The organism is Sphingomonas sp. GlSt437 (genome assembly GCF_048015635.2).
Taxonomy (GTDB): Bacteria; Pseudomonadota; Alphaproteobacteria; order Sphingomonadales; family Sphingomonadaceae; genus Sphingomonas.
The window spans coordinates 1,312,773-1,425,192 of sequence record NZ_JBPGYA010000001.1 but is presented as its reverse complement, the minus strand read 5'-3'; the positions used below and the strand labels follow the sequence as shown (position 1 = coordinate 1,425,192).

Here is a 112,420-nt window from a genome sequence, read left to right as displayed (position 1 = left end):
GGCCGCCGACGCGGTGATCGCGCGGGGCCTGGTCGACCCCGACAAGCTCGGACTCTGGGGCCATAGCTATGGCGGCTATACGAGTGCGACGATTGCGACCGAGACGGACCGGTTCAAGGCGATTGTCGTGTCGAGCGGGATCTACGACTTCGCGGCCTTCCAGGGAAGCTTCGCGCTCCAGACGCGAATGCAGCCGGGCTATGGTCTCGGCATTCTCCCTTGGGCCGGCTGGACCGAAACCGGTCAGCCGCATCTGGGCGCCACGCCGTCGAGCAATCCGTCGATCTACACGGCCAACAGCCTGGTCTATCACGCCGACCGCATCACAACGCCGATGCTGATCATCGGCAGCGATTGCGACTTTATCGGGATCGACCAGGCCGAGCAGCTTTTCTCGGTGCTGTACCGCCAGGGCAAGGACGCCCAACTCTTGACCTATTGGGGCGAGAGCCATGTGCTGATGAGCCCTGCCAATGTCCGCGACGCTTATGGCCGGGTCTTTGCCTGGTTCGACGAGCATTTCAGCGGAACGGGATCGAGGCGCGCAGCACCTCCTGCAGCGGTCATCCCTTGATCAGCATTGCCACGACTGCAGCGATGACGCCGTAAACAAAGGATCCGGCGACGAAGGCGGTGATCGCCCAGAATTCCATGGCGCGGGCGCGCCGGCGCCAAGGGGGATCGTCGGGGTCTTGGGACTGTTGCATACCGACTTGCTACTCTGTTGACGCTGGGTAGGACAGCCGCGCTCGATGACGTCGGTTGCGTATCGGTCGACAATCGGCATGATCGGGCTCTCCAAGGGAGGACCGACATGCGTAAATTCATCGTCACTGTCGCGGCAATTTCGATCGCTGTTACCCCGGCATTTGCGGCACCGTGCCGCGATGCCAAGGGCAGGTTCGTCAAGTGTCCGGCAACGGCCGCCAAGCCGGCGACAGGGGTGACCAAGGACAAGACCGGCAAGTGCCATGTCGCTTCCGGGCCCAAGAAGGGCCAATTCACCAAATGCATGTGAGCTAGAGGGCGGGTTTGCGCCGGTCTTGTGCCGCCATGGCAATCCGTCCCATGAGGCTGGGTGGGGGGCGCAGCGAACTTAATCGGGGGGAAGGGTGCTGGTTGACGGAACGCCGTGGCGCTTGGGCGCCGCGATCGCTGCTTTTTCGCTTGTGGCGGGGGTGGCACTGGCGGGCGCTCCAGCCCGCGCCGAAGACGGCCGGGTGGCGCTGACCTTCGACGACTTGCCCGCGCTGACGCTGTCCCACGACCAGGCCTATGTCGATTCAGTCAATGCGCGGCTGTTGCGCAAGCTCGTTCAGCATCGCTTTCCGGCGATCGGCTTCGTCAACGAAGGCAAGCTCGATGAGCTTCAACGCGAGCGGCAGGTGGCCAATCTGCGCCGCTGGGTCGATGCGGGAATGGGCCTCGGTAATCACAGTTATTCGCATGAATCGGCAACCGACGTGACAGCGGCTGCCTATGTTGCCGATATCGAGCGCGGCGAGCCTGTGACCCGTTCGCTGCTTGCTGCCAAGGGGGAAACGCTTCGCTGGTTCCGACACCCGTACCTGGAGACGGGCTTCCCGGCCGCCGCCAAGGGCGCAATCGACGAGGGGTTGGAAAGACATGGCTATCGCATCGCCCCCGTGACGATCGATGCGGACGATTGGGAATTCGCTGAGCCCTATGATGATGCGGTCGCGCGGCATGATCGACCGCTGCAGAAACGGATCATGGCGGAATATCTTGCCTATACCGCCATTCGCATCGAATGGTCGCAACGCAGCGCGCGCGTCCTGTTCGGGCGCAACATTGCCCACGTTATGCTGCTTCACTGCACGCGGCTGAATGCCGACGCGCTCGACCAGCTCGCCAAGCTCTTTCGCCGGGCGCACCTCCAGCCGTCCCGCCTCGACCAAGTAATGGCCGATCCAGCCTATCGCACGCCCGATCGCTATGTCGGCAAGGACGGGCTCAACTGGCTTGAGCGCTGGGCATTGGTGCTCCACAAGGAACTGCCCTCAGCGGGCGACCAAGACCCGCCCCACTGGATCGAGCTTGCCTATGATCGGGTCGACGACGACCGGCGTTGACCGCCCGTCTTTCGACGGGACGGCCAATCACCCTCGTCAGCTCAATACCATTGCGCCACACCCTTGTGGCCGGCGCACGTACCCGAACGGTGCTTCGAGAAGCTCAGCGAGCCGTCCTTGCATTTGGCGGTCGCGCCATTGGGACCACCGGGGTTGGTGTTCTGGCCCGTCGCGGTGCTCGGCCTGGTAACGGCGGCTGCTGTCGCGGTGGGTTTTGAGGCGGTTGTTGGTTTGGTCGAGGCGGCTACCGCCGGTGCGGCGGGCGTAGCCTTTCCTTTGCACACGGCCTTGTTCGCGTTGCCCGGCTTCGAGCAGTCATAGTTGCGTGCGGCAGTGGTCGGCTTAGCGGCTGGGATAGCCTTGGGCACGGGTGTCGCGACCGGAAGGGGTTTTGCCGCGGTCTTGCAGGCCGCCTTGGTGGCATTCCCCGGCTTGGTGCAATCGTAATGCCTGGCGGCTTGGGCGTTGGCGGCGCCCGCCATGCCCAACCCTATAACGGCCCCAAGCGCGATAAACCCTGACTTGCGCATACTCGCTCTCCCTCTCTTCATAGCCACCGATCGACTCCTCCATGATGCGAGCAGCTACCTCGATGGCTTTCACTGAAGCTCCATGTACCGTCCCGGCACCGTGCAGACGCGCCAGCGGGAACTGCGCGGCTGAACACCGGGCGATGCACGCGATGGCCGCTTCGGGCCGTGTAATAGCTGCCCGATGCGTCATATCTGCCATAGGCAGCGTGATGGTGGGAATAGTGACGCGCTTCTGCCGCGGCTGGAGCGAGCAAAATCATCGCAATCGATACAACCGCTCCCCAACGCATCGACTCGTCTCCCGGCAGGCCCAATGAGCAAGATTATCTGTTCCGGCTTGTCGCGCAATGCACGAAGGCTTGAGCGCGTTTGCGGTTTCGCAGAGAGCCTGACAACAAACTCCCGCGTCGTGACATGCGCTGTCAAAGCGTCCCACGAGAAGCGATCTGCCTCACGTCTGTCCACGCTCGTGCCCAACGTTCCATCAGCAACGCCACGAGCAATTCCGTGTAGCAATTGACCTGCATGATGCGATCGGCATCGAGGGTCGCTGCGGTGCGATCGCGGTCGAGGATGTGGTGCTGCACCAAGACGCCGTCGAGCAGATAGTCGCGCAGGAACGGGACGCTCGATGCCAGCATGCGCCCGAAGAATGGCGTCAGGGAGCCTTTGCTGCGCCGGTCGAGCAAAATCTCGGGCAAGCGTTCATGATAGGCGTTGCGGACCATCGCGCGGTCGCGCTTGCCTTGGGTCAAGTCGAGCGCCGGGATCGGCAGGAACTGTTCGATGAGCGGCTGCGACATCAGCGGATGGAGCACGGTCATCGCCGACGCGCACCAGGAGCCGCCGAACGCCCCGCGCGCGGCGGCGAGGTTGAGAATCTGCAACTGCTTGGCCGGCGGCAGGTCGGCAGTGTTGTCCAGCCAAGGCAAGGGGCGTGAGATGCCGGGCATGTCGGGAGAGACGAGGTCGATGCGATAATTGGGAACGGCAAACGGCGTCGGCGCCAGCCGCGCACGAAGTGCCGCAGCAAGCACCGACCATACCGACGATCCGGTCCAGGCAGCGAGGTCGATGAGCACCGCACCTTGTCCAAACCATGGACGAGGATCGCGCCAGAGATCGGCGGCAATCATGGGGGTCGCGGGCTGGTAGAAAAGCGCGTCGCCGCCCTGGCCTGTCATCAACGTATCCGCACCGAGCGCCCGGCCGCGGGCCGCGAGGTTGCGATCATGGACGAAGCTCAGGCTGGCGACATTGGGGCGCAATGTGACGGGCATATCAGCCATCAGGGCCGCATCGATAACGCCACGGCCGACAAACGTCTTGGTAAGGTCGAGGCCGAGATGGTCGGCAACGGCTCGGGCATAGAGACGCTCGTCGCCGTCGCGATCGATCGCATGGTAATGAAACCATCCGGCGACCGGCGCACCGGCGCGCGCGAGACTTTCGGCGACGATCGCGGAATCGAGGCCGCCCGACAATTCGGCGATCGTGACCTTGCTGGTCGCAGCCCAGGCACGGATGCAAGCATCGATCGTCGTGCCAATGGCGCGTGAAGAATTCGGTGCGGACAAGCGCGCAAAGGACGCCGGTGACCAGTGGCGATGCGTCGTAATGCCCGCCGCGGAAAGCTCGACTCGCAGGCCGGGCGGGACGGCAGTGACCCCGCGAACCGGCAGCGCGTCGCCGGCTGCGCCGGCAAAGCGCAGCAGCGTCGCGACGCCTTCCCAATTGATTGCCAGGTCATCGGGCGGCGCATCGGCGAGGAAGGCCTCGGGCTTGGAGCTCACGATCGTCAGCGCGCCCGAGCGCCACTGGCAGCAATCGAGCATGCCGACCGGATCGCGATAGATGTCGAGCCGCGACGGATCGCCCTCGTCGATGCCGAGCGCCACGTAACCGCCCCAGCACTTTCGGGTCAGATGATCGCACAGCACCGCAAAGTTCGGCGAGCCGGTCGGCAACCGGCCGTCGGCGACATCACCATGGTCGGTCGCGTCGCGATCGAAGAGACGGCCGATCACGATCGTGCGCGGCCCGACCGGCGCGTAACCGGCAAAGGGGCCACGGGTAGCCGCGAAGACACGCCAACCCTCGGCATCGACCAGCGACCGCCATCCAAGCTTGCGCGCGGTTCGCTCGATCCTGGCGGCGGCCCGGTCGGCGGCCACGTCCTCGACAGGCCAGCGACAGGCGACATAGCCGCTCATGGTGGCCCACCTTCAACGCGCAGGATGACGGAAAATCCTTCGACCTTGCCGAGGCGCTCGCCAAGCAACAGGTCACCGTCGGCGATCCAGCAATGCGCATGGAACGGAAAGAGCGAGACGCCGAACACCCAATCGGCACTCACCCCATAGGCGCGGTAGAATTCGAGCTGGAAAAAGGACTTGAACAAGCACCGGTCGCGCAACGGGAGCCAAAGGCAGAGCCGGTCGAATTGAGCGGTCGCAACCGCGAGGTTGGACGGTGCCCGCCGCGTGAGCGGTCGCCCGGCTGCGGCGATCAGCTGCGCGAGGGACGATCGCCGATAACGCCATGCCGCCGCCAGCAACGCGCGAACGAAGCGCATGATCGCACCGAGCCCGACGGGGGGAACGGCCTCGCTACCAGTCTCGCGCCAGAACGGCGTGACAGGTTGCACCGGCGTGCAGCGCTCATGGCAAGCATCGGTTGCCAGCCCCTCGTCGATCAGCCGTTGGCGCAGCGCAGCGCAGGGTTGGGCGGCGCGCCGCCTTGTTCGGAACGGCCCGGTTCGTAGACGCAGTAATAGGCGTCGCTGTTGACATCGAGGATGACGATCCCGTCGGTCAGGCCGACGGCGTGAACGCCGGCGGCCAGATCGATCGTGTCGAACAAGGGGTCGGTCGAGGCGGTCATGCCAGCATCGGCAATTGGGGCACCGGGCCGAAGCGGCACCGGTGCCCGTGTCGCGCTTCAGTCGAAATAGCCGACCAGCATTTCCTGCTTGGCACCGATCGGCGTGCCCTTGGTCTGGCGGCGCGCTGAGCCGAGCTTGATGAGGCGGGGTTCGACTTTCTGCTCCTTGGTCATGGTGAGTTCCTTTCGTAGGGTTTGCCGCGACTCGTTCACGGCGCCCGGCATTGCGCGCTCGTCGAAAACATCATCCAAGCTATATCTCTGATATATTCATCGACTTGCGCCGCGACCGAAATGAAAGGCAAGGTCGGCGGCTGCGGCGATCCGCTCGTCGTGAAAGACGCGGCACCGCTCCATCGCCGCGCGCCAGTCACGACTGCCGAGGGCGCGCTTCAACGCGATCATCGCGTCGGTGCCGTCACCGAACAGGGCGATATCGCTACGCCGCAGCAGCATCAGTCGATCGTCGAGATACGCCTGGGCATCGGCAAGGATGGTATTACCCGACCGAACCACAATAGCGCGAAAGATGCTCCAGATATTATCGGGCGGATCAGCCGGCCCAATTGCGGGGGCAGCGTCGAGGGCGCTCGTTAACAATGTGAGGTGAAGCCGATACAGGTCGCCGATGTCGCGCGCGTCGAGCCGGGCCAGGTAATAGCCTTCGGATCGCCGCTCGGTGACGACGCCGCGACCGACCAGCCGCGACAGGACTTCGCGCAATGGCGTTACGCTGACGGCAAGGCGCGTCGACAGCTCCTTCAAGTTGATCCGGTCGCCCGGTCGATAGCGGCCGTCGACCAGCTGGGCCGAGACCTGCGCATAGAGGTCGTCGAACTTGGCGCGCTCCACCCGGTGCTGCATCGCCGGTCCTCCTCGACCGCGATACTCGTTCAACGACCGCGAAGCTGTCTATTCGCGAGGCCGGAGCCGGCGCTTTCGGTCAGGCCCGCGCATCTTTGCCGCGCGGCGTGACGCCGGGTCTCGCGGGCGGGACACATGTCTCCTGCGGGCGATGGACGAATCCGGTGGATGCCCAAGGGCATGCTGCATCTCCGGGACGGGCCGAATAGATAACAGTTTGGTGACAGCCGGCCTCGGATTATGTCTATAATCCCGAGGCTTGCCGTCGGCGCGGGCGCAGCCCGAGGCAAGCGGGTAGCCGGTATTGCGCTGAGGGTCATGGCATGAGGCATGCGTTCATCGAGGTCGACACCGGTGTGCGCATCCTCACGCAATCCCTGCGCGCGATCCGCAAGAAGCGCGGCCTGACCGCCGGCGAAACGGCGACAGCGCTCGGCATGCCGCTCAGAACCTATCAGGAGTTCGAGTCCGGTCGCGGCCCGCTCACCCATGAACGCCTGTTCGCCTTTGCCGAGGCAACGGACTCCGATCCATTCGCCCTGTTGCTGGGGGCCCTGTTCAGACAGCCCAACCTCGCGCTCGACTGCGCCGACACCAAATTCTGCATGATCATGATGATGTATTTCGAGGAGTTTACCGCCGATCGTGGCGGTGACATCGCCTATCTCGATCCGCCGAATCTCGCTGGTGGCTTCGATCGATTGTTCAAGGATTTGGGTGCGCGTCTCGACGATCGCGAGCGATTTCTGGAGAACTGGCTCGCCGGTCGGAAAGGATCGATCGGGCTCGGCACCTTGCGACAACGCATGGTCAATCGCGGCGGGCGCAAGGACAAGAACTGAGCGATCTCACCGCGCCCGAGCGGCCGGTGGGTCAGCGAAAGGCACTGCGCAAATGGGCGAGATGGCCATCGGCGGCGAGCCGTCGGGCCTGGCGGATCAGTCGATGCGTTCGGCTTCGCAAATAATCCGAGCCACCGGTCCAATCTCGCGCGACGAGTGCCGCACCGAACAGAGTTTCGGCAACCGCGCGATGGCTTGATGTCGCAGCCAGCACGTCGAGCACTCGCAACAGGTCTGCCTGGCGGCGCGCCTTGGCGCTGACCGGGAAGAGAGGTGCCGGGACGCGCCGGTCCCGAAAAAACATCGCCAGCCGGTGCAGCGCCAGCGCGCGCAGCACAAGCTGGTCGGTGCCGGCGAGGCGATAGGCAAGCCTGACCGGCTCACTGAGCAGCGTGCCGGACGCAATGCTCAGGCGGATCGCCGAACTGCCGGACCCGATCAGCACTTCCTCCCCGCCCGACCGGGTCTTCAGATGCACAGCCGGGACGGGCAAGGCCGCCAGGTCGAATGCGCCGCGGTCATCAGCATTGGCAGGCGCTGTGTCGACAACAAGGACGGTCGGGTCGAGGGCGGGATGCCAGAAAAGCCGCGCCTTGTCGGCCGTGCGGGTTGGTTCTTCGGCGAAATTGCAGGCCCCAGGGCGGATCGGGCTCGGTCCCGATTAGAAACTCGATCGTGCCTTGCGCGTGCAGGACCGGTTCGGCGTCTTGCATGGTTACAGTTGATGCATAGTCGACCCGGCGCCGGAGTATTTCCCAGGCGAATAAAGCCGGATTGCCGAGGCTGTCGACCGAAGGCAAATCCCGTGCGACGAGCGGCGGGATGGGAAGACGCGCGACCATGAAGACGCTCCTGTTTTGCAACAGAAGTCAGCCATCGCTCGGCCTCATTGTCATATATTCTGGATATATTCTGGGTATTTAGCGCTTCGCGGTCCGCGTTGCGCGCCGATTCATCCTGTCGAGCGCTGCACCGTTGCGGGACATGCGCGGCGTGGCTGTGGTTCATTGGCAGGATGTCCGCATCGCACCATCGACTCGGCAAGTTGGTCGATCTCGATGCGGTCGATGATGGCGAGCCGGCTCTTGGCGGTGCTCGGCCGGTGGACTTCGATCGCTACATCGCGGCACGCCCGACATCGCGCGGCTCGCATGTCGAGCTGGCGCAGGAGTGCGCGAGCGGTCTGTTCGATCTTTGCGGATCGGCCAGGCATATCGGCAGCGCCATCGAGCCGTGTCCGCCTTCGTCAGCGATCAGGCATTGGCCTTGTGTTCGGCGCGCGCAGCGGTCCAAACTTCCCGGGCGGCGTCGGCGTTCAGGAGCGCGATCGCCAGGCCAACCACAAGATCAGGCCATACCGAATGCCAGAGCAATGCGGTGACAAGGCCGGCCGCGATGATGGCAAGGTTCGCGATCGCATCGTTGCGGGCGGACAGAAACGCCGCCTGGGTCAGGCTGCCTCGATGGTGGCGATGCCGCGCCAGCATGAATGCACAACTGAGGTTGATGCCAAGAGCACCGAGACCCGTCACGGACAAGGATAACGGGTTGGGCGCAGCGGGATGCGTGAATTTGGTCCAGGCAGTGGCCAACGTCGCGAAGGCGGGGACGAGCAGCGGCACGGCAAGGAGCATCCCCACGCGCGCCCGCGCCCTTGCCGTCCAACCTAGCGCGAGCAGGATCAGGAGATTGACGGATGCGTCTTCCAGGAAATCGACCGAATCCGCGAACAACGAGACCGACCCGATCTTTCGTGCCACCGCGAATTCCACGCTGAAATAGGCGAGGTTCAGCAAAGCGACCCATTTGACCGTCTGGCGAAGTTGGGCGTTGGGCGGGGCGGTTAGTGCCGGCATGAGCCGATTGTCCGCTTCAACGCGGCCACAATCTAGTCCCCGCATTGTTCAGAAGTGACTTAGCAGCTTTTTTTCGTCTGCCGGGCTCAACGGGTCTCCTATGATTCGTCGTTCGACCTCGGCGGCGACAGCCGGCGACATTGCGCTGCCCGCCAGCCGATAGTCGCGCCCGTGGGGTTCGCCCAAACGATCATGTGCCAATACTGGTATCGACCAGCTACTCCCTGATCGGCACCCAAGCCCGCTTAACTCCTCCGAAATCTCGAAAGTCCTACAAATCCCTTGATCTGTTTTGAACGTCATACCGATCGAAACGGGCCCCGCCGTGCCAGACGGCTGCTTTGAGAGCTCATCGGCAAGCACACCGGTCGCCGCGATTTCGCCATTCGCCGCTACGCGCACGATGGTCTGCGGCGGTCCGATCGTGGTGCTGCCGATTAGGACGCCAACGACCAGGGTCGCGGCCATCCCCAAGGCAAGCACGGCGTTGGGCAGCCGGAAAGGTCGACGGCCTCGGAGGGGGAGACTTCCCAAGCCGAGCGCCGCACGGAGGGGAACCGTCAGGTCGGCTACCGGCGGGGGGCCGAAGGCCGCAACAATCTGTCGTGACAGCCATCGATGCGCCGCTATCCGTCCTGCCAGTTCGGTATCGGTCGCCATCCGAGCTGCGAAAGCTGTCCGAGCAGCAGGGTCCATGCGTCCGTCGACGAAAGCAACGACGTCTTCATCCGATATGTCGCTCAATGTCTGGTGCCCACTTCCGAATATCGTTTCAGTAGGGCTGCTCGCCCTCGGGCAAGCCGGCTGGTCAGGGTTCCTTCGGCGATCTCCAGGATCGCGGCGGCTTCAGCATAAGAATGGCCCCCCAGCAACACGAGCTTAATGGCCAGCCGCTGATCTTCGGGTAAATTCTCCACCATGTTTTTGAGCCGGGCCAGCTCGGCCTGGTCGAGCACGTCGTCGGCCATAGCCCCCCCGTCACCGATGTCATTATCATCCGGGATCGGTTCAACAACGCCCTTCCAGCGGTTGCGCTGTCGAACTTGGTCTATCCAAAGATTCTTCATGATCCGGAACATCCACAAGTCAAAACGATCGATCGGTGCGGTATAGATCCCTTGCTGGAGAACGCGCTCCACCGTTCGCTGCACCAGGTCTTCGCTGTCCGACGGGTGTCGTGCCAGCACCCAGGCAAGTCGCTGCAAACGGGGCAGCAGCTTGACGATTTCGGTCCTCACGTCAGACAAAGCGAACCCCTTATAGGGAAGAAACGTCCGGGCTCGGTCGTTTCGTCCTTAAGAGACGCATTATTGCGCAATATCGTGGAGCGCTATGGCGCAAGCACGGAAAGGATTCTCGATTGCCGCAGCGTGTTCGGGTCTGGCTGATGGGTTTGGTCGCCACGGCCGTCGCTGGCTCGATGGCCTTGGGCCAAAGCCGGGGCGGTGGCCCACCGGGTGGTGGTGTCGGCCGACCTCCCATCGCCGAGCCCGGCAATCGGCCGGGCGATCTTTCCGATTTTCCCGGCCACGGACGGCCTGCATGGGCAGGCGAGAACGCACACACCCAACCGCCAGGATGGGAGCGTGCGCTCGAGGAGAGACGCCTGGCTGAGCCGGAGCAACGCCGCGCGGAGATGTTGGCGAAAGCCGATCCACGCCGTTACGAGCTTGATCGAAACGGTGCCCTTGCCGTGCGCGGCGAGGTGCTGGCTCTCGTCGCCGATACCAGGGAGGTGGACCGCGCCAGTCGCGCAGGTTTTGCAATCGAGCGGCGCGAGAACCTGCCTGTCGTGGGCGCCGATATTGTCGTCGTGCATCGCGACGATCTGTCTGCCATCGAAGCCGCCAGGCAGCTGCGCCGACTGATGCCGACCGCCGTGCTGTCGCTCAACCACGTCATGTTCGAGAGCAGCGGCCGCGGAAAAGAAAAAGCCCATTTACCCCTATCCCAAAGGCAAACCGATAGCTCGGCCAGAATTGGCCCGGCCAGGATCGGCATGGTCGATACCGGCATCGTGCCTGGCTTCGTGTCCGCCAATCGGGCACATATAGTCCAGAGAGCCTTTGCCGGTGCGGATGCCGTTGGCGCTTTGCACGGCACTGCTGTCGCTCAATTGCTGATGCGCGGGGCCGCTGCTCGGCAGGTTACAATCTATGCTGCCGACATCTTCGGCCAAACCGCGCATGGCGGCACATCGGAACTGCTCGTGCGCGCGCTAGGCTGGATGGCCGATCAGCGCGTGCCCGTCATCAACGTCAGTATGGTGGGTCCCGCCAACCCGGTTGTGGGGCTGGTGACCGAACGGCTGATCGGCCAAGGCTATACGATCGTAGCGCCGGTCGGCAATGACGGCGCGACCGCACAACCGCTTTTTCCCGCATCTTATCCTGGCGTCGTTGCGGTGACGGCGATTGAAGATAGGGGCGATCTGCTGCCCGAGGCCAGCCGAGTTTCGCGCGTTGATTTTGCGGCCCCCGGTATTGCCAAGGTTTATGACGCCACAGGCCATTTGACCCAGGTGCGCGGCACTTCTTTCGCAGCTCCCGTAGTCAGTCGCCTCCTCGCCGATCGAGTTGGCGAACCCAATCGCCGAGCCGCCAGGCAGGCCATTGCCGATCTCGCCCGCGCCGCACGAAAGCCAGCGTCGGACCGGCGCTACTTTGGCAACGGCATTGTGGCGGTCGCCGATACCGCACGCTGATCGTCATTTTTTCGCACCACGGATGGAAGAAACCGTCTGCCCCGGTCGTCTAATCGGTGTCGGTCGTGGCGCGCGATTTTGATCGAGAGTGGCTTATTCACTCCGCAAATCTCTCGGTCATCGGATCCGCGGCCGACAATAACACGACCGAAGGGAGCTCGATGAAACGATACTGTATCCTGGCGTTGGCAAGCGGCCTGTCGCTGACCGGCGGACCAGCCCTTGCGGACGATCTCGCCGCACCGACTGCCGGCCAACAAGCCTCACAGCCTGCGGGCGACTCTGGTCGATCAACCGGCCTCCTGGCCAATTCGAGCTTCGAATTCGCGACGGGCGCCGACTATTCCATCGGTCGTTACGGCGCCACGCTCGATACCAGCGTTTGGAGTATCCCGCTCGACGCAAAGGCTCAGCTCGGTCGGCTACGGCTGCAAGCGTCATTGCCTTACGAGTTCATCAAAGGACCAGGGCAACTAGTTGGCGGCGTCGTCATATTGAATGCGCGCAACAACACCGTCACGTCGCGCTCGGGCGTCGGCGATCTCAACCTCTCGGCTGCCTATTTGGCGGTCCGCGAACAAGGCGCGTTGCCCTCCATTGAATTGGCAGGTGGCGTCAAGGTGCCTACAGCACCGACCAGCATCGGGACCGGCAAGGCCGACTACGCGCTGAGTGCCAACCTCTATAAGTCAATTGCGCCAAAACTGACGCTGTTGGGATCGATCGGTTATTCCTGGCTTGGCAGCCCTGCGGCCTACACGCTCAAGAATGGCGTTACCGCGTCAGGTGGGTTCAACTTCAGGCCCGTATCCTCGCAGAACTATGGCGTCAGCGTCGCTTATCGCGACCCAGTCGCAATAGGGCTGACCGGGCAGGCCGTGGTGTCGCCTTATGCGACCTTTCGCTTCGCCAGGCGGCTTGGCTTGACCCTTTACGGAACGGCTGGCCTCAACAGCGCCAGCCCGCGCGTCGGCGGTGGTGTCCGGCTTTCGCTCTTCCGATGATCAGCTTTCGAGCGGGGAATATAGGAGAAGCAACGATGCGATCTTTGAAAATTACGCTCGGCACTGCCTCGCTAACACTGCTGTCAGCGGGTGGCGCTAATATGGTGATTGCGGCAGGGCCGCCGCATGGGCCGCCGGCCGGTGTGCCGCTCGGGCCACCGCCCAGCATCGTGACCGGACCACCGGCATCGGTCCCGCATGGGCCGCCGTCCGGGGTTCCCCATGGGCCGCCGAGCAGCGCTAATGGCAGGGCTTCCGCCGATGCCAGTGTTAGCGCGCAGACCTCGGTTGGGTCGCATGGGGTTGGTAACGGTAATCGGGGTCTTGACGAAGCGGCCTCGCTGCTCGGCAAGCTCAATGCCGCACATGCGTCCGACACGGCGCTTGCCCATGCTTCGTCCAAGTCGGTGGTTGGCGCGCTCGCAAAGTATAAATCCGCAACACTCAGCGCCAATGCCAAGGTTACCACCTATACCCAGGCTGTCGCTAATGACCAGGCCACGATCACGGCCGATAATCAAGCTGTGGCAAACGCACAGGCGGCGCTGACCAAGGCGAATGGCACAACGCCGGTCGATCAAACCGCGGTGAATGCCGCTCAAACGGCGCTGACGGCGGCGCAAAAGCAGCTTGCTGCCGACCAGCAGCAACTGGCATCCGATCAAGCGAGCCTGGCGGCGGCACAGCAGGCGGTGGTCGCGGCGCAAACGACCCTTGCTGCATCCACCAAGACGACATTGACGCCCAAGATCATCAGCCGGGTCAACAGCCTGCTTGGCATCTGACCCGAGGGGAGGCGTGGGAGCCCTCTCGGCTCTCACGCCCTTTTTTGGGGACGCTTGAATACGCTCGGATTGATGAAATTTACGGCAATAGAGTGCTGCGTTCATCATAAATCGGCCACTCCACTGGTCGCCAAAGACCATCATTGACAATCATATCCGCACGTTGCTCAATGGATCGATGGGGGCAGCGATCTCCCCATGAGGCGCCAGCCGAAGCATCGCGTCCCTGATGATCCGGAGGACGCCGCATGCCTGCCACCAATGCCATTACCGCCGATAAACTCGCCCGCTTGATCGGCCTGCCGCATGCGCCCGCAATCGTCGATGTGCGGACCGACGAGGATTTTGCTGCTGACCCAAGGCTGGTGCCGGGTTCCGTCCGCAGGGCTCATGGCAACGTCTCGGCTTGGGCGTCTGACTATGCGGGCCGGAATGTCGTGGTCGTCTGCCAGAAGGGGCAAAAGCTGAGCGAGGGCGTCGCGGCATGGCTGCGACACGAGGGCATAGCTGCCGAAGCGCTAGACGGTGGGGCGATGGGCTGGGCCGCCTCTGGCCTGCCGATGATCGATGAAGCGGCGCTCCCGCCACGCGATACCTCAGGCCGCACCGTCTGGGTCACCCGCGCGCGACCCAAGGTCGACCGCATTGCCTGCCCCTGGCTCATCCGCCGCTTTGTCGACCCAAATGCGGTGTTCCTGTTCGTCAGTCCAACCGAGGTGTTGGGCGTCGCAGAACGCTTTGGCGCCGTGCCTTTCGATGTCGAGGGCGACGGCGTCCTTTGGAGCCATAACGGCGACCGCTGCACCTTCGATACGATGGTCGATCGGCTCGGCCTAATTAGCTTCCCCGCGCTGACTCGTCTTGCAGCGATCGTGCGCGGCGCGGATACAGGCAGGCCTGATCTGGTCCCTGAGGCGGCGGGGCTGCTCGCGCTGTCGCTCGGGCTGTCGCGCATGTTCAGCAACGATCTGGCGCAGCTCGATGCCGGGATGTTGATCTACGATGCCCTCTATCGCTGGTGCCGTGACGCAACCGGCGAGACGCACGACTGGGTTTCGCATCAGCCCAAGGGTCGGACAGAGGTGCGGGCATGAGCACGGCGGCGATCGATATCGGGCGCGACTCAACACGGCCAACGCCGGTTTCGCTGGGTGAGGCGTTTTGGGTGTGGCTGCGCATCGCCGCGCTGTCCTTCGGCGGTCCTGCGGGGCAGATCGCGGTAATGCACCGCATTCTGGTCGAGGAAAAACGCTGGATCGGTGAGCACCGCTTCCTCCATGCGCTCAACTATTGCATGCTTCTGCCCGGCCCTGAGGCACAGCAGCTCGCAACCTATATCGGCTGGCTCATGCATCGAACGAGGGGCGGCATCGTCGCGGGCGGATTATTCGTGCTGCCGGGCGCCCTCTCGATAATGGCGCTCAGCTGGATCTATGTCCTTTACGGCCATGTAGGGTTGGTGGCCGGGTTGTTCTTCGGCCTGAAATGCGCGGTGCTGGCGGTCGTCTTGCAGGCAGTGGTGCGGATCGGCAGCCGGTCGCTCAAGAACAATGTGATGCGCGGTCTCTCGGCGACCGCCTTCGTGATGATCTTCTTTCTCGGTGTACCCTTTCCACTGATTGTGCTGGGCGCCGGGGCGATCGGCTATGCCGGCGGTCGCGCGGGCGTTTCGGCGTTCCAAGTCGGCGGCGGGCATGGCAGCGGCAAAGGTGCGATCGTTGCCGATGTCGACACGTTGCTCGGCGAGGGACTGCCGGCCCATGCCAGCCCAACGATTGGCGAGTCGCTGCGACTGGCGACGATCTGGCTGGTGCTATGGCTCGCGCCCGTCGCGGCACTGCTCTTGCTGCTGGGCCAGGGCAATGTCTTCACCCAGATCGCCACATTCTTCTCGGCGATGGCGGTTGTGACCTTTGGTGGTGCCTATGCTGTGCTTGCGTATGTCGCGCAGCAGGCGGTCGAGCAGTACCATTGGCTCGCGCCGAAGGAGATGCTCGACGGCCTTGGCATGGCGGAAACCACCCCGGGGCCGCTGATCATGGTGCTGCAGTTCGTCGGGTTCCTGGGCGCCTATCGCCACCCGGGCATGCTCTCGCCGCTGCTCGCCGGTACGCTCGGCGGGCTGCTCGCGACCTGGGTGACATTCGTGCCGTGCTTCTTATGGATATTCCTCGGCGCGCCGTTCATCGAGCGGATGCGCGGCAACAAGGCGTTGTCGGGCGCGCTGTCGGCGATCACCGCGGCAGTGGTCGGCGTCGTGCTGAACCTCGCGGTCTGGTTCGCCATCCACACGATTTTCCGTGCGGTCACGCTGTTCGGTGTCGGGCCGGTCCATTTTGACGTGCCGGTTGTGGCCAGCATCGACCCTTGGGCATTGACGATTTCGGTTGCCGCGATCGTTGCGATGTTCCGCCTGAAGATCGGCATTTTCACGACGCTCGGCGCTGCCTCCGCTGCCGGCATTGCGCTGTTTCTTGCTGGGGTTGTCGCATGACTGACGCGAGCAACCATTACGCCAATCCAATGGGAGAAAAACAATGCAGGACAGCTTGATCGACCGGCGCAATCTGTTGACGGCAGGCGCTGCCTTATCGGCGAGCGCGGTCACGCTACCGGGGCTGGCGATGGCTGCCCCATCGGTGGCCACGCCGGCGGCGACCGGCTATGCGCCGCAGCCCGTGCCGCTGCCGTTCGACCCCAAGACCATCAGCGGCCTTTCGGAGAAGCTGCTGACCAGCCATCACGACAACAATTATGTCGGCGCCGTGAAGCGGCTGGGCGCGATCAGTGGCCAGGTCGCGGCGCTCGACCCGGCGACGGCTCCGGGGTTCGTCCTCAATGGCTTGAAGCGCGAGGAACTGATCGCCTGGAATTCGATGATCCTGCACGAGCTCTATTTCGCCGGGCTCGGCGCACCGACGCGACCGGGCAAACAGCTCGCCGCTGCGATCGAGCGGGATTTCGGCAGCGATGCCCGCTGGCGGGCGGAGTTTGTCGCGATGGGCAAGGCGCTGGGCGGCGGCTCGGGCTGGGTGCTGCTGACCTATAGCCATCGCGACAATCGGCTGGTCAACCAATGGGCCGCCGATCACACCATGACGCTCGCTGGCAGCACGCCGATCCTTGCGCTCGACATGTACGAACATGCCTATGCGATCGACTATGGCGCCAAGGCCGGTGCCTATGTCGATGCCTTCATGGGCGCAGTCAATTGGACCTCGGCGGATAGCTGCTTCGCCAAGGCGGTGGCGTGATGCGAACGGCAGTGCTGCGCTACGGTCTGGCCCTGACCGCGCTCGGATCGGCCTCGGCCTGCCAGGCCGCGCCGCCGCTGCCGTTGAGGACGGTCGTTGATGTGCCGCTGGGCGTGCCGACCTCGCGTTACGACTATGAGAGCCTCGACCCCGAGACCGGCCTTTTGTTCATCGCCGATCTGGCGGGCAGCCGTGTGCTCGTCGTCGACACGCACACCAACAAGCTGGTCAAGGCGATTCCCAATGTTGCGCATGTGCATGGGGTCATCGCCATCCCGGCCCAGCACCGCGCTTATGCAACCGCGACCGGCACTGACGAACTGGTCACGATCGACGAGGCAACGCTGGAAGTTGTCGCTCGCGCGCCCGCCGGTCATTATCCCGACGGGCTGGCATGGATGCCGGGCCTCAACAAAATCTATGTGTCGGATGAGCACGGCAAGACCGTCGCGGTCGTCAATGCGGCGACCAGCAAGCTGCTCAAGCTGATCCCGATCGGCGGCGAGGTCGGCAACACGCAGTTCAACCCGGCCGATGGATTGATCTACTCGAATGACCAGACGAACAACGAGTTGGTCGCGATCGACCCCGCCAAGGACGCCGTGATCGGGCGCTGGAAGCTGACGGGTTGCGAAGGAAGTCACGGCCTTCAGCTCGACCCCGCGCGTAGCCTCGCTTATGTGGCTTGCGAGGACAATGCCAAGCTCGCGACATTCTCGCTTCGCGAGCACAAGCTGCTCGATGTGCAATCCGTTGCCGATGGGCCGGACGTGATGGCGGCGGATTTTTCGCTCCGGCGACTTTATGTGGCTGGCGAGAGCGGCATCGTCTCGGTGTTCGACACAAGCGAGCCTGTGCCGCACAAGATTGGCGAGGCGAAGCTCGCCGATAATGCGCATATGGTCGCGGTCGATCCGGCAACGCACCGGGTTTATTTTCCGCTGCGCAATGTGGGCGGCAAACCGGTGTTGCGGGTGATGGCGGCGACAACCACGCGCTAGGTCGATTACACCAGTGCCAAGTGCCCGCCGCTCAGCCCGATCCAGCCCGACACGCCCATGTAGAGCGCGATGACGATCATGACTGCCGCTGAGGCATAAGGCGCCCGCCTGGCAAAGGCGCCGAAGCCCGCCCAACGCTTCTGGATATGTCGAACGCTGAGCGACGCTGCCACGCCGACGAGAACCATCGTGAGTGCGAGGCCGACGCTGAACGACAGCACCAGGATCGCCCCCAACGTGAATTGCTTAAGCTGAAGGCACAGCAGCAGGACCGTGATCGCCGCTGGGCAAGGAATGAGCCCCCCCGTCAGGCCGAAAATCACGATCTGGCCGGTGGTTACGGTGCGCCCGGCAAAGCGCCGTTGGATGTCGTTGGCATGCGCGCGCTCATGCGCATCCATATAGCCGTCATCGCCGATCTTCAGCGTATCGCCGTGGTCGTGGTCGGCATGGTGATGATCCTCGGTAAAGGTGAGATCATAGTCATGCGTATGGCCACCATGGCCAAGGCTCAACCGCGCGGCAAAGGCGTGCGGCTCGGGTATCTCATCAATGCTTTCCAGATAGTCGCCATGATCGACAAAGGCGAAGGCCTGCCGTGACTTGTCTGGCCGCTCGGTCACGACGAGCACATCGCTCGCGGCCCAGGCGTGCCCGCGCTCGGTGCGCAGGCGCCAGCGTGGCGGAACTCCGTTTTCGAACACTTCGAGCGTGACGAAGCCATGGCCGGTGTCGATCCGGCGGACGTCGTCATGGTCATGGTCATGATGATGGTGGTTATGGTGATGCCCGGCTTCCTCGTGTGCCTCCCGCCGCGTGCGCCATATCATCCACACCCCGACGCCCAGCACGATCACCGCCGAGACCAATTGTAGATAGGGCTCGGTCGTGCCTGCGGTCAGGTTCCGCCCGAGATATTGGCCGCCAAGCGCCACGACCCACACGACCAGCGAATGCGAAATCGCGGCTGACACGCCGAGCAGCACGGCCTGCGCGATCGTCCCGCGCACCGCGATGATGAACGCGGCCATCATCGTCTTGGAGTGGCCGGGCTCCAACCCGTGCAGCGCGCCGAGCACGATGGCGGTCGGAATGAACAGCGAGGCATTGCCGCTGGCGAGTAGATCCGGAAGAGTGGGCATGTTTCGAATTCCTAGCTCGGCAGTTGCGGTCAAACCTTGGCACCGCGTTGCGACGCGACATCTCATATCCCCCAAGGGGGATACTTTGTCTATCCCCCTGGGGGATATTTCTCGACAGTTCTTCGAATTCATGGAAAAAGGCGACAAATGGCCCACACCGCACATCCCAATCATCCCGCGATCGTCAAGCGCTTGAACCGGGCCGCCGGGCATCTTCGCAGCATTGTTGGGATGATCGAGTCTGAGCGACCGTGCGTCGACATCGCACAGCAACTGCAAGCAGTGGAAAATGCGATCGCCAGCGCGAAGCGCGCTCTGATCAACGACCACATTGATCATTGCCTGGTTCATGCCGAGGAGGGCGAAGGCCCCCAGCAAGCGATCGACCAGTTTCGCGCGATCTCGAAATATTGGTAGCAGCGAAAGCGGACATCCTCGCCAGCAAGCGGACGGTCATTGTCTCGCCCCATGTGTTCGGACGGCGCGAGCCGTCGACCCATCCGCATGGACGAGTCGCAACGTCGTCCCTAGATGCCTCTTGAAGACCAGCCCTTGCCGTGCCGCCGCGACATGCGACACCGATCTGCCATACGGTTAGATGCAAGTAGTTCAGGCCGCGCGATTGGAAACCATGTTGCCGTCTTTCCCCAAGCCGTGCGATCTCGTCCATGTGGCATCGGCAGGTATATGTAAGCGCGCCGATATCTGATACGGTCACCATCTCATGCGGTGGCTTTGCATCTTCTTTCTGGCATTTTTCGCGCTCTCGGCAGCGACGACGGTGTCTGCCGCCCCGATGCCCTGCCCGATGTCGATGCCAACGCACGCGGCAATGACCGCCATGCACCACGATCATGCGATGCCCTGTTGCGACGATCATGATGGCAAACACCGCGATGGACACAAGGTCTGCCTGCACGATTGCGACGCGACGGGCGCGGCGGCGCTGATTGCCCTGCCGGGTGAGTCGGCGCACGCCGATTTCTGGCCCGCCACCAGGCCGGTCGTCCCGGCCCATCGCCTGATCTTGTCGGTGCTTGCCGGCAGCATAGACCGACCTCCTCGACCGATCGTCTGATCGCGCGGCGCTGCTGCGCGATACTGCCAATAGATCAGACAACCGATGCGGCCCGTCCCGGATGGGCGGTTCCGCCTCGATCGAGGACCTTATCATGACCCGTCATTTCCACGGCCGGCTTGCCGTTCCCGCTGCCTTTTCCGCCGTCACCGACGCCGCACCGGACGCCGCTGCCATCGCCGTCGATCACGTGGCCGACGCCGCGTCCGCCAACGGCAAGGTTGGCTAGCCTTAACCGCTACCGCGTGCGGCGAATGCCGGGGCGCGGTTCCATCATCGCCGAGCGATCGGGGGGACACGCCCCCACCATGGCGGCCTGTCCAGGATTTTAGCTCTTGAGGGAAAAGGGCATGCGCTACAGATCGATCATCACGCTTCTGCCATTGTGGACGACACCCGCGCTGGCCGGACCACTGACCTTCGAGCAGGCGTTGCAGAAGGCCGACGCCGACGCCCCGAGCATCGCGGCGCGCGTCGCCACTGCCGACGCCGCGCGGTCGTCCGCCATTGCCGCCGACCGGCTGCCCGACCCGAAGCTGGAAGTGAAGCTGCAGGACTTTCCGTTTACCGGCCCCGATGCCGGCAAGTTCAACAGCGACAATTTCACGATGGGTGTGCTCGGCCTCAGCCAGGAAGTGCCCAATATCGCCAAGCGCCGCGCCCGGGCCGCGCGCGCGACGGCCGATATCGGCGCCGCCGATGCGGACGCCGCTGCCGAACACCGCCGTGTTCGCGTCGGCGCCGGCACGGCGTGGATCGACCTCTATTATGCGGAGCGGCAGCTGGCGATTCTCGACCGCCTCGACCGCCGCATCGACGATCTCGCCCTGACGGCACCCGCGCGTCTTGCCGCCGGGCGTATCCGCCCCGCCGAGGCGATCGATCCGGCGCGGCTCAAGGCCGAATTGGCCGATCGCCGCAGCGCACAAGTCGCCCGTATCGCGGCAGCGCGCGCGATGTTGACGCGCTGGACCGGCGAGGCCGATCCCGAAGTTTCCGGGCTTGCCCCCGACCTCACCCCAAACCCAAGCCGCTTGCGCGCGGCCGTCGCTAGGCTGCCGGTGCTCCAGCAGAAGGACGCAGCGGTCGGCCAAGCCGCCGCCGACGTGCGGCTGGCACAGGCAGCAAAGAATCCCGATTGGGAAGTGAGTGGCTCGGTGGGCAACCGTGAGCCGCGCTACGGCAATCTCTTCTCGCTGGGGGTGAAGATCGATCTGCCGCTATTTCCCGGCAAGCGGCAGAACCCGGTGATTGCCGCAAAAGGCAGCGAGATGGCACGCGCCCGGCTCGAGCGTGCCGATGCCGAGCGTGAGGTCATCGCCGCGCTCGAGAGTGAGCTGGCCGAACACCAGATGCACCATGAACGTCTCGATCGGGCCCGAGCAACGCTGCTCCCGCTGGCGCAGCAGCGTGCCGAGCTCGATCGTGCGAGCTATGCCGCCGGTCGCGCCGACCTCAGCACGGCGCTGCAATCCGCCATCGCGCTTGCCGAGACGGAGATCGACCTGCTCGACCGTGAAGCCGAGGTCGCGCGCGACGGCGTGCGGATCACGCTGACCTATGGGGAGGAACGGCCATGAAGATGAATTCGCTTCAAGCTTCGCAGCTCGCCGCCGCCCTGGCGGTGGTGGCGCTGATCGGCTTTGGCGCAGGCCGCTACAACGGCGGGGCCGGCGGGACGGCGACCGCGGTCGATGCGGCGGGGGGACGCAAGCCGCTTTATTATTACGATCCCATGCTCCCGAACCAGAAGTTCGACAAGCCGGGCAAGTCGCCCTTCATGGATATGGAGCTGGTGCCCAAATATGCCGATGGGGGCGGCAGCAGCTCGGGCCCGGCGGATGCGCCTGCCGTCACCATCAATCCAGCGGCGATGCAGAATTTGGGTGTGCGGATCGTCGCCGCGCATCGCGATACGCTCGCGACGCTGCAGGAAGTGACGGGCACGATTGCTTTCAACGAGCGTAACGTCGCGATCGTGCAGGCGCGGAGCGGCGGCTTCGTGCAGCGCGGCTACAGTCGCGCGCCGGGCGACCTCGTGCCGGCAGGCGCGCCGCTTGCCGATTTGCTGGTGCCCGACTGGGGCGGCGCGCAACGCGAATATCTGGCGGTGCGCCGCACCGGCGATGCGGCGCTGGCAAGCGCGGCGCGGCAACGGCTGATCCTGCTTGGGATGCCATCGGGCTTGATCGATGCCGTCGCGAAGACCGGCCGTATGCATGACGTAACGGCGGTGACGACCCCTATAGGCGGCGTGATCGACACGCTCGACGTGCGCCCCGGCATGACACTGGCGATGGGCCAGCCGCTTGCGCGCGTCGTGGGCCTCGGTTCGGTCTGGCTCGACGCGGCGGTGCCCGAAGCGCGGATCGGCGATGTGCGGCCTGGCGCACGCGTCACCGCGACATTGGCGGCGTTTCCGGACGAGCAGTTTCCGGGCCGTGTCCAGGCGGTCCTGCCAACCGCGCAGAGCGACAGCCGGACGGTGACGGTGCGCGTCGAGCTCGCCAATCCGGGATTGCGACTGCGCCCCGGCATGTTCGCGCGGGTGGCGCTCGGCGAAGGCAGCCGTAGCGCGCTCCTGATCCCGAGCGAAGCGGTGATCCGTACCGGCAAGCGCACATTGGTCATGCTTGCTGCGGGCGACGGGCGCTATCAGCCCGCCGAAGTCCAGATCGGCCGCGAGAGCGGCGGGCAGACCGAAGTGCTCGCCGGCCTGGCCGAGGGCGAGAAGGTCGTCGCCTCGGGGCAGTTCCTGCTCGATTCCGAAGCGAGCCTGACGGGCATTCCGGTCCGTCCGATCGGCGCCACGGCAATGAGCCCCAAGCCGTGATCGCGGCCATCATCCGCTGGTCGATCGGCCAGCGCGCCCTGGTGCTGCTTGCAGCCGTGCTGGTTGCGGCAGCGGGCGTGATTGCGGTCCGCTCGACCGCGATCGACGCTTTGCCCGACCTGTCCGACGTGCAGGTGATCATCCGCACCAACTACCCCGGCCAGGCGCCGCGCATCGTCGAAAACCAGGTCACCTATCCACTGGCGACAACCATGCTATCGGTGCCCGGCGCGCGGGTGGTGCGCGGCTATTCGTTCGTCGGGTACAGCCTCGTCTATGTCCTGTTCGAGGACGGCACCGACTTGTACTGGGCGCGTAGCCGCGTGCTGGAATATCTGAGCCAAGTCCAGGGGCAGCTTCCGGCAGGCGCCAAGGCCGAGCTGGGTCCCGACGCTACAGGCGTCGGCTGGATCTACGAATATGCGCTGGTCGATCGCACCGGCCGGCACGACCTCGCCCAATTGCGCAGCCTGCAGGACTGGTTCCTGCGTTATGAGCTGAAGACGATCCCCGGCGTCAGCGAGGTCGCGACGGTCGGCGGCATGGTCCGGCAGTATCAGGTCGTGCTCGATCCCGACAAGCTGATCGCCTACGGTATCCCGCAGGACGCCGTGATCGACGCGATCCGGCGCGGCAATCAGGAAGCCGGCGGCTCGGTGATCGAGCAGGCCGAGGCCGAATATATCGTCCGCGCAAGCGGCTATCTCGCCAATCTCGACGATTTCCGCGCGCTACCGATCAAGATGGTCGGCGGCGGCGTGCCGGTAACGCTCGGCGACGTTGCCAGCGTGCAGGTCGGCCCCGATATGCGGCGCGGCGTTGCCGAGCTGAACGGCGAGGGCGAAGTCGCGGGCGGCATCATCGTGCTGCGATCGGGGGCCAACGCCCGCAGCGCGATCGCGGCGGTCAAGGCCAAGCTCGAAACGCTCAAGGCCAGCCTGCCGCGGGGAGTCGAGATCGTCCCGACTTATGATCGCTCGGCGCTGATCGGGCGTGCGGTCGACAATCTGACGACCAAGCTGATCGAGGAATTCATCGTCGTCGCGCTCGTCTGCGCGCTGTTCCTGTGGCACGCGCGGTCGGCGCTGGTCGCGGTGGTGACGCTGCCGCTCGGTATCCTCGCCGCGTTCATCGTCATGCGCGCGCAGGGCATCAACGCCAATATCATGTCGCTCGGCGGCATCGCGATCGCGATCGGTGCAATGGTCGACGCGGCGGTGGTGATGATCGAGAATGCGCACAAGCATCTCGAGCGCTGGCGCCACGCGCACGACGACCACGAACCGACAGGCAGCCGGCGCTGGACGATCATCGCCGAGGCGGCGACCGAGGTGGGCCCGGCATTGTTCCTCAGCCTGATGATCATCGCGCTGTCGTTCCTGCCCGTGTTCGCGCTGCAGGGGCAGGAAGGCCGGCTGTTCGCGCCGCTCGCCTTTACCAAGACCTATGCGATGGCCGCCGCCGCGATCCTTTCGGTCACGCTGGTGCCGGTGCTGATGGGCTGGCTCATCCGTGGGCGCATTCCGCCCGAAGGCGCCAATCCGATCAACAGGGTGCTGACGCGGCTCTACCGCCCAGCGCTCGACTGGGTGCTCGTACACCCCAAGCGCACGCTCGCAATCGCGGGCGTCGTGTTCGCGACCAGCCTGTTCCCGCTGACGCAGCTGGGTGGCGAGTTCATCCCGCAGATTGACGAAGGCGACCTGCTCTATATGCCCTCGGCACTCCCGGGTATTTCGACCGCCAAGGCGGCGCAATTGCTCCAGCAGACCGACCGGCTGATCAAGACCGTGCCGGAGGTCGACAGCGTGTTCGGCAAGGCGGGCCGCGCCGAAACCGCAACCGACCCCGCCCCGATGGAGATGTTCGAGACAACGATCCGCTTCAAGCCGCGCGACCAGTGGCGCGCCGGGATGACACCCGAAAAGCTGGTCGACGCGCTCGATCATGCCGTGAAGGTGCCAGGCCTCGCTAATTTCTGGATTCCACCGATCCGCAACCGCATCGACATGCTGTCGACGGGCATCAAGAGCGCCATCGGCATCAAGGTGGCGGGGGCCGATCTCGCCCAGATCGATGCAACCGCGCGCCATATCGAAACGGTCGCGAAGACGGTGCCCGACGTGTCGTCGGTGCTGGCGGAGCGGCTGACCGGCGGCCGCTATATCGATGTCGACATCGATCGCTTTGCCGCGTCGCGCTTCGGGATGAACGTCGCCGATGTCCAGTCGATCGTCTCGAGCGCGATCGGTGGGGAGACGGTGGGGCAGACAGTGGAAGGGCTTGCGCGCTATCCCATCAATGTCCGCTATCCGCGCGAGTTGCGCGACAGCGCGGACGCTTTGCGCAATCTGCGCTTTCTGGCGCCGGGCGGGCAGCAGGTGACGCTCGGCACCGTCGCGCGCATCTCGACCAGCGAAGGGCCGCCGATGCTCCGGAGCGAGAATGGCCGCCCGGTGACGTGGATTTATGTCGATGCGCGTGGGCGTGACCTGACCTCGATCGTCGCCGATCTCCAGCGGGTCATCGACCGCGACGTGAAACTGCCGCCGGGCATCAGTGTCAGTTTCACCGGCCAGTTCGAATATCTCGCTCGCGCCCGCGAGCGGCTCACGCTGGTGGTGCCCGCCACGCTGCTGATCATCTTCATCCTGCTTTATGTGACGTTCGGGCGGTTCGACGAGGCGTTGCTGGTCATGGCGACATTGCCCTTTGCACTGACGGGCGGGTTCTGGCTGCTTTGGCTGCTCGGTTATCATCAGTCAGTGGCGACGGCGGTCGGGTTTATCGCGCTGGCAGGTGTTGCGGCGGAGTTCGGCGTAGTGATGCTGATTTACCTGAAGCATGCGCTCGCCGAGCGCGGCCCGGCGCCTCGTGCCGACGACGTCGAAGCAGCGGTCCGCGAAGGCGCATTGTTGCGCGTGCGCCCGAAGGCGATGACCGTCGCGGTCATTCTTGCCGGCCTGCTCCCGGCGCTGGTCGGCGCCGGCACCGGATCGGAAGTCACCAGCCGCATTGCCGCGCCGATGATCGGCGGCATGGTGACCGCGCCGCTCCTGTCGATGCTCGTCATCCCTGCGGGCTATCTGCTGATGCAGCGCCATCGTGCTCGCAAAAGTCGCTTGATTGAAGGAGAAGTCGCATGAAGTTCACTACTGTAACCAGCTTCGGTTCCGTCCTGGTGCTCGCCGCCTGCGGCAATCAGCCGAATGCCTCGTCTGCCCCGCAAGCCAGCGCCACCATGGCGGCGCCCAAGACCGCATCGGGTGAGGGCACCATCACCGCGATCGACGCCACCACCGGCAAGATCAGCCTTAGCCACGGGCCGATTGCCGAGCTCAACTGGCCTGCGATGACGATGGGGTTCAACGCAGGCACAACCCAGACGAAGGGGTTGAGGATCGGCGACAAGGTGCGCTTCACCTTCCGCTGGGACGGCAAGACCGCTGAGATCGAGACCATCGACAAGATTGGTTGAAAAAATGATCCATCAACCCCCGATTCTGCAACGCTCCGCGTCATGGTTTGTGTATCAGAATCGGGGGTCGATATCGTTGTAAGTCGAGCTGCGTGTCAGGGCAGTCGTTTGCCGACACAAAGTCGATACCGTCCAAAACGGGCCCTGAAAGGATGATTTTCGTGCCTCGCGAAGCTTGCGTGCGGATTAGTCACGTCGGCGCGGGCGCCAGACTATCGGCAGTTGGTTTCGTTGCTTTCATCGCTCACTTGAGCCAAAATCATATGGCTGAGAGCCGACCTTAATGTAAGTTCTATCGAGTTCGGTAATTTCGCTGCGCCCGTTTAACGTTCGCGTAAAAAAGGAGCCGATCGCAATTCTGCAATGCGATGCCGACTGATGGGCACCACCATGCCATTGTTGAGTTTGAGCGCGTAGCTACGCCCATCACGCGTGACGCCGCTGATTGCGTCCTCGGCAACCCACCATGACCGATGGACACGGTACCCTGCGACGGGCTCGGCCTCGCGTTCCGCATCACGCATCCGCATTTGGGCAAGTGCGCTGCCAACCGACGTATGGACCCGGACATAATGGTCCTGCATCTCGAGGCAGATCAGCGCACCACGCAATGCAGGGGGTAGACGCTGAAGCAAGGGCGGCGCGTCGGGCACCGTCTGGACCGGTGCTACTTCCTGCTCGGTAGCCCCTGGCAGTGGCGCAAGCTCTTCTCGGCGCTGGCCTGACCGACGCAGCACGGCGTAACTCAATATCTGCATTGGTGCGCTAATCGCGAGCACGAACGGTAACAGTCGGCCAAATTCGGGCAGCCTGGTCGCATGGTTCAGCGTCGCGATCACGACCGCGATGACCGGGGTAGTTGAGGCCGCCGCAACTATCGTTGCAATGGACAGTCGAAACAGGGTCGGCGCACTGATTGCCGCGCCCGACTGGTCGGCCAACCAGAGTGCTGGGATATGCAGGATCGCGGCACTGAGCAGTACCACCGACCAGAAGCGCAACCGCTCGACCCCATCCATCGAAGCGTAGGTGCCGAAGGGCCCAAGAATCCCGAGCATCAAGCCGGCGGCCACAGCCAGAATCACTAATCTCAGGAGATTGGACCACCGCCAGTCGAGATTCCCGGATGTCCGGGAAAGTGCCAACGCCGTAACCGTCATGTCACTCGTCCGAAATTCGGTCCCATTCACGAATTACATCTGCCCATTGGCGTAATTCGGCTGGCGGTCGCGATCAACCTGCCGGAACGAAAGCCCATCCGAATGAGGAGACTGACGTTTTGAAGCCAAGCTTATTGTTGGTTGCCCTGATGCTGTCGCTGCCGACCCGGGCAATGGCGGCCGACGATCCGGCGAGCTCCTGGGCCGCCCTCGCTCAGGCCGACGTGACCGAGATCCATGACGAAGTGCGCGCCATCCATCCCGGCATGCGTGACCCACAAAACCCCGGCTTCGAAGCGCAGACGGAGGGAGCCTATCGCTCGGCATTGCTCGAGGCGGGTCGTGCCCGGTCCTTCCTCGACTGGCGATCAGCGGTCGCAGCATACATTCAGTCATTCCGCGATGGTCACACCTTCATCCGCTACAATGCGCAACCCAGCAGGGTACGATGGCCCGGCTTCCTGATCGACGGACGCGGCGGCGGCTATGTCGCAGCTGCTGTCGCGGACGGCGCGGGCGTGGCTACCGGCGACCGGCTCATCGCGTGTGATGGCGTACCGATCGATACACTGCTCAAGGATCGGCTCGACGCTCGGGAAGCAGACTGGTCCAAGCTTCCGGAGCGCGTCCGCCAGGCATGGCGGCTGTTCGTGGATTACAATGTCGATGCGCCACCGCCGATCAAGTCTTGCCGCTTCGATCATGCTGGGATGGCGACGGACGTTAAACTCGCTTGGCGTGAGGGATCGACCCCAGCGCTGCTGGAAATGGCTGCGCCGTTGCAACGCGTCGCGATCCCGCGCCGGCCGACCGCGCTCAGCTACAGGCCGGACGGTGCAGCGCTCATCAAGATCGGATCGTTCGGCGACGAGGCGGCGCTCGGCGTACTCGAACGTGCGATGAAGGCAGACCAGGCGAGACTACGGGCTGCGCCCTATGTCGTCTTCGATCTGCGCGGCAATGCCGGTGGCAACTCGACCTGGGGCGGCACGTTCGGGCGCATCCTGTTCGGCGACTCTGTGGTCGATGCGCTGCCCGAGCCGGCGTCCGGCAAATATTTCCGTGCCTCGCCAGAAGCCGTCGCCCGACTGCGCCTGATCGCGCAGGAGTTCCGCGCGGGCGGCCCAGCGATGGCAGATGTTGCAGATTATTGGACCAAGATCGCCGACCGCGTTGCCGCCAGTCCCGATGGTGACGCGAAGCTGTTCACCGATTTTGTCAACGCGCCCGTCAAACCGCCCAAGCGGCCGCCGGTCCCTGCCTATCGCGGCCCGGTTTACGTCCTGACCGATGCCGGATGCTTCAGCTCCTGCGTCGTCGCGGCGAATATCCTGATCAAGCTCGGCGGGACCAATGTTGGGGAGGTAATGGGCCAGAACGAGGAATATGGCGAGATTACCGGACCGCTGCCCTTGCCATCCGGCCTTGCGCGCTACTGGCTGCCGATCTCGATCATCCGCCAGCGCAAGGAGGATTTGGGCGGCAGGCCCGTTGCCGAAGCATGGGACGGATCGATGACCGATGATGCCGGTATTCTTGCCTGGATTGCGATGCTGGCGCGGAAACGGGGAGGGACCGTGCATGCGCAATGATCTAGGCACCGCCGGCGCGGCTCTGCTGGAGGGTTGCCATGTGGAGCTTCACGTGACGAACCTTGCTGCCGCGAGAGCCTTTTATGTCGATCAGCTAAGATTGCCTGTCCTCCAGGAAACGGCGGCGATCAACCTGCTGGCCGTGAGGGCGGGGTCAATCCGCCTGTCAATCTTCGGCGACGCGGGGCATGCCGTCAGCGGCAACGTCCACATCGTGTTGAGCACCGCGGACCTGGCGACGACGATCGAGCACCTCGAGGCGCGTGGGGTGCCGATCGCGGGACCGATTGTCGAGGCGCCGGGCTTCTGCCGCTTCATCCAGACGTATGACCCCGACGGCAACCTTGTCGAGATCGCGCAGTATCTCCGCGACCCGCTTGCGCCGTCATCGACCGCCGTCGATTTGTACGGCGCTCATGTTTTCAGCAATGACGTCCGCCGTAGCGAGGGGCGCCGTCGCGGATCAACGGACCTCGCCATGGGTTGTGCACGAGCCGACCGAGCTTGCCTGGATCATTGCCGCCCTTTCAGCGATCGGTCGGGCAGGCGGCGGGGTGATCCGTCGTGACACCTCCTATTTTGCCGATCTTGCTCACTGGTTTGCGCCTGTGGCGGATCATCAGCTCGTCACCAAGCTGGGCGCATATTTCAATCTGCCGCGCTTCGTCGGCAATTCGGAGGATTATCAATTCGCTTCCGAAGATCGCCTGGTCCGTGATTGCGGTGCCACGCCGCTCCTCAACGATACCCATGGCGATCCATTCATGGCCAACCGCATGGCGATCAAGTCTTTTGCCCCGCTCGATCGAGCGCACAGTTTCTAAAGGCCCAGACGCGATTTCGCACGGATCGTGACCAATCGCAGCGCGCCGTTGTCGATATGCGCGAAATCGCGACATGGATCGGACGACCGTTTCCTGGGCGACTGACGCCCGTTCATGTACTTTCCCTAGTGTTCGTCAAAGGCGCCTGTTCCACCTAACATAGAGGAGGCTTCCAACACGGCTGTCGGCAACCGATTTCTAGCGTCAATTAAGTTGAATAGCCGGATGAGCCCGTATTCGATCTGAGGCCGGGTCGCAATGTGTGGGCACTCTTTATTCTGTATCCCAGCAACACTTGGCCAATTTGTATTTATATCGAATAGGGGTAGGACGCCGGCCGGATCAGTAGCCCAATTACGCTTAAACATCAGCCGCTCTAAGCCGATTAGCCAACCCGATGGCATAAGTCGCACTATCTCCTGCATTTTGGTGCTAATATACTTAGCTCTTAAAGTCAGTGAGCTGCTTATTCGCTAAATTTCGCTCAAATCCGTTTCACTAATGTGGTGCTGCCGAATGGCGTTCACGCGGTATTCTGATTTGTATAGACTGCGGACGCCCAAATATCAGGCGCAACTAGGCGACATGCGTATTCGCGATGTTTATAGTAAATCCCATTGCACTAATGGTATTTAAATGATTAGTGTCTGCCCGAGTGTACGATAAAAGTGTCCATTCGATACCCAGCCGGTAAGTATTGGAGATCAGAACTATAGAATGTCATTCGCGATTGATAGCCAAGCTGTGTTTACGGAATTGAAGACGAAAACTTTAGAGAAACAATCCGTTCAAATGGCTTTGTACTATTTTGACTATCGTATCCATTAAGCAATACGCTTATTTGGCCGTCCTTCCCACATTGGGCTGTGCGAACCGATGCGGTATGGACGTTTTTTAAGGCATCGGCTAAATCACCGCTTGGTCCTGAAAATTTTGTAGGCTGTCCATTAACTAATGCGGCCATAAGATAAGAACTGTAACTGATGTTCTTTATTGAAATGACATAATTGTTTGTAAGGCATGTTGTCGTCATTGTACTTTCATAATTTGGAAGCCTGAGATCTTCATAGGTTATAATGCCTTCTGGCGAGCTGATCCCGTTAGTGATCTGACGAGCTGGCCCCTCCATCACAAGGTCTGACTGCATGGAAAAAAATTGGGCAATGCGAAAAATAACGCTCCGAGCATCTGATCACTCCTGTTATTAGCAGCACTTCCTATCGGCTGTTAAGTCGGACCTGCTACAAGGATTGTTGTCGTTTTCCTTAGTGATATGATCATTGGCTAAATTGAATTCTCGCAGCACACCGTCTGGTCCAAGGATATACTGTGTGAACTCATCAGCGGGAGCAGATCGGGAATCATGCCCTACTAATGCATCCACGGTCTGATTGTCACCAGCTGCGCCCGGATTATCCGATGGATAGCGATTTGTCAGGTCAAGCTGCGCGTCCCCCGTAGAAGGGTGACTGTGGATTGTAGCCATAACCACGGTTCCTATGTCTACGTCAGGAGCAGAAATCACGGTTACTGGCGCATAGTCGCCGGCGACCGACGAGGATTTCTTGCTGGCGTTTTTCCATCTCGACTTGCGAAATAAAGCCTCTTTCGGCCACAGACCGATATCGGTCGTAAGCGCCCTCCAGGTTTTTCACTAGCTATGTCTGGATCGTAATCTCGCCCAGTACGTCGGCATATTGCGCGCGTGAGCTAGTAATGGTCGCATCGAAACCCAGCCGTTTGCTTTGTCCTCGCGCTCGCGCGGCGTCTATCTGGCGCGCGCTTAACGCTTGTTGCGCCTTGATTGCGCTAAGCCCATCTTGGGTCGCGCGCGCATCCTGGGCATATCGCTGCTCGATCTGAACAGTTGCGAGTACTTGCCCCTTTTGGACCAACTCGCCATCGACAACCGGGATCCGCGTAACGACGCCCGGATGGAGCGCAATTATCTTGGCGGTCTCGGCATTGGTGACGAGTTGGCCGCGAGCGACCTCAGTGCGAGCATAGCGTCCGAGGGTAATCCAAACCGCCAAGCCGATCACGGAAGCCGTCAAGAGGCCGATGATCAGGTGAGCCCTAAGCGGTCGCGAAAGCAGCACCTCGCCCTCCAGCCGCATCTTGGGTGCTTCGAGAACTTCGGCCCTGAAAAGGTCTGCCTGCTCGACCATAGAGAAACCTCCACGACAAACAGTAACTTGCTAATTCATAGCCTCTCAAGACCCCCGACTCGCGATCTCATAAGAATATTAAGTCCAAAACGGAGACTTGGACGGCGCGACGCCGGACCAGCGGTTTTCGCGCAATGATAAAGCCTTCCCTAGCTAGGCCTGAATATTACGCTAAGTAAATGCCACTGCGCCTTTATTGCTACGAAAATCATAAACTCTTATCACAGTTTTGTGGCGCTAAACTTTGGACGGACTGCTAATGAAATGTCTAAACGGCCCTGCCAGATGAACGCGGCACCTGCTAGCGGTCGCGGATGCCGCGTAAGTCACTAGCCCTGCCGCCTAGTCCGTTTCGTAGGTTCACCTCATCGCCCGGGGTGACCCGGCTGGTAGTGATGATGTACATTCGATTCCCGCTGTTACTTCGGAACGTGGAAGACCTGCTATTTGAGCGCGGAACCGACGTGTGCCAAGAGATCGTAAGGTTCTGGTGGAACAGGTTTGGCCCGGTATTCGCGGGCGAACTGGCGCGACAGCGGGTGAGCCGCATGCGCGGCTTCCGCCATTGGCGTTGACACCTTCAGTAGATGTATGTGACCTGGAGGGCGGCGAAGCTAACCTCAACGGCAAGATGGTCTAGCTCTGGCGCGCGGTCGACCATGAGGGTGAGATTCTAGAAAGCTATGTCACCAAGAACCGGGACAGGGAGGCCGCACTCAGGTTCTTGAAGAAGGCGCTGAAGCTGCAGTCCGGAAGCTCGCATCACGCCCTGATGACCAACCGGGGGATCGTGACAGACCGATTTAGGGTACTGCGGGGCGCGCTAGTCTGTCTGGAGATGCAGGACCATTATGTCCGAGTGCACACATTATGCGGCCGAGCACTGGTCCAGTTGCGGATGCGCGACGCTCAGCGAGAGACTAGACTACTCCGGGTTACCAGTCCATCGCTCTTGGTGGGTCGCCCAGGACGCAATCAGCGGCATTGCTCGTAATGGGCGTAGCTATAGGCTCAAGCTCAACAGCTGCATAGAAGTGCCGATCAGTCGGCGCAGTATGGCCAAATAGAGATAAATATACCTGTTCAACTATAAACACAAAACATCATCGTTTGTTCAAGTCGTTATTTCTCAATAATTGATAAATATCTCACTTGTACAATAACTGCTCTATAGTCTTGCTACGATATGAGTTATAGTCCAAATGGAAGCTGGGTGCTTTTTTAAATAAGTGGCACCCAAAATACGCTATAGTCTAGAAGTTATCAGAGTCCGAATTGCTTGCTCTGTGTCGAGCGTTTCACATTCAAGTCGCTATGATTTTTCTAATAACCGACCACTTATAGGACGGCCCAATGCGCCTTTCGGATCCAAATGAGGGCACGAAGGAGCAGATAAATCAAAAGGTTGGACAGCCTAGAATACGCATCGACATTGCGACCAGGCGTACTCGATAGTAAGCCGAGCTTTCCATTTGTCGACGCTTTCAAAAAACGTGGCAACTGCACGCAGCGCCTTTTTGCGCGTGGCATCAGGACAATTGTTGCATCTTCCTGCCGACGTCACCTAGGCGATTGATAAAGCGACGTACAGGCGGCAGCATCACGCCGCGGCGCCGATAAGTGACCCCTACCACAACGCGCGGCCAGATTTGTTCGGCGAGATCGAGCGGCACAAGATGGGCATAGTCCGGATCCATGCTGATCAACGCTTGCGGGAGGTAGCTCAGATAGCTGCTGTCTTTGAGCACCGACGCCATGAACACCGAGGATGCGGTGCGCACCACGCAGGGTGGCGGAGGGAGCCCTGCCCGCCGAAAGGCGTGGCCCAAACGGTCGGTCTCGGCCTCATTCCCGTCGGGGAGGACCCAGCGATAGGGTGCCAGATTGGCGAGGGTCAGGTCATGTCGCAAAACCAGCGGGTGTCCCTCGGCGGCAACGACCGCAATCCGGTCCTCGAGGATCAGCTCCTGGCGCAGATCATCGTCGACCTGATCGGGATTGATCGATCCGACCACAATGTCGATCTCTCCGCGTCGCAGCCGCGCAAGCAGGTCGGCGCGTAAGCCCTGCTCGAAGGTCACACTGCCCGCCGCATCGCCCTCCACGAAAGCGCGGACGGCCTGAGGCAGGAGATATTGCATCATCGTTGCCCCCGCGCCGACGCGTACCATCCCTTTGCCGCGGCCGCGCAGCTGGTTAATTTCCTCAACCGCGCGCTCTAGTTCGGTGGTCACTAGCGTCGCATAGTCCAGAAATAGTGTGCCATAGTCGGTCGGCACCACTCCGCCGGGATGCCGCTCGAGCAGCTGGACTCCCAAGGTTCGTTCCAGGTTGCGGATACTTTTCGACAAGGCAGGCTGGGTGATGTGCAGCTTTTCCGCCGCCTGGCCGAAGCTGGCGCTCCGCACGATCTCAATGAAATGGCGCAACTGCCGCAGTTCCATAGCGGCCAGCTTACGCCGCACAGTCATAAGCGCAAGGAATATATTTGAGGCTTAAACTAAATACTTCGCAACAAACGCACCGCCCTGCGCAATCGCCCAACATCCCTCATCGATCATCGCGGCAAAAAAGGGCCACACATGGATCATGCCGACCCATTGCTGAAAAGCGACATCGTCCAACCGATTGGCGAGCCGCTGCGCGTCATCGACCAGTACCTCTTCCGATCCGACCTGGATCAGCGTGGGTGGCAGGCCATCGACCGGGCCGAACAATGGTGACGCGCGCGGATCGTCTGGCGCAGCACCCCCGAGGTACAGCGCAGCGGTTTGCGGCATACCGGATGTATCGATGAACGGATCGCGCTCGGCACGGTCGATGATTGAAGCGCCGCTATGCGTCAGGTCGAGATAGGGCGAGATCAGCCACAGCGCGGCGGGCAGGGCCTGCCCCGCCACCCAACGCCGCTGGAGCGCTGAAAGGGCGAGGTTACCGCCGCAGCTATCCCCGCCAACGGCGATATGTGCCGGACCGACACCCTGCTCCACCAGCCAGTCGATCGCCTCTGCGCTATCCTCGAGCGCAGCAGGGAAAGGATGCTCTGGCGTCAGCCGGTAATCGAGCAGCAACACACGCACGCCGGCTGCGCGCGCTAGCCGCGCGCCGAAATGACGGTAGCTAGCGGACGAGCCGAGCATGAACGCACCGCCGTGCAGCCAGAGCAGCACTTGATCGGCGCGGCCGCCGTGCGCTTCCACCCATAGCCCATGCAAATCGTCGCGGATGTGGGCCGGCGTGCAAATGACGTCCTCGGGCAGCGGCAGCGCCGCCCATTGCGCCTCGAACCGGCTGCGGCGCTCCTCCAGCGTCACTTGCTCGCCGCGTCGCGCCAGAAGCATCGCGCGCAGCCGATCAACCTGCTCAAGCGACATCGGCGACTCTCCCCGCGAGCGCCAGCGCTCGCAGCGCGACCTTGTCGATCTTGCGGACCGGGGTCAGCGGCAACGCCTCGACCAGATGGATGCGCGCGGGGTGTTTGTATTTGACCAGTCCCGTAGCGCAATGATCGGCCAGCGTTGCTTCCGTCAGCTTGGCACCGGGCGTTGCCACCACGAACGCCTCAATCACTTCGCCGCGATAGGCGTCGGGCACGCCGACCGCCGCTGCCGCGGCGACGCCGGGATGCGCCATCAGATGTTCGTCAATCTCGCGAGGATAGACGTTGAAGCCACCGACAATCGCCATGTCCTTCTTGCGGTCCTCAATGTACAGCACGCCGTCAGCATCAAGCCGCCCGATATCGCCGGTATGCAGCCAGCCATGACGCAGGGTTGCCGCCGTCGCTTCCGGCTGGCCGCGATAGCCACGCATGATTTGTGGACCCCGCGCGATGATCTCGCCCGTCGCTCCCTGTGGCAGGCGCAGGTCGGGGTCATGCGCATCAACAATCGCCAGCTCGGTCAGCGGCAGGGCAGGCCCGACTGATCCCACCACTCGGCCTGTGGCTGGTCCCTGATAGGTCAGCACCGGGCCGGCCTCGCTTTGGCCATAGCCCTCATAGATGGGCGCCCCCGTCCGCGCTTCCCAGCGCGCCAACGTCTCTCGCGCCAGCGGGGCGGAGCCGGAATAGCAACAGCGCAGCGAGGCGACGCGGTCCTGTTCCAGCCCGTCAAACGCCAGCAGCCCGTTGAACACGGTCGGCCCCGCCGGCAACCGCGTGACCCGGTGCGCGCCGATCGCGTCAATGACCCAGTCGGGCCGGTAGCGCGGCAGGATGATCAATGTGCCGCCCGCATAGGCGGTCAGGTGCAGGCACATCGCGGCAGCAAAGCTATGGAACATGGGCATCATGCACAGCACGCTCTCGTCGCCAAAAACCGTCGGCAGCACCGCCTCGCGCTGGGCAATATTGGTGGCAACCGCGCGGTGCGTCAGCTCCACGCCCTTTGCGCGCCCAGTGGTGCCGCCAGTAAACTGGATCACCGCCAGGGCATCGGGGGAGGGCGGTGCGGGCAGATGCCGAACCTCGGGCGCGCCGAGCAGCTCGTCGACGAAATCCCGATCCTGCCCGATAACGATCGCCTTGGCGTCGTCGGGCAGCAGGGGCGCAACGTGGTCGATCAGTTCGGCATGGACAATAATGATAGCGGGAGCCGCGTCTGTAATCATGGGCGCAAGCTCGCGCGAGGTATAGTCGGGGTTGAGCGCCGCCGTGGCTGCACCGGCACGATGGACGGCAAAAGTTGCGATCGCCATGGCGATGGAATTGCGCAGCAACAGGATGACCGTGCCGCCGTCCGCGCCGCCAGCCAGCAGCCGTGCAGCGAATACGTCGACCGCACGGCTGTAGTTGGCATAGTTGAGCGTCACATCGCCGGCGATCAGCGCGGCAGCCTTGGGCAGCTCGGCTACCGCGCGGTTGAGCAGGTCGCAGGTCGTCTTAGGCACCCACAAGCCCCCAGGTAGCGGCGTCACGCGCGCACCTCAATCACCATCGCCATCGCGCTATCACCCGCCGCACAACCCTGGAACAGCCCGCGTCCGCCGCCGCGCAACGCCAGCGTCTCGATCAGCTCGATCACCGCGCGCAGCCCGGTCGGTCCTTGCGGATGCCCCCAGACCAGCGAGCAGCCGTGGGTGTTCATTCGCTCGAGCGGAAAGCCCGTCTCGCGCGCAAAGACGATATCATTGACGGCGAAAGGATTGTGCGACGTCACCGCATCAATGTTGCCGACCGCAAGCCCTGCCTGGTCGAGCGCGCGGGCGGTCGCAGGCACCGGCGCGGCGGGCATATAGGCCGGCTCCACCCGCGCCTGGCCAAAGCCCAGGATCGCGATTTCCGGCCCGTCCGCCGCCAGCGCCCGCGCCTGCTCGCGCCCCGCGACGATCATCCCGGCATTGCCATCGGCCGGATGGGTTTGGCCCCCGAACGTAACGGTACCGCCCTCGCGCACTGGCTTCAGCGCGCGCAACTTGTCGGGGTTGATCGGCTGCACGCCTACATCGCTCTCAATCGTTGTGGCGATCTTGCCGAAGCGCGGGTCAGGCACCTCGAATGGCAAGTCCATAAACCGGCGATGGAACGCGCGGTTATCGGCCAGCGCCGCCTGATATTGTTCGGCGCGCAGCAGCGTCACCTCGTCCTGCTCGTCGCGCCTAATCGACCATTTCGCGGCGCATTTCTCCGCCGTCTCGACCATCGCGACCCCGGCGAACGGATCGCGCGCGAAATTGTCGAGCACCCAGTTCTCCGCCTCGCCGGTCCCGCCAGCGGCGGATGGTTGAGGATAATAAAGATGCGGCCCGTTCGATACCCGATCGGCGGTGACCACCAGCGCCGCCCCGGCCGATCCCGTCGCCACTTCGCGCGCCGCCAGGGCAACGCTTCGCGCCGACGTCGCGCAGGCCTGCATCACACTTGGCCCGGCAACGCCCGCCGCGCCAATCTCGCCCATCAGCCAGGGCAGACCATAGAAGCTGCCGCGCTGCGGCACGGTGAAGCCGAACACGCCATAATCGATCGCACTGGTGTCGATTGCCCGCTTTGCCAGCGCGCGTTTGGCCGTCCAGGCAGCAAAGCGCAGGCTGTGCAGCTCGGCAAACGCCCCCTGCCAGCGCACGAACGGCGTCGACCAATAGCCGCCATAAGGCACCCAGGCGATGGGCGTCGCGCTCATCGGGCGGTCGTGCTCAAAGCAGTGCGGCCATGGCGCTGAACGGTCCTTCGGCATTGATCAGATCGACGCGCTTCAGCGCGATCCGCAGGCCGTCATCGGTGTGCCGCAAATGATGGGTCACGCGCCCGCCGAAAATCCGCTGATCGGCTTCAAACCCGTCGCGATTGCGATATTCGAGCATGATCTGCCCGGATGAGGCGATGACAGTCTCGCCGTCTTCGTCGACCGCAATGCCCGAGATGATGTGAACCGTCCGCGGTGCCGGTTCCGCTCCGAAACCGCGCGGGTTGGCCAGCCGGTGGACGCGCGTCTTCATCACCTGGATATCGTCATGGAAATGGCTGGGTCCTTCGCGCGGGCTTTGCTGCGCGGGGCTGACCGGGACCCAGTATCGGCAATCGTCGGTGAACAACGCGACCCATTCGTCATAGCGCTGTTCGTCGAGCAACCGCGCTTCGCGGTGGATCAGCGCGTTGACCGCATCGACCAGGCTGCTCATGCCTGCCCCATATAGTGCGACCAGGCAGCGAACTGATTGCGGATATAGGCCTCCGACGTCGCCGGGGTGCGGGTATAGGCGTTGGTCCGCTCGCGATCCTCGTTGATCGCGCGGCTTGTGGGAATCCAGTCCCGCCCGCCGCTGGCGTTGCCGAGCAGCACACGCTCATAAATTTCCAGATCGTCGGAAATGACCGGTGACGCCGCCGAATTGGCGCCGGTGCAATATTCCACTGCGTTGACATAAGTCTCCTCGGGCGCGCCGACCAAGCGAAAGGTAAAGCCGATCATCTCGGTCAGGTCGTGGCGCACTGGGCGCAGGATTCGCACCGTCTGATAGCGCGCATGCCAGAAGGATGAGGGGTAAAGGATCATCACGTGCCGATCGACCGAAAGGACCTGCCGGGCCTTTTCGGCGCCGTGATGGGCGATCAGCGCGGCGGTATAGGCGTCCTGCGTGTTGGGCGTGTAGTCCGCGCCCATATGCCCACCGATATAGCTGTGCCCCCCCGGCGCGGTGATCATGTCGAGGTCCTGGAAGAACTGGATCGGCTTGCCGTTCGCCATCATCATGCCGAGCGACGGCACCACCGCGTCACGCGGCAGCGTGGCGGCGACGCTCTTGGCAGATACGACCGACGCGGCATGCGCAAAGCCGGGGTGGATGGTGTCGTTCAGATTTTCGAACGTCATCTTCCAGTTGGCGCGGTAATAATGCCGCAGCGCATACGGGCCGACCTCAACCTGCCCGGTCGGGGAGCGATCGACCAGATCGTCGATCGTCGTTTTCATATGGCCAAGGAAATCGACCAGCGGCCCCGCGCGATCGCCGCTCAGATTGCCGAAGATAAAGCCGCGATAAGTTTCCAGCCTCACTTGCTCAATCGCATAGTCTTTACGGTCGAGCACGCCATCGTAATTGGTGTGATGCGGGATGAAGCGCAGCGCTCCGTCCGCCTCGAACATCCAGCCATGATAAGGGCATTGGTGGCCGTGCGGCGCCGATCCCTTGTCGAACGCGCACAAGGTGGTGCCGCGGTGGGTGCAGCGGTTGAAGATTGCGTGGACCTCGCCCTGCCCATCGCGGGTCAGCACCACTGCCTGTGTGCCCATATGGCGCACCACATAATCCCCGGCCGCCTTGAACTCGCTTTCATGCGCCAGATACAGCCAGGCGCGCCCATAGATGCGCCGCATCTCCAGATCGAAGATCGCCGGGTCAGTATAGACCGCGCGGTGCACGGCATCGGGCCGCACATAACGCGATGCGTCGAAATCGAACTGTGGGTCGTAGTCAGCCATGCCTGCGACCATAGCCCGCGTGCCCAGCGCGGCTAATCGCCGCCACGCGGCTGCTCATGAAAGCTGGTTATGAGGGCGACGGCGGTGGAGCGTAGCGATTGCCGGAGATTGCGGCATAACCGTCGGCGAGAGGATACCTCATGCCCGCATCGCTCGACCATCTGCCACCCCTGCCCGACGACTTGTTCGTCATCGACCCCGTGGTTCATGCGCTCAACCTGGATCACGGCAATGTCGCGTCGAAATATGGCGAGCAGCTTTATCAGATGTCCTACGGCCTGCACGCGATGCTGAGCCCGCCGCACGCGTTGGCCCCTCAGGCGACCTATATGACCGACATGGCGCCCGAGGTGCTGGTCCGCACGATGCTGGAGGAAAGCCGCACCAGCCTGATCGCGACGCATACGTTGCGGCTCGACAGCTGGTTCAGGGACGGGTTCGCAGCGGAATGGAAAACGATCGCGATGACGCGCGACTTCCCCACCCGCGTCCTCGGCTATGTCGGGCTCGATCCGTGCGAGGAGAAAGCCGCGGTGCTCGACGATCTGGAGCGCCAGGTGGCGGCCACGCCCAACGCGGTTGGCGTGAAGCTCTATCCGCACCAGATGAACCCCTATCGCCGCTGGCTGACCAGTGACGACACAGTGGTGGCGCTGATCGAGCGCGCGCAGGCGCTTGGCCTGAAGACGATCGCTATCCACAAGGCGCTGCCCAACGGCTCGGTCCCGCTCGCTCCTTACCGGATCGGCGAGGATTTCGAGGAAGCCGCCGATGCCTTTCCCGAAATGAGCTTCGAGATCGTCCATTCGGGCATGGCCTTCATCGAGGAAACTGCGATGGCAATCGGCCGCTTCCCAAATGTCTACGCCAATCTGGAGACGACGACCGCGATGCTTTGGCAAGCGCCCGGCCGGTTCGAATCAGCGCTGGCGTTGTTGATGCAATGGGGCGGACCGGAAAAGATCATCTGGTCGACGGGGTGCACCGTTGTCCACCCGCAGCATCTGATCGAGTTGATGTGGGCTTTCCAGTTTAGCGAAGAAGCGCAGGCGCGCCACGGCATTCCGCCGATCAGCGAAGACGTGAAAAGGCTGATCTTCGCCGGCAATTACGCGCGGGCAGTGGGGCTGGAAATTGAGGTATGGCGGGCGAGGCAGGCCGAGGATGATTTTGCGTGGCCAGTCGAACTAAAGCGCCCCTGGTCAGCGTGGGTGGGACGGTGATGCCGCCGCACGCATTCAACTTTAGCCCCCCCTCCCCGATGGCTCGTGTCGAGCAACGTCGAGACACCGCGGGAGACACCAACGCCGAATCGCTCGACGCCGCGATCGCTACCATCCTCGACCGAATCCACGACCCCTGCAGCATTGCCGCCGGCCGGCCGCTCTCAGTGCTCGCAATGGGCTTAGTGCGCGGCTGGCAACTGGCGGATGGCGCGCTCACAGTTACTTTCGCGGTTACCTTCCCCGGCTGCACAATGGCCCCGCACTTCATCGAAGCGGCGCGGGAGGCGCTAGTCCAGCTGCCCGGCGTCGAACGCGTCCAGACGGTGGTGGATACCGACTATGTCTGGACGCCCGCAGACATGCCTGCGCCTGCAAACCTGCGGGGAGTGCCCCAAGCGTGGAGATCGCACCGGCCAGGTTAATTAGCGCGGAAAAAGTCATCCCATTTTTCAGGCTCGAGGCACATGTGCCAGCATTCCTTGAGCTTCCCGTTCTCGACCCTCCAGGTCATTGCTTCTTTGGTGTCGAGCGTCCGGTCGCCTTTACGAGCGCGAACCAGCGCGATCAGCACGACATGGTTGTTGCTGCCGAAATAATCGAGCGGGTGCGCCCAATAGGCGTCAACTGCGGCTTGCAGCATGCCGAAATTGCGCAGGATTTCGTCACGGCCATGGTAGCTGCCGGCCAGCACATTATCGCCCGGCAAATGCCACACGACGTCGTCGGCCATCTCGGCGAACAGCGCTTCGATGTCGCCCGCTTGGAAAGCCTTGTGCGCCTTGTAGAGCATATGGGCATTGGGATGATCATGGTCGGTCAGCGGCCGCATTGGCGGCGCGTCGCCTTCCTTGGCCAGGGCTTCAGCGTAGCTCATTTGCCATGCACCTCGAAATCGACCGCGATGTTGCCGCGCGTCGCGTTGGAATAAGGACAAACCTGGTGCGCGTCGTGGACCAGCTTCTCGGCTGCCGCCTGGTCGAGATTGGGCAGGGTGACGACATGCTTCACCGCGAGCATGAAGCCCGCTCCATGATCATTGGGACCAATCGAGACCTGGCCAGTGACGGTCGACCCGCTCGCGTCCAGCTTCTGCTGGCCCGCGACAAAGCCCATCGCGCTCTGGAAGCAGGCGGCATAGCCCGCGGCGAACAGCTGTTCGGGATTGGTGCCGGCGCCGCCGGGACCACCCATCGACTTGGGGGTAACCGTGTCGAGGTCGAGCGCGCCATCGTCGCTTGTCACATGCCCTTGCCGGCCGCCATGGGCGGTGGCGACAGCGGTGTATAACGCCTTCATGCTGCTTCTCCTGTCAGGGCGGCGGTCGCTTCCTGCACCAGCTCGGCGACGAAATCACTATAACGGCGTTGGGGCCGACCGATCATGGCGGCGGCGGCGGCGATATCGGCGGGGGTGGCCGGGCATCCCATGGTCTGGGTCATTTCCATCATCAGCCGAAAATCATTGGCCTCCCATTCGCTCCAGCCGGGAATTTGCTGCTGGATCATCGCCAGAAACGGGTCGATGGCGTCGCCTGCGTAACGCACCGGGCGCCCCAGCGCCGCGCTCCAGGTCGCGGCGATCGATGCCCCGGTCAGCATCTCGGTCCCGCACAGTGGCACTGTTTGCCCGTTCCAGTTGTCGAGCAGCAATGCCCGCGCCGCCGCCGTGCCGATGTCACCCGTATCCACGCTCCAGATGCCGGCGTGCCCGATCGGCAACGGATAAACGCCGCCGTGCAGGATGGCGGGCAGCACCAGCCGGTCGTTCTGGAAAAAGAAATTGGCGCCGATCATCACGCTGCGCCCATCGGCCAGTAGCGCGTCGCGGATTGGGATTTTGGTGGCGAAATGCGGGATCGCCTGCATCGGCTCAAGGTTCATGATGCCCAAGTAGACAATCTTGCCGATGCCCGCGCGGCGCAGTGCTGCCAATGCGCCTAACCCAACATCGGTTTCATCTGCACCCAGCGGCGTCGTTAGGAACGCGACATCGAAGCCGCGCGCGGTGCTTTCGACGGCAGCGGCATCTCGTAGGTCGAGTACCACCCCATCGGTGCCGACATGGCGCGCGGCCACCACTGCTTGCGCGCCAGCCGCACGCAACGCCATAACTACATGTCCGCCGACCTTGCCGGTCCCGCCGATGATCAGTGCGTGCATTCCTGCCTCCTGGGTGGCGGTGCTACCCGCACGGGGCGCGCCACGCACCTGCCGCGCCCGGATGTCATTGCCGCTGGCCTGATTTTCATGGGCCAGCGCGATGCGCGCGCTGCAGGATCGTGGCCATGGTCATGCTCCTCACCGATCCCATCCGCCGCGCACTGGTCCCCGCCGAGCGGCTTCGTCCGCTTCCCGTCCCGAGCCGGATCGTATCGAACGGTGAATTCACGCCCCCGGCACAAAGCGCAACATTGCGCCGCTATGAAGCAGCAGTGCTAGAGCGTGGCAAAGCGACGGCAGGTCGACATGGTATGACGGTTGATCGCTATTTTCAGACCCCGATGGCAATGGCGGCGGCGTTCGAAACGCTGGACGAGAGTTTTGGCGGCGGCGGGTTCAGCATTGGCGATGGGGAAGCGCACGACCCCGACGCCGCGGCGGCACGACGCAACGAGCTGAAGCATCAGTTCGTGTTCGACGACCAGGTTCACTTCTTAAAAGATGATGCCGATCCCGAGCTGTTCATTCCACTGACCGGGCTGATTGAGATTTCCGCCGAGCTGTTGAAGCTGCCGCTTGCCGGGCGGTTCAGTATCGAGCACATCAAGTTCACACAGTTCCTGAAGGATATCTATCTCGACAGCGATACCAAGGTTGCCCTGCTGTCAGGGGCGCCTTCGGAAGGCGAGCCGATGCTCTCCAATGATCAGATGGCTGCGGCCCGCGATGCTGTGAATAGCGTGGCGGGCGGGCGGCGGCTGCTGACCCATGCGGTGATCAGCCCCGGTCATGTCGGCTGGCTCGACGAGATTGATCGCGTCCATGCCGACATCCGGCCAGATGGCTGGAAAGGCTATACCGTTGGCGAGCCTTTCTCGCCCACCAACAAGCGCTGGCGCCTCGACGACGAGAAGCTCATGTATCCGGCCTATGAAAAGCTGGTGAAGGCCGGGGTGCGTAATCTGTGCATCCATAAAGGCCTGCTCCCCGCCAATGCCGACGAAGTGATGCCCGGAGCCGAGCCTTTCGCCCGCGTCGATGATGTGGTGCAGGCAGCAAAGGACTGGCCGCAGCTCAACTTCGTTATTTACCACGCCGGCTACCGCACCATCCCGCAGCCGACCGAGGCCGAACTCCATCATTTCGAGGCGACCGGGCGGATCGACTGGGTCAGCGACCTCGCAGAGATGCCCGCCCGACACGGTCTCAACAATCTCTACGCCGATATCGGCGCGAGCTTTGCGTTTACGGTACTGACGCATCCCCGGCTCGCGGCGGCGATGATCGGCATGTTGGTCAAGGGCTTGGGTGCCGACCGGGTGCTCTGGGGAACTGATTCGGTCTGGTATGGCAGCCCGCAATGGCAGATTGAGGCATTCCGTCGCCTGATCATGCCGCCCGACCTCATCGATCGGTTCGGCTATCCGGACCTCGGGAACGCCGACAGCCCGATCCGCCGCGCCATTCTGGGTGAAAATAGCGCCCGGCTCTATGGTGTCGACCCCGCGCTCTATCGTGAGAAGGGTGTTGAGACCGCGCATCTCGACGCCATCGTCGCACGCTATCATGCTGCGGGTGGCGGGCCGGCCAACCAGACCTATGGCTACGCCGCAGATGCCTGAGCCCAACCGGGCACTGGTCACTGGCCTGCTGCGGCGCCAGATCATCGATCTGTGGAACGATGGTCGGCTCGATACCGTCGACCGATACTATGCGCCCGACGTGATCGATCATATGCCGGTGCCGGGACAGACTAATAGCCGCGCCGCGATGAAGCAGGTGGTAGCGGACTTCCGCGCCGCGATCCCCGATTTGCGAATGCGCCTGCTGGGCACCATTGCTTGCGGCGAGCTGGGTGTCGATTTCTGGACGCTTACTGGCACACATCGCGGTGCCCTGTTCGGCATCCCGGCGAGCAACAAGCTCGTGCGCTTTTCCGGCATCGATATGATCCGCGTCGCCAACGGCCAAATCGTCGAGCTTTGGCATGTCGAGGAGATACTGCAGTTTCTTGACCAGATCGGGAGCAGCCAAACGGCCTTTGGCGCACCGGTTGGCGATGTCGCCAGCATCGCGCCGCCCACCCCGATCACCAACCCCGGCCAGCGAGCTCGCCATCCCGACCCTCGCTTGCTCAGCGATCGGGAACGACGCATCCTGAGCATCGCCAAGGAACATATCGAGCAAATTTGGGCGCGCGGCGATGCAGCGGCGGCGTATCGGCTTTATGCGCCTGACGTCGTGGATCACATGCCCGCACCGGGCCAACGCCCAGGGATTCCTGGGATCGTCGACGTGCTTGGCTGGCTGCGCGAAGCGGTTCCCGACCTCGCCATGACGATTGAGGATTATGTTGTCGAAGGCGATCTGGCGGCCGATCGCTGGGTGATGCGCGGCACCCACACCGGCGCACCGCTGATGGGGGTGCCGGCGCGTGGCAACCGTTTCGAGATCAACGGCATGGACGTGATTCGCGTACGCGATGATTTCATGATCAGCGATGTCTGGCACGTCGAGGAGTTCGCGTCGCTGCGCCGGCAGATCATGGCGTGAAATCCGCCGGTTATGGGTGGCCTCCGACAGGTCATGGCTTGCTGCATAGCGCAATATGTTTTAAGTATGAAATATCGGCTACACGGTAAATAGCAGGAAGATCTGATGCGCATCGCCTGTCTGGGGGGCGGCCCCGCCGGCCTTTACTTCGCGATTTCAATGAAGCTGGCCGATGCGAGCCATGATGTCGATATTTTCGAGCGGAACAAGGCAGGCGACACCTTCGGATGGGGTGTCGTTTTTTCCGACCAAACGGTCGAAAATCTCCGCGCCAATGATCCGGTCAGCGCCGAAACAATCAGCAACGATTTCGCACATTGGGACGATATCGACGTACGTATCCGCGGCGAGTCCATCCGCTCATCGGGCCATGGCTTCATCGGCATTGGGCGCAAGCGGCTGCTCCAAATCTTGCAGGACCGCGCTCGATCGCTCGGCATCCGACTCCATTTCGAACATGAGTTCGATGCCGATCTGGCTACTTATGCCGATTATGATCTGGTGATCGGTGCCGATGGGGTGAATTCCAAGCTGCGCGACGCTTATGCACCGCACTTCGGCGTCGACATCGAGACCCGCGCCAATCGGTTTGTCTGGCTGGGCACAACGAAGGTGTTTGATGCCTTCACCTTCGCCTTCGAGCAGTTGCCCGAAGGATGGGTCTGGGCGCACGCCTATCGGTTTGATGATGGGCTATCGACCTTCATCGTCGAATGTTCGGAATCGACCCATGCGGCGCTTGGACTCGCCGCCATGACGCAGGACGAGACCTGCCGCTGGGCGGAAGGGGTATTCGCAAAGCATCTGGACGGGCACAGGCTAATGTCCAACGCGGCGCACCTGCGGGGTTCAGCGGCGTGGCTCAACTTCCGCCGCGTGCTGTGTGAGCGCTGGGCGTATGACAAGCTTATTCTGCTGGGGGACGCTGCCCACACCGCGCATTTCTCGATCGGGTCGGGCACCAAGCTGGCGCTGGAGGATGCGATCAAGCTGGCGCAGGTGTTGAACCGCCCCGGCTTGTCACGGATCGATGCGCTGGAGGAGTATCAGGCGGAACGGACGGTCGAGGTACTGAAGCTCCAGAATTCGGCTCGCAATTCAACCGAATGGTTCGAGACGCTTGATCGCTATCTCGACTTTGAACCGGTCCAGTTCGCTTATTCGCTGCTGACACGCAGCCAGCGGATCAGCCACGAAAATCTGCGAGCGCGCGACAAGGTATGGCTGGAAAGCGTCGAGCGCTGGTTCCAGTCGCGCGCCACCGGCACACCCGCCAACGACGTCGCGCCACCGATGTTCGCGCCGTATCGGCTGCGGTCGATGCCGCTCACCAACCGAATCGTCATGTCGCCGATGGCGACCTATTCGGCGGTCGACGGCGTGCCGGGCGATTTCCACCTCGTCCACTACGGCGCCCGCGCCCAGGGCGGCGCCGGGCTGGTGTTTACCGAGATGACCTGCGTGTCGCCCGAGGCACGGATCACGCCCGGCTGCGCAGGGCTGTGGAACGACGGGCAGGTAAGGGCATGGCGCCGCGTGACCGACTTCGTCCATGCCAACAGTTGCGCCAAGATGTGCCTGCAGCTTGGCCACGCGGGCACCAAGGGATCGACGCGGATCGGCTGGGAGGGGATGGACGCGCCGCTGCCCGAGGGCAACTGGCCACTGGTCGCGCCTTCCGACGTTGCATGGTCTCCCCACAACCAAACCCCTCGCCCCATGACGCGCGCCGATATGGACCGGGTGCGCGACGATTTCGTCGCCGCGACCCGACGTGCGATCGACGCGGGGTTCGACATGATCGAACTGCATGCCGCGCATGGCTATCTGCTCTCCGCCTTCATCACCCCGCTGCAGAACAAGCGGACCGACGACTATGGCGGCAGCCTGGAGAACCGGCTGCGTTTTCCGCTGGAGGTCTTTGGGGCGATGCGCGCGGTGTGGCCTGCCGACCGGCCTATGTCCGTTCGCATTTCGGCGAGCGACTGGACCGGCGACACGGGAGTGACGCCGGACGAGGCGGTTGATATCGCCCGCGGCTTTGCAGCTGCCGGTGCCGATTTGATCGATGTTTCCGCCGGTCAGACCTGGACTGGAGCAAAGCCAGTCTATGGCCGCATGTTCCAGACGCCTTTCTCCGATCAGATCCGCAACGAAGCCCACATCGCGACGATGGCGGTCGGCAACATTTTCGAGGCCGACCACGCCAACTCGATTCTAGCCGCCGGTCGCGCCGACCTGGTCGCGCTCGGTCGTCCGCATCTGCTCGACCCGATGTGGACGCTGCGCGCGGCGGCAACCGCGCAATATCGCGGCGTCGCCGTCCCGCCACCTTATGAGGCAGGAATGACCCAGCTGGCGCGCAACTTGGCCAAGGCGACCGAGCCCGCCTTGGCGTTGCGTGCTTGATGACGCTGGCAGGGGCGCATGCGGTCGTGACAGGCGGCGGTACGGGGATTGGCGCGGCGATCGCGCGCAGCCTATCTGCGGCTGGCGCGCGCGTCACCATCGTCGGGCGTCGCGATGAAAAACTGCAAGAAGTGGCAGCCGAGACCGGCGCCGCCACCAGCGTCGCCGACCTGACCGACCGCAGCCAGGTAGACCGCGCCTTTGCCGCCGCGCGCGCCGCGCACGGCCCCGTCTCGATCCTGATCGCCAACGCTGGCGCGGCGGAAACCGCAGCATTCGACACTATCGATCCAGCCGCCTGGCACGCGATGATCGCGACTAATCTAAATACGGTATTCCACTGTGCGCAGGCCGCCCTGCCCGATCTGCGCGCGGCGGACCATGGCCGGATCGTTGCCGTTGCTAGCACAGCGGCTCTGCGTGGCTATGCTTATTCGAGCGCCTATGCCGCCGCCAAGCATGGCGTCCTGGGACTGGTGCGGAGCCTGGCGCTAGAACTAGCGGCCACGCCGATCACGGTGAACGCGCTGTGTCCGGGCTTCACCGACACTGATCTTGTCACCCGCGCGGTCGCGATGATCCGGGCGAAAACCGGTCGGGACGACGCTGCGGCGCGCGGCGCGCTGGCCCGGTTCAACCCGCAGGGCCGACTGATCGAGGCAGATGAGGTGGCCGAAGCGGCTTTGTGGCTCTGCCAGCCCGGCAGTGGCCGCATCACCGGACAAGCAATCTCGATTTCAGGCGGAGAGACGATGTGACGCGACCGGTATTGCGCGAAAAGCTGGACGGCGCCCCGGGCGATCAGCTCGGCATCCGCCTTTGGCTGCGGCTGCTGTCATGCACGATGGTGATCGAAAAACGCCTGCAGCGGCGACTGGCGGAACAGTTTTCAACTACTCTGCCCCGCTTCGACATCCTCGCCGCGCTTGACCGCAGTCAGGGGGGCATGATGATGAGCGAGCTGTCCCGCGCGCTGCTCGTTTCCAACGGCAATGTGACGGCGCTGATCAAGACGCTGGTGCGCGATGGCTATGTGACCATTACGGCGTCGCCGTCGGACCGCCGCGCGTCGATCGTCGAGATCACGGCCACCGGCCACGCCCATTTCGCCGATCTGGCTGCCGCGCATCATGGCTGGCTCGAGGCCATGCTTGACGGCGTCAGCCGCGAGCAGCGCGAGGCATTGTTCGATCTGCTGGGCGCGCTGAAGGCATCGATTGCCGCCGACCGATCCGGAGAGCAGGCATGATCGATCCGTCAACATATGGGCCGACGCATTTCCGTTGGGCGTGCGCCGACGGCATCGCCACTGTTACACTCGACCGCCCCGCGCTCAAGAACCCCCTGACGTTCGAGAGTTATGCCGAGCTGCGCGACCTGTTCCGCGCGTTGGTCTATGTACCCACCGTCAAGGTCGTGATCATCAACGGCACCGGTGGAAATTTCTGCTCGGGCGGTGATGTGCACGAGATCATCGGCCCGCTGACGAAAATGGCAATGCCCGAGCTGCTAGCCTTTACGCGGATGACCGGTGATCTCGTCAAGGCCATCCGCGCCTGCCCGCAGCCGGTGATCGCCGCGATCGACGGCGTGTGCGTCGGCGCCGGCGCGATCATCGCGATGGCGAGCGACCTGCGGCTCGCTACCCCACGCGCGAAGACTGCCTTCCTGTTCACTCGCGTCGGCCTGGCCGGGTGCGACATGGGCGCGTGCGCCATCCTGCCGCGCCTGATCGGCCAGGGCCGCGCCAGCGAGCTGTTGTTCACCGGCCGGGTGATGACCGCGGACGAGGGCGAGCGCTGGGGCTTCCACAACCGCCTCGTCGCCGAGGACGCGCTGCTGGACGAGGCGCGGGCGTTGGCGACCTCGCTCGCCACCGGCCCGACCTTCGCCCACGGCATCACCAAGACGCAGCTTAATGTCGAATGGGCGGTCAGCCTGGATGTCGCGATCGAGATGGAAGCGCAGGCGCAGGCGATCTGCATGCAGACGCAGGACTTCACTCGCGCGTTCGAAGCCTTCGCGGCCAAGCGCAGCCCGGTGTTCGAGGGCAATTGATGGCCGACACCAGCTTTCTCGACTGGCCGTTCCTCGACGACCATCACCGCACCCTCGCGCGCGATCTTGAGGCATGGTGCATCGCCGAGCAGCTGGCGGACCGGCACAGCGACGAGGATATCGACGGCCAGTGCCGTGCGCTGGTCCGCCTGCTCGGCGCGGGCGGCTGGCTGCGCTATTGCGTGCCAGCGCCGTGGGGACTGCTCGACACGCTCGACGTGCGCTCACTGTCGCTGATCCGCGAGACGCTGGCACGCCACAATGGTCTCGCCGATTTCGTCTTTGCAATGCAGGGGTTGGGGTCGGGCACGATTAGTTTGTTCGGTAGCGCCTCCCAGAGGGCGGCGTATCTGCCCGGCGTCGCTGACGGCAGTCGCATCGCCGCCTTCGCGCTGACCGAGCTCGACAGTGGATCGGACGTGGCGGCGATGACCACGTCGGCCAAGCGCTCAGGCAATGGCTGGGCGATCGACGGCGCCAAGACCTATATCTCCAACGGCGGCATAGCCGACCATTATGTCCTGTTCGCGCGCACCGGCGAGGCGCCGGGCGCCAAGGGTATTTCCGCCTTCGTCGTCGACGCCGAAACGCCTGGCCTGTCGATCGCTGAGCGCATTCAAGTCACTGCGCCGCATCCGCTCGCGACAATCCAATTCGATAGTATGCAACTGCCCACCGAAGCACTGATCGGCGAGGTAGGGCGCGGATTCGTGCAGGCCATGGCAACGCTCGATGTGTTCCGCACGACGGTTGGCGCTGCGGCGCTGGGCTTTGCCCGCCGCGCGCTCGATGAAGCAACGATGCGGGCGCAAGGGCGCATGCTGTTCGGCTCGCCGCTCGCGAGCAACGCGGTCGTCGAGAGCCAGCTGGGCGAAATGGCGCTGTCGATCGATGCGGCGGCGCTGCTCATCTATCGTGCCGGCTGGACACGCGACGTACTCTGCCGGCGCCCGACCCGCGAGGCCGCCATGGCCAAGCTGTTCGCGACCGAAGCGGCGCAGCGCGTGGTCGATACGGCGGTGCAACTGCATGGCGGGCTTGGCGTCGTCCACGGCCATATCGTCGAGAGCCTTTACCGCGAGGTCCGCGCGCTACGCATCTACGAAGGCGCTTCGGAAGTGCAGCGCATGGTCATCGCGCGCCAGCATCTGGCGAGCGCGGCATGAGCTTCGTAAGCCGCCATCGCGTCCGCTTCGCGCACTGCGACCCGGCGGGCATCGCTTATTACCCGCGCCTGCTCGAGCTGGTCGATGCCGCGATCGAGGATTGGACCCACTATGGCACCGGCGTCTCGCGCGCCGTGATGCACGAACAGCACCGGCTTGGTCTGCCGACCGCGACACTCGCTACCGACTTCGCGCGGCCCGTGCAGCTGGCCGATGAGCTCGAAATAAACGTCGCCGTCACTGGCATCGGCACGACGTCGGTCAATCTCGCCGTCGACGCGCAATGCGCGGGCGAACGCCGCTTTTCAGCAACCCTAGTCCAAGTGCTGATCAATCTTGGCAATGGCCAACCTCACCCTTGGCCCGAGGCCTGGCGGCAGCAACTCTTGTCGGTGCAATGACTCATCAAATTCTCCTCCCTGAAGGCTGGCCGCGCCCGAGCGGCTATGCACATGGCGTGCTCGCGCGCGGCGCGATGCTATTCACCGGCGGCATCATCGGCTGGGACGAGGCGGGCCGCTTCGCCGGCGCGGATATCGCCAGCCAGTTCGAGCGAATTCTGGTCAACACTGTCGCCACGCTGGCGGCGGGTGGCGCCCGGCCCGAGCATATCGTGCGCATGACGTGGTACGTCACCAGCCGTGACGCCTATAGTGCCGCACTGCGCGAGATCGGCGCCAGCTATCGACGCCATATCGGCCGTCATTATCCGGCAATGGCCGTGGTGGAGGTCGCCAACCTTGTCGAGCCCGATGCACTGATCGAAATCGAAACCACTGCCGTGATCCCCGACGAAGGACACTGACCGATGCTGATGACCACCACGAGCTGGCCGTCGTTCGATTGGACCGATCCGTTCCTGCTCGCAGCCGCGCTGACGGACGAAGAGCGGATGATCCGCGACACCGCGCGGAGCTTCTGCGAGGCTGAGCTGAAGCCGATCGTTAAAGCGGCCAATCGCCACGAGACCTATGACCGCGACCTGATCCGCAGGTTCGGCGCGGCAGGGCTTTTGGGTCCGACGATCGACGGCTATGGCTGCGCTGGTGTCGGCTATGTCGCCTATGGCCTAATCGCGCGCGAGGTCGAGCGCATCGACTCCGCCTATCGATCGGCGATGTCGGTACAATCGAGCCTGGTGATGTACCCGATCCATGCCTACGGGACTGAAGCGCAGCGTCAGGTCTATCTACCGAAGCTCGCGAGCGGGGAAACGATCGGCGCGTTCGGCCTGACCGAGCCCGATGCCGGCTCCGACCCTGGCGGGATGAAGACTCGCGCCCGCACCGTCAGCGACGGCTATGTGCTGACGGGAACGAAGATGTGGATCACCAATAGTCCGCTGGCGGACGTGTTCGTCGTCTGGGCTAAATGCGATGACGGGCGCATCCGAGGGTTCATTCTTGAACGCGGCGATGGCGGGCTATCGACGCCTAAGATCGAGGGCAAGTTCAGCCTGCGCGCCTGGGTGACGGGCGAGATTGTGATGGACGAGGTCCATATCCCCGCCGACCGCCTGCTCGAGGGCGTCGAGGGGCTTAAGGGGCCGTTCGGTTGCCTCAACAACGCACGCTATGGCATTGCCTGGGGGGCGATGGGCGCGGCCGAATGGTGCTGGCACACCGCGCGGCAATACACACTCGACCGCCGCCAGTTCGATCGCCCCCTCGCGGCGACCCAGCTGATCCAGAAGAAGCTCGCGGATATGCAGACAGAAATCGCGCTCGGCCTCAATGCTGCGCTCACCGCCGGCCGTCTGATGGACACGCATCAACTACCGCCTGAGACAATTAGCCTTATCAAGCGCAACAATTGCGGCAAGGCGCTAGATATCGCCCGCACGGCGCGCGACATGCTTGGCGGCAACGGCATCAGCGACGAGTATGGCGTGATCCGCCACGTCATGAACCTGGAAGCGGTCAATACCTATGAAGGTACGCATGACATCCATGCACTGATCCTGGGTCGCGCGCAGACGGGGTTCAGTGCGTTCTAGGCAGGCTACCTAAAATTCCGATGCCTGCGGCCTACCGACCGACGGCAGTTAATCGGCTGTAACCCGAGGCGCATCGATTTGAGGCGCATAGGGCAGCGTTGATGCAACCCCGTTTTGGGAGGCCAGCACGTGCACGTTGATATCGTCTATGATTTTCTCTGCCCTTGGTGCCACGTGGCACAGCGGCACTTCACGCTGGCGGTCGCTGCCCATGTTGCCGACGGTGGCAGTGCGCCGGTCATGCGCTGGCGCCAATATATGCTCTATCCGTATTTCGACCGGGCCGGGCACGACTTCCTTGGGTTTTTCCGCCAGAGATATGGCGAAGACCTGCGCGTGCCTATGTGGGAGCAGATCAGATCCGTCGCCGAGCCGATCGGGATCAATTTTGCCTTCGAGAAGATCACCCGCGGTCCCGCATCGATTGACGGGCATCGCCTCGTCCGCTGGGCAGAAGCGAAGCAACCCGGCGTTTCAGGTTCGATGATCAATGATTTAGGACGAAGCTTCTTCGGGGAAGCGCGGGTTATTGATGACGCCTTCCTGATCGAACTTGCCGAATGGCACGGCTTTGACGGTGAAGCGGCTCGCAGGCATCTGGCGTCCGACCTCGATATCGTTACGCTATTGCGCGAAACCGAAACGTTGGTCGGGCAGGGTCTGCGGTCGATGCCGCACTATGAATTTCGCCACGCCGATGGCTCGGTCACCGTTATCCGCCAAACGAGCGTTGCCGCTTTCCGAAGGGTGCTGTCCCGTGCAACCGGCCAAATCGAAGCTCAAGTCTAATCGATTTTATCGCAGCTGCCTTATTTCTTCTCGGGAAAGCATCGCTTCCTCGCTGCCTGACGGATCAGAATTTGAAGCCCGCCGTCACGCCGAACTCGCGCGGGCGACCGAGATATTCATACGCCACGCCCTGAGTGGCCAGCGCATTTTGACCAAAAGTGTAATATTTTTCGTCGGTCAGGTTCTGCGCATAGACTGCCAGCGTGAAGTGGTCGGAATGATCGGCGAACGTAATGCGGGCGCCCAGCAATCCATAAGGCGCCTGCTGTTCCAGCGGCAGGTTGAACGCGGTGTAGTAGGTCCGTGACTGGTAACGATAGTCGACATGCGGCGTCAGCTTGCCGTAGCTGCCCAGATCGACCTTGTAATCGGCGCCCAGCGCCAGGGTCCATTCCGGGCTAAACGGTAGTTTGTTGCCGTTGATCGGGCCGACGCTCAACGGCACGTCGACAAATTTGCTGTGGGTATAACCCAACGCCGCGTTCAGATTGAGCCTGCTGGTCGGCGCCGCAGTCACTTCAAGCTCAAAGCCGTAAAGCTCGGCATTGCCGGCATTGGCGACGCGGAACTGAACCGCGGGATCGGCGATCGTTTGCTGGATGCCCTTGTACTTCTGGTAGAAACCGGTGCCATTGACCCGCAAGTGCCGGTCCAGCAAATCGGTCTTGAAACCGAGCTCGTACGCATCGTTGGTATCCGGATTATAGCTGGGTACGGTCGCCTGCGGTGCAATCAAGCGGCCGTTAAAGCCACCCGAGCGGAAACCCTTGGTGTAGGAAGCAAATAACAGTGTCCTACCAGCCTGGTATTCGACGCCGACTTTGGGCGTAAACTGGTCAAAGCTGCGGCTCGCCGGCAAGTTGGTAACGATGGGCACCACGATGCGCTGCCCCAGCAAAGCCACCGGTAGGCCAAAGCCGAATACCGCACCCGGCCCCACGGCATCTGGCCGGAAGTCAAAGAATTGGTTTGAGATGATATCCTTTGTATCCCAGGTGTAGCGCCCTCCAAGCGTCAACGAGAGATGATTGGTAAATTTGTACCTTGCTTGACCGAAGATCGCGTAGCTTTGGGTTAACTGGTTGTTGCCCTGGGTCCAAGTATTACATGGGCCATTAGGTACGTTCGTCGAATTGGAGATTGGCGCGAAGCATAGCCGCAGCTGCTGGACAGCTCGCTCGCGAAAGAAATAGCCACCTAACAGATAGTTCAGCCGGTCTCTCGCGAGCGATCCCGAAATTTGCAATTCTTGGCTGAACTGAGATTGGTTAGTGTCGACGAGCTGATCATAGAGACGGAAGCGTGTTCCGTCCGGATCAGAGGTCGAAAACCCCTTGAGCTCGCGATAAGCGGTGATCGATTTTAAAGTGGCGCCCCCTAGATCAACAGCGATCGTCCCCGAAACACCCCAAACCCGGTTGTTCGCGGTTGGGCTGTTCGATCCATAAACGTTGTAGAAGTTGTTGGGATCCTGGATGTCGTTCGCAGCAGCGGCAGGAAAGAACGGTGCCGGCGCAATCGCGCGCAGCACTGAAGGCGCGGGGTTCGACTTGTCGAGCGAGTAGTCTGCGGCAATATCGACCTTTACATTGCTGAGCGGGTTCAGGCGCAATGCTGCCCTAAGCCCATGACGATCGGTGGCGCCGAAGCGCACGTCGTCATAGGCCCGCTTCGCGAAGCCATCCTGCGCGCGGTAAAAGCCATAGAGCCGAAGGGCATTATCATCACCCAGCGGCACGTTGACGGCGCCGTCGACTTCGAACCTGTTACGACTGCCATAGGTCGCATTGCCTTCGACGTGGAAGGCGCTTGGGTCGGGCGCCTTGGAGGTTACGCTGATCGCGCCGCCCAGCGTATTGCGCCCGAAAAGCGTACCCTGCGGCCCTCGTAGAACCTCGACCCGTCCGATATCGCCAGAGTCGAGCATAGCGCCTACGGTGCGGCCGATGTAGATCCCATCAACATAAACGCCCACGCCGGGATCATTGGTCACGATGAAATCGAACTGACCCACACCGCGTATAAAGAAATTGGCATCGGACGATCCTTGCGGTCCCGTGGTCGAGGTCAAGTTGGGCACCGTCGCCGCGAGATCGTTGATCACCGCAACGCCGTTGGCGCGGAGCGCTTCGGCGTTAAGGGCGGTAATTGCGATTGGCGTCGTTTGCTGATTGGTCTCGCGCCGTTCTGCCGTAACGACGATGTCAGGAACGCCGCTATTGTCGCCTTGCGGTGGCTTCCTTTCCTGCGCGTAAGCCGGCATGGCCACGCCAGCGAGCAGCATGGCCATCATATGCGACGCTAGAATTGGCCTCCGAGCCTTCGTCATCATCCCCTCCCAAACAGGATTATTTTATGAGACAGAAGTGTTTCAGGTCTAAAGCATTTGCGGTAATTACTTTGGGGCATATCCCAATGAATTGCAGTCACACAGAGGCAAGCCCGGCGTGGAATTGACGGCTGGGTTAATGCCAAGCGTGAACCACGCCGAGCTTAAGCTGGGTTTGATCATCCTTTGGTCCATGGACTGACAGCGGGAGTTGCTGGCTAAGTTGGGGGCGGCTATGCGCCCCACTTTCGGTCGTTCAAACCGCCACGCAGCTGGCTGGAAAGCCGACATGACTTTTTTATCGGTCGCCTAAAGGCGCACCAGTCGCATCGGCAAGAGGCCGGGCGTCTTGTAGCCTTCTGAATGATGACAGCCGCCGGGTCATGCTCGAAGACTTGATTACGTGAAGAACTGATCCAGTCGAGTATTTGGCCTTCTAGTTAGAACACACCTTGAACATTCCTAATGTTTTACTGGTCCATAGCGATGATTGCGGGCATCATCGAGCCATTCATCTTCGTTCTCATACAATTGCCCCCAATGGTAACTTATAAATTTGCGGAGAATGAACCAGACGATAGCCAAGTTACCGGTTTATCAAAGGGATTTTCAATGGATGCTGAGCTACCGTCGAAGTGGCGGTCATGATATCTTTCCCACCAAGGGAAACGTGAGGAGATGCCGGTGGAAACCGCATCCTGCGTTGGCTCAGCGGTTACGCGATCGATCTTGTATCCTTGGCCGAAGACTTTCGACAAATTATCCGGGTCGACACGGTCCACTGTTGCTGGGTTGTTGATGTCCTTGAAGTAGACCATCATCGGGTAATTGCTGCGAAGCGGGTCGGGAGGCTCACGACCGGGGTATAGCGGCGGCAGCCACCGGGGCAGCACTTGAACACCTTTCAATGCCAGCACCCGTTGCATCCAAAGGTCGAAGTCCATGTTGGGATCGAACTTCCCGTCACGCCCAATTGATTCCTCGGCTGTCGGATGCGGCGTCTGGTTCATCAGCACACCTAGCGCCCAATCATTGTCGTCGTCGGAGCGCAGCAATGCGAAAAGGGTCTTGCCGTTGGGCAGGTCGATGGCGACCGCCTGTCCCTTCAGGGTCTGATGAACCATACCCGGCGATGGGATAGAGAGCTTTCCGGCAACATAGGTACGAACCTCGACAACGCTCGATCCGGACCTCGGTCCTTGCGGTGTGTCAACCGTTACGGTCAGTCGGTATCGATAAGGCGGATAGGTCTTGCTGCCCTCAGCGCCGCACGCCGTCAATGTTGCCATCCAGACCAGCCCCAGAAACGAAGCGAATCGCAATGCCATGTGTCGTTCCCCTCGCAATTAGAGGGTGCAGAGTATAGTTTGAATCGTCAACGAAATGTTTGACTTAGCGTCACTAATTTAATCGTGATCCCTTTCCCTCGCGGTTACCTATTTTGCTGCCCGCGTCACAGGGAGCGAGGATCAGTCCGATCACTCTGACCGTCTGACCTTTAGTCCGATCAGGGCGCCGGAATGTTTGCAACAATATGAGCCATCAGAGACCACGAGCGACAAGAGAGCCGATCGGAAAGTCAAATCCGGCAGCGATGCTTCCGGCAACCTGTTCCGTCCGCTGCAGCTTTGTCCCGCCCCTAAGGCGAGCGCGGCTGCGATCACCGCTTCGATCGAGCTGACATGAGGTTGCGAACAGGGCGTTAGCGGAAGGACCACTAGGCGCCCCACAATCGGTCGCCTAGAAGGCGACTTCTCCGCTCCAAAAGCTGCCACCATAAAATGCGGCTGAATGCAGCGGAGCGACTGCTACCGAGCTGAATATCCTGCACCGTGGCGAGCCGATGGCGCATCCCTCATGGCTTGCCGAACCATTGCCGCAGGCCTAATGCAATATACGGCTGTATATAGCGTCGAGGGGTGGGAACCATGGCATTCGGAATCGCGGTTTTGCTGTCTCTGGCATCAGGTTCGAATACGCCAGCTCTTGCTCCCACCGCGCCCGATCCTGCGATCGTCGCTGATGTACCTGTTTCCGGCGCAACCGACGCCCTACCCGACGTGATCGTCACTGCCCGTCGCCGCGCCGAAGATGCTGCGCGCGTGCCTGCCGCGCTGACGGTCGTCGGCGGCGACACGATCGACCGCTCCTACACCGTGAACACCCAGCAGCTCAGCATCCTGGTGCCGACGCTCAATTACAGCTCGGCCAACCCGCGCAACACCGCCTTCACCATCCGTGGGCTGGGCAGCAGCGTCGTCGCGGTCAGCCAGGCGAATGATGGGCTTGAATCGGGGGTCGGCTTCTATGTCGACCAAGTCTATCACGGCCGCCCGGCCACCGCCGCGTTCGACTTTGCCGATATCGAGCGGATCGAGGTATTGCGCGGCCCCCAGGGCACGCTGTTCGGCAAGAACACCACCGCCGGCGCGATCAACATCGCCAGCCGCGCGCCGAGCTTCACGCCCGAAGCGCAGGAGGAAGTCTCCTATGGCGATTACAACTATATCCAGGCCAAGGCGTGGGGCTCAGGCCCGATCATCGACGACACGCTCGCTTTCCGCATTTCCGGCGTCGAGACGCGGCGCGACGGCGTGCTCTACAACACCCGCCTGCACAAGCAGCAGAATGACCTCGGCAACCAGTCGGTCCGGGGCCAGCTGCTGTGGACGCCCAGCGCCGATTGGTCGTTCCGCCTGATTGCCGATTTCACCAATTACAGCAACGAATGCTGCACCCAGGTTTTCCTGCGCGTCGGCCAGAGCCTGCGCCCGGCGACGCGGCAATATCCCTATCTCGCCGCCAATGCCCCCGGCGGGCCTTATGCCCCGCCCAGCACCAATCCCTATGACCGGCTGACCGACATCGACGCGCCACTGGGCGTCAACACCAACGAGGGCGGAGTCGAGCTGATCAGCGATTACAGGATCGGCGGGGCGACGCTCACCTCGGTCAGCGCTTGGCGCTTCTGGAATTGGGATGCGGCCAACGACCGCGATTATACCGGGCTGCCGATCCAGCTCACCCAGCACATTCCCTCACGGCAGGACCAGTACAGCCAGGAACTGCGCATCGCGTCGAATGGCGATCATCGCTTCAATTATGTCGGCGGCCTCTATTTCTACACGCAGACGATCACCGGCGAGCCGATCAGCATCTATGGCCCCGCCGGCGCTTATTGGCTGATCGGCCCGACAACGGGCGCCGCCAATACGCCCGTCCCCGCCAATCTGCTCGACGGCTATGGCACCGATGGCCACACCCGCTTCTCGTCAGACAGCTACGCCGTGTTCGGCGAGGCGAACTGGCAGATCGTGCCGCGCGTCACGCTGACAGGGGGCCTGCGCTACACCTACGAAGTCAAGGACGGCGCCTATCTGTCGACCGTGGGCGGCGGCGCGACCGTTACCAACGCGACGCTGATCCGCGCGCAACGCAACATCTTCACCTGCCAGACCGCTGATCTCACGACCAATGTCTGCCAGAGCTACACCGCGCACAATGTCGAGGATAACCTCTCGGGCCGCGCCAATATCTCCTACCAGGCGACGCCCAACGTCTTTGCCTATGCAAGCTATGCGCGCGGCTTCAAATCGGGCGGCATCAACATGTCGGGGCTGCCGCTCAATTCGCTCAATCAGCCGACGCTGAGCACGGCGGTCGTCAGGCCCGAAGTCAACCAGACCTGGGAAGCCGGCATCAAATCGCGGCTGTTCGATCACCATCTGTCGCTCGATCTGGTCGGCTTTTACACCAAGGTGCGCGATTTCCAGGCGACGATTGTCGACAGTACGCAGACGGTCGCGCTGCGCGGCTATCTCTCGAACGTCCCGCAAGTGACGGTGAAGGGCGTCGAGGCCGATGCCAGCGCGCGCCTCGCCGGGCTGACGCTCACCGGTTCGCTGGCCTATGCCAACGGCAGCTACACCAACTACCCCGCCGGCCCCTGCCCGCTCGAACTGCAAGGCAGCGCGACGACCGCCTGCAACCTGACCGGCCAGCCGCTCGCCGGCCTGCCGCGCTGGTCGGAATCGCTGATCATCGATTATGTCCGGCCGCTGGCGGGCAAGCTGGAGTTCGTGCTCCACGCCGATACCGCCTGGCGCAGCGGCTATTTCGGCGACCCGTCGCTGTCGCGCTACACCTATATCAATGCCTATAGCCTGACCAACGCGAGCGCCGGTTTCCGCCTCAGCAGGAAGGTCGAAATACTAGTGTTCGCCCGCAATCTGTTCGACGCGCGCTACATCCAGAACCTGACGATCCAGGCCGGCAATTCGGGGCTGATCGTCGGCACGCCGAGCGAGCCGCGAATCGTCGGGCTGACGCTGCGTGCGCGGCAATAAACGAGCGTCGAATCAGCTTCGTGAATTAACGAAGCAATAGGAGCACGCAGCAACCCCCGTATTTCCGCAACGCGCCTTAATATCGGCCGTTCGACTTGGCGTTCTCCAACCACGAAAGTTGCCTTTCGTCCAGATAGCGTTCTTAACGCTAAATTCGCTTAGTCGGCTGCCAACAGCGCCGTTGCGAACCCTGCCAGCCCACGCGTCACGCCTCAGGCTGTGGCGCGTTCTGAAACCCTTCAGTGAAGACGTAGCCGAGATGCAGGATCATCATCAGAGTGAGACCTCCAATGGGGATGGTGAGAGCGGCTCTTGCCGGCTGATCAAGATGCAGAACTGACGATAGCAAGGCGCTGGCAGCAATGAGCAATAAACTGAGAAGCATTCTGATCGCCATGATAGTCAGGCGGAAGTCGCCTGCGGACGCGGCCTCTGCTCTCAAGCGGCTATGATAATCCTGTACAAGCTGCAGCATTGTGACCTCCGTGCTGGAACCGCCCACCGACGGCAGCCGTCGTTAGCCTATCAGACCACCCTATGTCTGCAAGTGAGGCCTGGGCGGCCGCCATATGTCGGAGCCGAAGTTAAGTCAGCGATGCGCCCTAAAAGCCGCCCGTCAAGCGGCTTTGCCGAATGCCTAAAACCGGTCAAAGCGAACATAATTGTTATGATGAAGTTCGGTCCCGACCACCATGTATTGTAAAGCGACGCAGGTCCTAGGCGCGACCGATCCATTCCACCGCAGCATCCATCTGTGCATCTCGGCCAGCAGCAATGTCTGCCGGTCGGCGCGGGACTAGCACATCGGGATAAAGGCCGGCGTCCGGCGGCAGACCCGGCGGAAAATAGCCGATCAGCGGCAGATCGAACTCGATGCCGCTGGCGGGCAAGCGGACGAAGAAGAAGGCACCACCATTGATCCCGCGCTGGTTGCCGCCAGTCATTTCGCCAATTAATCGGATGAGCTTGTTGCGCTGCGCCTTTTGGGCGAACTGGAAGGTCGCCGAACTGTTGACCGGTCCGATCAGCGCGGCGACCGGCAATTGCAGGCGGGGTTCGGCTGGCGCAATGACCGTGCCGCTTTGCTCTGCGTGAAGGCGGTAGAAGCCGTTGGCGCTCGGCGCGGCGCCGACCCCAAGCGTCCGGAAGCTTTTATCCCAGGTGTCGAGATATTGGTCGAGATCGGCTGGGGTACGCTCGAAACGAACACGGCGCTCAGCACCGTCATCCGCGATCGGCGCGGTCGCCAAACGGGCCAGAATGGCGTCGCCGCAATCCAGCCCACCCTCATTGTCGCGCAGATCGATGATAAGACCCTTGGCACCGGCCAGGGTGTTCAACCGATCATCCAGCCATTGTCGCCACGGCCATTTGCTGTCGTAAACCGCCCAGCTTGGCATGGTGAGCAGCGCGATGCCGTCGGGCCGCACCTGCCACTGCCATCGGGGCGCATCCTTACTGGTTGGACCCGCTGCCATTTGCGCGCGTCGGTCTGCAAGATTGAGCGTCGGGACTTGGCGCTGTTGTTCATCGCCATTGGGCAGACGCAGGCTCAAAAGGTGCGTAGCATCGGAACGCGCCCCGAAGACCAAACCCTGGAACACATCGAAATACTCGATGCGGTCGCGGCCGTTGACGCCCAGCAACGAAACGCGTTTGGCGTCGTTGTGGCCGTCGGCGCGGGCGTAGGGCATCAGCGCGCGGAGCATCGCGGTTGCCGCGACGCCATTGATCGAGACGACCTCCGTCCCCGGGGCGATCATGCCGGTGCGATCGGCGGTCACGATCATCCGCCGATTGATCCACTCGAAGTAGAAGGGCAGCCGGGTCCGGCGATCGAACAACTCAGCGGCGAGCGCGTCGCGTTGATTGAAGAAATTGCAATAGGTGTGGCCGCAGCGGATGCTCGCCAAAAATCGAGATATCGCCAGATAGCGCGCCTCGTTGGTCGTCGCGCCGACGAACTGCCGTTCAAGCACCTCAAGCCGGCGGTTGACCTCCGCCTCGGTTGAATAGCGATAAAGCCCAGGATGCAAGGTAAGTGCCTTGCGCAAAATGGCCATGTCGTCGCGGAGATCGCCCGTTGTCGCCATGGCCAAGCTGGGGAGCGCGGCGATGGCCCCAAAGGTAGCGATGGCTTCGCGGCGGGTCATGGGCATTTTGGGGTAAACCTATTTTACCGTTACAGTCCGCAGATACGCTTCTGCACCTCAACAGGATGAGCGCTGCGCTACGATGTATCGACCGGCTCAGAGGAGCAATCGCTTTTCCCGTTTTGTCGGCAAAGCGCCCTAAAAGCGGACGCTAGACGCTCGCCCAGCCAGACCTAAATGCGGTCGTCCATTGACCGGGCTTAGTCCAGCTTAAAGCGGATGAACACTTCGCCCGACCAGCGATCACCGCCATAGGCACCATTTAGCCCTTGCGGCACGAAGGTGCGCGACCCGAGTGCACCAAGCCCGATCTTGAGATGCGTTACGAGCTGGATATCACGGATGGCGCCTGCCGAGACCTTCCCGACGGTGAACACCGTGCCGTGGAACGATCCAGCCGCCGGCAGCAGCTCGTCATTATCAACCCGCTCACCTCGGCCGAAGAAAGTCCACCGATCATTGGGGTGGATCGCGCTTTCGAGCACGAAGGCGTCTAGCGCATCACTTGAAACGCCCGGCTCAATGTCGATCCGCCGCCCCCACGCGAATGTTGTCGACCAATAACCGATCGCGCCGACGCTGCGGGTGTAGATCGCACTGGCCGAGTAACGTCGCTGATTTTGGTCCGGCGTCACTTGCTCAGGGCTGCGCTGAAAGGCGTAGGAGGCTTGAAGCGCGAGTGTAGCGGTGGGGTTCCAGCTGACGCGGGCCGCAAAGGAATCGAACTTCGGTGCCTCGATATCGTACCGGTGTTGATCGGGCTCGCGTCCCCGGAACGTCGAGGCTTCGACCTTGATGTTGCCTAACACCAGCCCGCCAGTAATGACCCCCTGTGTGCCGTGCATGCTATCGAGCCAATGATGGCTGATCGGTGCCTCCGGGTCGTCCTGGATCGATAGGCGGTGGATATAGGCTGGCGGTCCGAAGGCTGGATCGCCGACTTCGCCGTAGAACAAATAGCTGCTCAGCCGGTCTGTGAAGCGATGCGACAGCGACACCGACAATTCGCTGATCAGATCGTGCGGGTGCTGACGATCGATCAGCTGGGTGCGTCCGTCAGCGGTCTCGCCGGTTGCGAATAGAAGCGGATAGCCGCGAGGTCCCATGAACGGGTCTGGGGTGACGGCGACACGGAGTTGCAGGCGATCTCGCGCAGACAAATCCCTCGCCGCCGAACCCATGATGTGACCCAGCACGAACGCCTTTTCACCGCCGCGTGGCCCGGATTGATTGTCATAGACCACATTGACGGTGCCATGCAGCATCAGGTCCCACCCTCCGTGCTCACCGTGCAGGCCATAATGCGGCGATAGGTCCGGCTGCCAACTCGTTCCCGATGCGTCTCGGTTGCCAGGATAAAGGCCGAATGCACTTTTCATGACGTGGTGACCGGCGTGGGACATGCTCTCCATACCAGTCATTTCCGGCATGTCGTGGTGCATCAGCGGCGCTTCGGCCGGTGCCGGTGGCGCGCCGGGTGCAACCTTGGTTGGTTCGGCTGGCGTCGTCATGTCCATGCCGGCCATCGGCATGGTCGGGTCCATCGGCTCGGTGGTTGGCACCGGCTCCGACTTGGCATTTTCCCGCACCGGCGCCAGTGTTGGCGATACGGATTGAGCGTGCTGCGCCGGATGACCCGCCGGCGCTTTCGGCTTGGGTTTAGGCTTCACCTTCGCAACGGGCTTCGGCGCCGGCTTAGGCATGGTCATCCCCGGCGTCATGTGGTGCCCGGCATGCGGATCGCTCTGCGCCATCGCCACCCCCGGCAGCATCAGCAATGCCGCCCCCGTCAATCCAAGCCTCTTCACTTCACCGTCATCCAGATCGCCATCGCCACCATCATCAGATTTTCAATCAACGACACAAAGCCCAACGGCACGTTGGACGAGCCGCCAACGCAGGCGCATTTGAGCGTCCGCTTGTTGATATAGACTGCCTTCACTACCGACACCGCGCCGATGCCGCCCATCGCCAGCGCGATGGGCACCGCCAGCCAGCGCAGCACGCCTGCCGTCATCAGCACGCCCGCTAGCGCCTCGCCGAACGGGTAGAGATAAGCGTAGGGCACCCAGCGCCGTGCGAGCAGATCGTAATTGAGGAACATCGTCGAAAACCGCTCGATATCCTGCAGCTTCAGGATCGCCAGCACGCACATCCACAGGCTGATGAACCACATTGATGCCTGCTCGGTAAACGCGGTGCCGAACGCGGCGACGCTGGCCGCGAGCGCGATCAGCGCGGTCATGCTGAACAAGGCGATGATCGAGCGATAGCTCGTCTTGTCGGGCGACAGCACATGCCCGCCGAAATAGCGCGTCAGGTCGTCATTACCGCCGACCCGCTCGCCGTCGATGAAAGTTTGCGGCGTCGTCTTCACGCCATGCTGGGCCTTGAACGCCTCGGTTTCTTCGCGCGTGCGCAGCCAATGGTCCTCAACCGCATAGCCGTGCCGCTCGAGCTGCCATTTCGATTTAAGCCCATAAGGGCAGATATGCTCGGGCATTACCATCCGGTAGAGGACAGCCTTGCGCGCAGTGGCAGTCATCGAGCCAAACTCCAGCGGCTAGCTTGTGCCGCGTCTCGCGCTCGCCATATAGGGTCCGTACCATAGTCCGGAGTCAAGCATGGTAACGATCACTATTGCCGGCCTTGCTCGTGCAGGCGGTGTTGGCGTCGAAACCGTCCGCTATTATCAGCGCCGCGGGCTGTTGCACGAGCCGGAGCGGCCCAAGGGTTCGGCCATCAGGGGCGGGTTCCGGCGCTATAGTGACGAGGATATCCGACGCCTGCGATTCATCCGCGCCGCCCAAGCCGCCGGCTTCTCGCTCGACGATATCCGTGAGTTGCTCGACCTAGACGCGGTAAGCGATCGTAACCGGGCGCGCGAGATTGCTCGGGCGCGGCTTGACGACCTTGATCGCCGGATCGCTGAGCTGAAGAAAGCACGTGGTTGGTTGGTTGAGTTGGAGCGCGATTGTGCGAACGGCAAGCCTGGCCCATGCCCGATCTTGCGGGCGTTCGAAGGAAAGACCTAAGTAAGACCAAGTAAGCGTTGGCGCCTCCCGCGCGAAGAAGGCGACGCGTGCGTTGATGGGTTATCTTGAGGTGAACCACATGCGGCCCCATTACCCGGCGGCTAAAATGCGCCCAAATCTTGGACGTTGAGCGGCCGATCGATGCCACCTAAAAGCGGATAAAATTCAATCGGTAAGCTTCAAGGCCAACAAAAAGTTCGAAACTCTCTTGGCCGCCAAATGTCTTCGATCTGATTAGCTAATAGCATTCAAAGCGTCGTGAGTCAGTCGGCTCAGGACGTGCCGGGGCAGCGCTGGGACATCAAGACTGAGCATTGAGGTGGTGCGGTTGGGCAATTGCCTGTATGCCGGTCCTGTGATGCCGACTCCTCTGGGGCACCTTCGTGCGAGATTCAGGCGAGTCATGATGGTGCTCGCGGCGTTTCTGCTCGTCTCGGCTCCGAACCTGATGGTGTCGGCAAACGCGTCTGTCATGGCGCAGCGCCTCGCTATCGCCGACTTCTCTATGTTGATGGACGACACGCCTGACGTAGGCCCGGTGAACGATGCTCCGCCGCCAATGATCGGTGCCGTAAACCTCTTTTTCGTCGGCGTCCTGCCGGGCGATCAAGGTCAGGATTTCAGCCCTAGCAAGCTGGGCCGGGTACCTTGGTCGCGTTGTGCTTGCGCACTGCTGAGGTCGTGCAGGTTGAACTCGCTCGAGCGACCTCCTCGGGCCTGACCGAACGGCGCTCCGCGTCTGCATCCGCCCGCTTTTCGGCGGTGGCGCAACCATCGGTAACAAGCTGCCATCGAGGGATCATCCTGTGTTTTGCATTGCCACAATGCGTGCGCCTGCTCCCGGACGCTCGCCGAACTCCTTATTCAGGCAAAGAATCATGCGTCGGGTACTGGCTGGTATCGCCGCGTTGTTTGCGACTTCCTGCACTACCACACCGCCGACGCCGATCGTGCCCGCGACTTCGGCCGCCGCTTTCCGCACTCGCTCGCTCAATGATCCGGCGCTGGTGGCGCTCGCCGCAAGGGCAGGGCTCGCCGTCTGGCCGCCCGCCCGCGTTGACGGGCCGGCGCTCGTCCTTGTGGCCCTGGAGAACGCCCAAGCCGTCCAGCTCGCGCGCGCCAAGTGGCGGGTCGCTGAAGCCGCCATCCGCACGGCCGGGCAGCGCCCGAACCCCACGCTCAGCCTCAACCCGGTTGCCGTCACGAACGCAGCGGCAGGGACGATCCCCTGGCTTCTTTCGGCAACCTTGGTCCAGCTGGTGGAAACGGCGCGCAAGCGACCCTTGCGGGTCGAAGCAGCACGCTACCGGGCGGAAGCGGCGCGGCTCGATCTGGTGAGCATCGGGCGCGAAGCGACACAGATGATCAACGGCCTCCTGATCGATCTTTCCGTCGCGCAGGCCCGGCTCGCCGCGCTCGATACGCAAGCTGCCGCCGACACCGGATTGGTCGAGGCCGCCGAGAAGAAGCTCCGGGTTGGGGAGGACTCGCACGTCGCGGTGGTCACCACGCGCGCGATATTGAACCGCGTCGAGCTCGATCGGCAAGCGACGATGGCCGCGCAAACTGACACGCTTCATCAGCTTGCCATCGCGGTGGGGCTCCCGGCCGAACGCCTGCCGATCGAGCGCCTGACGCTCCCGCGACTCGATACGGGCCTGTCCCCAGCCTTCATCGCCCGTGCGCGCGACGCGGCACCGTTGAACCGGGCGGACCTGCTCGCGCGGCTCGCCGACTACGCTGCGGCCGATGCAGATTTCAGATTGCAGCTCGCGGGTCGCACGCCGAACGCGGAACTCGGACCGACCTTCGAATACGACCAGGGCGCACGAAAATGGGGCCTGACGCTTGCCGTCGCGTTACCGGTGTTCAATAGAAATGGCGGCCAGATCGGTGAAGCGGCGGCCCAGCGCGCCCAAGCCGAGAAAACCTTTACCACCGCCCAAGCCGCTGCGATCGGCGAAGTCGATCGGGCGGTGGACGCTTACCGACAAGCCGTCAAGGCGCTTGCCGTCGCCGAACGCCTCCACGTGCAGGAGGCGGAGCGCGCCCGCGCTGCCGAGACATTGTTCGCCCGGGGCGAGATCGACCGGGTGGAACTGCTCACCGCGCGTGCCGAACTGGCTGCGCAAGGCACCAACCTGGCCGACGCGCAAGGCAGGGTCGCCAAGGCCGCGTACGCGGTCGAAGCGGCTGGACAGCTCCGCGCCGATGGGTTCGATCCCACGCCGCTCATCCTAATTAAAGGAGACCGCTGATGCGGCAACATCTCAAGGGCGCGCCTGCGCTGGCCATTCTGGCGCTCGTGATTGCTGGCGGCGGCGCACTCGCACTTCGAGTGGTCGGGCCAAGCACTGCAACCGAAAGTGGGGACGCACCGGTCGAAAGCGCGATACGGGTCCAGGGGACCGGCGCTGCCACACAGATCATCGTCCCTCGCCTGGTGCTCGCCAAGGGGGATTTGGTCGTCGCGCCGGCCGCCGAAGCGTCGCTAGCGCAAACCCAAACTGCGCTCGCGACAGTGCTCTCGCTGCAACCGCTCGTCCAGCAGCGCCAAGCGCTCGCGACGGCGACGGCGGAAGCCCGCCGCGCCGGTGCCGCCGCCCTTGCGGCGCGGCTCGAAGCGAAGCGCCTTGCGCAGCTCCAAGCCGATGGTGAGATCGCATCCGCCAAGGCGCTCGAAGCGCAGCAAGCGACGGCCACGGCCGAAGGGGCGGCGCTCGCCAACGCACGCGCGCAAATCGCTCTGCAAGCGACCGGCGCGCGACAGCAGTTCGGGCCGCTGCTGGGCGGATGGTTGGTCCGTGACGCCGCGCCACTGCAAAGCCTGTTCGCCGGCCATATGCTGCTCGTTCAACTCTCGGGCGCGAATCTGGGGGCGCAGCCACCGGAGCGCGCCGAGCTGACGCTTCCGGATGGCAGCCGGGTAGTCGTATCCATCATTGGCCCTGCCGCACAGGCTGACCCTAAGTTCCAGGCGGCAGGGTATTACGGACTGGTTCCCGCCCGCGCGGAGCTGGCGCCGGGCGTCTCGGTTCCGGCGACGCTGCCCGCCGGGCCGCGCCTGCGGGGCGTCGCCGTGCCAGATGCCGCGATCATCCGCTCGAATGGGCGCGCGATCGTCTATGTCGAACGGCGCCCCGGCGTGTTCGTGCCCACGGCGATCGTCACCGCAGCCCGCTCCGGGGACGGTTGGCTGGCCACTGCGGGCCTCGCTCCGGGCGCGCGTGTCGTCACGCACGGCGCACAGCTTCTATTCTCGCAAGCAAATCAGGGCACGAATGTCGGGGGCGGCGAATGAATCCCGTTGGCTTCATCGGCGGGCTCATTACCGGCTCGCTGCGCCGCCGCTTCGTCGTTCTGGGGTTAGCGCTGCTGCTTACCGCTTATGGCATGTTCCGGCTCGGCGCGGCCGATTATGACGTGTTCCCCGATTTTGCGCCACCCCGTGCCTCGGTCCAGACGGAAGCGCCCGGGTTGACGGCCGAACAGGTCGAGGCGCTGGTCACGCGCCCGATCGAAACGCGCATCTTGGGCGTCCCCGGCGTCGTCCTGGTCCGCTCGCGTTCGGTCCAAGGCGTGTCAGACATTTCCGTCACTTTCGCAGCCGGCGCGGACCTGTTCCGCGCCCGCCAGCAACTGAGCGAGGCAATGGCGGGGATTGTCAGCGACCTGCCGCAAGGCGCGCGACCGCCGACAATCGCGCCGCTCACCTCGGCAACGGGAATCGTGCTGATTGCCGGCCTGACCTCTGACCGCCTGTCGGCAATGGAGCTGCGCACGCTTGCGCAATGGACGATCCGGCCGAGGCTGCTCGCGGTCCCCGGTGTGGCACAAGTCTCGATCTATGGCGGCGACGCCAAGCAATATCAGGTCGCGGTCGATCCGCAAAAGCTCGCGCGCTACAATCTTTCCTTCGACGATCTCGCGACCGCCATCCAGCGCACGCTGGGGGTGCGCGGAGCCGGCTTCATCGACACCGCCAACCAGCGCATCATCCTGGAAGCGAGCGATCCCGCCGCCGCTGAACAGCGGCTAGCGGGGACCATCGTCGTTGCCGGCCAGGGGCAGCGCCTCACTCTGGGGGCGGTCGCCAACATCGAAGCCGCTCCCGCGCCTGCCGTCGGCACGGCGCTGATCGGCAGCAAGCCCGGAATCGAACTGCTGATCTCCGAGCAATATGGCGCGAACACCGTTAAGACAGGTCAGGGCGTCGAGGCGGCGATCTATAGTCTGAACGCTGAACTGACGCCGCAAGGCGTCACGATCCGCCCGGATTTGTTCAGGCCTGCGACGTTCATTTCGACCGCGCTCCACAACCTGCAATTCGCGCTGGGCGTAGGCGGTGTGCTCGTCATCGCGGTCGTGTTCCTGTTCCTGTGGAACGTCCGAATGGCAGCGATCGCGCTCACCGCCATTCCCTTGTCGTTGCTCGCCGGAACGCTGATGCTCGAACTGTTCGGCTATAGCCTCAATACCATGACGCTGGGTGGCCTCGGCATCGCGGTGGGCCTCCTGGTCGATGACGCGGTGATCGTTGTCGAAAACGTCTATCGGCGCCTGCGGATCGCGCGCGATGCCGGCGAGCCCGCGACGGTCGCCGAGGTGATCGGCTCGGCCACGTTCGAGGTGAGAAGCGCGGTTGTCTTCGCGACCCTCGCCATCGCGCTCATCTTCGTCCCGGTGCTTGCGATCCAGGACGTAGCCGGTCGGCTGTTCGGGCCGCTGGGCCTCGCCTATATTCTCGCGACGCTCGCCTCGCTCGTCGTGGCGCTAACTGTCACGCCCGCGCTCTGCTTGCTGCTCATCCACCCCGATCGGCTGCCAGATCACGAACCCGCGTTCATCCAACGCCTCAAGCGCGTCTATACGCGCCTGCTCGGCCGGGTCGAAGGCCGGTTGCCGCTCGTTGCCTCGATCGTGATTGGCGCGTCGATCGCGGTGTTCTCGGTCGTGCCGCGGCTTGGCACTGCCTTCATCCCCGAGCTGAAGGAAGGGCATTACGTCCTATCAATGCAGCTCGCGCCGGGCAGCTCGCTCGCTGTCTCGGAAGCGGTAGGGCGCCAAGTCGCTGCCGCCATTCTACGCGTTCCTCATGTGCTAAGCGTCGCTCAACGCACCGGGCGCGCGGAAGCGGGCGCGGAAATCTCGGCCGGCCCGGAATACAGCGAACTCGACATCGACCTCGCGCCGACGGATGCCGAAGGGCAGGAACAGGCGGAAGCGGCGATCCGCCGCGTACTTGCAGAAACGCCGGGGCCCATATTTGTCCTGCGCACCTTCCTCACTGACCGGCTCGGTGACGTGATTTCTGGTGACACGGCGCCGGTCGTCGTGCGTCTGCACGGGGAGGATCTGGACGCAATCGACCGCGCTGCCGCGCAAATCGCCGACGCGGTGCGCACCGTTCCTGGCGCAATCGATGTGGTGCGTCAAAGCCCGCCCGGCGCACCCACACTCGTCGTGTCGCTTCGGCATGAAGCCTTGGTCCGGTGGGGGTTCAACCCGCTCGACGTGCTCAACCAAATTCAGGCGGCTTATCAGGGCCAGATCGTGGGGCAGGTCTATCAAGGCGAGCGCGTGTTCGACGCTGTGCTGATCCTCTCGCCATCGCTTCGCGCCGCTCCGGAGACCGTCGGCAATCTACTCCTGAAGTCGCCCGATGGGACCTTCGTCCGAGCTGCCGATCTCGCCAATATCGCCCTGGTGAATGGCAGATTCGAAGTCGTGCATATCGGCGGGCAACGGGTCGGGACGGTCACGTCGGGGACTACCGACCCCAATGTGGGCGCGTTCACGCAGCGCGTGCAGGCAAAGGTGGCGGCGCTCAAACTGCCCCCCGGAGTGACGGCCTCGATCGAAGGCGCGGCCGCCGAGCAAGCCAAGTCAGCGCAAAGCCTCCTCATCAACTCCCTGCTGGCAGCGGTGGCGATGCTGCTCCTACTCTCGCTCACCGTACCACGTCTGAGGAACCTCGGTCTTGTGTTTCTCAACCTGCCCTTCGCGATGGTAGGCGGCGTGCTCGCCTTGTGGCTGACAGGCGGGATCGCGTCACTGGGCGCGCTGGTCGGATTTGTCACACTGTTCGGCATTACGCTCAGGAATGCCATCATGATGGTGTCGCACTATGACCTGCTGACGGGCGAAGAAGGACGAGCCTTGGACGCCACTACCTCGATCGAAGGCGCAGCCGATCGGCTCGTACCCATCCTGATGACCACGCTCGCTACCGCGCTGGGACTGCTGCCGCTTGCACTCGGAAGCGGCGAGCCAGGCCGGGAAATAGAAGGGCCGATGGCGGTCGTAATTCTAGGCGGTCTGGCGAGCTCGGCCGCTCTCAATTTGCTGATTCTGCCGGGGCTGGCGCTGCGGTTCGGGCGGTTCGGTCGTGGGGAACGCGGAGCAAACGTTCTGGGAGGAACGGCATGAATACCGCCAATTTGCGGCGCTCATCCTGGCCCGACTTGATCGTCGCGCTCGGGATCGCGCTGATGAACGTCGATGCAGCAGGACAGCTAGAACCAATCATTACGTCACGCCTGCGCGTCAATTGGATCAAATAAGTCGACGCGAGCGCACGTTCATGGTCATCACGCCACTAAAGGTGCACGAACCGGTTTAACGCGGCCTTTTCCGGCATGCGGCGATGGCATTGAGGGGCTATGCCCAATTCTGGCAGCTTTCGAGAACCCGTGACTTGGGCCAGACCAATTTCCTGAACCGCGACTGCAAACTTTCCTCAGCCGCCATTCACGGTAACAATGTCACCTCTTGCTCGCCTTGATAAGGAGGAGGCGAGTTATGCGTAAATTGATGATGACGATGTTGGGTGCCACCGCACTGGTCGGTTTTGCCGTCCCCGCGGCAGCCCATGACCAATACGACAACAGTTATCAGCACGATCGACTGCATGATCGGCTGGACCGCCAACATGATCGGATCCATGACCGGCTGGATGCGATCCACGAGCAAGCCCATGAGGAAGGACTGACGCCTTGGGAACATGCCCAATTGCACCGTGAGCTCGACTACGCCCATGCCCGTGCCGATGCGCGGCTGCGCTGGCAGCATGAACTCGAGCATCGCCGCGGCTCATGGGAATATTATAACCGTTATCGCCCGAGTTATGGTTATAATCATGACTATGATGACCGCTGGGATCGGTGACCGATAATGCCCCGCCCGGAAGAGGATTTGTGCCTGCCGGGCGGGTCTACTTAACCTTTAGGGCGCACTGTGCCTGGAGAACTGCGATGAAATTCGTAATCAAATCCGCCATCGGTATTGGCCTTGCGTCTATCATGATGATCAGCACTGCCCAGGCGCATCCTCGTATCGTAAGTTCAACACCGGCTGCCAACGGCGCTATTGCCAAGCCAAGTCGGCTGACCATTCGGTTCAGCGAGCGCCTGGTAGGCCCACTTACCGGGGCAACGCTCGTTAGCGTGCGTGCCGGTCACGTCACCACAATACCAACGGCCACGGCGCTCGACCTGAGCAACAAGATACTGATCGTGAAATTGGCTCAACCGCTGGCGGCGGGGCGATATCAGCTCGACTGGCACGCCGTTTCGGTCGATACCCACCGAGTCCAGGGCTCGCTTGCCTTTCGTGCGATCTGATCCGTGACCGACTGGGTGGTAATCGACATTCGGTTCGCGCTCTATTTGTGCTTGGCGCTGCAGTTCGGACTGCCCCTGTTCCGGCTGCACGCGCTCAGCACTGAAGACCGAGCACAACTGTCGCAGAAAGGCACGGCGACGACGACCTTGGTTTTGGCCATATCGTCGATCGCCCTGGTCATATCCGGCCTATGGGTGAACTGCGCTCGGATGGCGGATATGGACGTCTCGTCGCTCGATTGGCGAACGGTAGAGACGATCGTCATGCAAACATCGATTGGCGTGGCTTGGCAAGTGCAGCTGGCAGCGCTTGCGATCTCGCTTCCGGCTACCCTTTGGTGGCATCGCTCCAATAGCGTTCGGCCAGCGTTGCTCGTCGGATGCGCTGCGGGCGTAGCGCTCGGTTCGATTGCCTGGACGGGACATGGCGCGGCGGGTGACGGCTTGGTCGGTGCCGGACACCTGATCGCAGACATCGCTCATTTGCTTGCAGTGGGTGTTTGGTTGGGAGCGTTGGCGGGGTTCGTGGCTCTATTGTTCGCTGCGGGTTCGGCCTATTCGTCCGACCAATTGTCGATTGCGGCGGCCGCACTGCGACGCTTTGCCTTCACAGGCAGCATCGCGGTGGCAGCAATTGTGCTGACAGGTCTGGTGAACAGCGTGCTGCTATTTGACATCACGCGTCCTGGTTTGATCATAAGCTCGCCTTACGGCGAGCTACTCATGGTCAAGCTGGGTCTGTTTACCGCCATGCTCGCGCTTGCAGCCACAAATCGCTTCCGGCTTACGCCGGCGCTGACACAAGCCATCGGAACTGGCGAGACCAGCGCAGCGCTGGCGGCTCTACGGCGAAGTCTGGCGGTCGAGAGCGGGACAGCTATCGGGATTTTGGCCCTCGTCGCTTGGCTTGGCACGCTTGCGCCACCGGGTTCGATGGCCTGACCCGGCAAGTGCGGTTGTGGTGATCAAGCCGAAAGCCATCCGCATATTCTCTGAGCGATCGTGAGCGTGCTCAGGGTAGTCGTTCGTTGAGTTAAAAAAGACATTCTGAGCTATTGGCGCCAGATAACGGCACGAGATCGATCAGGGTCGATCGACTGCGATGCGGCGACCTTGTGCATGTGTCGATCGGCGTTGGCCTGGCTCGCAGTAAGGCGCTAAGCGGCGCAGATGCGCTAGAATTTGAACTCGTAGCTCACCAACAAGCGTGCCTGCCCGTCTGCATGGTCGCGGGCACTCCCAAAAGCCCGAAGCCATCCTGCCTCGATCTCGATTTCACCGGGACCGACCCGCTCGACATCCGCCTTGATGACCGGTCCCGCATAAGTCTCCTGCCGTCCGCCAAAATGCTGGGTCGAGCCAAGATCACCGAATGCTTCGACACCTAGGCGTAGATCATCCCCAACCAACGACCAATCAGCGGACGCAGCGTAGCTGAGCGCAACAGGCTCGCCGCCCCGAAGTGCGTGCTCGCCGATGAGGTTCAGGCGCCCATCGAACGCGCCGGCGCGATGCTCCAACAAAAGCTTGCCTTCGAGCACGTCGTCATTGCCGCGCAGGCCATGCTTATATTCGCCGTACAGCGCGACATCGAGCTTAAGCGGCTTGATTTGGCCGAAGGCATAAATGGCCTCGATCGATGTCGATTCCACGGTCCGAGCGCTACCGGGCTCGCGCGTGGTCTCAACGAGCGCGGCTGCGGCAAATCGGTTCGAGAATGCGTATTCAGCTTCCAGCGTCAGCCCGTCCTTCTTATCGTCCGGGCCGCCCGTAAGCCGACCATAGCGTGCCTCGAACTCGGCGGTGCCACGTTTTAGTGTTGCACCGTAAACCGGATCACCGACGCCGGGTTCGGCGAAAGCGGCCGTCGGCACGCACAACAGCAATATCGTCAATCCGAACCGTAGCATGAGTTTCCTCCCCGAGTCCGGTCCTTCTATTGAGACGCATTCGCATTCGCAAGATGCCTTGTCGCGGAAAGATTTGGACGATGGTTTTACGAGGCTGCGCGTCTCCTGTGTCTAGCCGGTTGTGCTGAGGCTGACACAGCGCGATAGGGTTTTGGTAGTCGGTTCAAAGCAATGCGAACCGACGAACTCTCCATGTTGAAAGCCAGCGATGTCGACGAATTGGCAATAGCTTGGCTGGCGCTTTCCAATGACGCTTTGCCCTAAGGCTTTATCGCGCTAGCTTCCCACGATCGGATTACGCCCCGACTTCCGACAACCAGCTAAAAGACAGAAAAACCAAGAAGTTGCGACCCGGTTATATTGAACAAATGTCAAAGGTTGGCGGCTTCATTGCAGGGTACGTGGCGGTCACTGTTTTTGAGCATTCCATCGAATTCCGAAATAGGGCAAATCTCGATTTCACACGCCAAAATGTGCGGAAGGCTATCATGAAAGTAGCTACCCTAATCGCTGCAGCAGTACTTGCGTCTACAGGCATAGAGGCGCGAGCGGGCCAAATGGAAGACGCTAGGGCAGCTTACGCAAAAGGCGACTTTGCAACCGCCTTCCGCTTGGGGCACCAAGCCGCAGAAAAAGGCGACGGGTCAGCTCAGGCCATGCTCGGTTACATGTATCACGATGGTGAAGGAGTAGCTCGGAACTATATGCTGGCCTTTATGTGGTTCCAACTGGCGGCTGCCCAATTGGAGAAGGAGGCTAGGCTAAAGAAAGACAACAAGCTCTTTGATCTCAGCAGGGATACCGCACAGGCAATGGACCTCACGGCAAGTCTGATGACGCCCGCTGAAATCACTGAAGCACATCGCAAGGCTTATCAGTGCCAGGCGAACGGCTTCAAAAGCTGCGATCGGTAGGATGAGTTGTTGAAGGTACCGTCAATCTACCCTGAACCGCTGGCTTTGGGATGTATGTGGGGAGTTCCGGTCGACGTCTAGCTAGCCATCGCCTGCCACTCCGCAAGGGCGGCTGAGCGGCTCCCTTCCGGGTCGGGTGATCAAGGAGATAGCGTTCGAGGTTAAGATGTCCCCCGTCAACGCCAATGGCAAAGTTCTGAGGTTGGGATTTAAGGCGCATCTGGGTTTCGTCGCAGTGACGAAGGAACGAAAATCAAGCGCACGACCTCCAATGAATCGGCGACCAAGGCCCCTGAGGATCGGGTGGTGAAGGAAACCCGGCGCCAGACCCGGCGGCACTTCTCGGCCGAGGAGAAGTTTTAAACCGTGCTCGAAGGCCTGCACGGCGAGGACAGCATTGCCGAGCGGGGCTGGGCAGATGGCCAGGTTCGCGTCCTGACTGTCAATGAAGCTAATTCCTCAGGCAGGGGCGGCGAAACGAACGCGCCGGCTCGCTGACCGGGATAAGACAATCCGAGAGGCATATCTTCAAAGCCAATGTCACTTGCTCAAGGGCGGTGCTGCACAAGCTTCCATTACAAAAAACTATTTCCGTGACACCATTGCGTGGAGTACGGTCGCCATGCTTCCAAAGGCTGAGATCGCCAATCTTGCCGAGCAAGAGCCCAAGGGGGGAGCGGACCCTAGCCCGGCAAGACCAATTGCGCCGTTCGGGGCGTTTAGCAATCATACCCAAAATCGATCCCGTTGTCACCACCCTCACGCTTGCACGGAAATGGCTGGCCAAAGGCATCACGCGGATTTCTAAGCCGGCTTCAACCCAGCCGCTGCTTGCCGTTTCCGCTTGAGTTTGCCCTAAGTAACGACGGCTGCGCGCCTTGGCGCCAAATGTTAGAGGCGCCGATCAGGTCTCTGCCGGCTCTTGTTCGTAACAAGCTTGGCAAACCCTTTTTGGTCGGCGAGCAGACTGATCTCAACCGAGGGCCAAGATCGACGTAGACTTGTCCGTTCTCAACGGATGGGCCCGGCGCGCGGCGACGAGCCGTTTCATATACGCGATGTCGTTGAACAAGCTGAACATTGGCTAACCGATATGTTCAGCTTGTTGCCAGCTGCACGTTACTATTCATCGGTCTGTCGAGAGGCAAACAGGAGAGTATTATGTTGCGTAAAATCATGCTTGCCGCGGCGATGGCCTTTGTCCCCATTACCGCGTTGCCGAGCCCTGCCTTGGCCCATGACCACGGCTGGTACGACCGCGATGACGATGATGGCTGGGATCACGACCATGGTCATCATTGGGGTCATGCTTATGGGCATTATCGCGATCGCGGCTATGATCAGGAGCAGGGTTATTATCGCGACTATCGCCCCTATCATCGGTGCCACCGCAACGACACCACGGGCTTGATCCTTGGCGGCGCTGGCGGTGCGCTTATTGGCCGCGCGCTCGATCCAAGAGGCGATCATGCAACCGGTACGATCCTTGGCGCTGGCGCCGGTGCACTGCTCGGCCGAGAAGTCGCCCGCAACAATTGTAGATGAGATCCGGGCCCGGAGCGGACCTGACGGCACTGCCGCCAGGTCCGCAGTCTATTGTCCTTGGACCGCTGTCTAAAGTCCCGGTACGCCGCCAGACTGAATGGGCCACCACACCTCCGTCAGCGTCGCGACCGGGCAGTGAGGCGGTATTCGGCTTACTTGTTCGACGTCGTCTTGAGATAAGCGATGATCGCGGCACGATCGGTCGCACTGGGCACCACCAAGTACATCTTTGTGCCCTTGACCATCTTTTGCGGGCCTTGGAGCCACTGGTCGAGGGTTGCGGCGTTCCAGACGATGCCTGAAGACTTGAGCGCTGCCGAATAGGCATAGCCTGGCGCAGTGCCTGCAGGACGGCCGAACACGCCACGATGCGCCGGGCCGATCTTGTTAGCATCGAGGTTATGGCAGGTCGTACATTTGCTCTGATAGAGCTTGGCGCCTGGCAGGTCGTCTGCTGATGTTTGGGCCAGGCAAGGACTGGCGACCGCCAGCCCTCCGGCAACGATCATTGATCGCGCGATCATTTGCATGGCCCTCATTTGTCGATGATGTCGCGGTGCATCGGTGCAAGCGCCGCGATCAGGCGGTTTTGCGCGCGGAACGGAATGTGGCGCTTGTTCATCGCGACCTGAAGCTCTTCGACCAACCCGTAGAAATTGGTTTCCTTCACGTTCATGCCACGATGCGCCTCGGCCATCGTGCGGCCATGATATTCACACGGGCCATGCATGATCACGCAGAATTGCTCGACCAGCAGCGCCTTGATCTTGGCCTGATCGGCATTCTCGAAAAAGGGTCGCGTCTTAGGGTTCTTGAGCCAACGCGCCATAGCGTCATCCATCAACGCGGTAAGCCCTTCGCGGCCGCCAAACGTCTTGTAGAGGTTTTCCTTGTCGGTGATGACGGGCGTTGTCGGCGCGGTCGGCTTGATCGACGGATCGCTGACCGCCGGCTCGTGCACGTTATATTTGCCGGCAAGATTTTCCTGGGCAAGCGCGACCGAACCCGAACCGGCTAGCAGCACAAGCGAAAGGGCGATTTTAAACATGATCATCTCCTAGGAACGTGATGGTGGTCAGAACCCGACCTGAAGCGAGACATACGCACCGTTCTGGCGCTTCAGCGCAATCTGGCCGAGCCGGGCATAGGCCGCGGTGATCGAGACGTTGCGGGTGGGCGCGTAAGCGACAAAGAAGTCGTACGCATTCTCCTCGCGGAAGGTCGTGCCGCCCAGCGCCCCTTCGAGCCGGTTCGACTTGGTTCGAAATTCGCCGCCAACCGCGAGCTTGCGGGTCAACAGATAGGCGGCGGAGCCTTCGAACTGCGGCTTATAGGCCTGGTCTTTGCCACCCAGCCCGCCAAAACCCAAAATGCCGAACTGATTGGCCTTGGTCAGGCGCACCGTCGCATTCAGGAGCACGCTCTGCGACAGGATGAGCTTGGTCGCAGCCACATAGAAGTCGACGCCTTCGCGCTTAAGCCCGAGCGCGCCACCGACGACCGTTTTGTCATCGTTGATCTTGTACTGAAGCCCGACTGAAAGCTGCGGCAGCAGCTTGTCCTGATCGAGCACTGCATCGCCATACAGACGAACCTTGGCACCGATGATTGTCTGGTTGATGTTGAAATTGTTGCCTAGCCCTAGGCTGGCCCCCAGCTTGCGTAGGTTGAAATTCTGGCGCGCAACCGAGACTTCGATGCGATTGCGAAAGCTGAACGCACCGCCATACGACCTGAGCGTGAAGCCCTGGGTATCAACATCCGTGAAGAAGGCGCTCGCACCGATTTGATTTCGCGTGCCGTAAGTGCCGATAAGCGCCCAAGGGACGATGCCGCCGCCAGCGGCGCCTTCGATCGTGGAGACGCCACCCGTCAGCAATAACCGACCGCCGTTCGACAAAAATGATTGGTGCGGGTCAGCTGGCGCGCGGTCGGGAGCAGGAGCCGGTGCTGGATCGGCGAGGGGAGCGGGTTGAGCGTCTTCCGAGGGAGCGGCTGTAATCACAGGTTCAGCGTCGGTTCGATCAGCCGCATGTGCGACTGACGGCTGAAACGCGCATAAAGCTGCTCCGGCGAAGATCGCTGCGGCAATCTTCGTCTGAAATGGTGGCGACATCATTTGCTCCCCTTTTTATGGCGCCAAGCCTGCTCCGGCGCGCGCGCCCAAGCTACGGAGCGCCATCGCTTCGGGATGCAACGTCTGACAAAAGTTTCTTCGAATTTTGATATTTAATGGCTGGTCGACGGAGATTCGTCGCCGCCGGTGGGTGGGCCGAATTGGCTTCCCGGCTTCATGTCTGCCCCAACGGACGCCTTTTCAAGCTTGGTGATTTGCGAGCAGTCTTTCCGCTCCCGGCTCACTTCCAACCGTTCCTTTGTGCGGCTGTGGGATCGCTGCCAGAGGGCCGCAAGCCGACTGACTGCCAGCGGCTCAGACCCAAAAAACCAGACAGTCTGTGCGAGTGTTCAGCATAGGCATTCGAAGGGCGCCATGCCGTCGGCATTCAAAGATCAGGGCGGTCATTGCAAGGGGCATCGCATCATGCGTCCGGCGCACGCCGACCAGCACGCGTGCCGCGACCGCCAGACCGATCGCTGGAAAATGAATAAATACGGCCGCTCGACCCAGCGATGCATGATCGCCCAATTTTTGTCGAGCGCTTGGACAAAGACCAGCGTGAGGAGCGCCAGCGCGCCAACCTTGAGCGAGCGTATCAGTCGCGCTGCACGCCGTTGCACATCGCCTTCCGCCTTGGCGACAAGCCAGGCAACCCCAAGCAGGGTATAGCCGACGCAATCGATCGTCCCGATCGCCAAGTTACTGCGGGCGCTACGCGGTATAGCCATGCAGCCCCAGCAAGATATCAGCATTGCTAAACGGGCCGCTGCGGCCAAACCGTTTATGGCTCAATACGGCATTGCCGGACGCCTATCACGATGCCTGTCGAAGGGGTTCGGTGCGATTGACTTATAGTCCTTTTGCCGATTTATATACTCTCAAGCTATAAACCGTTGAAGGCACTATAAATGGACGAGACGCTGAACCCGTATGCGCCTGGTGCAGGGACCAGGCCGCCCGAGCTGGTCGGTCGGGACCAGGTGATCGAAGACATTTCGGTCGCCCTTGCGCGCACCGCGAAGGGGCGCTCGGCGCGGCATTCGATCCTGACCGGGCTTCGTGGAGTCGGCAAGACAGTGCTGCTCGACCATCTTTATCGGCGCGCCGCAAGCGAGGGTCATGCCTGCGTCAAAATCGAAGCGCCAGAGAACCGCAAGCTGCCGTCGCTGCTCGTGCCGGACCTTCGTCGCGTGCTGTTCGAACTCGATCGCAAGGGCGCGGCTGCCCGAACGGTGCGTCGCGGATTTGCCGCGTTGCGAAATTTCGCATCTGCGTTCAAGATCAGCGTCGCTGGCATCGAGATCGAATTGACGCCCGACGATCGCGGGCTGGCCGACAGTGGCGACCTTGGGCTCGACTTGAAGGACCTGCTGGCCGCCGTTGCCGAGGCGGCGGCGGATCGCGGCGTTGCGCTCGCGATCTTTATCGACGAGATTCAATATTTGTCGGCAGACGATCTCGGTGCCTTTTTGTCCGCGCTCCATCAGGTCGGGCAGGACACAAAGCCTGTGCTGCTAATCGGGGCGGGCCTGCCGCAGATCGCCGGGCTGATGGGCGAAGCGAAGTCGTACAGCGAGCGCCTCGTCCGCTTCGTGACCGTGGGACCGCTTGCTCGCCTCGAAGCACACAAGGCGCTGAGTGCCCCAGCCGAGGCGGAAGGCGTTCGCTGGGAGAACCAAGCTCTCGACCGCGTCTTCGACATCACCGAAGGCTATCCCTATTTCGTGCAGGAATGGGGCGCGCAGAGCTGGCGCGTTGCGCGCGGTACCCCAATCGGGCTCGACGACGTCGAGCGAGCGACGCCGATTGCGATCGAGGAACTCGACAACAGCTTCTTTCGCGTACGCCTCGATCGATTGTCGCCGCTAGAGCGGCGATATCTACGTGCCATGGCGGAAGCCGCTGACGGTGAGCGGATCGCGTCGAGTGCCGTTGCCGCGCAATTGGGCAAGACGGTTGGCGCAGCCGCACCAACACGCGACAGCCTGATCAAGAAGGGCATGATCTATGCGGTGCAGCACGGCGAGGTTGGCTTTACGGTGCCGCTCTTCGGCGCGTTCATGAAACGGGTGGTGCCGGTGCTCGGCGACGGCTAGGGAATTCACGCACCAAGAATTCCAAGACTTGGCATGGTCGAAGCGGATACCCGAACTGGCTTAGGCCCGAGACGTCCAATCATTTCCGGACATCGTGCAGCTGCTACTAATGCGCAGGCGATCTTGCGCTAAAGAACCTGCCCAAAATCAGATCCTTAAATGTCGGACCGTGATCTTCCTCTGCTGCCTTGCCTGAGTGATTATGTCCGTTCGCGTCTGCCTCCCAAGGGAAAGGCGAAGTTGGACGGAACCGGCGCCGGCAAGCGGCGACGCGAATTGTCGCCGGTGAGCTTCGACGGGCGGTCCACCAAGACGTTTGGGGGCGGCAACCCGTCTGACAGCAAGTCAGCCCAAACCTGCGCCAACTCGCCGCGACGCGGCATGTAGGCCGCCCGGTTATAAGCGCCTTCGACTTTTTCCTTCGGGACATGGGCAAGCATCAGATCGATGATCGCCCGATCCCCCAGCTTGCCTTCTCGCTCGGCCCATTCGTTCATGATCGTTGAAAACGCCGCCCGAAATCCATGCGGCACGTGATGGCCATGGTAGCCCGCCCGATTGAGCAGGTAGCCGATCGCATTCTCGCTCATCGGACGATGGACATCGCGATTGCTGGGAAACAGCAGCGCGTAGCTGCCCGTCAACGGCCAAAGCGCGCGCAGGACTGCCAGACATTGCGGGGTCAACGGCACCAGATGATCGCCGCCGATCTCCTCCTTTCGATCGAGGTCCCCCTTCATCCGCGCGGCCGGGATGCGCCAGAGCGGCAGCGGGCCGTTAAGGCTCTCGAACTCGACCCAACGTGCCCCACGCAACTCGTTGGGGCGAACGGCGGTCAGTGCTAGCAGGCGCAAGGCCAAGCGCGTTATCGGACGCGCGAAGTCCTCTTCGGCATCGTTGATCATCTTCCGAAGACGAGCAAGGTCGGTAATCGCCGGCTGGTTCTTCCGTCGCAGCGGCTTCAGCACGGCGCCGAGACGTTCGGCGGGGTCGTGATCCGCCAGTCCCTTGGCGATCGCGTACACGAATACGCCCGATATCCGTTGGCGCACGCGCTTGGCGGTCTCAATAGCGCCGCGATCTTCGATCGCTTTCAGCACTTCATAGACGATCGGCACCGTCAGTTCCCTGATCGGGATCGAGCCAAGATCGGGGAAGACGTCGCGCTCCAGGCTGCGCAGGACATCCGCGGCATGGACCGCCGCCCACTGTGGAGCAGAAATTTCGTGCCATGCTCGAGCGACCCGCTCGAACGTCATCTGGCCCGCCTCGATGTTCGCCTGGACCTCCAGCTTTCGCGCGACCGCGGGATCGTGTCCATCGGCGAGCCGGCTGCGCGCCTCGTCGCGCTTCGCCCGCGCATCGACGAGGCTCACCATCGGATAGATGCCAAGATGCATCGTCTTCTGCTTGTCGCCGTATCGATAGCTCCATTTCCAAAGCTTCGAGCCGCCCGGTTTCACGAGCAGGTATAGCCGGTGGCTATCCGTCAGCTTGTATGGCTTCGCTTGCGGCTTCGCCGCACGGATTTTCGCATCGCTTAGCATCAGACCTCCAGGACCACGTTTTTGACGTGCCAGGACCACGTTTTGGGACCACGCGTGACGCGAAAGCCTGCGAACGGGCCCGAACGAGCCGATCCGCTAATCGTCTGATTTTAGCAGGAAAAAGTCGATCCGAGTGGGCTGCTGCGAACCCCTGCGGAGGGGTCGGTGGCGGAGACGGAGGGATTCGTATCCACCCCCATCAACGCTTTGTCCACCCTCGACTTTTTTGCATAAATCACCTATTAAAACAACGGTTTGAGCGGTGGCCGCGCAGGTGATCGGGCCGCACCGGTCCATTTTAATCCGCGCTAATCCACGACTCAAACCGGGTTGGAAACCGGGTCGCTAACCGGGTTGCTGATCCTGCTCTCGTTATTGGAGATTGGCGTGTCACGTTCGATCCACAGGCTCAACGCCCGGCGTGTCGAAACCGAAAAGCGAGTTGGCAAACATGCTGACGGTGGCGGGCTTTGGCTCTTCATCAAGAAGGACGGTTCGCGGCGTTGGGTGTTCGCGTATGAGCGGAACAAGAAGTGTCATGAAATGGGGCTCGGACCCGCGAGCGATCTCGGACTTAGCAAAGCGCGCGACCTGGCGGCGGCGGCGAGACAGCTCCTTGCCGAAGGTACCGACCCGCTCGAAGCGCGCCGTGCCGCCGAGGCGGAGGCGGCTGAGGAAGCACGGCTTGCCGAGTTGGAGCGCACAGGTCCGGTCCTCTTCGGCACGTTCGCCGACGATTATATCTTTACGCATGAAGAGGGGTGGAAAAACCCAAAGCATCGGCAACAGTGGCGCAACACGATCAAGACCCATGCAATCGCACTGCTTCAAATGCCGGTCCAAGACATCCGTACCGAAGACGTTGTGGGCGTCCTCAAGCCAATCTGGCGGACCGTCCCGGAAACGGCGAGCAGGCTTCGCGGCCGCATCGAGAATGTCCTCGACGCGGCAAAGGCATCGAAGCACATCCAGAGCCCCTGGGAGAACCCGGCGCGGTGGCGCGGCAACCTCAGCCACTTGCTGCCGAAGCGGAAAACCAAGAAGCAGGTCCGTCACCACCCGGCCATGCCGTTCGAGGATCTGCCGGGCTTTTGGAAACGGCTGAACATCCGCCCGGCGCTGGCAGCGCGGGCGCTGGAGCTGACCATTCTTTGCGGGACGCGAACGAACGAGACGTTGCGCATGACGTGGTCGGAGGTCGACCTGGACGCCGCGATATGGACGGTGCCGGCCGACCGGATGAAGATGGGCGTCGAGCATCGCATCCCGCTCTGCGAAGCGGCGGTGACCATATTGCGCGGGATCGCCAAGCGTTCGAACCGGGCGCCGGACGACTTCGTATTCGAAGGCCAGAAGATGGGAAAGCCGCTTTCGCAAATGGCGATGACCATGGTGTTGCGGCGCATGAAGCTTGGCCATTTCACCGTCCACGGTATGCGCAGCACATTTCGGGATTACATGGGCGAAATGACCGACCATCCCGAGTCCGTCGTCGAACAGGCGCTCGCGCACCAAATCGGCGACGAAACCTCACGAGCGTATCGGCGCGGCGATGCTTTTCTCAAGCGCCGCGTCCTCATGAACGACTGGGAAGCCTTCGTCCTGGGCTCAAGGAAACGCCAGACACGGGTCACGAAATTACCGCGTCGTGCGCAGGCCGCCTGATCCCATTTCGTAAATCTCGTGCCGCTCGGCAGGCATTTCGATAGAAGGCGAGTTCGAGCCGCTCCTGTGTCAGCCGACGGTTGAGCAATAAGAGACGAAAGCACATTGACGAAACGGAAGCATCTTTCGGAAGCAACTGTCGAGACGGTGCTGGTGGCATGTCGGCGTCGATGCTGCCTGTGTTACTTCCTCAAGGGCAATCAGGAAGAGCGTAGAGGTCAGATCGCGCACCTGAACAAGCGGTCCGACGATGATCGGCTCGAAAACCTGGTGTGGCTTTGCCTCGAACACCACGACAGCTTCGACGGTAACACGAGCCAATCCAAAGGCTACACCCTGGGCGAGGTTCGCCATTGGCGGGACAAGTTGATCGAGACCTTGAGCGAGGCCGTGCTGCCCGCGGGCCAACCTATGGCTCGGATCGCAAGGGAGGTCGTCGCCGAGGCAGAAACCGACCCCGCGCATCGCTGGCGTTTTCCGCTCTGGCTCATAGCCAACCGCCCTGAATTCTTCGCCTATTCCGCGCCCGGGGCCGATGGAATCTGCACAATCGAACGGATTGACCTGCCCGATGGACGGATCGTTATCGCCTGCGTCGAAATGCCAGGTAATCCCGGCAAAAGCATCACGAACGCAGCGGAGTATATTTTCAGGCAGGTGTGTGAGCGTTTCGAGCTTTCTACGACCAGAGTCGTATGGCTCGAAAACTACGAGTTTTTCGATCGGGACGAGTGGCGGCAGGTCACATTCGGTGTCGATGGCTCGGCCGAGCCGGAGTGGACGACGATGACACCGGATATGTGGCGCGGGTTGCTGCTCAGCCCGAAGAGGCGAGTCACTGCCTCGTCCGCAGGTGAACTGCGCTCGAAGGTCCGGAAGCACTTTCCATGGCCGCCCGTGGAGATGGCGCTTGGGCTGGATTCGTGAGTGGCGACCGATTTTGTCGGTAGCCTTATCGACCGGGCAGCCGAACGCTCTCAATCCACGCAACGATCTCGCGCTCGCTCCAGCGCGCCGCCTTGGGCGATAGTTTATACGGCTTGGGAAAGGCACCTTCCGCAACCAGCGCGTAGATCTTGGATTTGCCCAATCCGACCAGGCTCTTCACATCAACGATGCGCAGCAGCCGGTCAGCCTTGTCCGTGCCTTCGCTCATGTTCAAACTCCTTCGAGCGTCTCACGAGCTTTCGCGAAAGCTCGGTCGCTGGCCAGAAATGCCGAGAGCATATGGGGTATGAGTTCGGTGATCGGCTCGGACTGGGCATAGGTCCTATTGTAGAGCGCCGCATAATCCGTGAGCGCCTTGTGCAGCTCGGGCGTTACGGTGATCGCCAGCTTGACCGGGGTCCGATCGGGCAGCCTTGCCAGTTTGATCTCGGGCATATCACCTCTCCGCCGTCTGCCAGGGGCGCATGACGATGTCCTTGTGCACGACGACGCGCAGCGGCCAGCCGGGCCGAACCCGGATCGTCGGCTGGATGTTGAGATTGCGGGTGACGAGCTGGTCGCCGGCGCGTGAACCGCTTTGCTGGGCGGATTCCCGGATCGCACGAACCAGGTCGCTCTCATTACTGCCGAAGCTCAATTGGGTGCCAACCCCGAGCAACGTCGACAGCGCGACACCCTTGAGCAGTTGCCAGGTGTGGACATCGACCTTGTCCGACAGTCCCGAATAACCGGCCGTGTCTGTCGCCGGCACGTTGTCGATCCGGACCGACGCGCCGTCGGGCAGGATGATGCGCTGCCAGACTACGAGGGCGCGTTTCTGGCCGAACGCCACGACACTGTCATAGCTACCGATCAGCCGCGAGCCCTGCGGGACCAGCAGAATCCGGCCGGTCACGCTGTCATAGGCGTTCTCGGTGACCTGCGCGGTAACGAGTCCTGGCAGATCGGAATCCAGCCCAGTGATGAGGCTGGCGCTGATGACGCTCCCCGCCATGAGCGTGTATGGCGACGGCGATGGCACCAGAGCATGCGGGTTGATGTCGCTGGTCCTATCCGTCGCCCCGACGAAATCGGCCTTGCGCTGCTGACCGTTGGGATCGCGATCAGGATCGAGGGCCATCCGCGCGGTGCTGGCGTCGGCCGATGGTGTGGCAGACGCCACTGTCGCTGGCTCCGCGGCAGCCGGTCGGTTCGCGCCCGATATCTGCATCATTACGGCGGACTCGCGGGCGGCCTTCTGCTCGGCGGCGAGGCGCTGGCGTTCCGCTTCGGCAGCCTGCGCCCGCTGATTGGCACCGACGGGCGGAATCGCAGCGCCGACCGACTGCTGATGCTCGAGGATTGGCTTCCCCAGGTCGCCCGGAAGCGGCGGACCCAGCTGGGGCACGTCACCATAACTCTTCGGCGCATTGGCGAGCGCATCGGCCGGGGCCTTCGTCGCGATGTCCGGGCGATCCTCATTTGCAGCGATGACATGGAATGTCGTCGGCTTCAGTGCGAACCAGGCGGCGCCCACGATCGCGGTCGAACCTAGTGCGGCGATGGCCACCACCGCCCCACGCCGGAAGCGCACGACCCGGCCGGGCGAGCCGCGCAGGACGAGCGTTTCGGGATCTGCCTTCGCCGGCGCTGGCTGTTCTGCGGCTTCCTTGCTCATGACGCCCTCCGGCGATCGTGGCGGCGCCCGTCGCCGCCCCGCGTGATCCGCACGACGGCTTGTTTCTTCTCGCCGAGCCGGAGTTCGGCGACATCGAACAGCCGGTCGACCACATAGAAGCGCCCGGAAACGCGATAGTTGACGAGTTGCGCATCGCCCTTCGGACCCACGACGAACAGTGGCGGCGCCTCTCCGACGGCCAGGCTCGGCGGAAATTCGATGAAGGTCTGACGACCGTCGTCGAATGCGCGAAGCGGACGCCAGTTCGGCCTGTCTCCCGTGATCGCATAGCCGAAGTTCAGTTGCTCGACGGCGAGTCCGCTGGCGACCGGCGTAGCGGCGCGCTGCTGGTCTGCCGCCCGTTTGATCGCCAGCAATTCGTCCTGCGGATAGGTCCAGGACAGGGCTGACATCGCCGTCGTGGCGGTGCTCTCTAGTTGGAGGTGGTAGGTGCGGCGATCGGTCGTGATGACAAGGTTGGTCGTCAGTCCCGCGATGAACGGCTTCACCAGGATATGGACACGCTTGGCGTCGCCGGTGCCGCTGGTGGTGTCGCCAACAACCCAGCGTGCGGTGTCGCCCGCCGCCACCGAGATGATGGTTTCGCCGGTCTGCAGTGCAATGTCGGTCACGAGTTCGGGTGCGGCGTAGAGCCGATAGAGCGCGCCGTCGCTGAACGGATAGATCTGCGCGGCATTTATGAACGCGCGGGCCTGCGGCTCCAGCGTCGCTTCGTGGTTAGCTGTACGGACGCGCCTCGCGGCGGGCGATAGCGGCTTCAGTCGATGACGAACCGCGGGCAGTGCGAGCGGAGGAGCGTCCGCGGCAGTCGGTGGTGTTGGAGCGACCGCGGGTGCTGGCTGGCTCGGCGCCGGGATGGTCGGCGTTGGGGCTGCGGTCTGGGCGTGCGCGGAGGAAGCGGCGACCAGCATGGTGGCAGCGAGCAGGGCGCGTTTCATTGACGGTTCTCCTGTGGGGACGGCGCCAGGGGCGCGAGGTTGGGATCGAGAGGCGAGCCGAGCGGGAGATTCGCCGGTGCCGCGGCCGGCGCTGGCCGTGGCGAAGGCGTCGCTATTGGTGCAGGCGCATCAAGTTCGCGGCTCCAGTCAATTGCATCGACGTAGAGCCCGAGGGGATTCTTCCTCAGCGTATCGGCGTTTTTCGGCGGCTTGACCGTGACCGTCAGGATCGCGGTCCAGCGCGAGGTGTCCGCAAGGCTTCCCCGATCGAACGCGGTCTCGGCCCACTTTACCTGGAACGATGTATCTGACGCGCGGACGACGCTGGTGACCTGCACCGACACGGTCTTGTCGCCGACATCCGCAAACGGGTTTGCGGAGCGGGCATATTCGCCGAGGAAGATGGCACCGCGCGGAGATACGAAGTCGTAAGCCGCCAGCCAGTTGTCGCGCATCAACACCGGGTCGAGCGATTTGGCCCGGATGTCGGTGATGAAACGGCCCAGGAACCACGCGATCTGCGGGTCGGTCGGGCGATAAGCGGTCGCGGCGGGCGCGATTGCCCGTGCTTCACCGAGCGCATCGACCTCGACGACATAGGGGACGACGCGGCTCTGCATTGATTGCCAGACCAGGCCGGCGGACAGTCCGGTCGTCAGGAACAATCCGCCGAATGCCATCAACCGCCAGTTGCGGGCCTGGACGCGGGCGGAACCGATCCGCTCGTCCCAGAGCTGCCCCGCACGCTGATAGGGTGTTTCGGGTTCGGGCGTTCGCCCGTAGCGCTGCACGGCGCGCTTGAATCGCATGGGGGCTACTCCTTTTCCTTGATGTCTGGGGTTGCGGACGCGCCGCCGCGATCACCCTGCTGGAGGGTGTGCAATGCGAGCTGACGATGGTGGCGGGCAGTCTGTTGGGCACGCAAATTGCGCGCCCAAGCCGGTGCGCCGTCGCCGGCACCTCCGCCTGCCGCGTTGCTTTCAGTCGACGCGCCGGAGGTCTGGTTGAGAGCGTTCCACGCGGCGGTACGACCACGCTCGGCCGCTGCGCTGAGTCCGAATGTGCTGCTGACCTTCTGTGCCGCAGCACCCTTGGCGGCGGCGGCCATGCCGCCGATCGCTGAGCCGCCGGTCTCTTTGCCGAGTTGCGCCGCTGTCGATGCGGCCGATCCCATCGTGGTGCCTGCGCGGATAGCGCCCAGGGCGCCGCCAGCCACTCCACGCGCCGCTGCGACGGCTGCCCCGCCGCCCATCGCGAACGCAGCACCTGCGCCGAGTGCGGTACCAACCGCCGCGCCCGCGCCGAGCTGCGGGGCGCCGGCGACGAGGCCGGACGCGATGCCGGGGCCGAAGATGCCGAGACCGAACAGCGAGATGCTGGCGAGCACGAGGCTCATGGCCTGGCCAATATCGGGCTCCTGGCCCTGCAGCGCCGCGATGAACTCGGAGAAAAAGCCCGAACCGATGCCCACAATAACGGCGAGCACCATCACCTTGATACCCGACGACACCACGTTGCCCAGCACGCGCTCAGCGAGGAAGCTGGTGCGATTCCAGAGAGAGAAGGGAACTAGCACGAAGCCGGCGAGCGTCGTCAATTTGAACTCGATGATCGTGATGAAGAGCTGCACCGCGAGGATGAAGAAGGCGAGGATCACGATCACCCAGGCAATCAGCAGCACCATGATCGTGATGAAATTGTCGAAGAAGGTCGTGAAGCCGAGCATTTGCGAAGCCTGATTCAGCAGCGGCCATGCGGCGGTGAAGCCGGTGCCAGCGAGCTTGCCGGGCTTCAGAAGATCGTCCGCGGTCATGCCACCGCCGCCGGCGGTCAGCCCGGCTTGCGCGAACGACTTGAAGATGATATCGGCCAGCGTCGAGAAGCTGTTCAGGATCAGCGCGAAGGCACCGACATAGAGAATCTTCTTGAGGAAGCGGCCGAGGATATTGTCCTCGCCGCCCATCGCCCAGAAAAGGCCGGCGAGCGTGATATCGATGCCGACCAGCACGGTGGTCAGAAAGTGGACGTCGCCGCCAAGCAACCCGAACCCGCTATCGATGTAGCGGATGAAGGCCTGCATGAAGCGGTCAATGACATTGAGGTCGCCCAAGGTCGGCAGCTTTCATTTTTGGTGTTGAAGGGTGTCGCGGGGTCCGGCGGCCATGAGGGGGGAAAGCCCATCGGACCCCGCGACGAGACGGCGCGCTCGGGGAGCAAGGGAGCGCGCCGCCTCAGCTCATTGCGGCGTGTAGGCTTGCCCGCTTCCGAGGAATTTCTGGGTCGCGGTGCGCGCTTCCTGCTCGGCCTGAACGCGGCGCGCGGCCTCGGTCGCGTCGGCACGGTATTGCGCTGCCATCAGGTTCTGGATCTGGAATTGCTGCTTGGCGGTGAGCGCCAGCAGCTGATTGGTGGCCTGCTGCGCTTGCAGCGCTCCTTCGGCACCCTGGCTACGCGCTATGATACCGCTCAACGTCGTCGCATCGGTCTGGACATTCTCGACCACCTGCGCCTGCACCGTCATCGCCTGCTGGAAGCTTGCCTTCGAGGCGTCCAGCCTGGTCTTGGCGGCGGCGACCTGCGCGTTGGTCGTGAGCGCGGCGCTGAAGCTGGTCGGATACAGCGAACGGAACTGCTGATCGAGATTGGCGACGCGGAACTGGATGCCCTGCGCCTGTCCCATCAGCTGATCGATCTGCTGAAGCGTCTGCGTGATCGCTTGCAGTTCGGGAAAGTTGATCGTCGTCAGGTTCTTCGCCTGATTGATGAGCGACTGGGCCTGGTTCTGGAGCGACCGGATCTGGTTGTTGACCTGCTGTAGCGTTCGCGCGGCGGTCAGCAGGTTCTGGCTATAGTTGCTCGGGTCGAACACCGTGAACTGCGCCTGGGCCGGCGTCGCCGTCATGGTGATGCCCATGACGAGCGATCCGGCGGCACCGAGGCCGATCGCGGACGCGACGAGATATTTGCGGAATCGGATACGCATTACACTTCTCCTGCTTGGGGGGCTTGGGGATCGGGAAAATCGGCGAGCAGGCTGACAGCCCAGTCGAGGCCGGCTTCACTCAGGAAGCCGGCAGCAAAATCATGCGCGCCATGCTCGGCGAGCTGCGCGTCGATGCGCGCCTGGGTCGCGGGATCGGACGCGCCGCACAGCGCCAGCGCGATCGGACCGAGACCGAGCTCGAATAGCCGGTTGCCGCGCGCCGATTGCAGATAATATTGCCGCTTCGGCGTCGCGCGGCTGATCAGTTCGATCTGGCGGTCGTTGAGACCGAACCGCTCATAGGCAGTTCGGCTCTGCGGCTCGATGGCACGGTCGTTCGGCAGCAAGATGCGCTGCGGACAACTTTCGATGATGGCCGGTGCGATCGAGCTGTTCGCGACATCGGCGAGGCTTTGCGTCGCGAACACGACCGCGACGTTCTTCTTGCGCAGTGTCTTCAGCCACTCGCGGATGCGCGCGGCGAACAGCGGGTGATCGAGGAAGATCCAGGCCTCGTCGAGTACGAGCAAGGTCGGCCGCCCGTCGAACCGCTCCTCGAGCCGGTGGAACAGATAGGTGAGCACGGGTGCTACGACGCCGGCCTGGCCCATCAGCGCCTCGGTCTCGAAGCACTGGACGTCGGCGATGGCGAGATCATCTTCGGCCGCGTCGAGCAGCCGGCCGAACGGTCCCTCCAAGGTATAGGGCGACAGCGCCGAGCGTAGCGCGGTCGACTGAAGCAGCAGCGACAGGCCGGTGAGCGTCCGTTCCTCGATCGGCGCGGTCGCGAGACTGTTCAGCGCCGACCAGAGCGATTCCTTGATCTCGGGCGTGACGGCGACATGCTCGTGGGTGAGCAGCGCCGCGATCCACTCGGCCGCCCAGGCACGTTCGTCGCCGCGGTCGATATGGCGCAGCGGCTGGAATGCGATTGCGCGCGCTTCGCCATCACGTTCGCCGCCGAGTCCCAGCGCATGATGCGCGCCGCCCATCGCCAGCACGGCGGCCCGTGCCGAAAAGCCCTTGTCGAAGACATAGACCTGCGGGCCCGGATAGCGCCGGAACTGTAACGTCAGCAGCGCGAGCAGGACCGACTTGCCGGCCCCGGTCGGACCGACGATCAGCATGTGGCCGACATCGCCGATATGGGTGCTCAGCCGGAACGGCGTCGAGCCGCTGGTCTCCGCATAGAGCAAAGGCGGTCCGTCGAGATGCGTGTTGCGGACCGGTCCCGCCCACACCGACGACAGCGGCATCAGATGCGCGAGGTTGAGCGTGTGAACCAGCGGCTGCCGGACATTCGCGTAAATCTGGCCGGGCAACGATCCGAGCCAGGCTTCGACCGCGTTGATGCTCTCGCGGATCGTCGTGAAGCCGAGCCCGTTGACGATCCGCTCGACGGCGCGAACCTTGCGCCCGGCCGCAGCGCGGTCGATGTCCGTGACCGTGATCGTCGTGGTGAGATAGCCGAAAGCGACATGATCGCCGCCGAGTGCCTGGAGCGCGAGATCGGCATCGACCATCTTGTTGTCGGCATCGCTGTCGAGCAGCTGGACGGGCTGGTTGTAGATCACCTCGCGCAGCAGCGCGGTCACCGACTTGCGTTTGTTGAACCATTGCCGGCGCAGCCTGGTCAGCGCCTTGGTCGCATCGGTCTTGTCGAGCGCGATGAATCTCGTGACCCAGCGATAGGCGAAATCCTGATGGTTGAGCGCGTCCAGGATTCCGGGCCGACTGACATTCGGAAAGCCGAGGATCGTCAGCGTGCGCAGATGCTGGTCGCCCAGCTTTGGTTCGAGCCCGCCGGTCAGCGCCGTGTCCACCAGCACGCTGTCGAGATACATCGGCGTCTCGGGGACAGTGACATCGTGACGCCGCTCAGAGATCGTGCCGTGCAGGAAGGTCAGCGTTTCCGCATCGTCGAGTGCTCGGACATCAGGCATGAAGCCGGACATCAGGTCGAGCGCGCGATCGGTCTCTGTGATGAAAACACCGAGCGCCTGTCGCCAATCTCGCCCTTTCACGTCATCACCGCGCTCGACCAGCGCGCGGCCTGCCGTGTCGGCCTGATCGGCCGGCGGCATATAGGTGAGCGTCAAATGGTAATGGCTCTCGAAATGCGCAGCCGCGCTCTCGAAGCCGGCACGACGTTCCTCGTCGACCAGCCACGATGCCGCGTCGGGAAAATTGCTGGCAGGATAACCGAGCGCCTCGCGCCGTTCGGCTTCGAAGTGTAACGCCCATCCGGTGCCGAAACGCCGCAGGACATTGTTCGCGCGGGCGCAGGCGGACACTAGTTCGGCCTCGGTCGCGGATTCGAGGTCGGGACCGCGGAACCGCGCGACGCGGGAGAAGCTGCCGTCCTTGTTGAGTACGACGCCGGGCGCGATCAGCGCCGCCCAGGGGAGATGGTCGGCGAGCCGGTCGGCACGGCTGCGATATTCACGCAGGCTCAGCATGCGAAATGTCCCTTTTGACGAAGGTGCCGGGCAATGACGGGCGCGAAATCGGGATCACGCTTGGCGGCGAGCACCGCGAGCGTGTGTCCAAACGCCCACACCACGAGCCCGGCAATCCATTGCTGGAGACCGATCCCGAGTGCGGCTGCGAGCGTGCCGTTGACGATCGCGATCGTCCGCGGCGCGCCGCCGAGCAGAATGGGCTCGGCGAGCGACCGGTGCAGCGGGGCCTCGAAGCCCTCGATATGGGCGCCGGTCCCGATCACGCGATCAGCGCCCCGCCGCCGAATGAGAAGAACGACAGGAAGAAGCTCGACGCAGCGAACGCGATGCTGAGGCCGAAGATGATCTGGATGAGCTTGCGAAATCCGCCCGCCGTCTCGCCGAACGCCAAGGTCAGGCCGGTGACGATGATGATGATCACCGCAACGATCTTGGCGACTGGACCCTGGACCGAATCCAACACCTGTTGCAGCGGCTGTTCCCACGGCATGCCGGTGCCGGCCGCGTGCGCGCGACTGGCGATGGTGAGCCCGAGGCCGAACACTGCACCGATAAGGAAGGTCGAGCGGCGATCGGGCAGTTTTTGAATAAGGCGCATGGTCATTCTCCTGGCTTGGGGATTGTGGGATCGGGGGTGAGGTCGAGGACAGCGTAACCGCCGTCGGGATCGACGCCGGCGACACGCGCGATCGTCTCGACGCGGCGTGCGAGACCGCGGCCGGCGATGAACACGATCACGTCGATGGCTTCGGCAATCAGCCGGCGCGGGACGGTGACGACCGTTTCCTGCACGAGCTGTTCGAGCCGGTAGAGCGCGGAGACCGCGCTATTGGCATGGACCGTGGCGATGCCGCCGGGGTGGCCGGTATTCCAGGCCTTGAGCATGTCGAGCGCTTCGGCGCCGCGCACCTCGCCGACGATGATGCGGTCGGGGCGAAGACGCAGCGTCGAGCGGACCAGATCGGCCATGCCGACTACGCCGGGCCGAGTACGCAGCGCCACAACATCGGATGCCGCGCATTGCAGTTCGCGCGTGTCCTCGATCAGGATCACGCGCTCGTCGAGGTGCGCCATCTCGGCGAGCAGCGCGTTGGCGAGCGTGGTCTTGCCCGACGACGTGCCGCCCGCGACCAGGATATTCTTTCGCTCGACGACGGCGAGCGACAGCAGCCGGGCAGTATCGGCCGGCATGATGCCGTCCATCACATAGTCGAGCAGAGTGTAGATCTTGGCGGCGGGCTTGCGAATCGAGAAGCACGGCGCGAGGCTGACCGGCGGAAGCACGCCTTCGAACCTTTCGCCGGCGCCCTCGCCATGCGGCGGCAGCTCGGCCGACACGATCGGCGACGCCGCATGAACCTCGGTGCGGGCGTGGCTGGCAACCAAGCGGATGATCCGCTCGACTTGCGCGGGATCATAGCGCGTGCCGGTATCGGTGCGGCCTTCGCCAAGCCGGTCGAGCCGCAGCGCGCCGTCAGGATTGACCATGATCTCGATAACGGCGGGATCGGCGAGTGCAGTCGCGATCGTCGGCCCCATCGCGGTGCGGAGCATCGCGCGGCGGCGATCGGATGAGAGTGTCTCGCTCATCGCCCCGCCTCCGCCTCGTCGGCTGCACCGATCGAGCGCTTGCCCGATCCGATCTGCCGACCGACCTGGCTGACAAAGGCCTCGAACCGTTCGCGCCCGACAGCGCGCGCGGCGGTATCGGCCTCTGGTAGCGGCGCCGTCACCGTCAACTGGTAGCGGACGAACAGCGACAGGCTTTCCAGCAGCACCTCGATGTCGCGGCGGGCATGACCGATCTCACGCGAGATGCGGTCAAGCCGGCCTTTGAGAAGATCGTCGATCTCCTTGGTGCCGCGCCGCGCGAGATAGGCGCCCAGCGCATCGCTGACGATCTGCGACTTGTTCGTGCCCGGCTTACGCGCCAGGTCATCGAGTGCGTCGCTCAGCGCCTGATCGATATAAAGGTTCTGGCGGAACTTCATCGCTCAGAGCCCCGGCAGCAGGTCGCGCCCGCCGGCTTCGTCGATGCCATAGCCCCGCGCGACGGCGCTCAACCCGCGGGCGCGGTCCATCGTCCTTTGATCGGCGGCGAGATCGCCTTCGTCCTGGTCGGCGGCAAGCAGGTCGAGCTGTTTCGGCTGCTCGGGTTTCGAGGGCGCTTCCTCGGCAAGGCCCGGATGGCGCTGCTGCTCGAGCCCACCATCTTCGCCCTCGGTCTCGGCAGCATCCTCGGTTCGGGCGAGCCGGGCATCGGGCCGGCGGGCGAGACTGCCCCAATCGTTCGATCGAGCCTGCGGCCGATCAGCATAGCGGCCGTCGGTCAGTTCGGGAGGCGCGGCAACGCGCACTCGGAAATTGCGGTCCTCATAGTAGCGCAGCTTCTGGGCGCGGATCGGGGCGAGTCCGGACACGAGCACCAGCTCGTCGGAAGGCGGAAGTTGCATCACCTCACCGGGCGTCAGCAGCGGCCGCGCGGTCTCCTGCCGGCTGACCATGACGTGCGCGAGCCAGGGCGCGAGCCGGTGGCCGGCATAGTTGCGCATCGATCGCTGTTCGGTGGCGGTGCCGAGTGCGTCGGAGATGCGCCGCGCCGTTCGCTCGTCGTTGGTCGCGAACGCGACGCGCACATGGCAATTGTCGAGGATACTGTTGTGCTCGCCATAGGCCTTCTCGATCTGGTTGAGGCTCTGAGCGATAAGGAAGGCACGCACGCCGTAACCGGCCATGAAGGCAAGGCTGGTTTCGAAGAAATCGAGGCGGCCGAGCGCCGGGAACTCGTCCAGCATCATCAGCAGCTTGTGGTTACGTTTCGCTGCGCCGACGCCATCGAGGCGTTCGGTCAGCCGGCGGCCGATCTGATTGAGGATCAGGCGGACCAGCGGCTTGGTGCGGCTGATATCGGACGGCGGAATGACGAGGTAGAGCGAGACGGGCTGTGCCGCCTCGACAAGATCGGCGATCCGCCAGTCGCAGCGCGATGTCACCTCGGCGACGGTCGGATCGCGGTAGAGACCGAGAAACGACATCGCAGTTGAGAGCACACCGCTGCGTTCATTGTCGGATTTGTTCAGCACCTCGCGGGCCGCCGAAGCCACGACGGGATGGACCTGCGGATTCTCCGTCGTGCCGAGATGATTAGTGGTCATCATCCGCTTGAGCGTGGCCACGAACGGACGCTGCGGATCGGACAGGAAGGTCGCTACGCGTGCGAGAGTCTTTTCTTCCTCGGCATAGAGGATGTGGAGGATCGCGCCGACCAGCAGCGAATGGCTGGTTTTTTCCCAGTGATTGCGACGCTCTAGCGCCCCCTCGGGGTCGACCAGAATGTCAGCGATGTTCTGAACGTCGCGGACTTCGTTGTCGCCACGGCGGACCTCCAGCAATGGATTGTACCGCGCCGATCGCGCATCGGTCGGGTTGAACATCAACGCATGGCTGAAGCGCGACCGCCAGCCGGCGGTCAGCTGCCAGTTCTCGCCCTTGATGTCGTGGATGACCGCCGAGCCGGTCCAACTCAGCAGCGTCGGAACGACCAGACCTACGCCCTTGCCACTGCGGGTCGGCGCGAACGCCATGACGTGCTCAGGGCCGTCATGGCGCAGATACCGACCGTGATGACGGCCGAGGAAGGCGCCGGCATCGCCGAGCAGTCCGGCGCTCTCCATCTCGCGAGCCTCGGCCCAGCGCGCGGAACCGTAGGTGGTGACGTGGCGCTGCTGGCGCGCGCGCCACAGCGAGCCGAAGATCGCGGCGGCGCAGCCGGCGAACCCGCTGGCGCCGGCAATCATACCCGCCCTGTCGAAGACGTGGGGCGCGTAGGCATCAAAGTGATACCACCAAGGGAAGATCGCCCAGGGCCGATAGACTGGCGTGTGGAACAGGGTGAACCAGGGAAGGCCAAGCTGCGGCTGATAGGCGAGCATCGCCGCCGCCCACTGCGTCGCCGTCCACAGGCCAGCGATCACGATCGCGAACACCACGATAATCTGGCCGATGAGCAGCTTGGTCGGGGTCATACGGGCGCTCCGCCCGAAGGGCGAAACAGCCGCTCGGGTTCATGCCCGCAAGGATCGGTTCAAATCGTCGATTGGAAAATTACGGTCTCGACGCGCCTCGACGCAGCCCGAGGCAGTTGGGTTGGGTCCGGTTTACCCACACGCGCTTGAGTAGGTGCGCGACGGGCAAAACTCGTGCCTTATAAACTCTGACTTGCGCGTGGTTTGATGCCCAGTGAGCGCGATGAGAATATTGGGCGGGCGTGGAAGCGCCTTGGCCCCCGCGGTAACCCAGAACGCTTCACCGCAACGAGCGGACAAGTGGCCTTGGTCAGGACTTCGATGATGCTAATGCCAGAACATGCTGGACCATGCGCCAGCTATAGTTCTTTGCCGCAATGACGCAGAACACGTAGACCAGAAACAGCGCCACGCCATAGACCAAGGCGCGCTCGCCATTGCCCGAGGCCCACCAGGCGAGCCATGGCAAGGGTATCATCACCAGGGCCGTAATCGTCCCAATATCACGTGCGGCGAGATAGCGTCCATGGGCGTCCAGCACGCCGACATCCTCTCTGAACTCGCGATAGATTCGATAGAAAAGCTGGTTCTGTTCCCTGCCCGCCGAAGGCAGCGGCCCATATTGAGCTTCGAGCGCTGCCATGTTGACATGACTGCTGAGCGGCCCGACGCGGGTGAAGGCCCGGCAGCCGGGAAGCGGATCACGCCAGCGCCAATGCATGATCCGATCGCGCCAGTCTGGATTGATCAAGCCGAGCAGCAAGAGTGACGCGACCACGATGAGCCCGAATGCAGCTGTGCCCGGCGCGGCTGCCGCCTCGAGTCGCGCCGCGAGCATGCGGCCGTTCATCGAAAGGAGGCGCAGCGGCTCGGCCGCGATCCAAGCGAAGGCCACGATATGTCCAATCATCGCGGCCCGGATCAGCCCCGCATTCTGCTCTTTGAGCGATTTGCCGTCAGCCATCGCTGTCCTTCCGGGGTGAAACCAGCGCATGAAAGCGCGCAGGCGTCGCTATCAGCAGAATCGATGGCGGCGCGCGTTCGGCGGCAAGATCGGCCGCGGTCTTCCAGTCGGTCGAAGACGGACCCTCGTCCCGCAGATGGCTGTGCCAGGTTCCCACGTCGAACAGGGTTCGCCCGCTTTGCTCATGCCGATTGCGGATGGCCGATTGCAGGCCGTCGGTCCCGAGCACGAACAATGTCGACGTTCGGCGGCTGTCGGCGGGCGCTTCGAGCAGATCGACGACGGTCACGGTCTTGAGCCGGGCGCTGGTCAAGCCGATCATGGCCCCGCCGGTTTCAACCGACGGACAGGCTTTGGCTTCGGCCCTGATCCTGTCCGCCACTCGCCGGGACAGTCGCAATTGCCACCCGTCGCTGCCGGCGATGGTGACCGTTTCGAACGCGGGAACGATATACCGAGTCCAACATGTCGAGGGACTGTCCTCATCTGCTGTGCCGATGACGATCAGCCCTTGCTGGATCGGCGTATCGAGCGCTCTGGAAATCTCCTGCGAGAGCGACGCCGTCATGGCCGACAGGCGCGCATCGTCCATCGTCATCGTCAACGAACCGCAACCCTGTCCGATCTGGATCTCGGTCAGGCCGCCCGCAGGGTCGAAAAGCAGCTCGGCGGCGCGACCACCGTCGTGGTTTGCGTAGAGTTCGGCGATCAGGTCGCAATGGCTCGGATTATGGCCCTTGCCATCGGCGAGCAGAAACGCGCCGCGACCGCGGCCGAAGAGCGCTGCCTCGAACAACTGTGCACGGAGGCGAGGCGTTGCAGCAGACACCAATGCCTCGCGAACCGACAGCGAAGCGGTCGAATTGATCGCTGCGCCTGCGGCTTTCGGTATGATCTGCTTGACGTGCTCGGGGTCGCGGAGATCGTGGCTGAGATCGCCTTTGTGTACTGTCGGCGCTGTGCCGAAGCCGACGAGTTCCTTTGCGAGTGCTTCGGCCTTGTTGTTGGAGACATGCTCCGCGCCAAGAGCATGTCGCGCCAAATTGTGCGGCCTCAGCGACGACTCGTCGCTCACCGCCACGATGTCTTGGCCCCCGCGCACCGCGTGCATGGCGAGCTTCGATCCGACGCTGCCGCAGCCTAGCACGGCAAGTCCGGCGCGTGCCGGAGCGCCGGACAACCCTTGCAGCAGCGCGGCGGTAAGCGCCTGGTAGTGCATCGCCGGCGCGACCGGCTCGTCGTCACCCAGCGCGAACAGCGAGGTGCGGTTCTGGTTGGCGCGTATCTCGACGACATAGGGTAGCAACTCGATGTCGGAAGTGCTGTCGATCAGATGGATCGGGCGCCGTACGCACAGAACGATGCCGATCGGGATCGGCGCGAGCAATGACATACCCGTAAAGCTGCGTTCGACATTGGCGAGGAAAGCTTGCAGGCCGCGCCCGCATCCGAGTTCGGCGGCCCGTGCACGCAGGTCGCGCAATGTTGCGACGCTCTCCGGCAAATAGGTCGCGCTGATACGCGGTGTACCGTCGGGATTTTTGTCAGGCCAGACCACGCCGACCACCGTATTGCCCAGGCTCGCGACGGGATCCGCCCGGCGCGAGGTGAATGTCTTGTCGTCCGCTTTCTGCGTAAGCGGCGTCTGCACGCCCTTGCTCGAGATCCACGTCTCGGTGGCGTCGTTGAGGCAAGCCTCGGGCGTGCCGCGACGGAAGAACCTGCCCTGCCATACGACCCACCCGCCGTTCTTGGTGACGGCATTGCGCGCGGCATCGGCGTCGATTTCGAGAATATCGCGAAAATCGCGGCGGAGCATGGGCTCCCAACCCTGTTCGGGATTGATCAGGTCGCTGATTGCAGCCTTGCGAAGCCAGATCGCGAGCTGCTCGACCAGATGGAAGATTCCATATTCGACCAGGCCGAACTGTAGGAAATATTCGTCCTGATCCCCCTCGACCAGGCACGGCCGAGGCGTCGCGGCGAATGGCATGAGATGGGGAAAGTTGCGCGGAAAATCTTCGCGCAGGTAGAAGCGCGGGGATTGCCAAGGATATGCTGCTGGAAGCTTGAGCACGACTGGCTCGCAGGTTCTGACGCCGCTCGAGCTGATGCCGTCGGCCTTCATGTCGAGCGGCATCTCGACATTCATGTCGATCCGGATGCGCGACCTGCCGCCTTCCGGGTCAAGCACCGCGCCGCCGACACATTCGGGATGGGTCAACGCGACGCGCAGAAGATGCTCCGCGGGATCGGTTCCCGCCTCGGTTGCCACTGGTTCAGCCGTGCGGACGCGCCTGGGCGGCAGTGGCACCGATTCCCAGAGCGGCAACCGCCGCCTTGGCGGCGCTCTTCACAACCTTCGTGATGCCGCTGGAAGTGATCTCATATTGGAGCGCGCGCTCCTCGTCCTCCCAGACGTCGGCGACGCAGATGAACCGATCGCTCTTGCCATCGACGATCGAGATATATTCGCGCTTGGCGCGATCGCTGGGCGGGTCGGCCTCGTCAGGGTCGATCGCTTTCGAGCTGGCGACGATGATCGCGCCTTTCCGAATTTGCGCCAGCGCGCTGCGCGCATCGTCGCAGACCTCCGCATCCTCGCCATAGGTCGAATAACTATCGTAGCTGAGGCTGTGCCACGAGCAGTGATGCGGCGCCTGGAGAATGTCGTAGCTGAGCCGGTCAGCCTGATAGGTCCCGTGCTTGCCCCACAGGCGCTCCCAGATGGCGACCTCGGCGTCACCGCCCGTTAGGAACCGACATTTGTCGAGGATGCCGCCGCCGCGGATCGAGAAGCGCAAGACGACCGAGGAATGATTCTTGCCGAGAAGCTCGTCCAGCTCTTCATCGTCGCTATGCGGGATCGGCGCGAGCAACCGTCCCTCGAAAGTGCCGGAAGCGACCCGGTTGAGCTTGGTGACAACGCCGTCGGCCTTAACGACGATCGCGAGGATATCGTCGATCTTGCCGTCCTCGTCCTCGCCCATGATCTGGATGCGATCTCCCTCGACCGTGGCGGTGCCCTTCTCGCGGTAGAGAGCGACACGCCGCCGTGCCTCCTTCGCCCATGCCTTGGCATCGTCGCACAGCACGTGATCCTTGGAGGCACGGCGAAAAACGACCGGCGACGACCACATTTCCCGGATCAGGATCTTGTCGTCATCCTTCTTCCATTCGTCGGGCGGGCCGAGGTGGAAATGGGTTTCTAGGCCGCAGATATGATCCTTATCCGGATGGCTGAGCAGAAAGCCATCGACAAACAGCCGACCTTTTTCGTCGCGGGTCAGCCGGCCGCGCAAATCGGCCATGACATCAGGCGTATCGTCGTCATCGTTGTCTGCCGCCTTGCGCACATGCAGGTCGACGAGAAGTTTCTGGTCGTTGTCGAACGTGATCAGCGTCATATCGCCGTTGCCGACGGGGAAAAATGTGATTGAGGCAGTCATCGTAATCCCTTTTGGTCAAACGGCGTCAGCCGGGCAGCGCGCAGCAATCTGACGGCGCCCGGCATCGACACTCATGCGTTGGGAGTGTCGCGGCCGTCCGGCTCGCGGGCGACGCCCTTGAACGGCTTGCCGTCGTCCTTGACACTCATCAGGTGGCCGGTGCGCTCATCGCGCTTCTGCCAGTGGCCATCAGGCCGCTGAAACTGGGTGCGACCCGTCACCGCACCGCGCCGAAACCCATCACCAGTATTTTTCGCCATATTTTCTGCCCTTTGCGTCTGCTCGCCGTCCTTCGTCGTTGATCCCTGTGATCATCGCGTCCATTGAATATGGGAATCACGCTTGAGACCGTCAAGAAACACGACGGGATATTTTTTTCGAATCGAGTTGTTGGAGGGTTTGGTGACGGAAGAGATAGGCGAAACGGTGCGCTGGGGCGTGCAACGGCGCCTCGAATTCATCGATTTCCGGCTCTTCTGGGACGGGCGCTTCAATCGTCGCGATCTGGCGGAGACCTTCGGAATCTCGGCGCAGCAAGCCTCATCCGACATTGCCCAATACACCGGCCTAGCGCCCGGGAACCTCGTCTACGACCAGACCCTGAAGGCCTATTTGCGCGCGCCGACCTACGAGCCCAAGCTGATGCACGCCTCGGCCGAACGCTACCTGCTGCAACTCGTCGCGATCGAGAATCGGTGGATGCGCCAGGAGGACACCTGGTTCGACAACACGCCGCCCATCGAGAATGTCTCGCTATTGCGTAAGCGCACGGATGCGCGAATCTTGCTGCACCTCCTCGACGCCATCAACCAGCGCGGCCAGTTGGAAATCCAGTACAAGTCGATCACGGGTTCGCCCGAACCGCGCCGCGTCATCGCGCCTCATGCGCTCTTTCATGCCGTGGGCCGGTGGTATGTCCGGGCTTGGTCGACCGAACATTCGGATTTTCGTGACTATAATCTGTTTCGGATCGATCAGGCCGGCGACATCACCGCGACCGCGATCGACCACACGCTCGATTTCGAGTGGATGCATGAGATCGACCTCATTCTCGCACCCAACCCGGCTCTATCCGAAAGCCAGCAGGCAGCGCTTCACGCCGAGTACGACATGACCGAGGGGAGGCTCGTTGTAACCAAGCGCCTGAGCCAGACATTCTACCTGATGACCGAGCACAATTTCGACGTCGCGCCCGATACACTGCCGCCGGGTAAGCAGCAGCTTGTGCTCCTCAATCGCGACGAGGTGGTCAATGCCCGAACCACGGCACGCAAACTGTCGATCGACGCGATCGAGCGAGCCTCTCGTTGAACATGGGCGTCGGCGATGAAGGGGTTTCTGCGATCCTGCTCTTCGGCAGTCGTGCGCGCGAGGATAATAGCCGGGGTTCGGACACCGATCTCCTGCTCGTTAGTCCGCCCGGCACGCCACAGCACAAGTCGATCGGCCACCTCTCGATGTTCTTCTATCCGTGGGAGAAGCTCGCGGCCGATGCGCGCGACGGAGATCTTTTCGTCTGTCACATCGTACACGAAGCCAAGCCGGTATTCGATCCGCTGGGCCAGCTTGATCAGCTACGGTCCGAGTTCAGGCTGCGGACGAGCTATGCTCGCGAAATCGCGCACGCCCGTGACCTTGGTTGGTTCCTCGATCGCCACGCTGGCGCGCTCAACTCCGATGTGGTCGTGCGACGCATGGTCTGGTGTATCCGCACGATCCTCATCGCGCGGCTTGCCGAGCGTGGCACGCCGGCTTTCGCGCCTGCCGCGCTGGCGATGGCGGCGCCTTCGGCCGCTGATCTGCTTGCCAATCGCCATCAACGCAGGCTGGATGTGACGATGCGGCAGCGGTTCCGGCAGTATCTGATGCGGGAGGGCGGGCCTCCGGCCTTGCCGGGCGAGGCGACGTTCGAGGACTATCGCGCCTTTTTCGTCCAGACCGGCAACAAGGTAGGATTGCAGACAATCGAACGCGGCGTCCGGTTGTCAGAAGACGATGACGACTACTACCGCTGATCGGCATCGAACACCGGTGCGATCGGTTTCATAGGTCAACCAGGAGGATGCCTTAGACCCGTCGTCGATTTTTGCCTCTTCAGGTTGGGGAGATCGCGCGTTACAAAACCTCTGAGAGATTTTGATTCTATCTGAGGATTTGTCACATGGCCTCGGCGCCAGCAACCCAGCGCGACCGCCTGCGCAACCTGCTCGTCCAACACCCCGTCGCGCGCGCGCAGGAACTCCGCAACGAAGGAATCGCCGCCGCGACGATCGCGCGCGCTGTAAAGGATGGCGAGATCGAACGTATCGGCCGTGGACTCTACCAGCGACCCGAAGCGCCGATCGACGTCGCCCACGCGCTCGCCGAAACCGCGAAACGGATCCCCAAGGGCGTGATCGCAATGATCTCGGCGCTGGCCTTCCACGGGCTCACCGATCAGATGCCGCGCAAGGTCTGGGTCGCGATCGGGCCGGGCGACTGGTCACCTGTCCCTTCCTATCCGCCGACCCGGATTGTCCGCTTCAGTGAAAAATATCTGCAGGAGGGAATCGAGCATCACATGATCTCGGGCATCAGCGTTCCGATCTACTCGGTCCCAAAGACGCTCGCCGACCTGTTCCGTAATTCCAAGCTGGTCGATCGCTCGGTAGCGATGGAAGGGCTGCGCGCCGCACTTGAACAACGCAAGGCCACACCGGGGGCGATCGCCGAAGCAGCAAAGGCCGGCGGCGCCTGGCGCATCATGCGGCCTTATCTCGAGGCGCTCACGTTCAATGGCTAGGGAGTCGGTCAACCGGGCGGCGTCGGTCAAGGATCGACTGCTCAACCTTGCTCGGCGCGATGGCCGTGTCTTCGACGTCGTGCTTGTGCGCTACGCATTGGAACGCCTGCTCTATCGGCTGTCGGTCTCCGAGCACCGCGATCGCTTCGTGCTGAAGGGCGGCATGCTGGTCATGATCTGGCTGGCCGGGGACAATCGCGAAACCCGCGACGCGGATTTCCTCGGCCATGGCGATGCCAGTGAAGCGACAATCCGGGCGACGTTCGCCGAGATCATGGCAATCGCGAGCGATGATGGTCTGCGGTTTGACATCGACAACATGACCGCCACGACCATCCGTGACGACATGGAATATGGCGGCATCCGCCTGCGCGTGCCGGCCTATCTGGAACGGACCCGGATACCGATGGTGATCGACATCGGCTTTGGCGACGCGCTGCCCGCGCCGCCCGACGAACTGGACTATCCGACCCTTCTCGACATGGAGGTGCCACGGATTCGTTCCTATCCGCCGGTCACCGTCATCGCCGAGAAGTTTCAGGCGATGGTCGCGCTCGGCATCGGCAATGGCCGGATGAAGGACTATTATGATCTTTGGGCGCTGCCGCAGGTCATGCCGATCACCGACGACGACCTGGATGCAGCGATCCAGGCGACGTTCGAACGGCGCCGGACCGATATCCCCCGCTCGCGGCCGCCCGGCTTGTCGCGCGAGCTGGTCGATGACGAGACTAAGCAGCGCCAATGGCGCGCCTACGCCGCGTCGATCGAACTCGAAGGCGTATCGTTGGCCGAAGTCGTTGAGGCGATCTGGGCGTTCGTCGGATCGTCCTGCCAGCGGCTGACGGAACGCTGATCCACCGACCTCATGAAATGCTCGGCCCGCTCCGCCCACGCCCGAAGCTCCAGCTGATCCCGTCGCCGCGCATGATACCGGACACACTCTTGCCGACATGGCGGTCGAGCACCGGCCGCCACGGTACGAGCGTGAACTCGCGAGACTTCTCGACCAGCGCGAACCGCCCGCTCATTGTGTCGACCGGTCGGCGATAGACGCCGCTCACGCGCGCGTCGGTCTCGCTCTCGACGAACGGTATCCCAATTTCGCGCGATAGCTGCGCACCAACACGGAGCAACTCGCGGCGCTGCAGCGCCGCGATCATGCCAGCGCGGTAGGCGACACGCCCGTCTATTTCTTCGGCAAACCCCTGCGCGATCAGCCATTGCCGCCGCTGCACCTGAGCATTGCGGGCATCATGCCCGAACCCCGCATCGCGCAGCGGCGCCGGATCGGCGGCGACCAGCTCACGGTCGAGCCAGGTAGCAGCCTCGGCGCCGATCAGCTTTTCCAGCGGCTGCGGAGAAAGCGTTTCGACCGCTACCGGCCGCTCTTTCGATCGTGCCGCTTCATAAGCAGCGGCACGATCGAGATGATCGGCCGCAACGATCCATGTCCCGTCGGCCTCGCGCGTGACGCCGCCGGTCAGTCGCCGCATCGCCTCGAGCCGTCGGACATGGGTTTCGGCGAACGCTTCGGTCGCGGACGGGTCATGACGAAGATGCGCATCGACATCGTAGCGCCCGCCATTGGCGGCAGCGACGGTCGCGACGGTTCGGTCGGCCTCCCGGACACCGACCGAAACCGGCTCGATCCGCACGATCGCACCGCTCCCTTGCGGCTCGACATTCTCGCCTTTGCCGATCTCGACATAATGCATCCGGCCATCGGTCGCCTCGACCAGCAGATAGTGGCGATCGTTCAGCTCGTCGGACAGACCGCGTTCGATCACGCGACCAACCAGCGGCCGGACATTCGCCGCGGCGGGGTCGTAGATCGCCTGATCAGCAAGCGCCGGCGTTGCCCCACGCGCGGTGAAAGCGCGCTGCATCGTGCGGATGATATCGCCACGTTCGCCCATGCGCCTCAGTGTGTCGGTGAGATCGGGAGCAAGCCGCCAGGTCGAAGTGCCCATCTGCGTGGCGAGACCGAGGCGTTCGAGCTTGCGCAGCCGACCCATCCGCATGGTCTGGTCGAAGGCATCGCTTGCACCCGAGCTGACGAGCCGGCCGGCATCGGCGTCGCGCAGCAAGGTGCGGTCGATGCTGGTCAGGCGTTCCTGATCGACCTCGCCGCGCAGCTTGTCCTTGATCGCGTCGGTCGTGCGCGGACCGAGATCGAGATCGACCAGCTCGGCGGCGCGTTCACGCATGCCCTGGGTGATATATTCGCGGGCGATGATCAGGTCCTTGCCGCGATCATCCTTGCCGCGCAGGATGATGTGGGTGTGGGGGTGGCCAGTGTTGAAGTGATCGACCGCCACCCAATCGAGTTTCGTGCCGAGATCCTCTTCCATGCGCGCCATCAGCCGCCGGGTCAGGTCTTTCAGATCGTCATACTCGGCGCCGTCCTCCGGCGAGACGATGAACCGGAACTGATGACGGTCACCCTGCGCCTGGTCGAGCCAGGCCTTGCCATCGACCTTGTCGGCATCGGCGCCGTAGAGCTGGCCGCGCCCGCCGTCGCGGGTCGTGCCGTCGCGTTCGATATAGCGCATATGGGCGCGTGCCGCTGCGAAGCCCTTGCCAGCGAGTTTCACGATCCGCGATTTGATGATGACGCGGCGCGCCCGGAACGCAGCATAGCGATCGCGGCTGCCGAGCACGCGCCCAACCCCCGAGCCGCGCCCGATCCGGCTGCCATCGAAGCGACTGCGCCGGCCCGGCGCCGCACTGCCGCCGCGAGCGAGATTGGCGACCGCGAGAACCTTGGACAGGAACTTGCGCCCCTGCTTGCTGCCCTTGGCGCGCATGCGCCCTATGCGGGGTTCGAAATCGTCGTCGCTGAACATGCCGGACACCGGAAATGCGGAAGTAAATGCCGATCATGACTCCGCGCCGCACGGCTGAAAACCGGTGCCAAATTTGACGAGGATTTCTGCGGTGTTGGGCATGCGATGGCACCACAATCCGCCGCTTGGTGCCAACTGCCTCTAGAAAAACGATGTGCAGACAATAGCTTATGGCGTCCGGTCGCAGACCGGCACCATTGCTTCATCTTGCCTTACGCCGAATTGCCCCGAAACCCGCCAATCCCAGCTTCTTCCAGTCCGAACCCCAAGCGAGCCGAGGCAAAAAGAAGAGCGACGCCCTTACATGAGCGCCGCTCCTCGATATGTGCGATGATCATCCTCGCGCGAACGCCTCGCGTGCCGTCCGTTCGCGCCCGAATGTGCGCCTGCCCATCATCCCGTGAGCGTTGCCATCGCCATCGACGATCATCACCGCGACGAACCATTCGCCATCCAGCCGCCCCAGGATAGCGACCCGATCCAGCTCGAAATCCTCATCGTCCAGGCTCTCATATGCGCCGATCCACCGCTCCTCGAGCCGTGCATCCCAGTTGAAATCCACGTCCTCCGCTTCGAGAAACCGATGTGCCAATGCCTCTCCGACACCGCGGCCGAACTCGATTTCGAGACCCGAAATCAGCGCCGCCATCACGCGGTCTGTGACCCTGGCCGATGCCACGCCAACGCTCTGCATCATGCTCATAACCTGCTCCTTCTTCTCCTCGACCATTCGAGGACGACACCTCGACGACGGTCGGCGGAGCGGCTGTCAGGGCCGCTGGAGGCGCAGCCGGAAGCGCCGCGTCAGCGGCGGCGGAGGAACCGATTTTGTTGCGCAGCTACGAACAAAAGCGCGCGCGAAGCGCGCTCCATATCGCAGCAAAATTGGAGGTGCCGCCGGCCTTGATAGCCGTTCCGGCGGCCGTCATGCTGGGCCTTGCCGAGACGAGCCCACCCTCTCCACAATCGCGACGGAAGATCTATCGCGGGCTCATCTCGCTGCCCAACGTCACGAAAATGCTGCTCGTCGGCGCGGTTGACGATGGCGTTGTCGCCTGTCGCCGCACCCCCAGTAAGAAAAAAATCGATACGGATGCCGGTGTGCTTATCGCGGTTGAACCCGTTCCGCTGCCGACCAGGGTTGCCAGATAGGCACGCGTTTCCTCGGGAAGCGGGCGTCCCGAGGCCAGGTGATCGGCGTAGCGCCCCGGCCCCGCATTATAGGCCGCAAACAGTCCGGGATAACCAAACCGATCGTACATCGACCGCAGATAGCAGCTGCCGGCAACGATATTGTCGCGCGGATCATGGGGGTCGAAGCCGAGCGCGAGACGCTGGCGCATTGCCGTCCAGGTGGCGGGCATCAATTGCATCAGCCCCATCGCGCCAGCGCGGCTGGTGATCGGGCGACCGCCGAGTGTCGTCAGCCCGCCGCTTTCGGCACGAATGACGCGCTCGATCCAGGCGACCGGCACCCCGCAGCGCGTCGCTGCTTCGTCGGTGTAGGGCCGCCAGCGCGCGACCGGATCGCGTGCGGTCGGAACCGCTGAGGCAAGCGCCGCCGCCATGAGCGACGTGATCACCATGTCCATAGCACATGCGCACGGCCGATCAGGTGACGGCGGTCGCTCACCCCGAAATAGCGACCGTCGAACGACGCGGGGCTGTCAGTCATGAGCAGCAGGAGCTGGGTCGCGCCGAGTCGCAGGCACCCATGCCACCACGGCATTGCACGATTGTGGGCATCGAATCTGAGACGCGCGGCCACCGACCGGCCATTGACGAAAATGAGGTTTCCCCGTGCGCAAACGCGATCGCCCGGCATTGCAGCGACGCGTTTGACCAACGGCACGTTGGCCGGAAGATAATGACGGGTGGCAGCGAGCGAGCGATACGGTTCGGCAAGCGGCGCAATCACCATGTCGCCCTTCCTGATGCCGTCCGGCGCGGTGATACCATAGAGGCCGATGGGTGCGCTGGCGCTGGCGTTCCAGACCAGCAAAGGCCGAGGCGGTAAGGCGATGGTGGCCGCAACGGCGCAGCCGAGCGCGGCCAGCGCGACGCTGGGCGCGGCGGGAATGCGTCGCTTTGCGCAGACATCTCGATGCAGATCAGCCATTGTCGGCCTCCCCCAGCGACCAGGCATCGAGATCGTCGATATGGTAGCGGATATGGCGGCAATGCCGGCGGAAGCGCGGTCCGGTTCCGCCAGACCGATGCTCCTGAAGCGTGCGGGTCGAGACCCCCAAATAATGCGCCGCCTGCTCGGGACTGAGGAAGGGGGATCCCTTCAGCGCACGCGCTGCGCGCGCATTCTCGTCATCGTCGTCTGTTGCCATTTTAGACCTCGCTCGTTCCGGGCGCGGCCTCACGCCGCACCTCGCGGCGATCGAGGTGCAGGTTGCAAAGCGGATCGGGCAGGGTCGGAAACGGCTATACGCGATTCCGACCCCCCCTTCGGGTTCAGCCAAGGTGGCTCCCACGCCCGGCGAGGGCGCGGGAGCCGATGGGTTCAGTCGGCCGGACTCCAGATGATCGCGAAGGCGTCGTCATCATCCTGCCCGGCGGCGCGGCCGAGATTAGCGTAGAGCCGGCGCGGGCCGAATTCGGGCGCGGCGAGTGATAGCGACACATAGTCCTTGCCGCTCATTTCGCCGCGCCGGACCCATCCGGCCCCGACCTCGACGCCCGCCGCCGACACGCGATAGTCGGGGTGGGTGTCGCCGGACTTGCGGGTGTTGGGAATGATCTCGATGTCGGTGCGGATCGAAAGCGTCTTGAGCTGGCCCTTGAAGCCTTGTCCGTCGCGGGTGACATAACCGATGGCTGGCATTGTTCGTCTCCTGAAAAGTCGCCCCGAACCGTTTCCGGGCGATGGGCGGACCGGAGGGACGGTCAAGGCAGGCCCGCGAACCGGCAGGCCGAAGCGGCAGCGGAGGACCGGAGCCGGAGGCTTATTTGAAGCGAAGCGACCGCGAGGAGCCCGCCTTGGCGGGCGGGGAAATAAGCCGTGCGGCGATGGTTTCGCGGGACTGCGACCGTCCCAGGTCATGCGCCCGAGGAGCCGGAAACGGGCTGGAGACGCGGCAGAATCGATGACGAACCATGCAGCCGGTACACCCTGCGTAAGGGAGGCAACAAGGACAGCGCGGACGCGCCACCGCACTGATCCGGATCTTGCCAGGCGCATAGCACGACCGCATCGACATAGCCCCGGGCCAGGCGCCGCGATGGTGCCGCATGGATGGTGCGGCACGAAGGAGCGGCCGGTCTAGCGGCGCAGCACCCCGGGCGCGATCGGTTCGATTCGCGGCCAGAACAGCGCCAGCGCCATCATCGTGGTGGCAAATCCCATAACGATAAGCGTTAGGCGGGCGGGACGCCGGTTGCTCGAACGGCTCTGATAACCGATCCAGAACCAGCCCACGGCGACTGCGAGCACCGCGATCGGTGTCATCCAGCGATAGGCCCCGGAGAACCAGGCGAGCGCACCGCCGACCACGCCGAGCATCGCCGCTGGCAGCGCGAACGGCAGGACGCAGCATATTCCACAGGCAAGCGCGGCGGTGGACACGGTGACCGCAACCGCGCCGGCGGCCTTGGTCTCGGAGAGGCGGCCCCCGGTCATACGCCGCACGCTCCAACGCACCCGCATTCTCTGGCCATGGCTCCGCTCTTCGACGCGAACGGCT

115 protein-coding genes and 2 pseudogenes (2 of these 117 only partly in view) are annotated in these 112,420 nt (G+C 62.9%); 55 read left to right on the top strand and 62 right to left on the bottom strand.

Features of this window, described 5'->3' with window-relative positions:
- The 3 genes from ACLB0R_RS06995 to ACLB0R_RS06985 form a co-directional block, all read left to right on the top strand.
- Positions 1-574, top strand: partial view of an alpha/beta hydrolase family protein gene (locus ACLB0R_RS06995; protein WP_416642557.1) — the final stretch only. Its footprint begins 1,886 nt before the window's first position; 574 of the gene's 2,460 nt are visible here — the last part of the coding sequence; the start codon falls outside the window, past its left edge; its stop codon occupies positions 572-574.
- 240 nt (positions 575-814) lie between these two features.
- Positions 815-1,018, top strand: coding sequence for a hypothetical protein (locus ACLB0R_RS06990; protein WP_416642556.1), 204 nt, complete (start codon positions 815-817; stop codon positions 1,016-1,018).
- A 160-nt stretch (positions 1,019-1,178) separates the two neighbouring features.
- Positions 1,179-2,093, top strand: a complete 915-nt coding sequence (locus tag ACLB0R_RS06985) for a polysaccharide deacetylase family protein (RefSeq protein ID WP_434953800.1) — start codon at positions 1,179-1,181, stop codon at positions 2,091-2,093.
- 41 nt (positions 2,094-2,134) lie between these two features.
- On the opposite strand, the gene ACLB0R_RS06980 is transcribed toward ACLB0R_RS06985, so the two are convergent.
- The 6 genes from ACLB0R_RS06980 to ACLB0R_RS06955 form a co-directional block, all read right to left on the bottom strand.
- Entirely contained in the window at positions 2,135-2,623 is a 489-nt protein-coding gene (locus ACLB0R_RS06980) for a DUF3761 domain-containing protein (protein WP_434953799.1), read from the bottom strand.
- 17 nt (positions 2,624-2,640) lie between these two features.
- Positions 2,641-2,886 carry a DUF3761 domain-containing protein gene (locus ACLB0R_RS06975; RefSeq protein WP_416642553.1) on the bottom strand — a complete coding sequence of 82 codons (246 nt, stop codon included), beginning with the start codon at positions 2,884-2,886 and terminating at the stop codon, positions 2,641-2,643.
- Positions 2,887-3,048: 162 nt separating this feature from the next.
- Entirely contained in the window at positions 3,049-4,839 is a 1,791-nt protein-coding gene (locus ACLB0R_RS06970) for an asparagine synthase-related protein (protein WP_416642552.1), read from the bottom strand.
- The gene (locus tag ACLB0R_RS06965) at positions 4,836-5,273 is read right to left on the bottom strand and encodes a lasso peptide biosynthesis B2 protein (protein ID WP_416642551.1); all 438 of its coding nucleotides are present in this window, start codon (positions 5,271-5,273) and stop codon (positions 4,836-4,838) included. The genes ACLB0R_RS06970 and ACLB0R_RS06965 overlap by 4 nt, the downstream gene beginning before the upstream one ends.
- 47 nt (positions 5,274-5,320) lie before the next feature.
- Positions 5,321-5,509, bottom strand: a complete 189-nt coding sequence (locus ACLB0R_RS06960) for a hypothetical protein (RefSeq protein WP_416642550.1) — start codon at positions 5,507-5,509, stop codon at positions 5,321-5,323.
- Positions 5,510-5,779: 270 nt separating this feature from the next.
- Positions 5,780-6,373 carry a GntR family transcriptional regulator gene (locus ACLB0R_RS06955; protein ID WP_416642549.1) on the bottom strand — a complete coding sequence of 198 codons (594 nt, stop codon included), beginning with the start codon at positions 6,371-6,373 and terminating at the stop codon, positions 5,780-5,782.
- A gap of 323 nt (positions 6,374-6,696) precedes the next feature.
- Here ACLB0R_RS06955 and ACLB0R_RS06950 point away from each other — a divergent pair, with 323 nt between their 5' ends.
- Positions 6,697-7,215 (top strand): helix-turn-helix domain-containing protein, encoded by a 519-nt coding sequence (locus ACLB0R_RS06950; protein ID WP_416642548.1) that lies wholly within the window; start codon positions 6,697-6,699, stop codon positions 7,213-7,215.
- 31 nt (positions 7,216-7,246) lie between these two features.
- Here ACLB0R_RS06950 and ACLB0R_RS06945 read toward each other — a convergent pair whose 3' ends face one another.
- The 4 genes from ACLB0R_RS06945 to ACLB0R_RS06930 form a co-directional block, all read right to left on the bottom strand.
- A complete protein-coding gene (locus ACLB0R_RS06945; protein WP_416642547.1) occupies positions 7,247-7,708 on the bottom strand; it encodes a DNA -binding domain-containing protein in 462 nt (153 codons plus the stop codon).
- Between the two features lie 760 nt (positions 7,709-8,468).
- Positions 8,469-9,011: a cation transporter gene (locus tag ACLB0R_RS06940; protein WP_434953798.1), complete on the bottom strand. Its 543-nt coding sequence runs from the start codon at positions 9,009-9,011 to the stop codon at positions 8,469-8,471.
- Positions 9,012-9,119: 108 nt separating this feature from the next.
- Positions 9,120-9,539 (bottom strand): hypothetical protein, encoded by a 420-nt coding sequence (locus ACLB0R_RS06935; RefSeq protein ID WP_434953797.1) that lies wholly within the window; start codon positions 9,537-9,539, stop codon positions 9,120-9,122.
- Positions 9,540-9,811: 272 nt separating this feature from the next.
- Positions 9,812-10,309, bottom strand: coding sequence for an RNA polymerase sigma factor (locus ACLB0R_RS06930; protein WP_416643033.1), 498 nt, complete (start codon positions 10,307-10,309; stop codon positions 9,812-9,814).
- Between the two features lie 398 nt (positions 10,310-10,707).
- Here ACLB0R_RS06930 and ACLB0R_RS06925 point away from each other — a divergent pair, with 398 nt between their 5' ends.
- From ACLB0R_RS06925 to ACLB0R_RS06895, 7 genes are all read left to right on the top strand, one after another.
- Positions 10,708-11,775 (top strand): S8 family serine peptidase, encoded by a 1,068-nt coding sequence (locus ACLB0R_RS06925; protein WP_434953796.1) that lies wholly within the window; start codon positions 10,708-10,710, stop codon positions 11,773-11,775.
- Positions 11,776-11,840: 65 nt separating this feature from the next.
- Positions 11,841-12,779 carry a transporter gene (locus tag ACLB0R_RS06920; RefSeq protein ID WP_416642543.1) on the top strand — a complete coding sequence of 313 codons (939 nt, stop codon included), beginning with the start codon at positions 11,841-11,843 and terminating at the stop codon, positions 12,777-12,779.
- 407 nt (positions 12,780-13,186) lie between these two features.
- Complete coding sequence (locus ACLB0R_RS06915; RefSeq protein WP_434953795.1) at positions 13,187-13,564, top strand: hypothetical protein; 378 nt, start codon at positions 13,187-13,189, stop codon at positions 13,562-13,564.
- 248 nt (positions 13,565-13,812) lie between these two features.
- Entirely contained in the window at positions 13,813-14,658 is an 846-nt protein-coding gene (locus ACLB0R_RS06910) for a chromate resistance protein ChrB domain-containing protein (RefSeq protein WP_416642541.1), read from the top strand.
- Entirely contained in the window at positions 14,655-16,058 is a 1,404-nt protein-coding gene (chrA, locus tag ACLB0R_RS06905) for a chromate efflux transporter (protein ID WP_416642540.1), read from the top strand. Before ACLB0R_RS06910 ends, chrA begins: the two co-directional genes overlap by 4 nt.
- Before the next feature lie 43 nt (positions 16,059-16,101).
- Positions 16,102-16,818, top strand: coding sequence for a superoxide dismutase (locus tag ACLB0R_RS06900; protein ID WP_416642539.1), 717 nt, complete (start codon positions 16,102-16,104; stop codon positions 16,816-16,818).
- Positions 16,815-17,819, top strand: a complete 1,005-nt coding sequence (locus ACLB0R_RS06895; protein WP_434953794.1) for a YncE family protein — start codon at positions 16,815-16,817, stop codon at positions 17,817-17,819. The genes ACLB0R_RS06900 and ACLB0R_RS06895 overlap by 4 nt, the downstream gene beginning before the upstream one ends.
- Before the next feature lie 5 nt (positions 17,820-17,824).
- Here ACLB0R_RS06895 and ACLB0R_RS06890 read toward each other — a convergent pair whose 3' ends face one another.
- Positions 17,825-18,961 (bottom strand): nickel/cobalt efflux transporter, encoded by a 1,137-nt coding sequence (locus tag ACLB0R_RS06890; protein WP_416642537.1) that lies wholly within the window; start codon positions 18,959-18,961, stop codon positions 17,825-17,827.
- Between the two features lie 147 nt (positions 18,962-19,108).
- Between ACLB0R_RS06890 and ACLB0R_RS06885 the strand changes: the two genes are divergently transcribed.
- Entirely contained in the window at positions 19,109-19,378 is a 270-nt protein-coding gene (locus ACLB0R_RS06885) for a metal-sensing transcriptional repressor (RefSeq protein WP_416642536.1), read from the top strand.
- Between the two features lie 297 nt (positions 19,379-19,675).
- Here the strand turns inward: ACLB0R_RS06885 and ACLB0R_RS06880 are convergent, their stop codons facing one another.
- On the bottom strand, positions 19,676-19,804 hold the full coding sequence (locus tag ACLB0R_RS06880) for a hypothetical protein (RefSeq protein ID WP_416642535.1): 129 nt from the start codon (positions 19,802-19,804) through the stop codon (positions 19,676-19,678).
- On the opposite strand from ACLB0R_RS06880, the gene ACLB0R_RS06875 reads away from it, so the two are divergent.
- The 6 genes from ACLB0R_RS06875 (at position 19,803) to ACLB0R_RS06850 (ending at position 26,350) form a co-directional block, all read left to right on the top strand.
- Entirely contained in the window at positions 19,803-20,039 is a 237-nt protein-coding gene (locus ACLB0R_RS06875; RefSeq protein ID WP_434953793.1) for a hypothetical protein, read from the top strand. The genes ACLB0R_RS06880 and ACLB0R_RS06875 overlap by 2 nt on opposite strands.
- 94 nt (positions 20,040-20,133) lie before the next feature.
- Positions 20,134-20,268 (top strand): hypothetical protein, encoded by a 135-nt coding sequence (locus ACLB0R_RS06870; RefSeq protein ID WP_416642533.1) that lies wholly within the window; start codon positions 20,134-20,136, stop codon positions 20,266-20,268.
- A 121-nt stretch (positions 20,269-20,389) separates the two neighbouring features.
- Positions 20,390-21,619, top strand: coding sequence for a TolC family protein (locus tag ACLB0R_RS06865; RefSeq protein WP_416642532.1), 1,230 nt, complete (start codon positions 20,390-20,392; stop codon positions 21,617-21,619).
- Positions 21,616-22,872, top strand: coding sequence for an efflux RND transporter periplasmic adaptor subunit (locus tag ACLB0R_RS06860; protein ID WP_416642531.1), 1,257 nt, complete (start codon positions 21,616-21,618; stop codon positions 22,870-22,872). The genes ACLB0R_RS06865 and ACLB0R_RS06860 overlap by 4 nt, the downstream gene beginning before the upstream one ends.
- Entirely contained in the window at positions 22,869-26,018 is a 3,150-nt protein-coding gene (locus ACLB0R_RS06855; RefSeq protein WP_416642530.1) for an efflux RND transporter permease subunit, read from the top strand. Before ACLB0R_RS06860 ends, ACLB0R_RS06855 begins: the two co-directional genes overlap by 4 nt.
- The gene (locus ACLB0R_RS06850) at positions 26,015-26,350 is read left to right on the top strand and encodes a copper-binding protein (protein WP_416642529.1); all 336 of its coding nucleotides are present in this window, start codon (positions 26,015-26,017) and stop codon (positions 26,348-26,350) included. Before ACLB0R_RS06855 ends, ACLB0R_RS06850 begins: the two co-directional genes overlap by 4 nt.
- Positions 26,351-26,673: 323 nt before the next feature.
- Here the strand turns inward: ACLB0R_RS06850 and ACLB0R_RS06845 are convergent, their stop codons facing one another.
- Positions 26,674-27,510, bottom strand: a complete 837-nt coding sequence (locus ACLB0R_RS06845; RefSeq protein ID WP_416642528.1) for a LytTR family DNA-binding domain-containing protein — start codon at positions 27,508-27,510, stop codon at positions 26,674-26,676.
- A 137-nt stretch (positions 27,511-27,647) separates the two neighbouring features.
- Between ACLB0R_RS06845 and ACLB0R_RS06840 the strand changes: the two genes are divergently transcribed.
- The 3 genes from ACLB0R_RS06840 to ACLB0R_RS06830 are packed head-to-tail and all read left to right on the top strand — an operon-like array spanning position 27,648 to position 29,926.
- Positions 27,648-29,102, top strand: a complete 1,455-nt coding sequence (locus tag ACLB0R_RS06840; RefSeq protein WP_434953792.1) for a S41 family peptidase — start codon at positions 27,648-27,650, stop codon at positions 29,100-29,102.
- Positions 29,092-29,670: a VOC family protein gene (locus ACLB0R_RS06835; RefSeq protein ID WP_416642526.1), complete on the top strand. Its 579-nt coding sequence runs from the start codon at positions 29,092-29,094 to the stop codon at positions 29,668-29,670. Before ACLB0R_RS06840 ends, ACLB0R_RS06835 begins: the two co-directional genes overlap by 11 nt.
- Positions 29,657-29,926, top strand: coding sequence for a hypothetical protein (locus tag ACLB0R_RS06830; RefSeq protein WP_416642525.1), 270 nt, complete (start codon positions 29,657-29,659; stop codon positions 29,924-29,926). The genes ACLB0R_RS06835 and ACLB0R_RS06830 overlap by 14 nt, the downstream gene beginning before the upstream one ends.
- A gap of 748 nt (positions 29,927-30,674) precedes the next feature.
- Here ACLB0R_RS06830 and ACLB0R_RS06825 read toward each other — a convergent pair.
- Together ACLB0R_RS06825 and ACLB0R_RS06820 are read right to left on the bottom strand one after the other, a co-directional pair.
- Positions 30,675-31,073, bottom strand: coding sequence for a hypothetical protein (locus ACLB0R_RS06825; RefSeq protein ID WP_434953791.1), 399 nt, complete (start codon positions 31,071-31,073; stop codon positions 30,675-30,677).
- 511 nt (positions 31,074-31,584) lie between these two features.
- Positions 31,585-32,094, bottom strand: a complete 510-nt coding sequence (locus ACLB0R_RS06820; RefSeq protein WP_416642524.1) for a biotin/lipoyl-binding protein — start codon at positions 32,092-32,094, stop codon at positions 31,585-31,587.
- Positions 32,095-32,408: 314 nt separating this feature from the next.
- On the opposite strand from ACLB0R_RS06820, the pseudogene ACLB0R_RS06815 reads away from it, so the two are divergent.
- Positions 32,409-32,920 (top strand): annotated as a pseudogene (locus tag ACLB0R_RS06815) (DDE-type integrase/transposase/recombinase); the annotation flags it as partial.
- Between the two features lie 25 nt (positions 32,921-32,945).
- Positions 32,946-33,161, top strand: coding sequence for a LytTR family transcriptional regulator DNA-binding domain-containing protein (locus tag ACLB0R_RS06810; protein WP_416642523.1), 216 nt, complete (start codon positions 32,946-32,948; stop codon positions 33,159-33,161).
- A gap of 462 nt (positions 33,162-33,623) precedes the next feature.
- Here the strand turns inward: ACLB0R_RS06810 and ACLB0R_RS06805 are convergent, their stop codons facing one another.
- From ACLB0R_RS06805 to ACLB0R_RS06775, 7 genes and pseudogenes are all read right to left on the bottom strand, one after another.
- Positions 33,624-34,538: a LysR family transcriptional regulator gene (locus tag ACLB0R_RS06805; protein WP_416642522.1), complete on the bottom strand. Its 915-nt coding sequence runs from the start codon at positions 34,536-34,538 to the stop codon at positions 33,624-33,626.
- Positions 34,539-34,589: 51 nt separating this feature from the next.
- Complete coding sequence (locus ACLB0R_RS06800) at positions 34,590-35,468, bottom strand: alpha/beta hydrolase (protein WP_416642521.1); 879 nt, start codon at positions 35,466-35,468, stop codon at positions 34,590-34,592.
- Positions 35,458-36,984 carry an AMP-binding protein gene (locus tag ACLB0R_RS06795; protein ID WP_416642520.1) on the bottom strand — a complete coding sequence of 509 codons (1,527 nt, stop codon included), beginning with the start codon at positions 36,982-36,984 and terminating at the stop codon, positions 35,458-35,460. Before ACLB0R_RS06795 ends, ACLB0R_RS06800 begins: the two co-directional genes overlap by 11 nt.
- Positions 36,985-37,007: 23 nt before the next feature.
- Complete coding sequence (locus tag ACLB0R_RS06790) at positions 37,008-37,427, bottom strand: hypothetical protein (protein ID WP_434953828.1); 420 nt, start codon at positions 37,425-37,427, stop codon at positions 37,008-37,010.
- A 45-nt stretch (positions 37,428-37,472) separates the two neighbouring features.
- A pseudogene (locus ACLB0R_RS06785) lies at positions 37,473-38,213 on the bottom strand (thiolase family protein); the annotation flags it as partial.
- Between the two features lie 13 nt (positions 38,214-38,226).
- Entirely contained in the window at positions 38,227-38,712 is a 486-nt protein-coding gene (locus ACLB0R_RS06780) for an aromatic-ring-hydroxylating dioxygenase subunit beta (RefSeq protein ID WP_416642519.1), read from the bottom strand.
- Positions 38,709-40,013, bottom strand: a complete 1,305-nt coding sequence (locus ACLB0R_RS06775; protein WP_416642518.1) for an aromatic ring-hydroxylating oxygenase subunit alpha — start codon at positions 40,011-40,013, stop codon at positions 38,709-38,711. The genes ACLB0R_RS06780 and ACLB0R_RS06775 overlap by 4 nt, the downstream gene beginning before the upstream one ends.
- A gap of 140 nt (positions 40,014-40,153) precedes the next feature.
- On the opposite strand from ACLB0R_RS06775, the gene ACLB0R_RS06770 reads away from it, so the two are divergent.
- Both ACLB0R_RS06770 and ACLB0R_RS06765 read left to right on the top strand, forming a co-directional pair.
- Positions 40,154-41,236: an amidohydrolase family protein gene (locus ACLB0R_RS06770; RefSeq protein WP_416642517.1), complete on the top strand. Its 1,083-nt coding sequence runs from the start codon at positions 40,154-40,156 to the stop codon at positions 41,234-41,236.
- Between the two features lie 38 nt (positions 41,237-41,274).
- Positions 41,275-41,661 (top strand): iron-sulfur cluster assembly protein, encoded by a 387-nt coding sequence (locus ACLB0R_RS06765; RefSeq protein ID WP_434953790.1) that lies wholly within the window; start codon positions 41,275-41,277, stop codon positions 41,659-41,661.
- Here ACLB0R_RS06765 and ACLB0R_RS06760 read toward each other — a convergent pair.
- Genes ACLB0R_RS06760 through ACLB0R_RS06750 form a run of 3 tightly spaced genes read right to left on the bottom strand, consistent with a single transcriptional unit; the run spans position 41,658 to position 43,398 of the window.
- Positions 41,658-42,113: a nuclear transport factor 2 family protein gene (locus tag ACLB0R_RS06760; protein WP_416642515.1), complete on the bottom strand. Its 456-nt coding sequence runs from the start codon at positions 42,111-42,113 to the stop codon at positions 41,658-41,660. The genes ACLB0R_RS06765 and ACLB0R_RS06760 overlap by 4 nt on opposite strands.
- Positions 42,110-42,535 carry an organic hydroperoxide resistance protein gene (locus ACLB0R_RS06755; protein WP_416642514.1) on the bottom strand — a complete coding sequence of 142 codons (426 nt, stop codon included), beginning with the start codon at positions 42,533-42,535 and terminating at the stop codon, positions 42,110-42,112. The genes ACLB0R_RS06760 and ACLB0R_RS06755 overlap by 4 nt, the downstream gene beginning before the upstream one ends.
- Positions 42,532-43,398: an SDR family oxidoreductase gene (locus ACLB0R_RS06750; RefSeq protein ID WP_416642513.1), complete on the bottom strand. Its 867-nt coding sequence runs from the start codon at positions 43,396-43,398 to the stop codon at positions 42,532-42,534. The genes ACLB0R_RS06755 and ACLB0R_RS06750 overlap by 4 nt, the downstream gene beginning before the upstream one ends.
- A gap of 125 nt (positions 43,399-43,523) precedes the next feature.
- Between ACLB0R_RS06750 and ACLB0R_RS06745 the strand changes: the two genes are divergently transcribed.
- The 11 genes from ACLB0R_RS06745 to ACLB0R_RS06695 all read left to right on the top strand — a co-directional run bounded on the left by ACLB0R_RS06745 (position 43,524) and on the right by ACLB0R_RS06695 (position 54,369).
- The gene (locus tag ACLB0R_RS06745; RefSeq protein WP_416642512.1) at positions 43,524-45,020 is read left to right on the top strand and encodes an amidohydrolase family protein; all 1,497 of its coding nucleotides are present in this window, start codon (positions 43,524-43,526) and stop codon (positions 45,018-45,020) included.
- Positions 45,013-45,951, top strand: coding sequence for an ester cyclase (locus tag ACLB0R_RS06740; RefSeq protein WP_416642511.1), 939 nt, complete (start codon positions 45,013-45,015; stop codon positions 45,949-45,951). Before ACLB0R_RS06745 ends, ACLB0R_RS06740 begins: the two co-directional genes overlap by 8 nt.
- A 105-nt stretch (positions 45,952-46,056) precedes the next feature.
- Positions 46,057-48,360: a bifunctional salicylyl-CoA 5-hydroxylase/oxidoreductase gene (locus tag ACLB0R_RS06735; RefSeq protein ID WP_416642510.1), complete on the top strand. Its 2,304-nt coding sequence runs from the start codon at positions 46,057-46,059 to the stop codon at positions 48,358-48,360.
- Entirely contained in the window at positions 48,360-49,118 is a 759-nt protein-coding gene (locus ACLB0R_RS06730; protein ID WP_416642509.1) for an SDR family NAD(P)-dependent oxidoreductase, read from the top strand. Before ACLB0R_RS06735 ends, ACLB0R_RS06730 begins: the two co-directional genes overlap by 1 nt.
- A complete protein-coding gene (locus ACLB0R_RS06725; RefSeq protein ID WP_416642508.1) occupies positions 49,115-49,609 on the top strand; it encodes a MarR family winged helix-turn-helix transcriptional regulator in 495 nt (164 codons plus the stop codon). The genes ACLB0R_RS06730 and ACLB0R_RS06725 overlap by 4 nt, the downstream gene beginning before the upstream one ends.
- Positions 49,606-50,418, top strand: a complete 813-nt coding sequence (locus ACLB0R_RS06720) for an enoyl-CoA hydratase family protein (protein ID WP_416642507.1) — start codon at positions 49,606-49,608, stop codon at positions 50,416-50,418. Before ACLB0R_RS06725 ends, ACLB0R_RS06720 begins: the two co-directional genes overlap by 4 nt.
- Positions 50,418-51,584 (top strand): acyl-CoA dehydrogenase family protein, encoded by a 1,167-nt coding sequence (locus tag ACLB0R_RS06715; RefSeq protein ID WP_416642506.1) that lies wholly within the window; start codon positions 50,418-50,420, stop codon positions 51,582-51,584. The genes ACLB0R_RS06720 and ACLB0R_RS06715 overlap by 1 nt, the downstream gene beginning before the upstream one ends.
- Positions 51,581-51,985 carry an acyl-CoA thioesterase gene (locus tag ACLB0R_RS06710; protein ID WP_416642505.1) on the top strand — a complete coding sequence of 135 codons (405 nt, stop codon included), beginning with the start codon at positions 51,581-51,583 and terminating at the stop codon, positions 51,983-51,985. The genes ACLB0R_RS06715 and ACLB0R_RS06710 overlap by 4 nt, the downstream gene beginning before the upstream one ends.
- Positions 51,982-52,389 (top strand): RidA family protein, encoded by a 408-nt coding sequence (locus ACLB0R_RS06705; RefSeq protein WP_416642504.1) that lies wholly within the window; start codon positions 51,982-51,984, stop codon positions 52,387-52,389. The genes ACLB0R_RS06710 and ACLB0R_RS06705 overlap by 4 nt, the downstream gene beginning before the upstream one ends.
- A gap of 3 nt (positions 52,390-52,392) precedes the next feature.
- Positions 52,393-53,580, top strand: a complete 1,188-nt coding sequence (locus ACLB0R_RS06700) for an acyl-CoA dehydrogenase (protein WP_434953789.1) — start codon at positions 52,393-52,395, stop codon at positions 53,578-53,580.
- Positions 53,581-53,709: 129 nt separating this feature from the next.
- A complete protein-coding gene (locus ACLB0R_RS06695) occupies positions 53,710-54,369 on the top strand; it encodes a DsbA family oxidoreductase (protein ID WP_416642503.1) in 660 nt (219 codons plus the stop codon).
- A 64-nt stretch (positions 54,370-54,433) separates the two neighbouring features.
- Here the strand turns inward: ACLB0R_RS06695 and ACLB0R_RS06690 are convergent, their stop codons facing one another.
- Both ACLB0R_RS06690 and ACLB0R_RS06685 read right to left on the bottom strand, forming a co-directional pair.
- Positions 54,434-56,659, bottom strand: a complete 2,226-nt coding sequence (locus tag ACLB0R_RS06690; RefSeq protein WP_434953788.1) for a TonB-dependent receptor — start codon at positions 56,657-56,659, stop codon at positions 54,434-54,436.
- 587 nt (positions 56,660-57,246) lie between these two features.
- A complete protein-coding gene (locus ACLB0R_RS06685; protein ID WP_416642501.1) occupies positions 57,247-58,026 on the bottom strand; it encodes a hypothetical protein in 780 nt (259 codons plus the stop codon).
- Positions 58,027-58,626: 600 nt separating this feature from the next.
- Here ACLB0R_RS06685 and ACLB0R_RS06680 point away from each other — a divergent pair.
- Positions 58,627-61,044: a TonB-dependent receptor gene (locus ACLB0R_RS06680; protein WP_416642500.1), complete on the top strand. Its 2,418-nt coding sequence runs from the start codon at positions 58,627-58,629 to the stop codon at positions 61,042-61,044.
- Positions 61,045-61,249: 205 nt separating this feature from the next.
- Here the strand turns inward: ACLB0R_RS06680 and ACLB0R_RS06675 are convergent, their stop codons facing one another.
- The 4 genes from ACLB0R_RS06675 to ACLB0R_RS06660 all read right to left on the bottom strand — a co-directional run bounded on the left by ACLB0R_RS06675 (position 61,250) and on the right by ACLB0R_RS06660 (position 65,742).
- Complete coding sequence (locus tag ACLB0R_RS06675) at positions 61,250-61,519, bottom strand: hypothetical protein (protein ID WP_416642499.1); 270 nt, start codon at positions 61,517-61,519, stop codon at positions 61,250-61,252.
- A gap of 241 nt (positions 61,520-61,760) precedes the next feature.
- Positions 61,761-63,137, bottom strand: a complete 1,377-nt coding sequence (locus ACLB0R_RS06670) for a S41 family peptidase (protein WP_434953787.1) — start codon at positions 63,135-63,137, stop codon at positions 61,761-61,763.
- Positions 63,138-63,397: 260 nt separating this feature from the next.
- Positions 63,398-64,975 (bottom strand): hypothetical protein, encoded by a 1,578-nt coding sequence (locus ACLB0R_RS06665; RefSeq protein ID WP_434953786.1) that lies wholly within the window; start codon positions 64,973-64,975, stop codon positions 63,398-63,400.
- Between the two features lie 26 nt (positions 64,976-65,001).
- The gene (locus ACLB0R_RS06660) at positions 65,002-65,742 is read right to left on the bottom strand and encodes a MauE/DoxX family redox-associated membrane protein (protein WP_416642496.1); all 741 of its coding nucleotides are present in this window, start codon (positions 65,740-65,742) and stop codon (positions 65,002-65,004) included.
- Positions 65,743-65,821: 79 nt separating this feature from the next.
- Between ACLB0R_RS06660 and ACLB0R_RS06655 the strand changes: the two genes are divergently transcribed.
- The 9 genes from ACLB0R_RS06655 (at position 65,822) to copD (ending at position 74,796) form a co-directional block, all read left to right on the top strand.
- Positions 65,822-66,232 carry a MerR family transcriptional regulator gene (locus ACLB0R_RS06655; protein ID WP_416642495.1) on the top strand — a complete coding sequence of 137 codons (411 nt, stop codon included), beginning with the start codon at positions 65,822-65,824 and terminating at the stop codon, positions 66,230-66,232.
- 403 nt (positions 66,233-66,635) lie between these two features.
- A complete protein-coding gene (locus ACLB0R_RS06650; protein ID WP_416642494.1) occupies positions 66,636-66,953 on the top strand; it encodes a hypothetical protein in 318 nt (105 codons plus the stop codon).
- A 157-nt stretch (positions 66,954-67,110) separates the two neighbouring features.
- Complete coding sequence (locus ACLB0R_RS06645; RefSeq protein WP_416642493.1) at positions 67,111-68,490, top strand: TolC family protein; 1,380 nt, start codon at positions 67,111-67,113, stop codon at positions 68,488-68,490.
- Entirely contained in the window at positions 68,490-69,533 is a 1,044-nt protein-coding gene (locus ACLB0R_RS06640; RefSeq protein WP_416642492.1) for a hypothetical protein, read from the top strand. The genes ACLB0R_RS06645 and ACLB0R_RS06640 overlap by 1 nt, the downstream gene beginning before the upstream one ends.
- Entirely contained in the window at positions 69,530-72,661 is a 3,132-nt protein-coding gene (locus tag ACLB0R_RS06635) for an efflux RND transporter permease subunit (protein ID WP_416642491.1), read from the top strand. The genes ACLB0R_RS06640 and ACLB0R_RS06635 overlap by 4 nt, the downstream gene beginning before the upstream one ends.
- Positions 72,658-72,795 (top strand): hypothetical protein, encoded by a 138-nt coding sequence (locus tag ACLB0R_RS06630; protein ID WP_416642490.1) that lies wholly within the window; start codon positions 72,658-72,660, stop codon positions 72,793-72,795. Before ACLB0R_RS06635 ends, ACLB0R_RS06630 begins: the two co-directional genes overlap by 4 nt.
- A 238-nt stretch (positions 72,796-73,033) precedes the next feature.
- Positions 73,034-73,399 (top strand): hypothetical protein, encoded by a 366-nt coding sequence (locus ACLB0R_RS06625; RefSeq protein ID WP_416642489.1) that lies wholly within the window; start codon positions 73,034-73,036, stop codon positions 73,397-73,399.
- Positions 73,400-73,485: 86 nt separating this feature from the next.
- Complete coding sequence (gene copC, locus ACLB0R_RS06620) at positions 73,486-73,854, top strand: copper homeostasis periplasmic binding protein CopC (RefSeq protein WP_416642488.1); 369 nt, start codon at positions 73,486-73,488, stop codon at positions 73,852-73,854.
- Between the two features lie 3 nt (positions 73,855-73,857).
- Entirely contained in the window at positions 73,858-74,796 is a 939-nt protein-coding gene (gene copD, locus ACLB0R_RS06615; RefSeq protein WP_416642487.1) for a copper homeostasis membrane protein CopD, read from the top strand.
- A 233-nt stretch (positions 74,797-75,029) separates the two neighbouring features.
- Here the strand turns inward: copD and ACLB0R_RS06610 are convergent, their stop codons facing one another.
- Complete coding sequence (locus ACLB0R_RS06610; RefSeq protein ID WP_416642486.1) at positions 75,030-75,749, bottom strand: hypothetical protein; 720 nt, start codon at positions 75,747-75,749, stop codon at positions 75,030-75,032.
- Between the two features lie 383 nt (positions 75,750-76,132).
- On the opposite strand from ACLB0R_RS06610, the gene ACLB0R_RS06605 reads away from it, so the two are divergent.
- Positions 76,133-76,678: a tetratricopeptide repeat protein gene (locus ACLB0R_RS06605; protein ID WP_416642485.1), complete on the top strand. Its 546-nt coding sequence runs from the start codon at positions 76,133-76,135 to the stop codon at positions 76,676-76,678.
- A gap of 1,161 nt (positions 76,679-77,839) precedes the next feature.
- Entirely contained in the window at positions 77,840-78,223 is a 384-nt protein-coding gene (locus ACLB0R_RS06600; RefSeq protein ID WP_416642484.1) for a glycine zipper 2TM domain-containing protein, read from the top strand.
- Positions 78,224-78,375: 152 nt separating this feature from the next.
- Here ACLB0R_RS06600 and ACLB0R_RS06595 read toward each other — a convergent pair whose 3' ends face one another.
- The 4 genes from ACLB0R_RS06595 to ACLB0R_RS06580 form a co-directional block, all read right to left on the bottom strand.
- Positions 78,376-78,732 carry a c-type cytochrome gene (locus tag ACLB0R_RS06595; RefSeq protein ID WP_434953785.1) on the bottom strand — a complete coding sequence of 119 codons (357 nt, stop codon included), beginning with the start codon at positions 78,730-78,732 and terminating at the stop codon, positions 78,376-78,378.
- Positions 78,733-78,758: 26 nt separating this feature from the next.
- The gene (locus tag ACLB0R_RS06590) at positions 78,759-79,271 is read right to left on the bottom strand and encodes a group I truncated hemoglobin (RefSeq protein ID WP_416642482.1); all 513 of its coding nucleotides are present in this window, start codon (positions 79,269-79,271) and stop codon (positions 78,759-78,761) included.
- Between the two features lie 27 nt (positions 79,272-79,298).
- Positions 79,299-80,102 carry a DUF3034 family protein gene (locus ACLB0R_RS06585; protein ID WP_416642481.1) on the bottom strand — a complete coding sequence of 268 codons (804 nt, stop codon included), beginning with the start codon at positions 80,100-80,102 and terminating at the stop codon, positions 79,299-79,301.
- A gap of 641 nt (positions 80,103-80,743) precedes the next feature.
- Positions 80,744-81,040 (bottom strand): hypothetical protein, encoded by a 297-nt coding sequence (locus ACLB0R_RS06580; RefSeq protein ID WP_434953784.1) that lies wholly within the window; start codon positions 81,038-81,040, stop codon positions 80,744-80,746.
- A 210-nt stretch (positions 81,041-81,250) separates the two neighbouring features.
- On the opposite strand from ACLB0R_RS06580, the gene ACLB0R_RS06575 reads away from it, so the two are divergent.
- Entirely contained in the window at positions 81,251-82,438 is a 1,188-nt protein-coding gene (locus ACLB0R_RS06575; RefSeq protein WP_416642480.1) for an ATP-binding protein, read from the top strand.
- A gap of 200 nt (positions 82,439-82,638) precedes the next feature.
- Here ACLB0R_RS06575 and ACLB0R_RS06570 read toward each other — a convergent pair whose 3' ends face one another.
- The gene (locus tag ACLB0R_RS06570) at positions 82,639-84,024 is read right to left on the bottom strand and encodes a tyrosine-type recombinase/integrase (protein ID WP_416642479.1); all 1,386 of its coding nucleotides are present in this window, start codon (positions 84,022-84,024) and stop codon (positions 82,639-82,641) included.
- A gap of 315 nt (positions 84,025-84,339) precedes the next feature.
- On the opposite strand from ACLB0R_RS06570, the gene ACLB0R_RS06565 reads away from it, so the two are divergent.
- Entirely contained in the window at positions 84,340-85,650 is a 1,311-nt protein-coding gene (locus ACLB0R_RS06565) for a tyrosine-type recombinase/integrase (protein WP_240883456.1), read from the top strand.
- A gap of 105 nt (positions 85,651-85,755) precedes the next feature.
- Positions 85,756-86,577, top strand: a complete 822-nt coding sequence (locus ACLB0R_RS06560; RefSeq protein ID WP_240883455.1) for a hypothetical protein — start codon at positions 85,756-85,758, stop codon at positions 86,575-86,577.
- A 25-nt stretch (positions 86,578-86,602) separates the two neighbouring features.
- Here the strand turns inward: ACLB0R_RS06560 and ACLB0R_RS06555 are convergent, their stop codons facing one another.
- The 17 genes from ACLB0R_RS06555 to ACLB0R_RS06475 all read right to left on the bottom strand — a co-directional run bounded on the left by ACLB0R_RS06555 (position 86,603) and on the right by ACLB0R_RS06475 (position 103,357).
- Entirely contained in the window at positions 86,603-86,806 is a 204-nt protein-coding gene (locus ACLB0R_RS06555; RefSeq protein WP_240883454.1) for a helix-turn-helix transcriptional regulator, read from the bottom strand.
- A gap of 2 nt (positions 86,807-86,808) precedes the next feature.
- Positions 86,809-87,033 carry a DUF2274 domain-containing protein gene (locus ACLB0R_RS06550; protein WP_240883453.1) on the bottom strand — a complete coding sequence of 75 codons (225 nt, stop codon included), beginning with the start codon at positions 87,031-87,033 and terminating at the stop codon, positions 86,809-86,811.
- Between the two features lies 1 nt (position 87,034).
- Complete coding sequence (locus ACLB0R_RS06545; protein WP_240883452.1) at positions 87,035-88,255, bottom strand: TrbI/VirB10 family protein; 1,221 nt, start codon at positions 88,253-88,255, stop codon at positions 87,035-87,037.
- Complete coding sequence (gene trbG / locus ACLB0R_RS06540; protein WP_240883451.1) at positions 88,252-89,214, bottom strand: P-type conjugative transfer protein TrbG; 963 nt, start codon at positions 89,212-89,214, stop codon at positions 88,252-88,254. The genes ACLB0R_RS06545 and trbG overlap by 4 nt, the downstream gene beginning before the upstream one ends.
- Positions 89,211-90,023 carry a conjugal transfer protein TrbF gene (gene trbF, locus ACLB0R_RS06535; protein WP_416642478.1) on the bottom strand — a complete coding sequence of 271 codons (813 nt, stop codon included), beginning with the start codon at positions 90,021-90,023 and terminating at the stop codon, positions 89,211-89,213. The genes trbG and trbF overlap by 4 nt, the downstream gene beginning before the upstream one ends.
- Positions 90,024-90,028: 5 nt before the next feature.
- Positions 90,029-91,324, bottom strand: coding sequence for a P-type conjugative transfer protein TrbL (trbL, locus tag ACLB0R_RS06530; RefSeq protein WP_240883449.1), 1,296 nt, complete (start codon positions 91,322-91,324; stop codon positions 90,029-90,031).
- 126 nt (positions 91,325-91,450) lie between these two features.
- Positions 91,451-92,197 (bottom strand): P-type conjugative transfer protein TrbJ, encoded by a 747-nt coding sequence (gene trbJ, locus ACLB0R_RS06525; protein ID WP_240883448.1) that lies wholly within the window; start codon positions 92,195-92,197, stop codon positions 91,451-91,453.
- A complete protein-coding gene (gene trbE / locus ACLB0R_RS06520; protein WP_240883447.1) occupies positions 92,197-94,656 on the bottom strand; it encodes a conjugal transfer protein TrbE in 2,460 nt (819 codons plus the stop codon). The genes trbJ and trbE overlap by 1 nt, the downstream gene beginning before the upstream one ends.
- Positions 94,650-94,922, bottom strand: a complete 273-nt coding sequence (locus ACLB0R_RS06515) for a VirB3 family type IV secretion system protein (protein ID WP_240883446.1) — start codon at positions 94,920-94,922, stop codon at positions 94,650-94,652. Before ACLB0R_RS06515 ends, trbE begins: the two co-directional genes overlap by 7 nt.
- Positions 94,919-95,263 (bottom strand): TrbC/VirB2 family protein, encoded by a 345-nt coding sequence (locus ACLB0R_RS06510; RefSeq protein WP_240883445.1) that lies wholly within the window; start codon positions 95,261-95,263, stop codon positions 94,919-94,921. The genes ACLB0R_RS06515 and ACLB0R_RS06510 overlap by 4 nt, the downstream gene beginning before the upstream one ends.
- Positions 95,260-96,249, bottom strand: a complete 990-nt coding sequence (gene trbB, locus ACLB0R_RS06505) for a P-type conjugative transfer ATPase TrbB (RefSeq protein WP_240883444.1) — start codon at positions 96,247-96,249, stop codon at positions 95,260-95,262. Before trbB ends, ACLB0R_RS06510 begins: the two co-directional genes overlap by 4 nt.
- Positions 96,246-96,650, bottom strand: a complete 405-nt coding sequence (locus tag ACLB0R_RS06500; protein WP_240883443.1) for a CopG family transcriptional regulator — start codon at positions 96,648-96,650, stop codon at positions 96,246-96,248. The genes trbB and ACLB0R_RS06500 overlap by 4 nt, the downstream gene beginning before the upstream one ends.
- 3 nt (positions 96,651-96,653) lie before the next feature.
- The gene (locus ACLB0R_RS06495) at positions 96,654-98,684 is read right to left on the bottom strand and encodes a conjugal transfer protein TraG (protein WP_240883442.1); all 2,031 of its coding nucleotides are present in this window, start codon (positions 98,682-98,684) and stop codon (positions 96,654-96,656) included.
- Positions 98,685-98,994: 310 nt separating this feature from the next.
- Positions 98,995-99,648, bottom strand: coding sequence for a hypothetical protein (locus tag ACLB0R_RS06490; protein ID WP_240883441.1), 654 nt, complete (start codon positions 99,646-99,648; stop codon positions 98,995-98,997).
- The gene (locus ACLB0R_RS06485) at positions 99,641-101,923 is read right to left on the bottom strand and encodes a Mov34/MPN/PAD-1 family protein (RefSeq protein WP_240883440.1); all 2,283 of its coding nucleotides are present in this window, start codon (positions 101,921-101,923) and stop codon (positions 99,641-99,643) included. Before ACLB0R_RS06485 ends, ACLB0R_RS06490 begins: the two co-directional genes overlap by 8 nt.
- Before the next feature lie 4 nt (positions 101,924-101,927).
- A complete protein-coding gene (locus ACLB0R_RS06480; protein ID WP_416642476.1) occupies positions 101,928-103,097 on the bottom strand; it encodes a hypothetical protein in 1,170 nt (389 codons plus the stop codon).
- A 71-nt stretch (positions 103,098-103,168) separates the two neighbouring features.
- Complete coding sequence (locus ACLB0R_RS06475) at positions 103,169-103,357, bottom strand: hypothetical protein (RefSeq protein ID WP_008600975.1); 189 nt, start codon at positions 103,355-103,357, stop codon at positions 103,169-103,171.
- Positions 103,358-103,499: 142 nt separating this feature from the next.
- Between ACLB0R_RS06475 and ACLB0R_RS06470 the strand changes: the two genes are divergently transcribed.
- The 4 genes from ACLB0R_RS06470 to ACLB0R_RS06455 all read left to right on the top strand — a co-directional run bounded on the left by ACLB0R_RS06470 (position 103,500) and on the right by ACLB0R_RS06455 (position 106,735).
- The gene (locus ACLB0R_RS06470; RefSeq protein WP_416642475.1) at positions 103,500-104,408 is read left to right on the top strand and encodes a WYL domain-containing protein; all 909 of its coding nucleotides are present in this window, start codon (positions 103,500-103,502) and stop codon (positions 104,406-104,408) included.
- A gap of 2 nt (positions 104,409-104,410) precedes the next feature.
- The gene (locus ACLB0R_RS06465; RefSeq protein WP_276616339.1) at positions 104,411-105,112 is read left to right on the top strand and encodes a nucleotidyltransferase domain-containing protein; all 702 of its coding nucleotides are present in this window, start codon (positions 104,411-104,413) and stop codon (positions 105,110-105,112) included.
- Between the two features lie 146 nt (positions 105,113-105,258).
- Positions 105,259-105,879 carry a type IV toxin-antitoxin system AbiEi family antitoxin domain-containing protein gene (locus ACLB0R_RS06460; protein ID WP_240883436.1) on the top strand — a complete coding sequence of 207 codons (621 nt, stop codon included), beginning with the start codon at positions 105,259-105,261 and terminating at the stop codon, positions 105,877-105,879.
- Positions 105,872-106,735 (top strand): nucleotidyl transferase AbiEii/AbiGii toxin family protein, encoded by an 864-nt coding sequence (locus ACLB0R_RS06455; protein WP_240883435.1) that lies wholly within the window; start codon positions 105,872-105,874, stop codon positions 106,733-106,735. The genes ACLB0R_RS06460 and ACLB0R_RS06455 overlap by 8 nt, the downstream gene beginning before the upstream one ends.
- 10 nt (positions 106,736-106,745) lie before the next feature.
- On the opposite strand, the gene rlxS is transcribed toward ACLB0R_RS06455, so the two are convergent.
- The 8 genes from rlxS to ACLB0R_RS06415 all read right to left on the bottom strand — a co-directional run.
- Positions 106,746-108,728, bottom strand: coding sequence for a relaxase/mobilization nuclease RlxS (gene rlxS / locus ACLB0R_RS06450; protein ID WP_240883434.1), 1,983 nt, complete (start codon positions 108,726-108,728; stop codon positions 106,746-106,748).
- A gap of 334 nt (positions 108,729-109,062) precedes the next feature.
- On the bottom strand, positions 109,063-109,458 hold the full coding sequence (locus tag ACLB0R_RS06445; protein WP_240885802.1) for a hypothetical protein: 396 nt from the start codon (positions 109,456-109,458) through the stop codon (positions 109,063-109,065).
- Between the two features lie 250 nt (positions 109,459-109,708).
- Positions 109,709-110,314 (bottom strand): lytic transglycosylase domain-containing protein, encoded by a 606-nt coding sequence (locus ACLB0R_RS06440; RefSeq protein WP_416643030.1) that lies wholly within the window; start codon positions 110,312-110,314, stop codon positions 109,709-109,711.
- Positions 110,308-110,847 carry a S26 family signal peptidase gene (locus ACLB0R_RS06435; RefSeq protein ID WP_240885800.1) on the bottom strand — a complete coding sequence of 180 codons (540 nt, stop codon included), beginning with the start codon at positions 110,845-110,847 and terminating at the stop codon, positions 110,308-110,310. The genes ACLB0R_RS06440 and ACLB0R_RS06435 overlap by 7 nt, the downstream gene beginning before the upstream one ends.
- A complete protein-coding gene (locus ACLB0R_RS06430; protein WP_240885799.1) occupies positions 110,840-111,067 on the bottom strand; it encodes a helix-turn-helix domain-containing protein in 228 nt (75 codons plus the stop codon). The genes ACLB0R_RS06435 and ACLB0R_RS06430 overlap by 8 nt, the downstream gene beginning before the upstream one ends.
- 173 nt (positions 111,068-111,240) lie before the next feature.
- A complete protein-coding gene (locus ACLB0R_RS06425) occupies positions 111,241-111,561 on the bottom strand; it encodes a DUF736 domain-containing protein (protein ID WP_240885798.1) in 321 nt (106 codons plus the stop codon).
- A 438-nt stretch (positions 111,562-111,999) separates the two neighbouring features.
- Positions 112,000-112,356, bottom strand: a complete 357-nt coding sequence (locus tag ACLB0R_RS06420; RefSeq protein WP_240885797.1) for a hypothetical protein — start codon at positions 112,354-112,356, stop codon at positions 112,000-112,002.
- Positions 112,353-112,420 carry the 3' portion of a hypothetical protein gene (locus ACLB0R_RS06415; protein ID WP_240885796.1) on the bottom strand. The gene runs 298 nt beyond the window's last position, so 68 of the gene's 366 nt are visible here — the last part of the coding sequence; its start codon lies off the right edge, out of view; the stop codon is at positions 112,353-112,355. The genes ACLB0R_RS06420 and ACLB0R_RS06415 overlap by 4 nt, the downstream gene beginning before the upstream one ends.

Bases quoted from the DNA above. Each gene is read 5' to 3' on its own strand.
- ACLB0R_RS06990 (WP_416642556.1), top strand. From the start codon at position 815: ATGCGTAAATTCATCGTCACTGTCGCGGCAATTTCGATCGCTGTTACC.
- ACLB0R_RS06980 (WP_434953799.1), bottom strand. From the start codon at position 2,623: ATGCGCAAGTCAGGGTTTATCGCGCTTGGGGCCGTTATAGGGTTGGGC.
- ACLB0R_RS06975 (WP_416642553.1), bottom strand. From the start codon at position 2,886: ATGATTTTGCTCGCTCCAGCCGCGGCAGAAGCGCGTCACTATTCCCAC.
- ACLB0R_RS06970 (WP_416642552.1), bottom strand. From the start codon at position 4,839: ATGAGCGGCTATGTCGCCTGTCGCTGGCCTGTCGAGGACGTGGCCGCC.
- ACLB0R_RS06960 (WP_416642550.1), bottom strand. From the start codon at position 5,509: ATGACCGCCTCGACCGACCCCTTGTTCGACACGATCGATCTGGCCGCC.
- ACLB0R_RS06955 (WP_416642549.1), bottom strand. From the start codon at position 6,373: ATGCAGCACCGGGTGGAGCGCGCCAAGTTCGACGACCTCTATGCGCAG.
- ACLB0R_RS06950 (WP_416642548.1), top strand. From the start codon at position 6,697: ATGAGGCATGCGTTCATCGAGGTCGACACCGGTGTGCGCATCCTCACG.
- ACLB0R_RS06935 (WP_434953797.1), bottom strand. From the start codon at position 9,539: ATGGCCGCGACCCTGGTCGTTGGCGTCCTAATCGGCAGCACCACGATC.
- ACLB0R_RS06925 (WP_434953796.1), top strand. From the start codon at position 10,708: ATGTTGGCGAAAGCCGATCCACGCCGTTACGAGCTTGATCGAAACGGT.
- ACLB0R_RS06910 (WP_416642541.1), top strand. From the start codon at position 13,813: ATGCCTGCCACCAATGCCATTACCGCCGATAAACTCGCCCGCTTGATC.
- chrA (WP_416642540.1), top strand. From the start codon at position 14,655: ATGAGCACGGCGGCGATCGATATCGGGCGCGACTCAACACGGCCAACG.
- ACLB0R_RS06900 (WP_416642539.1), top strand. From the start codon at position 16,102: ATGCAGGACAGCTTGATCGACCGGCGCAATCTGTTGACGGCAGGCGCT.
- ACLB0R_RS06890 (WP_416642537.1), bottom strand. From the start codon at position 18,961: ATGCCCACTCTTCCGGATCTACTCGCCAGCGGCAATGCCTCGCTGTTC.
- ACLB0R_RS06885 (WP_416642536.1), top strand. From the start codon at position 19,109: ATGGCCCACACCGCACATCCCAATCATCCCGCGATCGTCAAGCGCTTG.
- ACLB0R_RS06875 (WP_434953793.1), top strand. From the start codon at position 19,803: ATGCACCACGATCATGCGATGCCCTGTTGCGACGATCATGATGGCAAA.
- ACLB0R_RS06880 (WP_416642535.1), bottom strand. From the start codon at position 19,804: ATGGCGGTCATTGCCGCGTGCGTTGGCATCGACATCGGGCAGGGCATC.
- ACLB0R_RS06870 (WP_416642533.1), top strand. From the start codon at position 20,134: ATGACCCGTCATTTCCACGGCCGGCTTGCCGTTCCCGCTGCCTTTTCC.
- ACLB0R_RS06865 (WP_416642532.1), top strand. From the start codon at position 20,390: ATGCGCTACAGATCGATCATCACGCTTCTGCCATTGTGGACGACACCC.
- ACLB0R_RS06860 (WP_416642531.1), top strand. From the start codon at position 21,616: ATGAAGATGAATTCGCTTCAAGCTTCGCAGCTCGCCGCCGCCCTGGCG.
- ACLB0R_RS06850 (WP_416642529.1), top strand. From the start codon at position 26,015: ATGAAGTTCACTACTGTAACCAGCTTCGGTTCCGTCCTGGTGCTCGCC.
- ACLB0R_RS06845 (WP_416642528.1), bottom strand. From the start codon at position 27,510: ATGACGGTTACGGCGTTGGCACTTTCCCGGACATCCGGGAATCTCGAC.
- ACLB0R_RS06835 (WP_416642526.1), top strand. From the start codon at position 29,092: ATGCGCAATGATCTAGGCACCGCCGGCGCGGCTCTGCTGGAGGGTTGC.
- ACLB0R_RS06825 (WP_434953791.1), bottom strand. From the start codon at position 31,073: ATGCAGTCAGACCTTGTGATGGAGGGGCCAGCTCGTCAGATCACTAAC.
- ACLB0R_RS06820 (WP_416642524.1), bottom strand. From the start codon at position 32,094: ATGGTCGAGCAGGCAGACCTTTTCAGGGCCGAAGTTCTCGAAGCACCC.
- ACLB0R_RS06810 (WP_416642523.1), top strand. From the start codon at position 32,946: ATGTCCGAGTGCACACATTATGCGGCCGAGCACTGGTCCAGTTGCGGA.
- ACLB0R_RS06805 (WP_416642522.1), bottom strand. From the start codon at position 34,538: ATGGAACTGCGGCAGTTGCGCCATTTCATTGAGATCGTGCGGAGCGCC.
- ACLB0R_RS06800 (WP_416642521.1), bottom strand. From the start codon at position 35,468: ATGTCGCTTGAGCAGGTTGATCGGCTGCGCGCGATGCTTCTGGCGCGA.
- ACLB0R_RS06790 (WP_434953828.1), bottom strand. From the start codon at position 37,427: ATGATCGTCGCGGGGCGCGAGCAGGCGCGGGCGCTGGCGGCGGACGGG.
- ACLB0R_RS06780 (WP_416642519.1), bottom strand. From the start codon at position 38,712: ATGAGCAGCCTGGTCGATGCGGTCAACGCGCTGATCCACCGCGAAGCG.
- ACLB0R_RS06775 (WP_416642518.1), bottom strand. From the start codon at position 40,013: ATGGCTGACTACGACCCACAGTTCGATTTCGACGCATCGCGTTATGTG.
- ACLB0R_RS06770 (WP_416642517.1), top strand. From the start codon at position 40,154: ATGCCCGCATCGCTCGACCATCTGCCACCCCTGCCCGACGACTTGTTC.
- ACLB0R_RS06765 (WP_434953790.1), top strand. From the start codon at position 41,275: ATGGCTCGTGTCGAGCAACGTCGAGACACCGCGGGAGACACCAACGCC.
- ACLB0R_RS06760 (WP_416642515.1), bottom strand. From the start codon at position 42,113: ATGAGCTACGCTGAAGCCCTGGCCAAGGAAGGCGACGCGCCGCCAATG.
- ACLB0R_RS06755 (WP_416642514.1), bottom strand. From the start codon at position 42,535: ATGAAGGCGTTATACACCGCTGTCGCCACCGCCCATGGCGGCCGGCAA.
- ACLB0R_RS06750 (WP_416642513.1), bottom strand. From the start codon at position 43,398: ATGCACGCACTGATCATCGGCGGGACCGGCAAGGTCGGCGGACATGTA.
- ACLB0R_RS06745 (WP_416642512.1), top strand. From the start codon at position 43,524: ATGGTCATGCTCCTCACCGATCCCATCCGCCGCGCACTGGTCCCCGCC.
- ACLB0R_RS06740 (WP_416642511.1), top strand. From the start codon at position 45,013: ATGCCTGAGCCCAACCGGGCACTGGTCACTGGCCTGCTGCGGCGCCAG.
- ACLB0R_RS06735 (WP_416642510.1), top strand. From the start codon at position 46,057: ATGCGCATCGCCTGTCTGGGGGGCGGCCCCGCCGGCCTTTACTTCGCG.
- ACLB0R_RS06730 (WP_416642509.1), top strand. From the start codon at position 48,360: ATGACGCTGGCAGGGGCGCATGCGGTCGTGACAGGCGGCGGTACGGGG.
- ACLB0R_RS06720 (WP_416642507.1), top strand. From the start codon at position 49,606: ATGATCGATCCGTCAACATATGGGCCGACGCATTTCCGTTGGGCGTGC.
- ACLB0R_RS06715 (WP_416642506.1), top strand. From the start codon at position 50,418: ATGGCCGACACCAGCTTTCTCGACTGGCCGTTCCTCGACGACCATCAC.
- ACLB0R_RS06710 (WP_416642505.1), top strand. From the start codon at position 51,581: ATGAGCTTCGTAAGCCGCCATCGCGTCCGCTTCGCGCACTGCGACCCG.
- ACLB0R_RS06705 (WP_416642504.1), top strand. From the start codon at position 51,982: ATGACTCATCAAATTCTCCTCCCTGAAGGCTGGCCGCGCCCGAGCGGC.
- ACLB0R_RS06700 (WP_434953789.1), top strand. From the start codon at position 52,393: ATGCTGATGACCACCACGAGCTGGCCGTCGTTCGATTGGACCGATCCG.
- ACLB0R_RS06690 (WP_434953788.1), bottom strand. From the start codon at position 56,659: ATGGCCATGCTGCTCGCTGGCGTGGCCATGCCGGCTTACGCGCAGGAA.
- ACLB0R_RS06685 (WP_416642501.1), bottom strand. From the start codon at position 58,026: ATGGCATTGCGATTCGCTTCGTTTCTGGGGCTGGTCTGGATGGCAACA.
- ACLB0R_RS06680 (WP_416642500.1), top strand. From the start codon at position 58,627: ATGGCATTCGGAATCGCGGTTTTGCTGTCTCTGGCATCAGGTTCGAAT.
- ACLB0R_RS06675 (WP_416642499.1), bottom strand. From the start codon at position 61,519: ATGCTGCAGCTTGTACAGGATTATCATAGCCGCTTGAGAGCAGAGGCC.
- ACLB0R_RS06670 (WP_434953787.1), bottom strand. From the start codon at position 63,137: ATGGCGACAACGGGCGATCTCCGCGACGACATGGCCATTTTGCGCAAG.
- ACLB0R_RS06660 (WP_416642496.1), bottom strand. From the start codon at position 65,742: ATGACTGCCACTGCGCGCAAGGCTGTCCTCTACCGGATGGTAATGCCC.
- ACLB0R_RS06655 (WP_416642495.1), top strand. From the start codon at position 65,822: ATGGTAACGATCACTATTGCCGGCCTTGCTCGTGCAGGCGGTGTTGGC.
- ACLB0R_RS06650 (WP_416642494.1), top strand. From the start codon at position 66,636: ATGATGGTGCTCGCGGCGTTTCTGCTCGTCTCGGCTCCGAACCTGATG.
- ACLB0R_RS06645 (WP_416642493.1), top strand. From the start codon at position 67,111: ATGCGTCGGGTACTGGCTGGTATCGCCGCGTTGTTTGCGACTTCCTGC.
- ACLB0R_RS06640 (WP_416642492.1), top strand. From the start codon at position 68,490: ATGCGGCAACATCTCAAGGGCGCGCCTGCGCTGGCCATTCTGGCGCTC.
- ACLB0R_RS06635 (WP_416642491.1), top strand. From the start codon at position 69,530: ATGAATCCCGTTGGCTTCATCGGCGGGCTCATTACCGGCTCGCTGCGC.
- ACLB0R_RS06630 (WP_416642490.1), top strand. From the start codon at position 72,658: ATGAATACCGCCAATTTGCGGCGCTCATCCTGGCCCGACTTGATCGTC.
- ACLB0R_RS06625 (WP_416642489.1), top strand. From the start codon at position 73,034: ATGCGTAAATTGATGATGACGATGTTGGGTGCCACCGCACTGGTCGGT.
- copC (WP_416642488.1), top strand. From the start codon at position 73,486: ATGAAATTCGTAATCAAATCCGCCATCGGTATTGGCCTTGCGTCTATC.
- ACLB0R_RS06605 (WP_416642485.1), top strand. From the start codon at position 76,133: ATGTCAAAGGTTGGCGGCTTCATTGCAGGGTACGTGGCGGTCACTGTT.
- ACLB0R_RS06600 (WP_416642484.1), top strand. From the start codon at position 77,840: ATGTTGCGTAAAATCATGCTTGCCGCGGCGATGGCCTTTGTCCCCATT.
- ACLB0R_RS06595 (WP_434953785.1), bottom strand. From the start codon at position 78,732: ATGATCGTTGCCGGAGGGCTGGCGGTCGCCAGTCCTTGCCTGGCCCAA.
- ACLB0R_RS06590 (WP_416642482.1), bottom strand. From the start codon at position 79,271: ATGTTTAAAATCGCCCTTTCGCTTGTGCTGCTAGCCGGTTCGGGTTCG.
- ACLB0R_RS06575 (WP_416642480.1), top strand. From the start codon at position 81,251: ATGGACGAGACGCTGAACCCGTATGCGCCTGGTGCAGGGACCAGGCCG.
- ACLB0R_RS06555 (WP_240883454.1), bottom strand. From the start codon at position 86,806: ATGAGCGAAGGCACGGACAAGGCTGACCGGCTGCTGCGCATCGTTGAT.
- ACLB0R_RS06550 (WP_240883453.1), bottom strand. From the start codon at position 87,033: ATGCCCGAGATCAAACTGGCAAGGCTGCCCGATCGGACCCCGGTCAAG.
- ACLB0R_RS06545 (WP_240883452.1), bottom strand. From the start codon at position 88,255: ATGAGCAAGGAAGCCGCAGAACAGCCAGCGCCGGCGAAGGCAGATCCC.
- trbG (WP_240883451.1), bottom strand. From the start codon at position 89,214: ATGAAACGCGCCCTGCTCGCTGCCACCATGCTGGTCGCCGCTTCCTCC.
- trbF (WP_416642478.1), bottom strand. From the start codon at position 90,023: ATGCGATTCAAGCGCGCCGTGCAGCGCTACGGGCGAACGCCCGAACCC.
- trbJ (WP_240883448.1), bottom strand. From the start codon at position 92,197: ATGCGTATCCGATTCCGCAAATATCTCGTCGCGTCCGCGATCGGCCTC.
- trbE (WP_240883447.1), bottom strand. From the start codon at position 94,656: ATGCTGAGCCTGCGTGAATATCGCAGCCGTGCCGACCGGCTCGCCGAC.
- ACLB0R_RS06510 (WP_240883445.1), bottom strand. From the start codon at position 95,263: ATGACCATGCGCCTTATTCAAAAACTGCCCGATCGCCGCTCGACCTTC.
- trbB (WP_240883444.1), bottom strand. From the start codon at position 96,249: ATGAGCGAGACACTCTCATCCGATCGCCGCCGCGCGATGCTCCGCACC.
- ACLB0R_RS06500 (WP_240883443.1), bottom strand. From the start codon at position 96,650: ATGAAGTTCCGCCAGAACCTTTATATCGATCAGGCGCTGAGCGACGCA.
- ACLB0R_RS06495 (WP_240883442.1), bottom strand. From the start codon at position 98,684: ATGACCCCGACCAAGCTGCTCATCGGCCAGATTATCGTGGTGTTCGCG.
- ACLB0R_RS06490 (WP_240883441.1), bottom strand. From the start codon at position 99,648: ATGGCTGACGGCAAATCGCTCAAAGAGCAGAATGCGGGGCTGATCCGG.
- ACLB0R_RS06480 (WP_416642476.1), bottom strand. From the start codon at position 103,097: ATGACTGCCTCAATCACATTTTTCCCCGTCGGCAACGGCGATATGACG.
- ACLB0R_RS06475 (WP_008600975.1), bottom strand. From the start codon at position 103,357: ATGGCGAAAAATACTGGTGATGGGTTTCGGCGCGGTGCGGTGACGGGT.
- ACLB0R_RS06465 (WP_276616339.1), top strand. From the start codon at position 104,411: ATGGGCGTCGGCGATGAAGGGGTTTCTGCGATCCTGCTCTTCGGCAGT.
- ACLB0R_RS06460 (WP_240883436.1), top strand. From the start codon at position 105,259: ATGGCCTCGGCGCCAGCAACCCAGCGCGACCGCCTGCGCAACCTGCTC.
- ACLB0R_RS06455 (WP_240883435.1), top strand. From the start codon at position 105,872: ATGGCTAGGGAGTCGGTCAACCGGGCGGCGTCGGTCAAGGATCGACTG.
- rlxS (WP_240883434.1), bottom strand. From the start codon at position 108,728: ATGTTCAGCGACGACGATTTCGAACCCCGCATAGGGCGCATGCGCGCC.
- ACLB0R_RS06445 (WP_240885802.1), bottom strand. From the start codon at position 109,458: ATGGTCGAGGAGAAGAAGGAGCAGGTTATGAGCATGATGCAGAGCGTT.
- ACLB0R_RS06440 (WP_416643030.1), bottom strand. From the start codon at position 110,314: ATGGTGATCACGTCGCTCATGGCGGCGGCGCTTGCCTCAGCGGTTCCG.
- ACLB0R_RS06435 (WP_240885800.1), bottom strand. From the start codon at position 110,847: ATGGCTGATCTGCATCGAGATGTCTGCGCAAAGCGACGCATTCCCGCC.
- ACLB0R_RS06430 (WP_240885799.1), bottom strand. From the start codon at position 111,067: ATGGCAACAGACGACGATGACGAGAATGCGCGCGCAGCGCGTGCGCTG.
- ACLB0R_RS06425 (WP_240885798.1), bottom strand. From the start codon at position 111,561: ATGCCAGCCATCGGTTATGTCACCCGCGACGGACAAGGCTTCAAGGGC.
- ACLB0R_RS06420 (WP_240885797.1), bottom strand. From the start codon at position 112,356: ATGACCGGGGGCCGCCTCTCCGAGACCAAGGCCGCCGGCGCGGTTGCG.